Raw genomic sequence first — 114,489 nt, 5'->3', positions numbered from 1 at the left:
CAGGTCATTGCTAGCAGCCGAGCTGATCTCGTCTTGTCGCTCGGTATCATCGACGGCCGGAATGTATGGAAGTCGAATTTGTCCGCGCTCCGCCAGAGGCTGGAGCCCGCGATTGCTAAGCTGGGTAAAGATCGTGTACAGCTCGCTCCATCCTGCTCGTTGCTTCACGTCCCGATCGACGTTGAACTGGAGACCGGGCTTGCTTCTGACGTCAAAAGTTGGCTTGCCTTCTCGGTTCAGAAGATGCGAGAGCTTGCCATCCTGGCGCGGGTACTCGCTGGTGACCACGATGTCGGGCAAGCTCTGGCCGATTCGGAAAGCGCTGCGGTTACCCGCCGCAGTTCGTCGAAGGTCCATGATGCCAATGTCGCCGTCCGAATGAGGGCGATCGACCAGACCATGCGTCGGCGCGCCAACCCATTTGCCATTCGTTCTGAGATCCAAAAGGGACGCTTCGGGCTACCAGCTTTCCCCACGACGACGATCGGCTCGTTTCCGCAGACCGCAGAGGTCCGCAGTGCGCGCGCATCGCATGCGCGAGGCACCATGAGCAACGAAAAATACGACAGCTTCCTCAAGGAGGAGATAGCCCGCACTGTTCGTTGGCAGGACGATATCGGACTTGATGTCCTCGTGCACGGCGAATTTGAGCGCAATGACATGGTTCAGTACTTTAGCGAACAACTCGCAGGCTTCGCGTCGACCAAGAACGGATGGGTGCAATCCTATGGCTCGCGCTGCGTCAGGCCTCCGATCCTGTTTGGCGATGTGCTGCGGCCGAAGCCGATCACCGTCGAGTGGTGGCGCTACGCGCAGTCATTAACCAGGAAGCCGATGAAGGCGATGTTGACCGGACCAGTGACGATCCTGAATTGGTCGTTTGTTCGCGATGATCTCCCCAGAAGCGAGGTCTGTCGTCAGCTTGCGCTCGCAATCCGCGACGAAGTTCGCGATCTCGAGGAGGCCGGTGCGGCCATAATCCAGATCGACGAAGCCGCGCTCCGCGAAGGATTACCATTACGCAGATCGGCGTGGAACGCATATCTCGATTGGGCCGGAGAGTGCTTCCGCATCTGCTCGTCCGGGGTTGGCGATCAAACGCAAATCCATACACACATGTGCTACTCTGAGTTTAACGACATTATTGGGGCCATCGCTGCAATGGACGCGGACGTGATTTCGATCGAGACGTCGCGTTCAAAAATGGAGCTACTGGACGCGTTCAGAAAGTACAGATACCCGAATCAGATCGGACCGGGTGTGTACGACATTCACTCTCCACGCGTTCCCGAGACGAACGAAATAATGAATCTGATGGTATTGGCTCAAGCGCATCTGCAGAAATCGCAGCTCTGGGTCAATCCGGACTGTGGCTTAAAAACTCGCAAGTGGGAGGAAGTGCGGCCTGCGCTGGCCAATATGGTTGCTGCCGCCCGCGAATTACGCGCTGCGTACGATACGCAAAACCATTGATCTGAGCCCTGTCCGGTCTCGATAAGGTTAGGTCGTGATCATTTGTGCTCTCCACAGAATGGAAGCAGGCCATTGACAATAGGAATACCCGGTCCTGGAGGGGCCGGGTAAGATACAATCTCGGACAAACGACCTTGACGCCTCGCCGTGCGAGCGAGAATAGCTGACGTTCGATCGGGCGCGAGGGAAAGGCAACTCTGCCTCTAAGATACGCCAATTGCTGTGCAAGGTGGAGGCTACGATCCAGGCCAGATACGCCAATGCGTCGGCTGCACGGCGACGTGCTCTCGAGCGTTCGCGCTAATCCAACCTCCGAATACCCGACGGCAAGGAAAAGCAACCCGGTGGATTAAATTGCCTTCGATCACGGCGATCTCCAGATCCTGACCGAGGGGCGGTGCAATTTCGAGCCGCTCCCAGGTCAAATCGTCAGTCGATCTTGGACGGAGCTCATCGTTGCGAGGCGGTGAATTCGATAATCTTGTGAACACTCCGAACATCCCTTGATTCGCGGGGACTTGCTCAGCTTGAAGCGGACCAGACGGCGCGGGCTCGACGGCGCCGGCCGCGACAGAGTGCGATCGGCTGCTGCGCATTCTGAATTGCCTGCCGGCATTTGTTGCCGTTCCGCAAAGCCTGGACTGCAGAGAAGCTTTAGAAATGCGACCCCCACTAGGAGAACTAGGCCAATGTTTCGTGATTTTACTTCCTTTGTTGGTGAGAAATCTTCTTGCCCGCGCGTCAGCATTGGAATTGTGGGTGAGCGAACCGGGCCCTGCGAGCGTCCGGACGGCCCTTTGATTCCAGTATGATACGCATAGCGGCGCTCGGAACGGATATCGAACCGGCTCGCAAGTTGATGAAGTGGACGCCATCACAAAGCGGCGCAGCTTGTTCTGTTCAGTCATTGGCCCGCGGCTTGGCTGCGCTCGGCAATAGTCTTAATGATCCGACGTCGGCACGGAGCCGCAAAAACATGATGGGGCGAAGTAATTCTCTCTGCCATGGATCCGACCTACTGGAGCAGCAAACGTTATAACAAGACAGCCGCCGCAGCATTGATACGGGTCAAAAGCTGGCGCGCGTCCCGAAATGATATCTCCGCGAACGCCGGTGGGCGGGTAGAAGACTGAGGTCTCGGCTTCTAATGCCAATAGCCATGTCAATCTCGCCTGCGAATCTCAGCAGCCAGCGCACGCAACAAGCCTGCTTGGTTACAGCCGCAATCAGCCGATGTTCGCCGCGTGCTTGCGCCGGCGCCGCGTACATCGCTCGCGGCTGGATTAAAGCCCCGAGCTTGCATGAATTAGACTACGCGGTACTGACCACTTTAGGCATCACGTCCGATATAGCAGGAATGACAGATATGATCAGGCGTGTTCTCCGGGACAACAGGATACTCGCAATGCACTTTTCGATCTCGCGGCTGACAACCCCTTGACGCCGCTTGAGGCAGATCAAGAACTTTCGGTACTAACTGGCAGAATAGTGAATGAGAAAAACTGCAGGAAGCGAAGAAGATGCCTTCATTTAATGTTCGATTCATTAAGATCGTTTGTGACGATGCCGGCGGCAAGCATCGTGCGTCCGAGGCAGCATTCACGGTCGATGCAGCCTCGCTGGCGGCTGCCGCTCAGCGGGCGGAGCTGGACTTCTGCAAGCAAAAAAGTATCCGTGATTGGACAACCGCCGCTGATGTACTGGAGCTTCGAGCCCCAGCGGCGTGAGTGTGATCCACTCACGCTATCCCTCGAGCATCCGCAAAGCATGAGCTATCTAGAATCGGAACGCGGCCTCAGTACACGACTTCTGAGCCACTCAAACTGTTCAGCGCTTCAACGACCTACCAAGGCTCGTTGTGTGCAGCCAATCGGGTCGGCGACGTGGCAGTATGTCAGCAACAATCTGACATCACGACGACGCAATTGTCGAGTCAGTGGCATGTTCCCCGATGCGAAGGCCGTTTGCTCGGGGTCGCGCTGCGATCCGCCGACATCACGTTTTGCAATGGCCGGCATCCGGACTTAAAAGTCGATGGCGATGCTCTGCGTTATGTGCAATCTGCGGCTGCGGCTGCGCCCAGTAGACGCCCCACTTGAACAATCGGCGTCAGCAGCTCGGAAGACTTGCAAGAAATCATGACGACACGGCCAACAGTGCGTCGCGCGGACGCGGACCTCCCTGATCAGGTAGGTTGGACCCGTATCGTAGGGAACGTGTGTGGCGAGGGTAGCCAGCACATCTTTGTCTCTCCGGCGCACCGTTGATGTCGCGGCGCATCCGAGCGCATGCTCGTGTATCATCGCTCGCCGGTGACTTCAAGGCAGACTGCTGTTTCCATGTCGCCAAATCAAGTGGCTGCCGATCTACCCTCGTGTGAAAGAGAAGCGATATGTTCGGCGTCTATTTGAACCGAAACATTCTTTAATCGTCTGGAGGGGCTTCGAGATCCTTGTGGGATGGATAGGCAATTAGAAGCGAAGGAGCAGCGGTTAGTTCTATGCGCGACGTCATCACGTCATGATGGCCGACAGCGAGGCGGCTACCGACGTCGCTTGATTTTAGGACGCGCGGGGGGCGGCACTTGAGGCTGCGGTACCCTCCTAGTCGAAAGGTATCGCCAATGGCGGCGAAAGCGTTCCGACGAAGCCCTCAGGGTTCAAGAAGAATAGCTTCTTTTGAAAAGCCGCGAACGGCTCGCGAGGTTAGCTCAAGATCATTAAAGTCGAGATTGTATTTGGGGCAATGGCAGGCGCGTGAGTTTTCAGCTGTCCATGCTGAAAATACTTGCCGGGCAGCCGGATGGTCGGGCGAGCATCGAAGTTGTTAAGCAGCATTTGGCGATCTATTATAGCAGCGGCTCGGAGTGGCCGGCTCGTATGAAGCGCGTCGCAAGCCGCGCACCTCAACTTGATATTTTTGGCCAAGGGCTAATTGAGCGGGAGGCTTGCTGCTGGATTATCACGGAGGAGGGCAGGAAAGTTCTTGAGACGCTCGAACAGTTGGATCGGATTGTCATGCGAGCCCAGGCTCAGCGATAGAATGTTGGAATAACCGAAAGCTAAAAGTCCGTCGCAGTGACTTTGCAGCCGGGAATAAACGTGGGCTAAAGACGTCCCGCGGCAAGCCACTGAGCCTACGCACCTCGCGATCGGGGTGAGGGCGGTGGCTTATGCTTTGCCGCCGTGATATCCTTCGCCCCGAGGGCGAAGTTCGATTTGGATCATCTTGTCGTAATCGGTGTTATGTCTTGGTTCGATGCAACAGGGATATGGGCTGATTCAATCCAATGGTTGGAAAATCTGGGATCATCGTGCGCGTCATGTGACGAAGAGATCGGCCAAACTGGTCGCGATGGTATGCGTTTCAGATCTGAGGTTATGGCCGATCGTTGAAGTAGAACCCTATATTGGAGACGTCACTCAGCGATAGCCTGTGGCCGTCTTCGAGCGCTAAGTTCGTTTCTGTCCTGACCGTGATCTGTTTCCTCACGAAGCCCATTCAGGCAGCCCCAGCATTGTTGAAGGTTGGTTCCCCCTCGTTCCATCAAACATCGTGTTCCAGACCGCGCGCCACGAAGTGTCAACCGGAGTGGCGGCGACGCCTGTGCAGTGGGCCGCGCTAGAACAAGACAGTGAGCCTCGTGAAAGTGACGTCTTGCTGCGTCAACACTAGCGGTATCTCATCACTTTAGCCGAGCCTATCGAGCGGTCACGGCCTTCTCACTCGAGATTGGATGCGCCGGAAAAGCGAATTAAGCACAGTGAGCACGAGCAAAGCCAAGAGCGTGTTCGTGTCCTTTGGATCTGCAGCCGCAACGACTGCCGACGGTGAGACTCGCTGTCGGCGTTCACTATCCGAACGCTCTGAGTTGGAGCTGTTCGGTTTAGTCACCAATAGGCTCCTCGTTTCACCTACTTAGAGTGGGGCAGTACGGCGTCGCTTGGGGCATTCGGACAACGACGTTCTCAGCGAGCCAGCTGTACGAAGTGTACAGTTCCAGAGCTACATCAGACCAGGCGCTCTTGGTCTCCGAGAACATGATTGGGTCAATATCTGGGAAGAGAGCCTAGAATGTTGCCGTTGTTTTACGGTCGTCGTGCAAAGAGAACTGTGTTACAAGCCAACCCTCTTCAAAGGAGTGCACAGCGTGAAAAAAGCAACTAAGAAGCGCGTTACGCGACGCGAATGGACGAGGGCAGATATCAAGGAACTTACAGTCCATTCGAAGGCTAGAACGCCGGTTGTCAAAATTGCAAAGATGACCAAACGAAGCGTCGGTGCGCTCCGTCAGAAGGCTTTGAATCTCGGAATTGGACTCGGACATCAGCGATAGTTTTGTGCAGCGCCAGCAGTAGCGCGGTTGGGCGGCTCGCAGCTCGCAGGCCGCCCTCAGCGCTATTAGAAATGTCGGCCGCGTTCTGGCGTTTCCACACCAGGGAGTTCTTGATCACGTATCAATGCCGGGGGCTCGAGCATCCTGTCTGGCTGATGGACTTTCCTAGAAGGTGGCCTCAACGGGCCCGGCCAATGCAATCCATCATCGGCAGTAGAAACACTCGTTTGATCTCAACGCTGAAGGATTTCCCTCATCGTCCGAACAATCTCATCTCCATCAGGATACATATGGCCAAGCGCTTGTTGATCGGATGATTTGTTGGATTTTAGTTCAGGTCCATCATCCCACCACTCCGTCGCGTTGGTCAGGGAGGAGCAACGTTGCAAGATCCGCTAAACGAATGCGCGTCCGGTTTTCGAGGAATAAGCCGCTATAGGACAGGCTGACAAGAGCTAGGCTCGTGTCGGTTGACCCATGCGGCCCATAGGAAAGTCGTGTCCGGATCGCTTCCCCGTTTTGAAGATTGCTGGGCGTGCCGATGGTACGCGCGCGATATAGTCTGTGCCTTTGCCGTCTTCAACATATAGGACCCAGCTGCCGGGTGTTCCGAGCATGAGTGAGGTACATTCCGCTTCTCACTTTCAAGGCTCAGCACTTGCAAGTTATGACGATAAGCAATAACCGTGGGCCGCAAGAGGTCTTCGGCAAACTTCCGTATAGTTCCTGCCAACCTTTCCATATGAGTGATCAATCTTCGTGCAGATGAGCGGTCGTTTGACTTCGTGTTATCCGTCGAGCACTTTGTAAAACGACGGCAATTATGCCTCCCGCAATCCGGTCCGCTTGATTGAGCCGAACAGAGTTGAGAGGCGATGTATGAGCAGCCCCTGTCATTTTCTGACGTTGTACGGACGCAGTTGCTCTCATGAGATCCTGCGGCTGGCTTTGTTTCGCCCAATTGAGCTAACGCCCGCGGCGGGCTCGCTTCAAGCACGGTTGTCTGAACGATGAGCGGACGTTCTGGCCGTTCGCCTGCGGTGTGCTTTCTCCTCGGTCTTCCACGATCGGGGACCACACTCCTGGCACATTTGCTCCAGCATCATCCGGACATTCTGGCTCCGCCGGAACCTTGGTTGATGCTGGCGCTTGAAGCGTTCGGCGGGGTGAAGCCCGGCCATCCGGCGGACAGTTCACTAATTGAGGCCGCGACCTGCGAATTCTTGGGGCGGCTTGATCGTAGGATCGTCAGCCGCGCTTTTGCCGATGCAGCATACGATCAATATCTCGTAGAAGCGGGCAAGCGCATCATTGTAGATAAGACGCCACGCTATTGGACGGCGCTTGAGTTTCTTGATTCCGTCTATCCAGAGGCGCCACACATCCTTTTGATGCGGAATCCCTATGCTATCGCTGCTTCCCTGAAATCGACGTGGGGCATACCGCTGTGGGCTGAAAGCTTGGAGTCTGTCAGCGTTGCCGGTCTCGTCGATCTCATGCTCCGTCTGCCCAACTTCATGATATCTTCGCTAGCTGATTTGGTTCTGGGCCTTCCCGCGTTAGCCGAGCACCGCACTCGCCCGCAGACGCAGTTGGTGCTATACGAAATGCTCGTAGCGCACCCGGACGAGGAGGTCCGCCGGCTGCTGACCTCGCTCGGGTGCGATCCAGCGGCTTTCACGTCTACGAATATGACACAAGCAGATTATCTCCGAACCAGCAGCTTCGGAGATCGAAAGATCCTTGAGCGAACCGCCATTGACCGAAGCTCTGTTGAGGCGTGGAGATCTCAATTGAGCGTCCAAGAACTGCAGACGGTGACTGATTTAGTCGGCACGGAGCTCTTTCAAGAGCTCGGTTACGAGCAGGAGCTGCTGCACGCTCAGAAGGCCGGCGTTATAGACAGGGGAGGGGAGCTAACCAAGCTCTATCGCCGGACATTCCGGGCGTGGTGGAAGTCGCAAATTGCAAAGAGCGGAAAGTTATCTGATCCATCTCACGCCGGAGAGCCTGCCCACACCGCTTGGCATGTTTCGGACAACCGCGACGTGGCTATCGAGATCTTGCGAGAGGAGGTCGCGCGGCTGGAGCAGATCCTTAACGTCCGAGACGCAAAGGTTTACCGCGCGGAAGTTCGCCCAGCTCGAACTGATCGTTCCTGACGCCGACTTCATGCCGGCCAAGCGCCGACCGTTTGCCGGCCCAGATCCATTGTGATGTGCTTTGTGCTTGACGCGCTTCCAGCTCGCAAACCCTGGACGTAAGAGGCATTCGAGTTTCGTGTTCTGCGGTTAAGGTTGGGTGAAAACACCTAATGTCCACCCGCCATCGACGAGGATGCTTTGGCCGTGGATGTGATCGGCCAAGCTCGAGCTGAGGAACATCACAGCATCTGCAATTTGTTGTGAGGTACCCCACTTGCCGTCAGGTGTCTGGGCTGCAAGCTTCGCTTTGGTGTCGTCGTCGTAAATACTCGTCATCGGCGTATCGATAAAGCCGGGAGCGACGGCGTTGACGTTAATGCCGTGCACCGCGTAATCCATGGCGACCTGGCGCGTGAAATTGAGGACGCCACCTTTCGACGTGCAGTAAGCAGCGAAGCCCTGGTGTCCCCGATAACCAAGAATGGAGCCGATAGACACGACTTTGCCGCCGCGGCCCTGTGCCAACATATGCCTGATTGACTCGCGCGCCGTATAAAAGAGGCCGTCTAAATTGACAGCTATGATGCGCCGCCAAGTCTCATCGTCTGTGTCGAGCAGCTTGCCTGGCGACAGAACACCTGCGGCCAGGATCGAGATGTCAATCCCGTTTGATGCCGCGATATCCGCAAACACACGCCTTACCGAACTGCTGTCCGAGACGTCAAGCTCGATGAATTCAACCTTTGGGTCCTCGTACATCTTCTCGGCTTCAGCCGAATGGCTACGCTTGCGCGCCAAGACGCTCACCGAAGCTCCCGCGGCCGCCAGTGAGTGCACGACTGCGGCACCAATTCCAGAACTGCCACCGGTGACAGCCGCGTGCTTTCCCGAGAGATCAATTCGATTCACAGACATGTCTTCATTCCATCAAAGAATTGCCCGACCGATGTGGTGCCTATCGTCGCACCCACTCTGTCATAAGTGTCAGTACCGCAGGTCCCGGCCCTTGTTAATTCTGATCAAAAAATTGTTCGTCCAATCGTTGGCACGGGTATGTCGCGTAGCCAGTTTCCGGGCTTAGACTTCGCCTTGACGAGCGCCTCCATAAAGACTCATTACGCGTCGGCCGATACAATGCAACGCGGGCGGTGCGTAGGCACCAGTAGCATTGACGATATTGCACGTAGCAGCGCGAGCTAAGCCAGCAAGCCCCATACCAACTTCGTTGGAGCGGTCACGAGCCCCTCTAAGCGCTCGTGATTTGGACGGCAGGTCTCGTGTTTGCCAGGGCTCAAAGTTTCTGGTGTGGCTCCGGCGCAATTTTTGGGAACCGCCAGGGCTCGGAGGTGCTTGAAGGGATCGCCGGCTCGGCGGCCGCTCCCCAATGATCCGGTTCGGGTGCCAACAGGATCACCGTGCGGCGAGCTCCTGCGCCTCTCAGGCATTCCGCTGTGTTCTGCGGTAGCAGGCACAATGGATCGCTGGACGCCGCATGCTTAATGCTGAGCGCCCGCTCAAAGTTGTCAAAAATATCTGTTCGGCGGGCTACTGCGCAATAGCTGTCCTAAACAATCCCTATCGCATTCTCCAGCGCGCGGACAGCAACCGCATGCCGAACGAGCTGAGTTCCGTTCAACGCCTGACAAATCCGGCGCGATTAACTCGTGTTCTCGTATGATGCCCCACATCTTGTCCGGTCACGAAGACGACATTCCGCTCATAAGGCAAGACGAACCGCGCGAAGTTTTGGCCTAGCTTTTGCTACCCCGCTTCTGGTCGTGCTGTCGGTGCATTCACAGCGCCTCGGCAGGGTCAGAAGTGGCGCTGGCAGCGCAAGGAGTCACCGTGCAAGCCAACAATGGGCATGAAGTATCCCTCAAAACTATCGGTCTCGAAGATCACTCGAGAGTCCTCGCGATTATGACAACGGCTTTTGCCATGTGTCCTCTATTGAGGTGGATCTATCCCGAACCGCGCGCGTATCTGCAGCATTTTGACAAGTTCATTGAGCACTATTGCGGCAATTCATTTTCGCTTAGAAGCGGCGCATATATTATCGACGGCGACAAAGGCACCATCTTATGGGATACAGCTGGCGAGAAGCGCGACAGCGCCGGCATGATGGAATTTCTTCTGAAGAGCGTTCCGGCGTGCCGGCGTTCTGAAACCGAAAGAGTTTTTCGAACTTTCGGAGAGTACCAACCGGATCAGCCGCATTGGTATGTCACCATGGTGGCCGTTGACCCCATACATCAACGATCAGGGCTCGCAGAACATCTTCTTCGACATGCAACCAACATCGCAGATTGTGCGCGGAAACCTATGCACCTGGAGGCGACCAGCACGCATGCGATGCGACTTTATGCTCGACATGGTTGGAAGGTTTTAACTGAGGTACAGGTCGGGGATCTCCGCCGTTCTTCCCCATGTTGCGCCAAGCAAAGCCCTGAAAGCGTGATCGCCTGAATTGTTCTCTTGATGGTGCAAAATTTGTCCGATGTCCCGCGATGCTGTTGGACGGCTGATATGGCACAACATTGTCATCACCTTGATTGCAGTCGATTTCACCTTTGGCATGATACATGCGTAACCTCGAAATGACCGCGCATAGGGCGGGTCATTGACGACAATGTTCGCCGAAAACTCCGAGCGCGGTTGCGCGACAGCTACCGGGCCGCCGGTGGCGTGATCGATAATTCGGGGGGAGGAGATTAGTGGCTGGGTCACTCCAATCCGGGCCAAGGTCTAGCCCTGGATCGATCTGCCCAGGCGTAAGCGATTTGCTCGGTGCGATGGTGGGCCGGCCATCCTGATGGCTGAACTGCCGAAAGGACGAAGATGGATCAGGATTTGCCTCCAGAGCATGCGGTCGTCTACGAGCCTCGCGGTCGGGATAGACCTTCCGAAAGGCGATTAACGTTCTCCAGCGTGTTTATTGGCAGCGGCTCGCCTGCTATCGGCTATGCTCAGCTCGCAACGGCGATGGAACACGTCATTGGTGCGGCGCTGTGCTGCGATGCGACTTTCGCTCAGTGGGCCGCGAGAGCCAAAATTCCGTGTTTGGAAAGTGCTGAAGAGCTCTCGTCGTTCTTGCAGGCTCAACCGGTGGATTGGATCTTCTCAGTAGCCAACCCGTTCTCATTACCACCGGATGTGCTCAGGCGAGCGCGTCAAGGTGCTTTCAAATACGTGGTGGGCGCTCACCATTTTGCCGGGCGTTTTAACGTGGATCAAGATTGTCGCCTTCTTATCTTGAGCGACAAACAGGTGCGGAGCATCACTGCCGTGCATGAATTCCTGGCGCCTCTGGAGAATTTGTGGCGCAAACGGCTCGAACAGTTTAGACAATTGCATTTACCTTTTCTATCATCGTCCGCGGCTGCAGCGCCTGTCCTATGGCAATCGAGTTCGTGGTCCAGCCTAAACGCTTTGGCCGAACTATCCCCCCAGGAGCGCTCCGAGTATTTGCTAACGGCTTGGTTGATCTACCTCGCTCGCGTCACGGGAGAAGAGAAGCTCCAACTCGGATGGAAACGAGCGGGCCTTGAATTGGAGGTTGGCTCCAAGCTCATCGAGGCGTTGATCGCCTCGGTCGTGCCGATGGATATTTGCATTGACTTGACTCATGATTTTGAAGAGGCGCGCAAAGCGGTGGCGGCCGAGGTCGCTCAGCTGAGGGCGCATGCAAGCTTTGCGAGGGACTTGATCGAACGTTGTCCGACATTGCGTGATGTGAAGGAGTTGCGATCGCCGCATCCTTGGCCAGTTGGCATTGCAATCACGTCAGCGAGCGGTTCCGTCACTGACGATCTGTCGACGAGCGACGAATCTGGCCCGCCCTTATGCGGCAACTTGCTGACATTTGAGGTTTGCTCTCTAGATGGGAGATTCCGTTGGCATTTTGATGCCGAGCGATTAGCGCCACCGCCGATGGACCGGATGACGCAGCATTTGCAATCTCTATTGCGCAGCGTGATGGACGATAGGGGGCAGGCTGTCGGGCGGATCGACATTCTGCCAACCGAGGAACGTACGTATCTCCTTGAAGAGTCGGATCAAACTTCGACGCTTGTTCCATTTGAGCGCCATACCCATTAGTGTTCGAGGCTCAGGTGAAATGGCGCCCGAAGCGGCGGCGGTGGTCATGATAAGGAGAGACTGAGCTACCGCGAATTCAATGCAGATGCCAGCCGCCTGGCGCAAATCCGATCAAGCCCGGGGCAGACCCGGACCAGCTGGTGGCGATCTGCCTGCTGCGCGGTCTGGCGATGGTGGTCGGTGTCTGGCGATCCTGAAAGCGGGAGGCGCTATCTGCCACTGAACCCGGCCTATCCATCGGCTCGGCTTGCTGGATGGGAACGTCAAACATGTTGGCGATCAGTCGGGAATCGCCGTGAGCGTCATTCAAGAATGCCGAACACCAGCAGCGTCCAAACAGAGAGTGCATCTCGCGTTCGAGTATTACAATGGATCAAGAACATGGAGATGCAAAACACTCAATTTTGACCTTGAAATTGAGTGAAGGCGCTGTCGTCAAATCGTAATCAGTTCCCCTCGATCGTTCCATTGCATCTATGGCTATGCAGAGCAACGAAACGCGGCGATGCTCTTGATGGCGGAATCGGCTACCTTGTGGACTCAGCCGAGTGTCGCGCGTCTCTGGTATTCAAACTCTTTGTTGAAGTTGGCTCGTCTGACGCTCAAAGCGGCTGACTTGAACGAGCGCGGATAGACCGTCGAATCGCTGTTCATGCGGCGCCGTCCTTGCCTTGGCGGACGGGAGCGCAGGCACGGAGCCAATGAACTTCGGATTGCTCCAGTCGCGTGTCCTGGCGTTTGCTCCCCTCGAGCAATAAGTGCTGTCGCTCGCTGATTGCTCCCTCGTCAAAGTCAAACTTCTCAGTGAGGTCAGCGATATGCACGCTGCCAGAAACATCCAGGAAGCGATCGGGGAAATAAAGACCCGCAACCGCGACTGATCCGACCCACAACGCCTCGCCTGGCCGTTCGGGGCGCATGACATTGCGCAGGAGCCGGCCACGAATTGCGGCAGCGTTGCACCCCGACTGGCACGCTTCGTAAGAGGGACGCCCAATTCCCGTGAGGAGCTTTAGTCGCAGCCGCCCGAGGGCGCTTCGGCGTGCTTGAGATGCCGCTTCCGGACATTGTAACTCACGAGCCAGATGGCTCCGACGGCGATCGGTACGAAGGCTGCCGTAAGCGACGATGGCTCTACCCGCAGTCCGACGTCTTGTGCCCCCTTGGCAAGATAACTAAACAGGCTGACCACATAATATCCAATTGCCCCGACCGACAATCCCTCGACCGTGCACTGCAGCCGAAGTTGCTGCCTCGCGCGCTCGTTGATAGCTTGCAATAAGTCATGATTCTGTCGTTCTATTTCGACGTCGACCCTGGTTCGCAACAGATCGGTGGCACGCGCAAGCTTGACCGACAGAGTCGCCTGACGATCCTCCACAGTTGCGCAGGTTCGCATCGCCGGCGCCATGCGGCGTGCCAGAAACGACGACCAGGTTGGATAGCCGGAGACGTCGTTGCCTTCGATAATGGATAGCCGCGATTGGACCAGCTCGTTATAGGCCCTGCTGGCGCCGAATCGAAATAGGCTGCTCGTCGCGCCTCTTTCGAAGGATGCGGCCAGCGCCGTTAACTCGGCCAGCAGACGGTTGTTGAATTGTAGCCCCTCACCGCTTTGCATTTTCTCAAGCGCCTCAACAAGACGGCGGTCGATGCGATCAACAGATGGTGCAAGCTCAAGGGCCGCCGATAGGCCAAGCAGCGCCAATGGACGGTAGGTTTCGATTTCCAGGAGCCGTTGCACCAGCGCTCCGAGGTCGTGCGACGTCAACCCGAGGTCGCAGACGAGGATTTTCGTGAAGCCTTTTTTGTCTACGCGGAAGTCTGAGGCGGCAACGCCTGTGCCGTTCTTCGTGGCAACCACGGCCAGGCTGTTCTTGTCAAAAATCTGTTCGGCTCGCGTCATCGGGAAGGGGTTCTGCTCCACTTCTAGCCTGATCGCGACCAGCAACTGTCCGGTCTGACGCAACGCGCGGATCAACGATCGGACGGTACCGTCAACTTTGTCAAATTGATCTGCGGTAGAACAATTTGCATTGGTCCAGATCCAGGTGAATGTTGTGAACTCCGAATGCTGCTCCCAGCGTAGCGTAGCGGGCCCGATGACTATCTGATGGAGCTTCGCCGATTGCTCAGGCGGAGAAAGATTGCGCTCGACACAAAAATCGATAAATCGGCAACGATCGCTTGTGGCCGCCTCGCCCTGTGCAAGAAAAGCGAAGTGAAGCACACTGAATGGTGAAACAAGGCGCGTGAAGGGGCGGGCGTGCACTTCGTGGAGCACAGCGTCGCGTTGCGGATGTGGCGTGAAGGTCCGCAGATCCAGTTCATCGATCATGTATTGAAGCCTCGCTTCGGTTGAGCAGGCAACCGTCTGCCTTGAGTGGGGAGGCAGTGGTGGTGTGTGACCAGGTTGCCGAGTAGATCATTTACGACCGAGGCCGCCCTTGAAGTCGAGAAAAAGGCCTTTCCGGGGGACCGTCAGCGAAGCAGATTGGGGTGGCGCCGCCCGGTCCAGCCTTCGAGTGATAACATTCGTGGATGGGGCGGTGTTTATGCCAGCATGGTGGCTCAATGTGCGTAGCGGTGCGCGCCGGACCTTGGCGGGCGGCGCGCGGTACTGTTCGACGTATTCCGAGATTTACGTGGGCGTTGTCTTCCCGGTGCCGTGCCGTGTCCACCGATGAGCGCCTCGGCTCGTGGCTTGGGCACGCCGACGTCGAGAGGGCGCCGTACCGTCGCTCCTTCGCATTCATGAAGCGAAGCTCGTGTACGGCGTTCAAACCAGCCGGGCGTGGGTTGGCAAGGTTGCACACCGAGAATGCCGAAACGATGAGTCTCGTCCCTGGAGGGCGGTGCTCACATTTTGTCAACAGACCCTGTGCGCGGGGCTTAACGAGAACGGGCATGAAACCTGCCAAGACGTTGTTCGTCCCCACCCATATCTATCGAGCGTGACAAACTTTCGGTCGCTCGCTGCAAACGTGTCCCTATGTCCCCCTACCAAATTTGGTAGTTAGCCGTTTATTCTGCGCCTTACGTAAACGGTCGTTCCCCCAGCGAAGGTTGATATTCGAAGCCGCGGCAATTTGTTCCGGCGGATCACAAGTGCCCAAAGCCGCTCCGCCGCAGCTTACGGCGATGCTGCGACTAGCAGTTCGACACCGGCACAAAAGCCGGTACAGCGATGAAGCTCAACGGTTAAGATCGTCAAAGAAGAATCGAAGATGACTTAGTTGCCTTTGTGTTCGACGGTCAGCCCTTAAGCCTTGAACCCGCAGTTGCTGGCGTGGCCTAATGGCGGCAAGGTCCATTCGCCGCGATCGGTGAGGACCATGGCAACAAGGACTGCCTGCTCGGCTGGAAAACTCTGGCGAGTTTGAGGTTCTTAGCGTCGTTTGGCTGTGGTGCTTCGCACTCCGCAAGCTGCCGAATTCGACAACTTAACGCCTTCAGACGAACGAGTTCTTGAAGTTCCTCAATGACATCGAGCGCTGGTTCGCTGAACTCCCCAGGAAGCAGATCCAGCGAGGTGTTCACACCACCGTCAGACAGCTCTATGTCGATATCCGTACCTTCATCGAACTGCACAAAAAGACAAAGCAAATGGACCAGGTCCGCAGACCAGATTCTGGCTTCCGTCAAACGTTTCTGCCATAAACCAAGCAGGCTTTGTGTGGCGAACTTTAGATTCACATGACTAGGATGTGGGCTCATGAGTCCTTTCGCAGATCAGAACAGCGCCACAAGATCTGCGCCGAAAATCACGGAGAAAGGCTGCCTCTAGCTTCCAATCATGAACACTATTGCTGCCATTAGCAATGTGACGCCGATGGCGGGGACAACAATCCAGAAGGTCTCATTCCTGGTTTCGGGCCACTCAAAGGCGATATGATACGATCGCGCCTGCAACATCTTGATCGCGTTCGAGGTAACCGACGCAATCCAGGCGTAATTCCAGACCGCATGCTCATCCACCGTCTGCATTGGCTGATCAACGGCGATCCTCTGGTCGATCATAGGGTTCCTGCTTGTCCACATGATGCCGACGTCCGCCCTATTAATGAGTACACGCCTCAGCTAGATAGAGAAGGGGTGTGCATCATGTCTGATGCAATCCTAAAATGGACCGAAGCCGCTGGTGCAATCGGCCCTCAGAGCAACGACTCAAATTCAGGCAGTGCAGGCAAGTCACAAATGGTTTGGAGCACTCGGTTCGTCAGTTCGCGCAACGCGCCTCGAGCGCATCGACGAAGGCGCGATCCCATCGGCGCTGGCGGATCGCGTCGATGGTGCCTTGTTCCTTTCGCTCCTGCGCCAATGCTTTCTCGATGACCGCCGCGGCTAGGGATGGTGGGAATGCGAGGAGTCCGTCTTGGTCCCCCACAATGATGTCTCCCGCGTTCACGGGCATGCCGCCGACGGTGATCGGGACATTGATCGCTCCGGGACCGTCCTTGTATGGACCGCGATGGGTCACGCCGCGCGCGTAGACGGGAAATGTGCGCTGACGAATCTCCTCAACGTCGCGAATGGCGCCGTCGAGCACCATGCCGGCAAGCCCGAGCGAGGCCGCGCCGAGTGTCATGATGCCGCCGACCAGTGCGTTCGAGATATCCCCGCCGGCATCGACAACCATCACGTCGCCGGGACGACAGAAATCGTAGGCGCGCAGGATGGCGAGGTTGTCGCCGCCGCGCGTCTTCACCGTCACCGCAGTGCCAACCATCGGTGCCGGAGAGTGAAAGGGGATGAGCCCGGTACTGCCGCAATTGCGGTGCAGCTGATCGCTGAGTAGGGCGACAGCGATGGTCCGCAGTTTTGCGATCACCGCGGGATCGACTTGCGGAGCCGAGGGATTCTTTTCGATGCCGGTGTTTGACATAGGGTGCTTCCAAACTAGCGAAGTTGGGAGACGGCGTGAGCGATGCGGTTGACGCCGTCGTCGAGCGACGCCGCGATCGAAATGCGGAAGTACGGCGACAAGCCATAGGCGCTGCCTTGAACCACGGCGACGCCAACACTTTCGAGCAGGTACATCGCGACGTCACTGTCGGTTTCCAGGCACGTACCGGCCGGTGTCCTTCGACCGATCAGGCCGGCACAATTGACGTAGAGATAGAATGCGCCGTCGGGCGGCAGGCAGCTCAAGCCCTCGATCTGATTGATGCGGGTCAGCATGCGATCGCGGCGGGTATGGTAGATCGCGACGCTCTTGGTAACAAAGCTTTGGTCGCCACTGAGGGCTTCGACAGCGGCGGCCTGACTGATCGAACACGCGTTGCCAGCGGCCTGCGACAGCAGCGTGTTCAGCGCGCCGATCAGATCGGAGGGCCCGGCGATCCAGCCGATCCGCCAGCCGGTCATCGCATAGGTCTTCGACACGCCGTTGACCGCAAGCACGCGGTTCGCCAATTCGGGGGCAGCGTTCAGTAGGTGCGGCGTTGCGCGGCCATCGAAGCGGATGTGTTCATAGATGTCGTCGGTCATGACCAGAACGTGGGGATGCCGTGCGAGGACCTCGGCCAGCATGCGATATTCCGCCACGGAGTAGCTCGCGCCCGTCGGATTCGAAGGCGAGTTGATTATCAGCCATCGCGTCTTGTTCGTGATGGCAGCTTCGAGCTGCTCTGGCGAGATCTTGAAGCCCTGGCCTTCCGGACAGGTGACAATCTTCGGAACACCGTCGCAGGCGATGACCATATCGGGGTACGACACCCAGTAGGGAGCAGGGATGATCACCTCGTCGCCGGGCTCGATCGTCGCCTCCAGCGCGCTGTAGATGCCGCTCTTGCAGCCGTTGGTGACGATGATGTCGGAAGGCGAGTAGGTGAGATTGTTCTCGCGCTTCAGTTTCGCGGCGATCGCCTGGCGCAAATCGACGGATCCTGGCAATATCGTGTAGCGGGTTGCGCCCTTGTCCATTGCCTTTGAGGCCGCGGCGCGAATGTTCGCTGGCGTATCGAAGTCCGGCTCGCCGACGACGAGACTGACAATGTTTTTGCCCTCCCGCTTCAGCGCCATTGCCCGATCGGCCGCCACCGAACTGGGCGAAGGCTTGATGCGTCTCACGCGTGCGGAGATGCGAGGATGGTTCATAGTGATTGACCCTTGCCAAGCGAGGTGCGACGCTAGAGCCAGAGCCGGCAACTGGCCAACACGAGTTCAATCTGGCCTGATAGGCAAATCTTATGGATGCTGTGCTCCGGTCGGAGCAGAGGGCGGTCTGGGGAGACGGCGTGAATCTCAGGCGACTGCAGTATTTTGTTAAGATCGTCGACGTCGGCAGCCTGACGCAGGCCGCCGATGTGCTGCATGTGGCCCAGCCGGCGCTCAGTCAACAGCTCGCAACCCTCGAAGGTGAGGTGCGTCAGCAACTTCTCGTGCGCACCAAAAGCGGCGTGGTGCCGACCGAGGCGGGCAAAGTGCTGTATCGCCACGCCCAGTTGATCCTCCGGCAATGCGACCAGGCGCGCGCCGACATGAATGCGGCAGCCAAGAACATTTCCGGTGCCGTGGCCGTGGGATTGGCGCCAGGGACTGCCGCGGCGGGACTCGCCCTGCCGCTGCTGCGCACGGTCCGGGCGCGGCACCCGGGCATTCTGCTCTATCTGAACGAAACTTACGGGAGCACGCTGTCCGAACTCATTATGAACGGCCGCATGGATCTAGCCGTTCTCTATGGCGGCAAGACCGCTGTCCATGGCCTGGCGTTCCTGCCGCTGCTGCGAGAGCCTCTTTACCTCGTCGGTCGCGGCGCCATAGTCGCGCCTCCGGCTGAAGTGCCGCTCGCGACGCTCGTGGACATCGAACTCTACCTTGCGCGTCCTTATAATGTCGTCCGCAAGATGGTGAACGACGCGTTCGCGGCCATCGGCAAGGTGCCGAAGGTCGTGGCGGAAATCGAATCCGCCAGCACTCTGACCGCCGTGATCTCCGAGGGGCTCGGCGCCACAATCCTACCTGAATCGATGGCGCGGCAGGTCGCAACCTCCTGCGATGCCTGGCAATCCTGCATCATCGAACCGGTGATCGAGGCGCCCCTGGCGCTATGCCAGTCCGATCATTTGCCTCTTTCAGAACCTGCCCAGGCGATCAAGGAGATTCTGCTGGAGCTTGTGGCTGGCCTGCCGGGCAATCTAATCGCGCATGAAGAGCAGTCTCAGAAGGCGTCATAGCGCTCCCTTATAGGGGCAAAGCCAATTCGTCTTGGTCGGCAGGAATCAAGGGCGCTAGCGTCGAGGTCGGCGCAGCATGCTGCGCCACGATCCCGTATGGGTGGCGGACATGGATTTGGACCGGATTAAGACCTTAATCGACGCGATGGCTGCGTCTGATCTGGACGAGATGGAGTTCAGAGAAGGCGGCTGGTCGCTCAGACTCGTCCGGCGGGCACACCCTGGTGATATGGCAGGGGGATCGGTCAAGATGGGCCCATCTCCCCCAGCCATAGAGCGGCCAATTCGCGGCGAAACCGGTGTCCCGCCGAAGCGAGAGGCGAGGGTCGCAGCGCCTTTGTTCGGGATTGTGCATCTGCAACCGGCGCCGGATGCGGCCGCCTTCGTTTCGATCGGACAGGTTGTGACGTCGGGAACGACCCTCTGTGTCATCGAGGCGATGAAGATGTTTCACGGGGTGCGCGCCGAAGGGGATGGCACAGTGTCGGAGATCCTCGTTGCCTCTGGTCAGGAAGTCGAGGCCGGCCAAGAGCTGATACGGTTCGCGTCATCAGATGTTTGAATCGGTGCTCATAGCCAACCGGGGAGAAATCGCGCTGCGCATCCAGCGGACGTGTCGGCGTCTCGGATTGCGAACGATCGTGGTCCATTCCCAGGCCGATCGAGACGCGCTGTATGTGCATCAAGCCGACCGGGCTTTGTGTATCGGGCCTGCTGCGGCAGGGCAGAGCTACTTGAACCAGAGGGCTATCCTGTTCGCAGCCGAGATCAGCGGAGCCAAGGCGATCCATCCCGGTTACGGATTCCTGTCCGAAAATGCCGGTTTTGCGGAGCAGGTCGAGGCTGCGGGCCTGACCTTCATCGGTCCGACGGCTGCGAGCATGCGTGTGATGGGGGACAAGATCGCGGCCAAGCGGGCCATGAGAGCCGCGGGCGTTCCGTGTGTTCCCGGCCCCGATGCGGCGCTGAGTGAGGATCTTGATGCCTTGCGCGCGGTAGCGCGCGAGATCGGCTATCCCGTGATCCTGAAGGCTGCGGGCGGCGGCGGCGGTCGGGGCATGCGGATGGTGGAGAGCGAGGACGGCCTGCGCGACGCGCTGCTGCTAACGCGGGACGAAGCGCGACGGACGTTCGGCAACAGCGAAATCTATGTCGAGAAATTCCTGGGTCGCCCGCGCCACGTCGAGATCCAGGTGATCGCCGATACGCATGGTGACGCGGTCTGGCTTGGCAGTCGTGATTGCTCGCTCCAGCGGCGACATCAGAAGGTGATCGAGGAAGCGCCAGCTCCGCTCATTCGGGATGCGCTGGTCCGCGAGATCGGCGAGCGCTGCGCGGAGGCTTGCCGGCAGATCGGCTATCGCGGCGTCGGCACTTTCGAATTTCTGGTCGAAGATGAGGCGTTCTACTTCATCGAGATGAATACGCGCCTCCAGGTCGAACATCCTGTCACCGAGATGACCACCGGCATAGATCTTGTCGAGGCTCAGATCCGTGTGGCGCAGTGTGAAAGGCTGCCGCTCAGGCAGGCCGACATCGCCTGTCACGGTCATGCCTTCGAGTGCCGGATCAATGCCGAAGACCCGGACAGCTTCGTGCCTTCGCCGGGAGTGATCAATACCTGGCAGATGCCGGGTGGCCCCGGCGTGCGCATCGACAGTCACGCGAGTGCCGGTTATCGCGTGTCGTCGTACTACGATTCGTTGCTCGGCAAGCTCATCGTCCACGGCGCGACGCGCGATGAGGCGTTGGCGCGATTGCGCGTGGCGCTCGACGAAGCCAGGATCGAGGGGATTGCGACCAATCTGCCGCTGCATCGGCGCCTGGTCGCCGATCCCGATTTTGTCCATGGCGGTGTCAGCATCCACCATCTGGAGACGAAGCTCCGCGGGGGTGAGCACCGATGACGACGGATCGGCCGCGTATAAGCCTGCTTGGGACGACGGCGCTGCTGTTCGAGGCGCCTGGCGAGACCACGCTGGAAACGCAGCGGCGGATCTGGGCCCTGGCGCGCGACGCTGCCGGATTTGCCGGTGTGCGCGAGGCTGTGCCGGGCATGAATAACCTCATGCTGGCCTTTGCCGAGCCGCCGCGACGGCCGGAGGAGATCGAGCAAAGGCTCATCGAGCGCTGGAACGTCGTCGAGCCGCTTCCGATCGCCGGGCGCTGCATCGATCTGCCCGTCGTGTATGGCGGCGAAGCCGGGCCGCACATGGCAGATGTTGTCGAACACACCGGCATGCACGTCGATGAGATCGTGGAACGCCACAGCGCGCCGACCTACACCGTGTTCGCGCTCGGAAGTCACCCCGGCTACTGCAATCTCGGCGGCATGGATGCGCGCATCGCGACGCCGCGCCGCAAGGTGCCGGTGCTGAAGATTCCACGTGGGGCTGTATCGATCGGCGGCAGCCAGACCGGCGTGTCTGCCTCCGACGGACCCAGCGGATGGAATACGATCGGCAGCACCGAGGTCGCATTCTTCGATGTGAATCGCAGCCCGCCGGCGCTGCTTCAGCCGGGCGATAGCATTCGCTTCAAGGTCGTTCGGGTGCTGCGATGATCAAGGTCTTGTCAGCAGGCGCGCTTGCGACGGTCCAGGATCTCGGCCGCACCGGCGGGCTCAATCTCGGCGTCGGAACGTCGGGCGCCATGGATCCGCTGGCGCTGGCTGGCGGCAACATCCTGCTGCGCAACGAGGAGAACGCTGCAGCCGTCGAGATCCCGGTGTTTCCCTTCAAGGTCCGGTTCGAGCGCGCGACGGTTTTTGCCGTCACCGGCGCCGACTGCGCGGCGCGGCTCGATGAGACGGCATTGTTGCCTTGGTGGGCGTATCGCGCCGAAGCGGGGCAGGTATTGTCGCTTTCACTTCCCAAGCCTGCGACTCGGCGCGCGACCCGCGCCTATCTGTGTATCGCCGATGGCATTGACGTGCCGGTCGTGCTCGGTTCTCGCAGCACGCAATTGAGAGGCTCGTTTGGCGGCCATGAGGGACGAGCGCTCCGCGATGGCGACGAACTGCGAGCCGGCCGTCCGAATGGCCGGGCCGTGCCCGGCTTCGGTCTGGTGCCGCCCGGGCTGTCGCTCCCGCTTCAGGCCGACGGCGTGCCGGCCGTTCGCGTGTTGCCGGCCGCCGAGTACGACTGCTTCACTGATTCGTCGCGGGAGGCACTGTGGTCGACGGCCTGGAAAATCACCGCCCAGAGCGACCGCTACGGCTACCGGCTCGCCGGTGAGGTGCTCAACCCGCTTCGCCGGCTGGAATTGCGCTCGCACGGCATCGTGCCCGGCGTCATTCAGGTGCCCCATGGCGGCCAGCCGATCATCCAGATGCGCGACGCGCAGCCTTCCGGCGGCTATCCCAAGATTGGAACTGTGATCGAGGCGGACCTCTGGCGTCTCGGCCAGGCTCCGATCGGGAGCAGCGTTCGCTTCATCCGCTGTAGCTGGGACGAAGCGCTGGGCGCTTCGGCGGATGTCCGCCACTGGCTCGCTAACGCCCGTCGGCTCGTCGAGCTTCACTGCGGCGAGGGGGGAGGCCGATGAGCAATCCTCTCGATCACGTCGATCAGTTGGGCGCCTGGCTCAAGGGCGCCGATCTGGCGCTGCTCGAACTCCGGGGGCCGGGCGCCCATTTGCGCCTGGTCAACGATGGCGCATCGGTGCGCGTCGTCGACGGCGAGGAGACGCTGTCGGTCGACGCGCCGACGATAACCGTCGGCGCGCCATCGCCGGGCATCTTTCTCGATCGTCATCCGCTTCACGATCGGGCAATCGCGGCGGTCGTCGCCAATGTCCGGGCTGGCGAGCCTCTCGGCTTCCTGCAAGTCGGGCCTTTGCTGATGGCGGTGCCGGCGCCCCGGGCAGGCGTGGTGACCGATGTACTGGCCGCACACGGCACGATCGTTGGCTACGGCGCGCCGCTGTTCGTACTACAGCCGATTGAAGGTCAGACATCATGAAGATCGATCTCAACGCCGATATGGGCGAAGGTTTTGGTCCGTGGCCGATGGGCAATGACGAGGCGCTGCTCGACCTCGTGTCGTCGGCCAACGTCGCCTGCGGCTTCCATGCCGGCGATCCGCTGATCATGCAGCGCACGGCGGAGCGCGCCAGGGCGTGCGGCGTCGACCTGGGGGCGCATGTCGGGTTTCCGGACCGTCAGGGATTTGGCCGGCGCGTGATGCAGATCGATATCGCCGAACTCGCTGCCATGGTCACTTACCAGCTCGGTGCGCTCGACGGCATCGCCCGATCCGTCGGGCATCGCGTCACGCATATGAGCTTTCACGGCGCGCTGGGCAACATGGCTGCGGCCGATGCCGATCTTGCCCTGCCATTGGTTCGCGCGGTCGCCGCGTTCGATCCCAATCTTCTCATTGTTTCTTCGAGCAGCCGCGCCATCGAGGGTGCGGCGGCGCAGTGCGGTATCAGGGTCGCCACTAGCTTCCTGGCGGATCGGGCGTACGACGACGAGGGTCTGCTGGTGTCGCGGGCGAAGCCCGGTGCGGTCATTCATGACGCCGGGGTGGTCGCCGAGCGGGTCGAGCGTCTGCTGCGTGACGGCGTAGTTGTTGCCGCGAGCGGAAAGGCGCTCGCCATGCCGGCCAAATCGATCCTGCTGCACGGGGATACCCAGGGCGCCGTCGAGCTGGCCCGAGGAATTCGGGTCTCGATCGAGGCCGCAGGCGGGAAGATCGTGCCGGTTTCCCGGCTGATGGCGGGCTCTGGCGGGGCGGCCGGACGATCATAAGGGGACCTTTTCCCGCCACAGTTAATCCGTCTTGGCGGGGATGTTGCGCGATCGTTTAGCCTGTTGAGAACGTGAGGAGCCAGATGCCATTCTCCGATTACAGGACTGCTCTCGTCACCGGCGCCTCGTCGGGCATTGGCCTGGCGGTGGTCGAGCGTCTGGCGCGTGAGGGCCTGAAGGTTCATGCGCTGGCGCGCAGCGCGGACGCGCTGAAAGCCCTGGCCGATCGCACCGGCTGCATCCCGCACGCGATCGACGCCAGGGATATCGCCGCGATCACCAAGCTTGTTCAGGCCATCGAGGTCGACGTGCTCGTCAACAGCGCGGGCGTCGACCGGCCGAAGAAGTTTCTCCACGCGGATGCGGAAGATATCGATCTCCTGGTCGACGTCAACCTGCGCGCGATCCTCCACCTCTGCCGACTGCTCGTGCCGGGCATGGCCCAGCGCGATCGCGGCCATGTGGTGAACATCACCTCGATTGCCGGCGCCTACAATTTTGCGGGCAATTCGACCTATCACGCGACCAAGGCGGCCGTCGGCATGCTGACCAGCCAGCTCAGGGTCGATTGCTTCGGCAAGCGCGTGCGCGTCACCGAAATCTGCCCGGGCCGGGTTGCGACCGATATCTTCGCCCACGTCCACGGCGACAGCGCCGAAACGCGCGCGAACTTCATAGAAGGCTTTGAACTGCCCGAGGCAAAGGATATTGCCGACGCGATCGCGTTTGCGATCGCCGCGCCAGTGGCGGTGAATGTCGGCTACATAGAGATCACACCGACCTTGCAAGTGCCGGGTGGCTTGTCGACCACTCGCCCCGAGGGCTCCCCAAAAACCGTTCTCCCGATCTAGATGGAGGGCGCGCGATGAAGGGCTTCGACCTCATGGCCGTCCTGCTCAATCCGGAGTTCAGCCGGATGCTGGTCCATGGGGTGAAGATGACCTTCATCATCTTCATCGGCTCGTGGCTGCTGGCGATGAGTCTTGGAATGGCCCTTCTTGCGGTCCGGATGCTGCCAAGCCGGATCGCCGACGGCCTTGTCGCGATCTACGTTTCCTACCATCGCAATGTGCCGACGCTGGTGCAGCTCATGCTGTGGTATTTCGGCATTTCGAGCCTGCTGCCGGATTCGATGCAGATGTGGCTCAGCGATCACAACGGCGAAGCGGTGTTCGCCATCATTGCCCTGGGGTTGTGCCAGGCGGCGTATTTCAGCGAAGACCAGCGCTCCGGACTGCGGGCGGTGCCGGCCGGTCAATGGGAGGCTGCCCGGGCGCTCGGGCACAGCTACCTTGGCGCGATGGCCTACATCCTGCTGCCGCAGGCCATTCGCAACGCGATGCCGGCGCTGGTGAACCACACGGTCTCGCTGTTCAAGAATTCCAGTCTGGCGATGGCGATCGGCGTCGCCGAATTGACCCACGCCGTGAAGGAGGTCGAGAACCAGAGCTTCCGTCCGTTCGAAACCTACCTGATCGCGACGCTCGTCTATCTCGTCTGCTCGCTGCTGCTGATGTGGCTCGGTCACATCCTGGAGCAGCGCAGCCGTATGGTTGGAGCGGCCTGACCATGGCGATGCTGCAGAGCATGTTCGAGATCGTCAGGGACAACTGGCTGTTACTGCTGGCCGGCCAGTACCCGAACGGTCCGCTCGGCGGCATTTCGGCCACGATCATCCTCTCCGTCCTTGGCATCGCCTTGGCATTTCCGCTGAGCGTCCTGATGGCGCTGGCCGCGCTGTCGCCATGGCGCGCGTTGCGCTGGCCGGTGATGGCCATCGTCTACGTCACCCGCGGAGTGCCGCTGCTGCTGATCATCCTGTGGGTCTACTTCGTGCTGCCGGTCCTGATCGGCCAAACCGTACCGGCGTTCACGACCATGTTGGTCACGCTGGTCGGCTATGAGGCCGCGTTCCTGAGCGAGATCGTGCGCGCCGGCATCCAGGCGCTGCCCAAGGGCCAGACCGATGCCGCCCGCGCGCTCGGACACAGTCATCTCGGTGCGATGCGTTACGTGATCCTGCCGCAGGCGCTGTTCAACATGATCCCGAGCATCCTGAGCCAGTTCGTCTCGACGATCAAGGAGACCACACTCGGCTACATCATCAACGTCCCCGAGCTCACTTTCGCGGCCGGCCAGATCAACAACCGGCTGCTGACCAAGCCGTTCGAAGTCTACTTCATTCTGGCCATCAGCTACTACGTCGTCTGCTGGAGCCTGACGCTGGTCATCGGCGTGGTCGAGCGGCGGATTGCCGCGCGCCGGACCTTCAGCCGGACGGCCGCTGCTTCTGCACTGCCTGCCACTCCCGCAAGCGCATCAGGGACATGACCATGTCGAACGCAATCCCAGCCGGCGAAGCGGCTCCGATGATCCAGTTCGTCGCCGTCCACAAATTCTTCGGTACGCTGGCCGCGCTGACCGACATCAATGCCGAGGTCAAGAAGGGCGAGGTGGTGGTGGTGTGCGGGCCGTCCGGTTCGGGCAAGTCGACGCTGATCCGCACCGTCAACCGGCTCGAACAGATCCAGTCGGGCTCCGTATTGTTCCAGGGTCAGGACGTCCACGCCAAACTGGGCAGCTCGGCGCTGAACCACCTGCGCAGCCGTATCGGCTTCGTGTTCCAGAGCTTCAACCTGTTTCCGCATCTAAGTGCGCTCGACAATGTCATGCTGTCGCCGATGAAGGTGAACGGCGTCAAGCGCAGTGATGCGCGCGAAGCCGCACTTCGGCTGCTGGACCGCGTCGGGCTCTCCGCCAAGGCGCAGAACTATCCGGCCCAGCTCTCCGGCGGACAGCAGCAGCGCGTGGCGATCGCGCGTGCGCTCGCCATGGAGCCGCCGGCGATGCTGTTCGACGAACCGACCAGCGCGCTCGATCCGGAGATGGTGGGCGAGGTCCTTTCGGTGATGCGCACGCTCGCGCGCGACGGAATGACTATGATGTGCGTGACCCACGAGATGAATTTCGCGCGCGATGTCGCCGATCGCGTCTGGTTTATGGAGGCCGGAAAGGTGCTCGAGACGGCAGCGCCAGGCGACTTCTTCCGCTCACCACAACACCCGCGTGCCAAGCGCTTCCTGTCGGACCTGCACACACGGTGATCGTACGGACTTGATACGACCGACCTGGAGGAGAATACAGATGCCTTTCAAGAACCGCTCAATTGGCTTCGTGGCCGCGATCGCAGGCCTTGCCGGGATTGCGTCGGCAGCAAGCGCCGACCAGCTCTCGGATATCACCCAGCGCAAGGAGCTGCGCTGCGGAACTTTCGCGGACGTCCCGCCGTTTGCGGCACCTGATGCCAAGACGCGGGAGATGGTCGGCTTCGACGTCGATCTCTGCAAAGCGATCGCGCAACGATGGGACGTTACCGCAAAGGTCACACCGCTCTCGGTCGAGGCGCGCGTGCCCGAGGTCAAGCTCGGCCACGTCGACATCACGATTGCGAACCTTGCCTACACGCTTGGACGCGCCGAGCAGATCCAGTTTTCCGATCCGTATTACGTCGCCAAGGAAATGCTCGCAGTGAAGGCGAGTGACCCGGGGACTGCCAAGGCCGACTTCAAGGGTAAGCGGCTGGCGTCGACCAAAGGATCGACGTCGGAGCTAGCGATCAAGATGAATGAATCCGACCCGCTGACCTTCGTCGATACCGGTTCAGCCTTCATGGCGGTTCAGCAGAACAAGGCAGTCGGAATGGTCGCCAATACCATGACCATCACCAAGCTCGTGAACCAGTCCAGGGAGGCCGGGCAGCCGCTGAAGATGATCGAGGAGCCCATGGTACTCCAGCCGATCGGCGTTGGAATGAAGAAGGACGAGCCGGCGCTGCTCGCGAAGATCAACGAGACTTTACTCGCGATGGACCAGGCCGGGGAGATCAACCAACTCTGGGACAAGTGGCTGGGCCCGAGCACCGAGTTCAAGATGACGCGCGCCGACAAGGTCGTGCCGCTCAGCCAGCTGAAGTTCACGCCGCTCCCATAAATTGCGAATTGGTTCTATTCGCGTTGATGACTGCGCACGCGCGCGGGTACGGTCATCAACCCTGCGTCCCCTCTTCGACCAAGCCGCTGGCACACAAGCAAACCCGCGCATCGAGGAGATTTTCGAACAAATTTTCGGTTTAAGCACAACCGCCTGAAATAGCCCGCGATAAAAATCGAAGGCCTCTGCCTTGGAGTTTTTAATTCGACGCGGCTTACGTCGGAAGTCCAGGATACGCGAAGGCCCCCTTGATGGCCTCGGCGTCCTTCTCAGTGACACCTTGTCCACGCGCGACGTCATACCAGGATACCGACCTATACTTGGTCTGTCATGGTGGAGACAAGGGCCTTGGCGTCTTCCGCATCTAACAGAAAGCGCGCCTGCTGCGACAGGAGTTGTTCGCGTTGGCGAATCGGCCTTGATCGCCGACCGCGAGCGCAAGATCGCGGCGCTGCTGGGCGATAGCCGGGGACTGGTTCAGGTCGTAAGCCGGCGACAGTTGCCAAGGATTGTCCTTCGCCGCCATGACCTGCCACTGAGTATTTCCTCCAGAAGGAGCTAGAGTCCGGCCCGAAGAAGGACGGACAGATGAAGCGAGCACGGTTCACGGAAGAGCAGATTATTGCGGTGCTGAAGGAGCATGAGGCCGGGGCGAAGACGGCCGATCTGGCTCGCAAGCACGGGATCTCCGAGGCGACGATCTACAATTGGAAGGCCAAATTCGGCGGCATGGACGTTTCCGAGGCGAAGCGGTTGAGGGCCCTGGAGGAGGAGAACGGGAAGCTGAAGAAGCTTCTGGCCGAGCAGATGCTCGATGCAGCCGCACTTCGCGAGCTCCTTTCAAAAAAAATGGTAGGGCCCGCCGCCAAGCGCGCTGCTGTCGCGCATCTGCAGGCCGTCATGAGCCTGTCGGAACGGCGGGCCTGCTCGATCGTGGGTGCGGATCGGAAGATGATCCGCTATCGCTCCAGCCGCCCACCGGACGCAGTTCTGCGTGGCCGATTGCGCGATCTCGCCAACGAGCGGCGGCGTTTCGGCTATCGCCGCCTGTTCGTCCTGCTGCGGCGGGAGGACGGGGATCAACCGGATCTACCAGCTTTATCGCGAGGAAGGGCTCACCGTCCGCAAGCGGCGGGCTCGCCGCAAGGCCGTCGGGACCCGGGCCCCGATCCTGGTCGAGGCCAGGCCCAATGCCCGCTGGTCGCTGGACTTCGTCCACGACCAGTTCGCCAATGGCCGACGCTTCCGGATCCTCAACATCGTCGACGACGTCACCAAGGAATGCCTGGGCGCCATTCCGGACACGTCGATCTCGGGGCGGCGCGTGGCCCGCGAACTCACGGCAATCGTCGAGCGACGCCGCAAGCCAGGAATGATCGTGTCCGACCATGGCACCGAGTTCACCTGCAACGCCATGCTGGCTTGGTGCAAGGACGCAGCCATCGATTGGCACTTCATCGCACCGGGAAAGCCCATGCAGAATGGCTTCGTCGAGAGCTTCAACGGCCGGATCCGCGATGAGCTACTCAACGAGACCGCGCGGCCGGGGCATATCGATGGCTTGTCATCACCGAGCCTTGTCCCTCCCGCTAGGTAAGTCATCCTAGACGCAGGTTTTCTGCGAACACTTTGCCGGAGGCGCCGGTCTTGCGTTCGAAGCCGACCCCGGCTCCCTCAACGAGGGCGGTGTAGCCCGCCTTCTCGACTGCCCTGATGTGCACGAATACGTCGGCCTCGTCATCATCAGGCTTGATAAAGCCATAGCCCTTTGTCGCGTTGAACCATTTCACGATCCCGGTTGGCACTACAAAATCTCCGTTTCAAGCAATCGTGAGTAAGCATGGTTTGCCAAGGCGTCAAGGGCGCCTTGCGGGTGGGCGGTTTGCGATGTCGCCGAGGCACGATAAGCATCGCCGTCTCCGCCGGCGTAGGCCTTCTCGATTGACTAGGTGGAGCGACCATCGCGCGTCCTTTCGCGCTTATTGCGGCGATGCCTGCGACCAACGCTGTGGCCGTGTCGGCCCGAAGCAAGTACCGAAGGCTTGGTGGGAAGAGGTTTTTCCGTGCCGTCGCCTTCGAGCGGTCGCACCTCGGAGGCAGGCACGCCCATCTGTTCCAACAAAGCAAGGAAGGTTCGCCCGTCTTCCGTGATGATCCAGTATCCGGGTTCTCGCGTGATTAACCCTTGTCCGAAAATGTTGAGATCCGGCGCTCGCGTGGCCAATCGTTTCATACGATCCGTCCACTCCGGACCGCTGGAGTAGAGCACCGCCAAATAGTGCTTCAGGACAGCGAGGCTCGCACGGCCGTCCGGTTGGCCGGCGAGAATTTTGAGTATCGAGACCTGGAAACTCACTCTCTCCCAACCAAATGCGGCGGCATCAAAGCCCGCCATCTCAGCGGCACCTGCCGGACCGCGCTCGCCTTCAAAATAAGACTTTGAACACGCTAATGCGGATTCGGCAAATCGGGACGCGACCTTAGACCGTTCTCGTCGATCCGGGGAGATGCTTTTCACGGGGGGCTGATCAGCATCACAACCACACTCCATCCGCAAACACGGCCAGTCTCTATGCTCAGGGCTGGTGCCAAGTCTTCGATATACTCGCTGGCGTATTCGGCATTGTGGCAGCCCTGTCGGCCCTTCCTGAACCGGGCCGCACCCGGGAGGGACAGAGGGTGTCAGGCCCGCTTTTCGAGAGCACGACATTCATGTTGGCCGCCCTTATCGTTGGAAGCGCGGAGATCGGGGAAATGCCGCGTCTACGCTCTCCTACTCCATTGGTCGAGGACGCACTCAATTGTGCGATTAATGAGCACGCCGCCTTTATGCTGAGATTGGCTTTTGCGATGATAGCGGGACTGTTCGTATATGCGCCCACAACAGCTGACAAGCGTCGATGTCAAATCGCGCGCACCCTGAAATTACGCCGGATACGCCGCTTCGCCTTGCTGATGCCGTGAAGATCGCGTTTCCTTTAGGTGGAATGACTGTCGCGGGTTTGCGTCGTGAGCGCGATCGTCATCGATTGGTCATCGAGAAGATTGCCGGTAAGGAATTTACAACGCTTGCTCATATCCAACGGATGAGAGAGCTATGCCGCGAAGAAGCAAGGGAGCTCGACTTCAGCTCAAGGCAGCCCGCCGAAATAAGAGCGGACAGATCACTCACCAGGCAACCTGGATCATCAGAGACAACGGCCGGGATGTTAGCACAGGCTGCGCTGCAGATGAGATTGCGGCCGCGGAGGGAAAGTTAAGAGATTATATAGGCTCTAAACACATCCCGCAGCGGCGAATTCAACACATAGACGATATTGCTGTCGCGGATGTCCTTTCGATTTATATGGACGCGCAGTTGGACAAGCTTCGCGGCCGTTTCACCGTTGACAGCGAGAGCGAAGATATCATCCCCGAGATCCGCAAGTTCAAGAGGCGGATCGAACGATTGAACGAATGGTGGGGAGCAAAAATGCTGGGCGAGGTAAATGCGGAGGCATGTCGTTCTTACGCCAAAAAGCGCGGCAAAAGGGGAGGCGCGCGCCGAGATCTCGAGGACCTCCGCGCTGCCATTGGTCACCATGCAGTCGAAGGATATCATCGGGAAATCGTAAAGGTGTCCCTGCCGAATAAGGGGCAACCGCGAGACAGGTGGCTGACGCGCAGCGAGGCCGCCAAACTGGTCTGGGTCTGCTGGCGCTATCGCGAAATGCAAAAGGGCTCGCGCCGTGCAATAGACGACGTGAAGGTCGCCACCAGCAAGCGTCCCCTTCGCCATCTTGCTCGGTTCATTTTGTTGGGCATCTACACGGGTACCCGTGCGGGAGCGCTTGCAGCTGCGTCTCCCATTCCGGCGATAGGTCGCTCCTATGTCGACTTAGAACGCGGCCGCTACTACCGCCTGAAGCAGGGAAGCGAAAAAACCAACAAACGGCAACCGACCGTACCCATCCCGTTGCGGTTGCTCACCCACCTGCGGCGCTGGCACCGAGCCAATCCAGAGGCGATGCATTTTGTCGAGTACAATGGCAAGGCTGTGACCTCAGTCAAGACAGCATTCAAGAGTGCCGTCAAGCTCGCAGGACTCGGCCCGGGGATATCTCCTCACACGTTGCGACATACCGCAGCGACTTGGCTTATGCAGCGAGGCGCGGATCCGTGGCAGGCAGCGGGCTATCTCGGAATGTCGCTCGAGGTGCTGCTGAACACTTACGGCCATCACCATCCCGACTATTTGTCCGATGCGGTCGAAAAAATCGTCAGTCGTGATCCAGCCGGCGAAGGAAAAGCGCACGTATCTGGAACCATCTCTGGGGCGGTGATTCCCATCCGGCGAAATGGCGCCTGATAAGCCACGGTCAACTTGGCAAGCATTTTGACGTTTATCGAACGCTCTGCATCGTACCCAACCAGGAAGTTCAGGAAAAGTTCGATCAGATCAGCAGAGGGGACGCGCTGTCTTGGAGATGACACTGATCGGATCATGGTCGATCAATTCTGCGAGCCGCTTTCTTCGTCAGGCTCATAGCCTGAGGGTCGTTGGTGCAAATCCAACCCCCGCAACCAGTCTTTCCCGCAGCAAATCGTCATTTGATATAATGCAGACGTCGGATAGGCGAATCTGATCGAGAAAGATTCGTCCCAATTAAAGGGCATCAGCTGCCTGTGTCAGAAAGCGAACAATCTCACAACGACAAACCAATCAACAAACCGTCGGAAGATCGGTTTGGTATTGATCCATTTGCCAAGACGCTCGCAGCGAGCATTTGTAAGATGAAGGCGCCTGACATTCGAAAGCATGCATGATTGTGTTTCCGATGTTCCGGAAAAATAACCGGGCGCGCATGCGATCGGACGTCGGCATGCGTTAGTCTTTGCACGGGCCGGCGTAGCCGGCCGCTATCGCGCCTTCCGCGGCCCCGGGCGCAACTGGACCGGCGTCAAAGAAGATGCCGATCTGTTTGGGAATGCCATATTTTGTGTCGGCGATACGCTTCTGGTTGATGGTCTTCACAATGCTCCATTCGTCATGGGAACCAAGGCTGAACGTGACCGACGCCCTGAGCCCGTAATAGTCACGAAACGCCCGGCGATCGATCTTTTTGAGCTCTGGATCTGTCTTGCTAGTCGCGTCGTAATAGGCTTCCAGTTTCTCTAGATCGGCTTGCCCCGTTAAGCTGAAATGGCGCGCGAACTCGGACGGACCCGCAAAGTAGATAAAGTCGAATTCGCCGAGGCCATCCAGGCCTTCGAGAATGGTGGTCCACATCAGCATGTAGTCCGCGCCGGTTGCGGTCGATGGCAGGGAGAACTCCTTGGAAGCCGTGTTCAGTAGCCAGGCAGCGTGCACGCCCAGCCGCTCTTCGACGCGCTCCTTGATCTCGGCCGCGATCTTAACGTTCTCCCCGAAATAGCTTCCGCCCACGGTGGAGATCGGGATGCTGAGATAGCCGATCGCCTTTCCCATCGATTTCTGCGCGGCAATTGTCGCGCGAGCGTCGAATATATTCTGTTGTATGGCCCCCCTGAGCTCGCTCGCCGTGCAATAACAAAAGGCGTTTTGCGTGCATTCGGTGACTTTGTTGGCACGCGCGTCCTGGATGAATAGCGCCCCAAGCGGGCTAAGAATGAGGGCGGCAACGGCTTTGTGCGTCGCGTTCATCGGATGCCTCCTTTAAGAACAAGCGTCGGCGTTACGCAGGATCTCTCTCAGAAGGCGCGCCAGCCTCACAGCAGCTAATGAGAGCTGACGGTCGATGACCGGCACCGCCTTGTCGTAGTAGGCTTGGCCCAATGCTCCATTGGCTGGTACGTCGTACGCGAGTGGGACATATTTATGCGCCTCGACAGCCCAGTCGATCGGTGTTCCGCCATCAAGCGAACTCAGATCGCGCCCGTTCAGCCAGCCGGTCTGCAGGCGCGTCACATAAGCTCCCCAGTTGTAGACGGTGTGCATGATCAGTCCGGTGTCCCACAGCGCATGAAGCTTCATGTTGGGCTGATCAAAGAAGGTGACGATCACCTTGTTGCCGCCTTGATCATCGGTGCCGTCGGCCGCAAAGCGGGTCTCGACATGCAGGGGCTGATGCACGTCACCAACAAAATGAATGAGGAATTTCAGCGCCTCGCTGCGTTCGCTGAGGGATTTCGAGCAATCCGCTACATCTGCCCGGAACCGCGCGATGGCGTGAACAATGCAATCACCCTTCTTGGGGTCACAGTCGCGCACGGGATCGTAAGCGGTTTGATCATAGGGAATATCAACGAAATGCCAGCCCGATGTCTCTTTATGATCGGCGCGATAATCGTCCGCCCAGCTTGCAATAGAGGCCATCGACACGCCGCCCAGAAGGATTTTCACCTTTCGTAAGGTGTCGCTGTCCAGGCGACGCTCCGCCAACTCGGCGATGATCGAATGCCCCTCCTGACCCCAGGCGAGCGCCGGATGACTAGGAACGAGTGAGCCTATGGTTATGGCCGCGATGGCCGACAACACGAGCTCGCGGATGCAGGCGCTGGTTCGTTTCATTCTGTGTACCATGTCAATCATCGATCGAGAAAAGCTCGGTGTGCCGCATTCATCCCTCGCTAGCTAAGAAAGTAACCGGTGATATCGCCCTTGGTGCCCTCGACGTAATTCTTGAGCCAATGGTCGTTGAGATCAAGTTGCCCTGAAAAGATCGGCTTTCCTTCCAACTTGTTCTTGGCCTGCCAGGCGCGATATCGATAGTGATCATAAACATCGAGAATGTGTACCGCATAGGCCTGTGCGAGCCGTTTATCGCCGCGGAGGATCAGCAGGTTCTCGTCGTTTTCATACGACGCTTTATATCCGAGATTATGGCTGCCTGTCACGATGACGCAGTCATCAGAGAGGGGATCGATGACGACGATCTTGTCGTGTACGATCGCAGTACCCAGTTTGAGAATCTCGGCCTCGAAATCGCCCATCGCAGTCCCGGCGCCGAGATTGCTGGCGCGCACAATGTGCGTGTGCCGTTCATCATAGACGTAGGGCTTACGCGCGGCGGCTTCTTCCGGCGTCTCATCATCTTCTTCGCCATCTTCGGGGCTCTTGGCCTGATAGCCAGGCATGGCCGTCGGATCGCTGATCGCACCTACCACAAGCAGTTCCGGCTTCGTCTCGCCTGCTTGCCGCGCCGTCTCGATGATGCTGTAAAGGCCTCCGCGCGAGGGAAGAAAGGCAAGAAAGAAGATCGCCTGCTTCGCGCCGCTCATCAGGGCGAAGAGCTCGTCGAGATCGGGCGGAGCTTTCTTGATATTGCGGGTTGTCCCCTTCGTGTTGGGTGAAAACCACAGTTTTGCGCGCGATGCCTGCAGCGCCGCCGGCACGGGTGTGGCGTCCGCCTCGCGCAGGTCAGGCCCCTGAACATTCTTGTGGCCCGGTGCCGACTCTGGGTCGGGATCCTCAATCACGTCCTTATGCAGGGCGTCCCAATAAGCGTGATAACCCGCCGCAATATCGTCATTCTCGATGATGATAGAGTTATTGGTCTGGCCGCAAAGCCCCAACGACGTCCAGTTGGTGCTGCCTGTCATCACCGCGCGCGGCGTTCCCTGCCGGTCGAGATAGACCGCAAATTTGTTGTGACCGATGTGGCGGTTGTTGAAGAGGCGGTTCTGAATATCAACCCCGTTTGACCGCAATTTCGCGCGGGCAGGGGCATTGCGTTCATCCCATGCGCCGCTCTCGCGACCGGCGCTCGAGTTAGAAAGGATAACCTTCAGGAGCGACTTGTTGCGAATGAGCATATCGATCAACTCGGAATCTTCGAGCTCGTACAGCGCCAGCAGGACCTGGCCTCCATCCGCGAGCGCCCGGTCGATCATGCTCTTGAGGAAGGTAATCAGATCGCCAGCAAGATATTGTCGGATCTCGCTATGAACATCTTCGACCTCGGCGATAAGAACATCCTTGTTGAAGGCCTTGTTTTGCTCCTCGATGGCATGACGAAGCCACTGACCTGCGATAATGCCGTTATTAAAAGCAGCTTTGACGTCGCCAAAGTCGGAGGTAACCAGGATTGGGTTGGTCTCAACCGCCGGGCCAAGATACCCGAGTGGTATGACAGGTCCGTCATAGGTCTTGCTCTGTCGCACCGGTACGGGCTCGAGCCCCGCGGCCATACGGCCCACTGGACGGATCTCGTACCTCACATTAACATTGTCCGGTCGACGCTCTGCTCGATCGCGTCGGCGCCGGAGCGTCAGGTCACGCCAGTTGGTCTTCTGGACCGGCCAAACACCTGTATCCTGCTCCTTCCAGCCATGATTGTGCTGGCCCTCAAAGGGAACCCATGTGGAGAGGCCTCGGCGTTCGCCGGTTTGGAGGTAGACGCGGACAATGTCGAAGCCGAGACAGCCCGAGATCATGCCGTCGAGTTCCCAAGCGATGAAGGCGACCTCGTTGTTGCAGTAAGCGACGGCGCGCGTGATCTGACCCATCAAAACCTCCTGTTTGCCCCGAGCGTTCAAGCTCTCAAAGCCGTGCTACTGTTTGTTGCTTGCGCACCCAACGTGCGGCTAAGGCTTACGCAAAGCCTGATTAAGGACCATCGCAAGCCTGACGCCGGCGCGGCTTAGCTGAATGGCAACATCGTTAGTCGCCGCTGCCACATATTCATCCGTCAACCGGAAGCTGCCGTGCGATCCGGCGGGGGGTAACAATCCGTACGTATCGCTTTTTGAAACCCCGAATGCTTCCCTGGCCCAGTCGGCGGGACCGCCGCTTTGCCACTCCGTCTGCTGCTCTTTGGTGATGTGTCCAATCAAATCTGAGGCGATCGTCTTAGGATCGTCCCCCAACTGATGGACGAATTCCGTGTCCCAGAAATGATGCAGATTGCCAGCCGAAAGTCCGGAGGCCGATACGCGCTTAGCGTTGCCCCCGCGATCATGATCATCGGAGCTGTGCAATGGTTGGTGCACGTCGCCGACGAAATGCAGCAGGAATTTGAGGGCCGCGACTCTCTCTTCGGCATCCGTCGCCGGATCGGCGAGTTCGGTTGCGAATTGCGGGATTTTATCTACGACGCAATCTGTCGCCGTCCCGACCGATGCGGGTGTGCCGCTCGGGAGGGCCGGATGATTGAAACAGGCGGTATCAAGATCGCCATCGCTGATTTCGATATCGACAAAATGCCATTGACGCGTCCGGTCGCGCGAGTTCTCGGAGTTCGAGTCACGGAATTTATCAGCCCAGGTTGCTGCCGAGGCAATATCGTGCGCCGTCAGTGTGTCGGTGTCAGCCGCGAGCAGAGCATTGACGCGCTTGCGGACGTCTGGCTCCAGGAACGACTGCGCCACAAGCGCAACCACCTTGTGGCCATCGTCGCCCCACGCCATGCTTGGAGTTGCCGCAGTGCAATTCAGAACGGCCCCACAGAGCAGTGCCGCGAAACCCAAAGCCTGTCGCCTCATAATGCTCCTCCTGCAATAAATTCTTCCCGTCGGCGGTCTTCCGCCGGTCTCATTTTGCGGGTTGGCGTAGTGCATCTTGCACCTCAAGCAGCCGCACGAAGAGTGGATCACTCTGCATCGATCCGAGGATGGCTTCGATCAGTTCGGTGGGGAGCTGGATGATGCTCGCAAGCACCGGCAACGCGTTAGCCGCGGAGCCAATACGGAAGAAGTCGAGACTGCCGCAGATACCGGCCTGACGCAGCTTGACGAAATGCTCCTCCGGCATTAGGCGATACAATTGCGCATGCGAGATCCAATTGATGATGAGCAGCAGTTCGTAGGGCAGACGTAGCCAAAGGATGAGAGGGTTCTGGCACGCGAGAACTTCGGCGTTCGTCTCATAGAACTGGGTGAGGCGATCGATCTTGTCTCGATCCATCCCCTGGATCATCAATAGAGAAGAGTTGCGGGGGAGTGCCTCAAGCGCTGGGTCGGGTTGGTCGCTCGTAGTCTTGATGACTTGTGAGGCGCGCCGAACCAGCGAAGTGATTAAGATGTCCGGTATAAAGCCGACCGCAAACGACAGAAGAATAACCGAAACATTCGTGCCATATTCCGGAATGATGTGTCTCATCCTTCCGGCGATGATGCAGGCGGCCAGCAAGCGCGCCGCGTAATAGTAGAACGAAATCGGATAGATGTCGTTGTTGTTGATGCGATCGAGGAGGCGCCAGTTTGTGTAGATATAGGCGCCAATGAATCCGAAGCATCCGGCCACGAAAGTCCCGCGTTGATAGTTCATAATTTCCGCAGAATCAGTTGCGCTCAGTACGGTAAGCCCCCCAAGGACGACGTTCGGTGAGTAGAAGTACTCGGGCTTGAAATACACCGCATTGGTCATCAACCAGCAGAAGATAATGACAAACGCAAACGTCGCCGTCGGCAGTGCATACTGGTCGAAGATTGCTGGCTTTATCGACTGGAGGGTAGCGTACGCGATCTTGAAGTGGGGTCTGTTCGATACGTCCCGGTTATTCAGGGTCTGGAGCTTCTCGAGTTGCCGCTGCGGCGGTGTCGTTTGCACATAGCGAATCAGCAACGGCAATGCCGATAGCATCATCGACATGACGATGAGGATGACTGGAGCAAGAAGGAATTTGCCTTCGGTGATGGCGTTGTAAGCGAGTACGCCGCCGCCAGCGACGATCAAGACAAGGCAAAACGCAATGAGATGCCGGCCCATGGCCAAGGCCTATCCAAATCAGAAGGTCGCTGCGGTGCGAGACCGCCTCGTAAGGCTTAGAAAATACAGTCGTCCAATAAGCCCTCGGAAACGGAGGCTTATGTAGGGTGCAATCATGCACGGTCTCACGCTAAAGTCGAGTCGATTCAACGCAGCTGAAATTTGTCCGGCAGGGGACACAACCCAACTTTCCGACAATCAATCTATAATAGTAAGGTCACAAGAGCCTGAACAGGTTGATGTCGGGCGATATACGTTCATCGGCGCGCCTGCAAGTGCTTGGCACATGGGTGCGCATTTGCGCTCGATATTGATATTCGCGGGAGCCATTCATGCAGTCCGGCCGAATACTCGTCATGCGTCACGCCGAGAAATCCGGTGATCCGGAAGATCCTCATTTGTCTCCGCCTGGCCAGCAGCGCGCTCAACGTCTCGCCACCTACATTCCCAGGCGTTTGGGGCGCCGTCTTATCTCTTTGCAGCAGCCAGATCGAAACATAGCAATCGCCCGATAGAGACGCTCAGTCCATTCTCCGCAGCGACAAACCTTCCCCTTGACGAGTCCTTCGCCGATCAGGACTACGGGGCACTTGCTCAACATCTGCTAACCAAAAGCCGCTACGAGGCTGTGCTCACCGTGGCGTGCTGGCATCACGGTAATATCCCATCGCTGATGCATTCTCTCGGACTTCCTGATTCCAGCTATCCCGATCCGTGTGGTCGCGCCGTCTTCAATCTGATCCTCGAGGTTAAGTTCGCTAACGGGCAACCGTCCATCCAGGAAGTAACCGAGCCGTTTTGAAAGAGAAACTTGCTACGGCGAAGGCTTCGGGGCGCGGATCACATGAGTGAGCGTCGTACAAAATCCCAGACAAGTGGCAAATCACGGATTAGCCGCAAAAGCATCATCTTTGTTGCCGCGCGCGCTATCGCTACGGCTGCCTTCCCGAGGCCGTGAAGAAATGGGTGTCTGCGCGCGCGAGCTACGCATGGAATTGGGTGACCCGGGCGGATGTCGTTTACGTGACGGTGGTGTACGGCGACCCTCCGCAAATGATATCGGACGCGCGCGTCGACGTCTTCGATCCTGAGAAGAACAGTGATGTGCGAGAAGTGCCGACCAACGAGACCGGCATCGTTATTTTGCGCGATATCGGCGCCCGCAACGTATATCTGACAGTTACGTTCGACAGGGGCGACAAGCGGATCCGGAGCAAGAAGTATATTGAACTTGTTCTGTCGCCGACGAACGCCGAATTTGGCAAGAATGACACGTGGGCGGAGAGCCAAATGACGACAAGGGTGACCAATATCGAACCCCGCCGGCGCCGAAGATTTCTGGGGCCTCTCGACCCGGTGATCCAGCATGGCTGGGTATTGCGCGAGGGGAAGTGAGAGTGAAGAGATATCGATCAGAGCAATCCGAGAATTGTCGAATACACGCATCGCGGCTGTCGTAAGCTCTTCACTGTCGCTGATTATTTGTAGGAATTCATGTCTTTAAAATCCCAAGAGACCCGTCGATAGGAAATGGGGGAGATGTTCGGACTCTACCGCGGCTATGGGCAAGAACTCATCCGCCAGCGTCAGCCGCCATCGCGCCAGAGGCCCCGATCTTTCGTGATGTCGCGTCGGCTCGCTCGGACCGCTAACTGCTGACGGAGCGGCTTTTAACATCGCAACCGGTGCGATATTCGGCGCCGATGGGCCATCTTGCGCCGTCTTTCTGCTTAATCAGCCGAGGGCCCAGGTGCGAGCAGAGCGGCGGCTACTGCGACAATCTCTAGACAAATCCGATAATGCAGCTGCCCGGCCAGCGGCTGCAAAAGTTAGCGCCATCGCCGACCAGAGGTCTTTAGCACCGTCGCGAATCTGGCGGACGCCGAATGTTCCCTTTCCGGCGAAATGATCGGCAACAAGGACGAAAAGCAGAATGGCGATCGCAAACGAACGGGCTGGGGCCCGTTCACAAGTGACCGCTACGGTTTCCACGATCGCTTCGATAATGACACGCTATTGAGTGTCCTCGTTTGTGCAGTTTTCGGTGCGCCCATCCGCCAAGTCCCGAGCCCGCCGCATCGTGCGATCATAAAAATCCTCACGCTCCCGCCGCATGCGCTCCTGATGTGCTCGAAATCCTTGCACGCGTGCCATTATGCGCTCGCGCTCGGAGGCGGTTCGATCCCGAACAGGCCGAAAGGGCTCTACGGTTGCGGCGTTCGTCGCAGCTGCGGGTGCCATCGGCGCCGCGGCCGCCGTCTGAATGGTGGCCTGCGGATGAACATTCAGCGAGGGCGTACGTGCGACAAGTTCGGCCGTTTCGCGAACAAGCGCGTCCAGTTCCTTTTTCCAGTCCATTGGCTTGGCTCCCCGGCACAATCTGCCAGCGGTGAGGGCGGGCGGTCAAATAAGTATATAGCGAAATTTCAGGATTTGTTGAAACTACCATTTTGAGTGAAATCGGCTTGCAGAAAGCTTAGGGGGCTTCCTGATGAATCAATCACGATAATCGGATGTTGCGCCTCCCCGCAACCACCGACGCTTGCGATAGCAAGCCGTTCAGAGCCCCGGCTTCCGAAAGGACGTCGGGGTTCTTTTTGCCCGCCGCAAACCGGAGGATCGCGGCTAGGTCGCCGCGCAGCACGATCGCGAGTTCCTCCGCTTCCGGCATCAGCGTCACCTGATCGACGAGGGTACGGAAAACCTCCGCTGCCTCCCCTTTGTCGTCGTCGCTTTGTAGACTTTCGTACAGCACGGCCACGGGCTGCCGATAGATCTCCGCCGGTTGGAATGTAGGAGAGGCGGCGGCTCTTCCGCCTTCGCGAGCTTCTCCCGTACTTCCACCTTTCTGGCCCCGAGCCGCTTCATGTCCTCGACAATGGCCTCGATCGGACCTCCAGCCTTGATGGCGGCCACCAGCTTTCCAAGTTCACGTTCAATGCGCGGAAGCTCGTTCCCCATCGCCGCAACGTCCGCTCCTCGGTTAATCCGCGGCCGGTTCACCTCGCGGGTAAACTCATCGCAGAACTCTTTGAACAGCTCTGGTTCCATCATGTGCGTGCGAAGGCCGCTCAACACAGAGGTCTCCAGCGCATCGCGCCGGATGTTCAAACGATTATTGCACGTTCCCTTGTTGCGAGCCGTTGCGCAGCCGAGGAGGTCCTTCGAAATCATCGTGTACCCGCCGCCGCAGCATCCGCACTTCACGAGGCCGGCGAGGAGGTATTTGGGCCGATGGCGCTCATTAAGCCTGTTCTCGCCAGGCGCTGAAGGCTCGTAGGCGAGCGTCTGCTGACGCGCCTTGACCGCATCCCACATTTCCTGATCGACAATGCGCAGCTCGGGGACTTCTTGGATTACCCATTCGGATTCAAGATTCAGCCGAGAAACGCGCTTTCCGGTATCAGGGTCTTTGAGATAGCGGAGCCGATTCCACACGAGGCGACCCACATAGAGCTCGTTGTTGAGGATACCAACGCCGCGCTTTGGGTTGCCGTGAATGGTCGATGGTGCCCATTCAGCGCCTTGCGGTCCAGGCACACCTTCGCGGTTCAGCTCGAATGCGATTGTGCGCGAGGACTTGCTGGCAAGGTAGTCCGCAAAGATACGGCGGACGACAGCCGCTTCGGCCTCGTTGACGGTGCGGTCACCACGGATCGGCTCGCCATTAGCGGCGAATTGCTTGACGACGTCATAACCGAAGCACAGCCCGCCGCCCGACTTGCCGTCCGCGAGGCGGCCGCGCAGACCTCGCCGCGTCTTGTCAGCGAGATCCTTCAGGAACAAGGCGTTCATCGTGCCCTTCAGCCCGACATGCAGATGTGTGACGTCTCCCTCCGAGAGTGTGACGATCCGTACCCGGGCGAAGGCCATGCGCTTAAAGAGCCCGGCAATGTCATCCTGATCGCGGCTGAGGCGGTCCATTGCCTCGGCAAGCACCACCGCAAACTTCCCGCGCGTGGCGTCGCTGATCAGTTCCTGATGCCTGGGCGAAGTAGCGATGCACCGGAGATCGCCCGGTCCGTGTAGCTGTCGACCACCGTCCAACCTTGCTTCTCGGCGTGGAGGCGGCAGAGCCGCAACTGATCTTCGATCGATGCGTCGCGCTGATTGTCGGACGAGTAGCGGGCGTAAAGTGCGATCTTCATGACGCCTCCTTAGTCCGGGAGACGGTCACGCTTCCGGCTGTCCGTTCCGGCCTTGATGAAATCACGCGCAGCTTGCCGGGCGAGCAGCCGCACCAAGGCGAGGATCAGGCTTGGATGCGACGAACGCAACCGTGGCTTCAGACGCCGCATCGACGACCACGCGAAGCTTTTCGGCTGTCATTCCTCTCTGTCGCGCCACCGCCGCGTCCTTGCCATCGGGCGGATCGCTCCGCATCTTGGTAAGGATGACGAATTGCTGTCCCAGGACAAGGCAAAACATCTCATAGAATCAATGTCTTGCATCGCATTCGCGCGTTGGTCCGAGATAGGCGGCGTAGCAGATCGAGATGTCGCGAAGTCGAGCGCACGAAAAACATTTTTGTGATGATCAGTCCAAACCGCCCTTCGCGCAATTGCGATGTCGCCCACAGCTTCACCCTCTTATCATCTCCGCCGCTGACCAACGCGAATGTGTCAGCAATCTTTGCGTCGATAGTCGGCACGACGCCAACGAAGGTGGAGAGAAGCGGTGCGCCGCGCCAGCGGCGTCCCAACTCTGATGCAGCTCAAGGGCCGTTTGCGGCGCCTCAAGCCACGCGACGTCCGAAACTCCTTCGGGGATCAGGGCGCATTCGTGCATGAGCGCGCCCCACCAGCCTTTGCCGCCAAGCAAAGAGCAGGTGCTGCTCGTGGTTGGTGGGTTGCGCGGGCACCGGGTCCATGAGCGGCTTGGCATTCAGGACGCCTTCGCGCGTTTCAATGAACAGCGTGTCGGGCGCAGGAAACATCGCGGCGACGATGGGCGAATGCGTGGTTACGATAGTTTGGTTGCACAATGCGTTGAGGCGGTTGACCAGACGCTTCTGCCTCGAAGGCTGTATGTGAAGTTCTGGCTCCTCGACGGCCAGCACGAAGGACTGCCCCGTTTCTGCGCGTGCCTTGCCGAATTGCATGAGCAACAGAAGGCTTTGCAGGGAGACGAGGCCAGTGCCCTGCCTCTGCGAGGGAAGGGTCGGCCCCGTTCCTTGCACGAAATGCGGTACGACGCTTTCCAGAACAGAATCGCTGTCGGTCGAGGTCAGGCGCAGTTGAAGTTTGGGCGTGCTCGCCATAAGTGCGCGCAGTTCGTCATTGGCCGCGCCGACAATCTCGGAAAGCCCCGGCTGATCTTGAGGCGCGTACCCTCCGGCGGCGTCCAGAGGCGCGCTCGCTCGGCGCGCACCGCCTTCGCCGGAATGTCCCCGCGCGTGGCCACCACGCGGCGAAACAATTCGGACGAGAAAGAAATCCAGCGATCCCATGTGCGCGAGGCCGGGACGAGAAAAAACCCCAGTTCTTGGAGCACCTTTGTGTGGATCGTCCGCAAGTGCGTGTCTTCCGCGAGCGGGTCGCCTAGCGTGGCCTCATCATCCACGAAGAAGCGGAGCGTTTCGGCCTCCAGCTCATCCAGATCGAACCGCGCGGCAAAGCCGATCTGCACGGCTAGTTCGGTGTGTTGCACGTCTAGGGCGGCACGAAGAGTCTTGGCGTTCGGGTCGAGCCATTTCTCTACGCCGCGCTCGGGGCTGAACCACGACGCATGATGATGCGGATCGTTGGGCGCGAAGCCCGTCACCGTGGCGATGCACAGGATGCGCGCGGTCTCGCTTGGCGAGCTACCGTGAAAATCATGCTCGGTAAGCCGACGAACGAGACGGTCGCGGCCAAAAAGCAGGGCCAACGCCTCAATGATGGTGGTTTTACCGCTATTGTTAGGACCAACCAGAACGGCGTGACGACCTAGCACGATATCCGCCGAACGAACTCCACGGAAACCGGAGATCTTCAGCCGGACGATATGCATGACAATGCCCGTCCGCCCTTCGACTCAGCCGGGCCCGCCACATTTGTCGGGTCGCCCCTCATGCTCATCTCCCCTCTTAACAACATAGGCATTGAATTTGTGCCGAACTATGCGGTTCCTAACCGCGTCTTGGTGAGCGCGCGCAATTCTGATACCGCCTCCAATGCACTCTCCGCCCAGCGGTCAAACTCCGCCTTGCTGCGTGCGCCATCTTCAAAACTCTCATTGTCACGAGCTAGACGTCGTAGAACGCGAACGAATTTCTGAAGGGTCGTGTCTCCCTCTTCATCGACAACCTCGAGGTATGAAGCCAACAGCTTGAGGCCCTCGATGGCGATCGGGAGACCGTCAGGATTATACTCCGTCGCGGTCGCTTCCAGATCCGTAAGGGCGCGCTCCCATCCCCTCACTGCATCCCGCTGGGCGCCCTCTCGGACGCTGCCGTGGACCAATGCATTCGCGAGCAAATGAAGCCGTTCGGGCGCTTGGTCCAGCCATCGATCGATAATCGGCATCGCAACCTGCGTCGGTGAGCGAGAATGCGTGCGCGCGTCCGCGGCAATCGTAGTGATCCGGCCGGGCAAAAATCCAAGTGCGGCGCAGATCTCCCACTGAAGATGACGCATCTCGGCAATGTTAATCGGCCACCATCGGGCAAATTCCTGCGCACGGTAGAATGCGATCACATCGACCGCACGCTGTGCACCCCCAAGCTCTCGACGCTTGAATTCCACCAAACAGAAGGATGCAAACTCTTCGTCCACGCCATCGGGTGTGAAATCTCGAAATGGATCAATCAACACCGCAAGCGCGCGTGTGCTCGCCTTCGTCTTGAGCAGCTTAATGACCCGATCCACCTGGTTGATTTTTCCGCCGTAACGGCGGAGGCGAGTGCCATGCACAAACGGCATCCGATGCTCCAGCCCGGATCGCTCGAGCTGCCACCACGAGACGAGCTCCTTCAGCCAACGTCGGCGCTCAGGTCCCTCCATCGGTTCCGGCAAGGGGTAGTTTGAGGGAAGCGGCAGTTCATCGTTTAGCCCTGCCGGCAAGTCGAGATGTACGATCAGCGTCCCGTTGGCGGCATCGTTTGCCGCCGCTTCGCAAACGCGGTCATAGACCTCATCCAGGTCGCTGCCTTGGATCAGTACAGGTGCTCCCGGAACGACATCTGTCGACCATATCCGACGGGCGATCGGCGGTGGATCGCGAGAGTCCACACCAGCGCGTGGAATGGCAATCGGTTCAATCGTCACCGCTGGGCTGTTAGGCATGCCGGTGATCGTGATCAAGCGCGCCGCGTCCGACTCGCGCCCAGGCTCAAAGGTTGCGCCGGAGATCACGAGAGTGCGGTGATCCTGATCGCCTTCCTGATTATAAATGTGCTCGAACTGGGCCGAATGCTCATGCTTGTGACCGTGGAGCACAATGGCGATCCCGCGATCTCGCAAAAAGGCTCGGACCTGCTCCAAATTGGATACGTCCGCAAACGGCTTCAACTCCTCACGCAAGCTTGGAGCGCGCAAATGGTGATGAAGTAGCGCGATCCGAAGTTGACGCCCCGCCGACGGCTGAGGTGTAGTCTCGATAAGCTCCCGCAGGATTTCCAATTGCTTGCCCGAGACACGCGCCATGTCGTAACGCGCCAGGTCATCGAGCTGGGCGCGGAGCTTGTCCGCTCTGGCGGCGTCGCCGGAAGCGGCGAGAGCCGGCAGATCGGCCCATACGCTTGCAAGAGGCTCCGGCAAGATCCGTGTGACGTGCGACCAGTTGCTCGTATTGATCGGAAAGATCGCCCAGAGCCCATCCCCGCCGACAAGCCGATGAGGCCCGCCATCGTTGCCCGCTGCGTCCACGCCATCAAGCCACGGCGTCACGCATCCCGCGTTTCGCCAGACTTCGCTGAAGGCCTCGTAGCGGGCCTTCGAGCTCGGTGGACTATCGCGAGGAACGTCGTGATTGCCTGGTATCGCGACGATGTTTGTGGGGGTCACGCCCAGCGGTCCAAAGTGGCGAAGAAGCAGATCGAAGAGAAACTGATGCCCGCCGGGCCGTCCCCGATCTTGCGCATCGCCCGAAAACAACACGCCATCCAACTTCGGTCCGCTTCGCTTCAGGCGCTCCGCCAGACGACTGCACATCAGCTCCAGCGCAGATTCGCGCGTCTCTTGCTCGATTGCAGGGATATCGACCTTGTGGTCGTCACGCTCGAAAGGTACCCCGGACAGCGCGAAATGGACATCGGTCAGATGGAGAAAAGTCGCGGAATTTGGCATGCTCATCTACAGTAAAGGGCTAGGAGCGATGGAGAGGATCCCGCGAACGGAACCGTGCGATGTGGAGCTTGGTGACCGGCATGAATGTCATCGGACATGGAATAGATATGGTTGAGGTCGCTGAGTTGCGGCGCTGGATCGAGGACCCCCGTGATCCTCTGATACCACGCTGTTTCGTTCCGGCCGAACTCGATGAGATCGGTGATGCGGCCGATCGGATCGAACGTTTGGCCGGACGGTTCGCCGCCAAGGAGGCTGTGCTCAAGGCGCTCGGCACGGGATTTGGCGCAGGAGTCGCATTCACCGATGTCGTGATTCACCGCGCGGCTGGCGCGGCGCCAACCGTGCGGCTCACCGGCGGCGCGGCGAAGGCTGCCGCGACGTTGGGGGTGACCGCGTGGTTGCTCAGCATCAGCCACGCCGGCGGAATGGCCATGGCGAGTGCTCTTGCGCTCGGCCCCGACGCTCAAGCTGACGGCTCCTGATCCCGGGATGGCCCTTGAAAGGTAATGCACCGGGCATCGAGATCGACAGAGATGCGCCCGCCACGCGCGGAGAGCACAGCCCGCCACACGTTGAAACCTTGCAGGATGGCCTGTTCCCACTCGCCGGTGGTGCATTGCCGCACCTCCAGGTAAGACGTCATGTCCTTGATCGTGCGCAGCAGCTGAAAATCGAGCGCCGCCACGCTCTCGAGGAAACGGTGACGACGCGCATACTCGAACGCCAGCGCCGCCACGCCCTCTTCAATGACAGCGGCGCGTCCGCCATCCTCTACTTCGTCGAGCAGCGGTCGACTTTTGCGCTTTCGTCGAAGCAAGGCACGGGTGATGGGCGACCAGCCCAAAACCGCGGCATAGGCGAAATGGAAGACGTCGTGAAATCGATAGCCATCAGGATCATAGGCATTGTCGGTGAGTTCCGCCCCGAACGGTCTGCCATCAATGACGACGCGTACCCGTTGGCGATCCTCACCTTCAATATCGACAAGCTCAACTTCAAATCGACGTGGCAGTCGCTCGTCTTCCGGGAGCCCTGCATCAAAGCTCAACGGTCCATTACGTTCGGTAGCCCAGCGCTGCTTGACCTTGGCCAAATTCGCGGCGGCGATGTCTGACAGCGAGAGATCGAACTTGCTTGCGACGTTGGCAAGGTACCAGAGCAGATCGCCCAGTTCCTCGGACACACGCTCCTTGAAAAGGCGATGCGCCTCACCATCACGCAGATGCTTCTTGTATTCACTCAGCAGTTGGCCGGTCTCACCCGCGAGACCGAGCATAGGGACGATCAGCGAGGCGGCATCGTCGTCGGTGCCGTCGCGCGCAGGTACGCGATCAGTACGCAGCGCCTCCTTCTGATAGCTGTCAAAATCCATGCACCTCTCCTTCGGCGTCATCCCGCAGCAGCGCGTTGCGACGCCGCAACACGAATCTTCTCATTGAGCTTCCACTTGGGGGGATAGAAGAGATCGATCGGCTCTGGGGTTGGCTCGAACTTTTGCTTGATGCGTACGCGGCCCGTTTTCCCCGCGACTTGCGGATGCGCCACACGGGCATACTTGTCGACCTCGCAAAACAAGTTCTGGCAGTCGATCAATTGCAGCCGGCGCCCCCAGAGCGATTGAAAGTCAAGACCAAGCCGCTCGAACTCCTGCTCCTGTAAGTCGGCCATCAGTCGGATGAGCTCTGGCTCGTTCAGGCCACCTGGATCGACGAAACATTTGCGCAGGCCGTCACGCGCGCCCGGTCCTGGCACGACAAAATCCATCTCGCTGAAATCGGTGAGCTCGCTGTAGTTGATGTCGGTGATGAACTGATAGGCAAGGAAGTCGCCGATCGTTGGATAGGCGCGCAGCTTCTCGAACCCCTCCTGCATGGTCCGCGTCTGCGCCAACTGCTCGGCTAGCCGGTCCGCCATCATGCGCTCAAGCAGCAACAGATGGTTCTGATGCTTGGCGGGTCGACCGAAGGTGCGACTGCCGGGCGGCATGATGTAGGCGGCCGAGTAGATACGCCGACCAGTCCGCATCGCTCGCATTAGAACCGCGTCATAGGCGGCGAACTGATAATCCTCGAAGGTGATGGGTCCGTGCGCTCGCTCCAAAAGCTCCCAGGTCTCGATCTTGTTGAACAGCTTGAACAACAGGATGCGGAAAAAGACTTCGCGCGGGGACTTGGGCAGGTCCTCGCGATAGATGACATGCCGGATCAGATATTGGCTGACGCGGTCGGATGCACGGTAGGCGTTCGTAAACTTGTAGATCGCCAGCACTGGATTGTCGGTCCACGGGTAGGTCTCGCCTCGTGTGCGGCGGAAAAACACCGCCTGCCGTTCGGCGGCGAAGCGCCAATAACTCTCATAGACCTCCGATACCTTGGCGGGGGCCAGATGACGCAGCACGATCGGTATTGGCGCCCCCGAAGGCTCGGGCGGCCGAGTGACGACCGGCAGATCCATCGGCAGTGATGCGGTGGCCGCGACTGGGCGGGATTTCGGGGGGCGGCCCCGCGGACGCTTGTGCGGGGCGTTCGAAGACTTCGGACTCAATGCGCCACTCCTGCCGTCGCAGCAGCGACAGACGGCCGCGCCGCCAGCGCGACAGACGGCTCGGTGAGGGCGTGGGCAGCCGCGACCAACGGCGCGAAGTCGGTATCGCTCTTGGTGATCCGCTCGAGCTTGGCGATTCCGACCATGACATTCAGGCGCGCCAGCGGCATGTCCATCTCATGAGCCATGAAAGCCCCGAGCTGGGCCAGGCCAAGATAGTTGCCATAGGCTTTGTCGAATATCTGCTGGGTGGCATAGAATGCGTTGGTGACGAGGCCGGCGGCGGTCGGCTCAAAACTCACCTGCTGCAAGCAGGGAAAGCCCAATTGCGCGCTGGCGACATGGTCGCGGCCTGGATCGAAGGTGGTCGCTTGAAGCATCGAACGGCGCACGCCCGTCCTCGAATTGAACTGAGACAAAATCCACTCCAGTTGATTGCCGTCACACGGGCCGCGCCCATACATCACCATGCGCTCGAAATATAGGCCGCGGCCATTAGCTTTACGGTTCATCGCCTGCCATCGCGGGAATGTCGCGCGATAGAGGGCAAAAAGGCGGGCCCGGTCGCCGCGCGACATCTCCCAGAGGCGCTGAGGGAAGATCGTGAACGCGACGTCGTCGACCACGAGCCGGCCCTTGCGCTTGAGCAGCCGGTCGAGGGCTTGGCGCAGTGCTGCATCTTCGGCGGCGACGCCGTTCGGCTCGAAGCCGCTCAGGCTCATCATTAACGGGGCGACCTCCGTGCCAGCGCCGTCGAGAACTTGCAATAACAGCCGCGCCCAACCACGCGACAAGTTGGTGTCGTCAATCACCACCGGCGGCGGCGGCACCAAAATCTTGGCTTTACTCATCCGGATCTTCCTCCAAGTGGCGATATTGAGCGAGACCGATGTAGCCGTACGACGGCTCGTTTTTCTGGACCGGGGCGACGCGCACGAAGACCGCCCAGGCACCAGCGCTGGCCTGGAAGATTCCTGGCTTTACCGCCCGGAACAGACGTCCGACCGCGAGATCGCGCTCGAACGCAAGCCCGCCGCCCGAAACCTCCGCACCCGCCGGCAGAAGAAGCAGCGTCCTGACCTCCGCGTCCAACGTGGGCGCGTTGCGATGACAATCGACAACGATTAACGGCTCCGGCGTCAACGCGCCGAGGATCTCCATGCGCAGAGCCTTGGGCGTGACACGTTGCAGAGCGGCGGCGCGGCCGCGCGACAACATGTTCACCCCGGCCGACAGGTGAGTGAGCAGCGTCGCGTATCCGACGCCGAACTCGCAGGCGATCGTGAAGATCTGCGCCGGTGTCGCCGTTTCCGGAGCCCACCCGCGAACCGCGAAGGCACGGCGCAGGCCAATGATCGGCATAAGGATGAAACCCGCGAAGGTATCGGCCAGAAACTCCTTTGGGTCCTCCCAGGGATTCGCCTTGGCGTCCTCGCGCAATTCGTCGATCGATGAGCCGTGACCGAACACATGATGGCCGAGCTCATGCGCGCAATTGTAGGCGCGCCGCGGCAGCGGCCGTCGCGCAGAGAGATGGATGCGCGGAAAGGCGCCGCGCTGATACATTCCCTCCATGTTGATGTTGTTGAAGCGCACCGCGACACTCAGCGTCTCGCATAGCCCGTAGATGCAAATCGGCCCGGCTTGGTCGAGCTTGGCCTTAGCGCGCGTGGCCGCGGCGGCCTGCATGGCCTGGGTCGCCAGGGCGCGGCGATTGAAGCTGAGCTTAGTGGTGCGCATCACATTCATCAGCGATCGCCCCCGTTCGCGGTGGAATCGCTGCGCATGGCGGCTAATAGCTTGAGCAGGCGTTCCAGATCGTCGGGCTTGAGTTTGGAGAGTTCCCGTGCGGCAAGCTCGAGCCGAGGGTCCTGGGCATCGAGCGTCTCGGGCGCTTCGCCGAGCAACCAGGCGACGCTGACGTCATAGATTTCGGCAAGCCGGGCGAGCTCGTCAGCCGATACGCGGCGGTTGCCGGATTCCATCTCGCTGACGGAGGGACGATGCAGGCCGAGCATCTTCGCGACGTGGCCTTGTGACAGGCCGGCCAGCTTGCGCGCTTCTTTCAGACGCTCGGCGATCTGCGACCGTTTGGCGGAATCGAGTTCGGTCATGCTGCCGCGGCTACCTTCTCGCTCTGCTTCTTGAGTAGATCGCAGACGAAGGCAGCGGTCTCGTCGATGGAGCGCGGAAGCTTGGTCGTCTCGTCGACGAAGATGTTCACGTCGTTTGGGATCGTCGCGCCGATCTCGGTGGCGAGAATTGTGGTCGCGACAGGCCAGACCTTGCTATCGAACTTCGGCAGGTTCTCGACGGGCTTGGTGCCGCCGCTGAGAGGCGGGCATTCGAGGCCGCTATCGGCCTGAATCTGGCCGAGGATGGCGATCAGCTTCTCTTTTAATGCGGCGGGATCCATGAGGCACCTCCTTCATCCGACGTGCGGTAAGATAATCTTACATATGCCGGACGTCAAGGACCCGACCCTGGCTTCGCGACTCGATTGCCGGATGGATCGAAGGCGTGTTTCTTCGTCAGGCTGTTGAAGGCGAGCATTCGCCAAGGATACGTTTACGGATCAATAACAATGCAAAAGATCTGTGTTCGATTCCTCTTGTTTGTGTTCAATGATCTGTCTACATATCATTCTATATCAAATGATCCGAGAGCGTATCATGACATCCATCCCAGACCCGCTTCTCCAAGAACTCGGTCTGCGCTTCCGAAAGGCCCGCATGGCTGCTGGCTTGTCTCAGGAGCAAATCGCTCTTCGCGCGAGCATCAGCAGACCCCGCTATCGCGACATCGAAACGGGAGCTGCGGCCGCCCGCGCAACGACACTCGTCAATGTCGCCCGCGCCCTTGGCATGGAAATGATGTTGATCCCGCAGGCTCTGGTGCCTGCCATTCAGTCGATGCTGCAGCCCGCGACCGACGATGATGATCGCCCCGCGTTCACGTCAGATGTCGAAGAGGAGTAACGGGCGTGAACCAGGCGGTCCTCGCGGCTGAACGCATCCAATCACTCGATATCTCATTGAACAATCTTCCCGTCGGCACCCTTGTCCGGACGCCGGGTGACTACAACGCGTTCAACCTCTTGCCCGACTACCGGAGCATGAACAACCCGCCGATCTTCAGCCTGTCGCTTCGCTCAGCCGATGGCGGCCTCCGGCGGGATCCCAAACCTATACGCGGGGCGCTACCTCCGTTCTTTGCGAACCTGCTACCCGAAGAGAAACTGCGCGAGGCGATGGAAAAGCACCACGCCGCGTCAGTCAGACCGGGAAACGACTTCGATCTCCTGGCCGCGCTTGGAACCAACCTGCCAGGAGCGGTGCGCGCGGTGCCAAGTGATGGCAGCCCCGTTCCAGCCGGCCCGGAGGCCGAAGGCAAGAAGAAAGCACGCTTTTCGCTCGCCGGTGTTCAGATGAAGCTTTCTGTAATGAAAAATACAGGAAAGGAGGGTGGTATCACGCTCGCCGTCGACGACAAGCAAGGGCAGTACATCGCAAAGTTTCCCTCCCTCACGCACATCGGACTCTCGGAAAACGAATTCGCGATTCTTGCCTTGGCAGAAGCGTTGGGGATGGAAGTGCCGGCACGCGAACTCGTCGATAAGACGGAGTTCGCAGGCATTCCGGAAGAGTTCAACACCATGTCCACCGGCAAGGTGCTGCTGGTCCGCCGCTTCGACCGCGGCGCTGACGGCGCGCGCGTGCATATGGAAGACTTCGCGCAGGTCTTCGGCCGCTATCCGTCCGAGAAATATACCGGTGCAGCGTACCACAATATCGCTGCAGCGCTCACCAGCGGCGTCTCCTTCGATTCGGCAATCGAGTTTGTTCGGCGTCTCGCACTCACCGCGATCACTGGAAACGGGGATATGCATCTCAAGAATTGGTCGCTGCTTTACCCCGGGGATGGCCGGACACCCACGCTGTCGCCTGTCTATGACGTGCTCTCAACAATTCCCTACATTCCGAAGGACGGGCTGGCCCTAAGCCTCGCCGGAGAAAAATCTTTCAAGGCGCTGACTCCAGAACGCTGGCGCAATTTCGCGAACCGCAGCCGTCTTCCGGAAGGAGCGGTGGTGACCGCCGTGGCCGATATCGCGGCTGCCGTGCGGGACAAGTGGTCAGTTCTTCCAGAGCGCGACGTTGTGCCTGCGCAGGTCCTCGCGCGGATCGACGCACATATCGCTGAAATGGCACCCATCCTTGACCCCTAAGATTAGCAGATCGTGAAATGCACATGTTCGACCCTGGCATCGTAAAAGAGACGTTTGACGAATGCGCTCCCTTACGGATTTCCTCGCTGGCCTTCCGGGCATCATGCCCATCAAGACGCGACGGCTCGTTCTCGAAGGTGACCTCCTGTCCGCCGCCGAGCGCAGCGACATTCGCTCGCGCGACAAGTCGTTTCTCGACCTCGTCTTGGAAGTCGGCCCCGATGCAGCGGCAGCAATCCTGGCCGCATACAAGGACGGGCGTCTGCCGATGAAGAAGGGTAAAAAGCTAGCGGATGCTCCGGCCGCGGAGGAATATCTGGCGCGCGCCGACGAGCTCAGGACGCAAATCGCGGAACGAGAACGACGAGAGCGCGCGGTCAAAGACCCTTCGTTGATTACAGAAAGCGATCTTACCAACCACCGCCTCATCGACAGTGTTTTTATCGCGAATATCGGAACCGGATCAGGCTCAATGGTGCTGGCGGGCACTACCGTGCAGAAGCACGTGATCGGCTATCGAAGCAACAGTGGGAAGAGTACGGGTTGGGCCGTACGGTTTGACTGGATCGGCTCCGATGGCCAGAAACGGCATTCCGAAACGATTCCACCCGAGGCCGACAATCGGCGCAACGATCCGGACCGAAACTGGGGTCTATACGAGTAGCTGCGAATCGTAAATCCGGTGCACAAGCAGGGCGCGCATCAGGTAGATAATTCCAAGGACGACGAAGAGGGCAGGAACCGCCATCATCTCGTCGATGAACGCGCGACTGAGGTGCCGGGAGCTCATCGTCCCTCGTTTGGCTATTGCGTCGATCTAAAGATCATCGGCGAGGAGCGAGCAGGCGGGCCTTGTTCGGCCGCTTAACTTTTCTCCTACCGGTTACCTCGGGCAATTTCGGTGGATTTTGGCGAGTCCCCGCACCGCGCTACCGGTACCGCCGTGGCAATAACAAGCGACGCCTTGACAAATGCCACCTGTCGGCCAATTGTTGCTGAAAAGGCAACGAGTTGTCCGCCTAGGCTCGCTTTGAGCCGGACCTCTTCAGGGAAGCTGGTGGCCGAGGAAAAGAGGGCGTGTGGAGGCGTCCTTCGTTCGCAATTAGTTGAGGTTTGCTCCGTTAATTTCGACGCTTCCGATCATCACAGTGGGAGAGGTTTACCGCCGAGCGGATAGAATGCCGGTGGATACAGACAGCGCGATGGCAATGATCAAGAAGACCAGTTCGCTGGCGACGCAGAGATTTGAAAACGCCGACACGGCTGCCGCGGGACGCATAGGCGCTCGCTTGCGGGCGAGCCGTCGGCAGAAGAATATGACCCTCGATGAACTAGCGGAGGCCACGGGCCTCAATAAGGGATTTCTCTCGCGGATCGAGAAGGACGCCAAAGCTCCATCGATTGCGACGGTCATGAAGTTGTCTCGTGCGCTGGACATTCCAGTCGCGCGCCTCTTCGGCGAGCAAGTTAGCGACGCAGACATTCATCTTGTTCGTACCGCAAACCATAAGCCTGAAGACGATCCGGTAAATGGGTATTCTTTCGTTCCGTTGTCCCCAGCAGGGAGCGATAGACGAAACGAAAGTTTTCTCATGACGCCGCCACGCCATTTTAGCGAAGCGACGCACGCTGAGCACGCAGGCGAGGAGATGCTCTACGTTCTTTCAGGACGGATCGAGGTCAAGTTCGTTGACAGAAGCGTCGCTATGTCGGCGGGTGACTACCTCCAGTTTCCCGGTCACCTTGTGCATCACGTGCGACGGATCGGTGCAAACGCAACCGTGCTCATCGTCATAAGTCGCGATTAGAGCAGCCGTTTTCTACCCGGCCCGACAGATTAGTCACGAGCCCTCTGCCAGTTCCTGAATGAGCCCTTGTCTCATTCACCGAGAGGTCATATACACGCCTTCGGGGCAATAAGTTGCCCAAGTAAAAAATAGTTGCCCGTGGGGAAGGAAGCGCGTGTCAGTCAACGCTATTTGTGTGTCCGGGGGTGAGCCAGCGAGCTCCTCGGCGATTGTGGCTGTCCCGGCGTCCCGAGGCTCGGCGGCCGACGCTTGGCAGCACACGCGTTTCATCGGCTGATCGACCGTCTAGGGCATAACAATGACCATTGGTCCTCGGAAACCTCCGCCGCAACATATAAAGCGGTTGCAGCGCGCGCTCGGCGGGCGAGCAGGGTGGAGCGGTTTCGTTCTCCAACTCCTGTTCGCCGCCATTCTGGGTTGGCTGGCTTATGAAATCATCGCTAACGTCCGGGCGAACCTGCAGACACAGCGGATCACCGCCGGATTCGATTTCCTGCAGACTAACGCCGGATTCGACGTCAATCAGACCCTGATCTCCTACTCGGGAAGAGACACCTACGCCCGTGTATTTCTGGTTGGTCTCCTCAATACTCTCTTGGTTTCCGTCATCGGCATCTTCTTCGCCACGGTGATTGGCTTCATTGTTGCGCTTGGCCGGCTATCGTCCAACTGGCTCTTGTCGAGAATCGCTGGGGCTTACGTCGAATTGGTGCGCAACCTGCCGCTGCTGTTTCAGATCCTGTTCTGGTATCTGGCAGTGCTCGCAGCGCTCCCAAATCCACGACAGAGCATCTCTCTCTTCAGCGTCGCTTTCCTCAACAATCGCGGCATTATCGTTCCGAGGCCGATCGGCGAACCTGGCATTGAACCGTTCGTCGGAGCAGTATTACTGGCTGTGGTCATCTCGTTTGGACTATGGCGCTACGCCCGGCGGCAGCTCTATCGACACGGTCGCGTGATCAAGGTCTGGCCCTACGCGCTAGTAGATCTGATCGGTTTGCCCCTGATCGCGGCGCTGGTGTTCGGCGCGCCGGTAACATTTGAAACTCCCGTACTCAGGGGATTTAATTTTGCAGGTGGCTCTCGCCTCATTCCGGAGTTCGTCGCATTGACGTTGGCCTTGGCGACCTACACGGCAGCATTCATTGCCGAGATCGTGCGCGCCGGCATACTGTCAGTGCACAAGGGACAGATGGAAGCTGGCGCTTCGCTTGGGCTGCAACGCGGCACCGCGCTGCGGCTGATCGTGATTCCGCAAGCACTCAGGGTAATCTTGCCACCGCTTACCAGCCAATATCTCAATCTGACTAAGAACTCTTCGCTAGCGGTCGCGATTGGCTATCCCGATCTATTCTCTGTGTTCGCCGGAACAACGCTAAGTCAGACCGGGCAAGCGATCGAGATCATCGGAATTACGATGGGGGTCTACCTTCTGATTTCGCTCGTCACCAGCGCGATCATGAACCTGTACGGCTGGCGGATCAGTAGGAGCACGGTCTGATGCGAGACGGCGAAGCGCTTTCCTTCGTACGGCAAAACCTGGTCCTTGAACGGTCCGCACCGGCAAAAGCCACCGGTTTTGCGGGCTTCTTGCGCCTACGTTTGTTCAATTCGGTGACCAACATTCTGGTCACGATCGTCTGCGCGCTTCTGCTGTGGGTGCTGCTAGTCCCCGCGGTCAAGTTCCTGCTGGTCAATGCTGTCTGGAGCGGCGCCGACCGTACTGCCTGTCTGACCGAAAATGCCGGACACGAACTAGGTGCGTGCTGGCCCTTCGTTCAGGCCAAATTCGGGCAATTCATATACGGCTTCTATCCGGCGCCTGAACGATGGCGGGTCAATCTGACCTTCATCCTTGCCGCAATGCTTCTGGTCCCGCTGCTGATCCCCCGACTGCCGGCCAAGGGGCTCAATGCAAGTCTATTTTTTTTGGCGTTCCCGGTCCTCGCCTTCTTCCTGCTGCATGGTGGCGGGCTCGAGGGGTTCGCCGTGAGCTGGATCTCGGCGCTGCTCTCCGACTTCAATAGCTCAATCGCAGAAGGTGGGCGGAAGCTCGCTGTTGTCGGAGAGACAGTTACGGTGATCGGCCCTCTTCTTTGGATGGTCGGCAAGTTGATCGTTGGAATCAGCACGGCGATCTCATGGGTGCTCGCTCCACTCGACTGGTTACGCGGCGAAATTCAATCGTCAGGACTGGCGGTATGGGTCGATTTTCTCCTGACCACCGTGATTGTCTCAGGGCTGACTTTTATTCTGGGCGGCGGCGCACGTGCGAGCTGGCGACCGCTGATCGGGAGCCTAGCGACCTTCGTTGTTGTCGGCCTCCTGATTGCTGTCATGGGCCTCGATCGCGGCGGGTTGCCAGTTGTTGACACTAGGCTGTGGGGTGGCCTCCTCATAACGCTTGTCGTGTCCGTAACCGGTATCGTCGCGTCGATGCCGATCGGCATTGGTCTGGCGCTCGGTCGGCGGTCGGCGATCCCGCTAATCCGAACTTTTTCGATCATCTTTATCGAGTTTTGGCGGGGCGTGCCGCTCATTACGGTGCTGTTTTTCGCGACTTACATGCTGCCGCTCTTCGTGCCGACCGGCTTCACGATTGACGGCCTAGTACGTGCGCTCATAGGAATTTCGCTGTTCGCGGGGGCCTACCAAGCGGAAGTAATTCGCGGCGGGCTAATGGCGATCCCACGCGGCCAGTCCGAGGCGGCGAGTGCGTTGGGCCTAACTTGGTGGAAGACGACTGCATTGATCGTCATGCCGCAGGCGTTGCGCCACGTCATTCCCGGTATCGTCAATAGCTTCATCGGGTTGTTCAAGGATACGTCACTGGTATCGATCGTAGCTCTTTTCGACTTGCTAGGTTCGCTGAGGGCGTCATTCAGCGATCCTCAATGGGCGACCCCCTCGACGTTGTTCACGGGTTTCGCCCTTACGGGCACGATCTACTTCGTTTTCTGTTTTGGAATGTCGCGTTACTCGCTGTTCGTCGAGCGCAGGTTGAACGCGCATCAGCGCAACTGAGGCAGCCTATGGCCACCGATCCCATCGTTAGAATTAACGACCTAAACAAATGGTACGGCGACTTCCACGTACTGCGAGACGTTAATCTCGACGTTGGAAAGGGGGAACGTATTGTGATCTGCGGTCCGTCGGGCTCCGGGAAGTCGACGCTAATCCGCTGCATCAACGCGCTGGAAGAATTCCAAGAGGGCGAAGTTGTCGTTGATGGCATCAAGCTTGGGCCGAACCTGAAGCACATTGACGCGGTCAGGCGGGAAGTGGGCATGGTTTTCCAAAGCTTCAACCTGTTTCCGCATCTCACCGTGCTGGAAAATTGTACGCTGGCACCGATCTGGGTGCGTAACATTCCGAAGAAGGATGCCGAAGCAGCCGCAATGAGATTTCTGGAGCGGGTCAAGATCCCCCACCAGGCCAACAAGTTTCCAGGGCAAATGTCCGGCGGCCAGCAGCAGCGCGTAGCAATTGCGCGCGCGCTCACCATGAACCCCAAGGTGATGCTTTTTGACGAACCGACCTCAGCGCTCGATCCCGAGATGGTCAAGGAAGTGCTAGACACCATGGTTGATCTAGCCAAAGAGGGCATGACCATGCTGGTCGTGACCCACGAAATGGGATTTGCCCGCGAGGTCGCCAACCGTGTGGTGTTCATGGATGCTGGTCAGATCATCGAATCCAACGCTCCGCAGGAATTTTTTGCTGCCCCGCAGCATGCGCGCTCAAAGCTGTTCCTGAGCCAGATCTTACGACACTAGCTGCTTGCGCTCAGGCAGGCGGGGAGACGCAGAACCTTCATCAGAAGCTGACCGTGGGGCGCTGCTGATTTCGCGCCACTCCGGCCGAATGCGCTGGCGCAATCCGTTTCCAGCATGGCCAGTAAGAGCTGATGCTCGGCCCGAGTCCTCGATCGCCGAAATAGTAAGTCGGTGCTTGTGGAAAAAACAGGCTTGTCGCGCCGACGGCCGGTTTTCTGGGGCGAGGCCGCTAGAGCCGGTTCAGCGCTTGCCTCAGATCGGCCAGGAGGTCGGACTCGTCTTCGAGCCCGACCGAAAGTCGGATCAGATCTTCCCCAACGCCGCCCTGCAGATGAGCCTCGGGGCGAACGGTCTGCCGTGCTCGGACAATGCTTGCGGGGTGAGAGACAAGCGTCTCCACGTCGCCAAGGCTGACGGCGAGAGTTATCAGTTCGAGTTTGTCCATCATGTTCCTCGCTGCGTCGAACCCGCCGTGCAGGCCGAATGACAACATACCAGACCCACCTGACATCTGCTTTCTTGCGATCGCGTGCCTTGGATGCGATGCGAGGAAAGGGTAGTTCACCCAGGAAACCGCAGGATGCTCGTCGAGCATACGAGCAATCGCAAGCGCGTTGGCGCCATGTCGCTCCATTCGCAGAGGCAATGTCTTCAACCCTCTCAGCACCAGCGACGACGCCATCGGGGAAAGGGCCGCGCCAGTGATGAAGCGTAAGCCCTGGCTGTGAATCTTGTCGATGAGTTCTGCTTTCCCCAGGAGTGCGCCGCCCAGGACGTCTCCATGACCGTTGATGTACTTGGTCAGAGAATGCAGGACGATATCGGCACCGTGCGCCAGAGGACGCTGCAAGGCCGGGGAGGCGAAGGTCCCGTCGACGAGGACCAGAAGCCCCGCGCGATGGGCCCGCGCGGCGATGGCGCCAATATCGAGGACGTCTCCTGTTGGATTGATGGGCGTTTCAAAATATACAGCCCGGCTGCGAGGCGTGACGACGGCATCCAAATTGGCTGGGTCGCTGAGGTCGGCCGGAACAACTTTCACCCCGAATCGCGGCAAGCCCTGCTCGGACATGGCCATAGTGTTGGAGTACAGCGTGCGGTGGACGATCAATTCGTCGCCCTGCGATAGCAGCGATAACGTCAAAGCTCCCACGGCAGCCATGCCAGAGGCCAATACTACTGCGGCCTCGGCTCCCTCCAAGTTGGCGAGGCGAGTCTGCAACAACTCGGTCGTCGGGTTGTGTTCCCGAGCGTAGAGCTTGCCTCCGAGAGCCGCGGCCGCGTCGACGTCGGCCACGCTTTTGAAGCCATAAGTTGAGGTGAAGTAGACCGGGTGAGACACCGCGCGATGATGGTCGGCCGGATCATATGCGTAGTGAATCGCTCGCGTCGCGAACCCCAGTTCCGAGGGATGATCCGGCGATGTCGCGACCGTTTGGGCAGATTTGGAAGCGGACATTCGAAAAATCTCCTTCGGCGGGCGGCTTCTGGCTCTGTGCGCGTCTTGAAGCAAACCGGCTGCATTGCAGTTTCGATTGACTCCACTCTGCCTATAGGGCAACAAGTTGTCCATAAGAAATATCTGAACCGGAGGAATGCAAATGCGTTGGAGGTCCAGCCGCCTGGCTGTGGTCGTTCAGTCGACCCTAATCTTCATGATGTGTCTCCTGTCAGGAGGGCATGAGGCGCAGGCTCAGTCGCCCACTACTCTGGACAAAGTGAAGGCGAGAGGACGTCTCGAGTGTGGTGTCTCCCAAGGCGTGCCTGGCTTCTCAGCCCCTGACAGCGCGGGCAATTGGACCGGTCTTGACGTCGATTTCTGCCGCGCAATCGCGGCCGCTATCTTCAATGATCCGACAAAAGTAACAATGACGGCGTTGTCAGCAACGGACCGCTTTACGGCTCTCCAGTCCGGCCTGATTGACGTGCTTTCTCGAAACACGACCTGGACTTTGCAGCGCGATACGGCGCTGGGCTTCAATTTCGCAGCGATTACCTATTTTGATGGCCAAGGTTTCATGGTCAAGCAATCGCTCAACGTCAAGAATTTGGCGGAGCTCTCAGATGCCTCGATCTGCATCACCGCCGGCACTACCCACGAGCAAAATGTTGCAGATTACTTCCGCGCGCACAAAATGAAATTCGAGCCGGTCGTATTTGGGACGGTCGACGAGGCGGTCAAGGCCTATGACAGCGGACGCTGCGATGTCTTGACGGTGGATGCATCGGCGCTCAGCGCTTTGAGAACCAAAATGCAAAAACCCAATGAGCATGTCGTTTTACCTGAGATCATTTCCAAGGAGCCGCTCGGTCCGGCGGTCCGGCAAGGCGACGACCAGTGGCTCGATCTCGTCAGGTGGACACATTTCGCAATGGTGACTGCTGAAGAGCTCGATATCAACAAGGCGACTGTCGACGAAATGATGAAATCGGATCGGCCAGAGATTCGGCGCGTCCTCGGCCTGGACAACACGCTCGGCCAGAGTCTGGGCCTGACCAATGATTGGGTCGCTAGGATCGTCCGCCACGTCGGCAACTATGGAGAGGTGTTCGATCGCAACGTGGGACCGGCGACACCGCTCAAGATTTCGCGTGGGCTCAATGCGCTATGGACCAACGGGGGCTTGCAGTACGCTCCGCCAATTCGTTGATATCGGGTCTTGGATCCCCTGTGGGAAGAGACCCCGCAGGGGATGGCGCGCACGCTGTTGACGCTCCGATCGCTGATTAGTCGCCAGAGTTTCGCTGAGGCTCGTATCGGATATGGAAAATGCCGACCGCCAACTACGATACTTTGTGAAGATTGCGGAGCTAAAGTCCTTGTCGCGCGCGGCCGATTCTCTCGATCTCACGCAGTCAGGCATTAGTCGCCAGCTTGCTTCGCTCGAAGCATATGTCGGCAAACCGTTATTTTCTCGCACCGGAAGAGGGGTTGAGCTGACGAGAGCCGGCGATAAGTTATTCGACATCGCAAAAGCCGCCTACGCAAACATAGATGATGCGCTCGAATCCGTGCGTGACAAAGAAGGCGTGACGCAGGGACACATTAGGATCGCCGTCATCCACACTCTGAGTTACTACTTCATGTCCGATGTCGTTGCCGAATTCATGGTGCAGAGGGAGAGCGTCAATCTTTCACTGATTAGCCGGAGTTCGCCGGAGGTTGTGGCGTTGGTCGAGAGCGGTAAGGCCGACATTGGTTTCGTCTACGATTCAGCGGTCGATTCCGCGCAACTTCGGGCAACTCCGCTGTTCGAAGACGAGATGTGCGTCATCGCACGCAAGGACAGCCTATGGCCGGACGAAATCGATCTCACGACGTCGCGACATAAGCTGGTGGGATTTCCGCCTCACTACGCCTTGCGAAAGATGCTGCAGAGCGGCGGCCTTACTCCAGAATTTGTTGCTGAGGCAGATACGATCGATGCGATGCTGAAGCTGGTCTCTTCGGGCATCGGCGCTTGTGTGCTGCCAACTCGAATTCCAGGCAGGCTACTCGTCGATTATGGCCTTAAGAAGCTTAGGATCGTTCGACCGACGTTGCGTCGCCGAGTCGTTGCAATCGTGCGCGACCACAAGCATTGCCCTCCGCTGGCACAGGAAGTGGTGAAGATCGCGCTCGCAAAGGTGCGATAGCGCCCCACCATTTGTGCTGCAGCACCAGCTGAATGGCGATTGAGCCATGCCTAACTCGTCGATTTAGGGAGACTAATGTGAATTCCTCCGCCAACAAAGAGCTTCTAACCTCGAGCATCGACGTTGATCCGATCGAGACAGACGATTGGCTGCGGTCGCTGGAGTCAGTCGCACGTCAAAATGACGGTCGGAGAGCGCGCTTTCTGCTCAATGCGCTTGATCGCCGCGCCAAAGAAATCGGCATTGTCGAGGATAGTCTTCCCTATTCACCTTACCGGAACACAATCGAGCTGGAGAAACAGCCGCCGTTCCCAGGTGATCTGGCGATGGAGGAGCGCATCACCTCGATCATTCGCTGGAACGCACTGGCGATGGTTGTGCGCGCGAACCGCGCTTATGGCGAACTCGGTGGACATGTAGCTAGCTATGCGTCCGCCGCTGAAATCTTCGAGCTGGGCTTTAATCACTTCTTTCGTGCGCCTGGGGAGGCGGATGGTGGTGATCTCGTCTTCTTCCAGCCCCATTCGGCTCCTGGCGTCTATGCCCGCGCCTTTCTCGAGGGACGGTTGAACGAAGACAGCCTCGCGCACTACCGGCAGGAGCTGTCGGGCAATGGCCTGTGTTCCTATCCGCATCCCTGGCTGATGCCAGAGTTCTGGCAATTCCCCACGGGGTCGATGGGGATCGGCCCAATCAGCGCGATCTATCAGGCGCGCTTCATGCGTTACATGCGTAATCGAAAGTTGCACGACACCGACGGCCAGCATGTCTGGGGAGTATTTGGCGATGGTGAGATGGATGAGCCGGAATCTGTCGCGGCACTATCGTTGGCTGCGCGGGAGAATCTCGACAATCTGACGTTCATCGTAAACTGCAACTTGCAACGGCTCGATGGGCCTGTGCGAGGGAACGGTCAAATCATTCAGGAACTGGAGAGTCTCTTCAGGGGAGCGGGCTGGAACGTCATCAAGGTGCTGTGGGGCTCCGAATGGGATCCGATCTTTGCCCGCGACACCTCGCACAGCTTGTTGCGACGATTTGCGGAGACGACCGACGGCAAGTACCAGACGCTCGGCGCCAAGGACGGCGCCTATAACCTTGCGCATTTCTTCGACGGAGATCCGGAGGTGCGCAAGCTCGTCGCACATTTGTCCGACAAGGATATCGACCTGCTCAAGCGGGGCGGTCACGATTTCCGCAAGCTCTACGCGGCGTTCCTTGCGGCGAGGAACACCAAGGGGCGTCCTACAGTCATTCTTGCAAAGACAAAAAAGGGCTACGGCATGGGCGGGGCAGGCGAGTCCCGCATGACCGCGCATCAGGCCAAGAAGCTCGATGTCGACGCGCTGCTCGCGTTTCGGGACAAGTTCTCGCTACCACTAACCAACGCGCAAGTCGAAAACCTCGAGTTCTATCGCCCCGCCGAAGGGTCGGCGGAGCTGGAATATCTGCATGCGCGCCGCCGCGCTTTGGGCGGCTACCTGCCGGCGCGTCGCAGAGGCGCGCAGCCTGTATCCGTGCCAGGCTTGGCGAGCTACGGCGAGTTTGCACTCAAGGCCGATGGCAAGGAGATGTCGACCACCGTCGCGATGGTGCGACTGTTCAGCAATCTACTGAAGAGCAAGGACTTCGGCTCGAAGATCGTCCCGATCGTCGCCGACGAGGCCCGCACCTTCGGCATGGACAATCTCTTTCGCCAGGTCGGCATCTATTCCCCGGTCGGTCAGCTCTATGAGCCGGAGGATGCCGGTTCGATGCTCTACTACAAGGAAGCCGTCGACGGGCAGCTCCTGGAGGAGGGGATTACCGAGGCTGGAGCGATCTCGTCCTGGGTGGCGGCCGCGACGTCCTACAGCGTTCACGGCAAGCCAATGCTGCCGTTTTACATCTATTATTCGATGTTCGGCTTCCAGCGCATCGGCGACCTGATCTGGGCGGCGGCCGACCAGCGTGCGCGTGGCTTCCTCATCGGAGCCACCGCTGGAAGGACCACGCTCGGCGGTGAGGGCCTGCAGCACCAGGATGGCAGCAGTCATCTGGTGGCGGCGACGGTACCGAACTGCAGGGCCTACGACCCTGCCTACGCTTACGAAGTGGCGACGATTGTCGATCATGGTGCCCGACAAATGATGGAGCAGGGCGCCGACGAGTTCTTCTACATCACAGCCATGAACGAGAGCTATGCTCAACCGTCCATGCCGAAGGACGTCACCGAAGGCATCATCAAGGGCCTGTATTCACTGATGGGACCACAGGCCGGTCGCGCCAGTGTGCGGCTGCTTGGATCGGGGGCGATCCTTCCTGAAGTTGTGGCCGCGGCTGGGCTGCTCTTGACCGACTGGGGCATCGAAGCGGAGGTGCTAAGCGCAACTAGCTTCAGTGAACTAGCCCGCGACGCCCGAGAGATCGAGCGGCGCCGCATGCTCAGCGGCGACACGGAAGCACTCAGCCACGTCGAGCGCCTGCTCCCGGGCGATGCTCCGATCGTGGCAGCGACTGACTATGTTCGTGCCTATCCTCAATTGATCGCCTCCTATGTCGGAGGTCCGTTCGTCGCCCTCGGCACCGACGGCTTCGGCCGAAGCGATACACGGTCGGCTCTGCGAGCCTTTTTCGAGGTCGACCGCAAGCATGTCGTCCTTGCCGCTCTGTATACCTTGGCGCGCAAAGGCAAGATTGCACAGGACATAGTCGCAAGCGCGGCCAGGAAGTATGGGCTTGGAACTGTTTCAACGGCTCCTTGGCTTTGCTGACGGCCAGCAGCAGCCAATTCGCGACAACAGTGACCGGATTTACTGGAGAACTCCCTTTGGCTTCATTTCAAACCGTCGAGTTGCCTTCCATCGGCGACTACAAGGACGTCCCGGTCGTCGGGATATTGGTTAAGCCGGGCGACGTCGTTCGTCTCGACGAACCGTTGCTCGTACTCGAATCCGACAAGGCGACGATGGAAGTGCCGTCTCCCTATGCTGGCCGGATTATCGAACTGAAGGTCGAGATTGGCCACAACGTCTCCGAGGGCGTGCCGATCGCCGTCATCGAGGTTACGGACTCGGCTTCGGTTTCGACAGCGGCTGCAGCCAAAGCTGAGGTCTCGGTCCCGGCCTCCACGCCCACACTCCCGGTAGCTGTACCTTCTCGACAGGTTCCCGCCTCGACCTCCGAGCAGGGCGACGGCGGTGAAGATAGCGCCGGCGCGCATGCCACGCCGTCGATCAGAGCATTCGCGCGGGAACTCGGAGTCAACCTTGTCGACGTAAAGGCGAGCGGGCCAAAGGGCAGGGTCTTGCGCGAGGATGTGCTTGCCTTTGTCAAATCCCGAATGGCTGCGTCCGCGCATGCGGGCGCGACCGGATTCTCGCTTCCGCCCGCGCCATCCTACGATTTTGGGAAGTATGGGCAGGTGGAGCGGATTCCGCTTTCACGCATCCAACGCATCTCCGGCACCGCGCTGCACCGGAATTGGCTGACCATCCCTCATGTCACCAATTTCGACAACGCCGATGTCACTGAACTCGAAGCCTTCCGTCTAGCGATCAACGCGGAAAAGCGCGAACCGTTGGTGAAGCTCACTATGGTCGCATTCCTCATTAAAGCCGCGGCAATCGCTTTGGCTGCGCATCCGCGCTTCAATGCCTCGCTCGAAGGCGAAGCAGTTATCCAGAAGAAATACGTCCATATTGGCTTTGCGGTCGATACGCCTAACGGCCTGCTAGTGCCCGTCGTCCGTGACTGCGATCGCAAGGGGCTTCTGGATATCAGCGCCGAAATGGCCGCGTTGTCGGAGAAAGCCAGGCAAGGAAAGCTGCAGCCCCGCGAAATGGAAGGCGGCTGCTTCTCAATCTCGTCTTTGGGCGGAATCGGCGGATCAGGTTTCACCCCGATCATCAATGCTCCAGAGGTGGCCATTCTTGGTGCAGCTCGCTCACAGATGGAGCCGCGCTGGGATGGAAACGCCTTTCAGCCTCGCCTGATCATGCCTCTCAGCTTGTCCTGGGACCACCGCGTGGTCGACGGCGTCGCTGCAGCCCGATTCCTCGGTTCTATAGCGGTGGTCCTGAGCGATCTGCGCCGTGCAATGCTCTAAGGAAACGCCATGGCCAAGATTGAACTGACCGTTCCCGACATCGGAGATTTCCACGACGTTCCGGTCGCCGAAATCTTCGTCCAGATTGGGGACAACATCAGCATCGAGCAACCGGTAGCGTCGATCGAGAGCGACAAGGCGACGATGGATATTCCGTCTCCCGTGACCGGGAAAATCGTGTCCCTGAACATCTCGGTTGGCGACCGCGTGTCGACTGGTAGCCTGCTTGGCCTGATCGAAACCGATGCCGCGGATGCGCCAGGCAGGGTGCACAGCGAAAGCGCGGCCATCAATTCGGTTCCAGAGGTACCCTCCAGATCGACGGTCGCACCATCGAGCGGTGACTTCGATCTCGTTGTCATCGGAGGCGGGCCGGGCGGGTACTCTGCGGCTTTCAGGGCGGCCGACCTTGGTCTAAAGGTTGCGCTGGTCGAAACCAGAGCGCAGCTCGGCGGCGTCTGCCTGAACGTTGGCTGCATCCCCTCGAAGGCCTTGCTGCATGTTGCAGCGGTCAAGGAAGAGGCGAGCCGCCTCGCCAAACATGGCGTCACGTTTAGCCCGCCGCAGATTGATCTCAGTGCGCTCCGTGACTTCAAGAACTCAACCGTGAAGAGGCTCACCGACGGGCTCGATTTCATGGCGAAGATGAGGAAAGTACAGCGCTTTTCGGGAATCGGAAGATTCACAGGTCCGAACCTGGTGGAAGTAGCGCGATCGAGCGGCGGAACGCTAACCCTGCAGTTCAAGTCGTGCATCATTGCGGCAGGTTCTTCGCCGATCGCGTTGTCACACTTGCCTGACGACCCGCGGATTGTCGACTCGACTGGCGCGCTGGAACTACCGTTTATCCCGGACCGGATGTTGATTGTTGGCGGTGGTATCATTGGTCTCGAGATGGCCACCGTGTACAGCGCGCTCGGAGCCCAGGTCGATGTCGTCGAACAGGCGGATCTCATTCTGAACGGTGTCGATCGCGACCTTGTAGCAATCTGGATGAAACATAATGCCGGGCGATTCGGCCGCATCATGACTGGGACGCGCCTGGAGGCGATTTCCGCCACGACAAACAAGCTGACGGCTCGCTTCAGTGGTCAAAGCGCTGCCAGCGAATATGACCTCGTTCTCCAAGCGGCCGGCCGGCGACCAAATGGTGCAAGCCTGTCGCTCGAGGCCGCCGGTCTGACCGCAAACAACGGCTTCATTAGGGTAGATCGGCAGATGCGGACAGACGTCGCGCATATCTTTGCGATCGGCGATATCGTCGGTCAACCCATGCTGGCGCACAAGGCGGTGCACGAGGCGCACGTGGCTGCGGAGGTTGCTGCTGGGCACAAGGCAGCATTCGACGCGGCGGTCATTCCGTCCGTAGCCTATCTCGACCCGGAGATCGCCTGGGTCGGGGTGACGGAGGAGTTGGCGAAGGCCAGTGGCCTAGCAATCGAAGTCGCCAAGTTTCCATGGAGCGCCTCTGGTCGGGCCATCGCCAATTCCGCCGATTTTGGGATGACAAAGTTGATCTTTGCAAAGGAAACCGGCCGAATTGTCGGCGGCGCCATCATAGGCCCGAGCGCAGGTGATATGATTGGAGAAATCTGCTTGGCGATCGAGATGGGGGCTGATGCCGTCGATATCGGTCGAACGATACACCCACATCCAACGCTTGGCGAAAGCATCGGGATGGCAGCAGAGATCGCAAAGGGGGTCTGTACCGACATGCCGCCAAAGGCGCGCGTTTAGCATTGAGGCTATTGCGGGGGACAAGATCGAGAGCCGGCAGGCAGACGTCGACCCGTCTTGTCCTCGCGATCGAGCGCGGCCACATGTGAGCTGGATCAGCTCAGGCTCAATGCCAAGCAACTCATCTCAGATATGACGCGCGGTTCATGGCACGCTTGCCTCTCCTGCGACATGCTCTCCTCTTGATGCGGGATCATCGGGCTTCCCGCGAAATGCAGGAGAAGAGAGATGAAGGCGGAGCTGCGGGCAAAGGAATACTTCGACGACCGCGCCACCCGGGAAATGGCTGAGCATCTCAAGGGTGCGAAGCGCAGCGACAAGGAGACGTTGTCGTACGCGTGCCGGATCTTGGCCATGACCGGTCAGGAAGCGGGGCTCGCGGGCCAGATCAGCTTTCGCTCCGAACGCCCTAATGCCTACTGGACATTGCGGTTTGGTTTGGGCTTCGACGAGGCAACCCCGGACGACTTCATCGAGGTCGACCGGGATCTCAATACGCTCACCGGCGCAGGCATGGCGAACCCGGCCACGCGCTTTCATCTCTGGGTCTACGACGCAAGACCCGATGTAAAGTCGTTGATCCATACACACTCGCCGTGGGCATCGGCGCTGGCCGCGGCGCGTCAACCGCTGGTAATCGCGCAGATGGATATGACGCCGTTGCACGATGACTGTGCGTTTCTTGGCGAGTGGCCTGGTGTTCCGATCGCCGACCAGGAAGGCGTTCTCATCTCGGAAGCGCTCGGTGGAAAGCGCGCGATCATCCTGGCTCATCACGGCTACCTCACCGCCGGCGCGTCGATCGAAGAGGCGACATATCTGTCGGTCTACCTCGAGCGCGCCGCCCGGATGCAGATTCGCGCACAGGCGTTCGGTCCGCTGACGCCTGTCGATGATGCCCTTGCGAAGGAAGCGCACGACTATCTCCTGAAGCCGTCCATCGTCAACGCGACCTTTGACTACTGGTGCCGGCAAACCCATTCGGCCGGTCTGGCCGCGAAGTAGCCAGCCGCCGAAGCGACCTCCTTGCGTGAGTCTTGGTAATCAACGGAAGGGGCCTGTCCAGCGGGCCCCTCGCTGTCAAAAATGAAAATTGGAGAGGGGACGACCATGAAATCTGCCGAACAGGCGGGGCGCCGTCGCTATGTGATCGCCGGTCTCGCCAGCATGATGGGAACGACGATCGAGTGGTATGATTTCTTCCTGTACGGAACAGCGGCCGCACTCATCTTCAATAAGATCTTCTTTCCGAGCTTCGATCCCGTTGCAGGGACGATGGCCGCATTTGCGACCTACTCGGTCGGGTTCTTCGCGCGACCTCTAGGGGGGATCGTCTTCGGTCATTTCGGTGACCGGATTGGGCGGAAATCAATGCTGCTCATCACATTGATGTTGATGGGCATACCGACGATGGTTATCGGCACCATCCCTTCCTACGAGAGTATCGGTTACTGGGCTGCCGTGTTGCTGGTGGCTATGCGATTTCTTCAGGGCGTAGCTGTTGGCGGGGAGTGGGGTGGCGCGGTCTTGATGGCGGTCGAACACGCTCCCGATGACAAGAAGGGCTTGTTCGGCAGCCTGCCGCAAGCTGGTGTGGCTCCTGGTCTCATTCTGTCGTCCTTGGCCATGAGCATGGTGGCGACTCTTCCCGAGAAGGACATGCTGAGTTGGGGGTGGCGCCTGCCGTTTCTTGCTAGCGTGGTTCTACTAGCTGTCGGCTGGTTCATTCGGGTCAACGTTGCCGAATCCCCCGATTTCGAAAGAGTGAAGGACAAGGGCGACCACGTTAAGGTCCCGATCGCAGAGGTGTGCCGAAGTTATCCGCGGGAGGTGTTACTGGCGATCGGCGCGCGGTTCGCGGAGGCGACCTGGTTTTATACTGTTTCGAGCTTTTCGCTCGCCTACGCGGTAGGTACGCTGAGCATCCCACGAACAGCGATCCTAGATGCAACGATCTGGGGCGCCGCTGTCGTACTGTTTACTATGCCGCTGTTTGGATTGCTCGGCGATCGTATCGGCCACAAGCACGTCTTCATGATTGGCACGGTCGGTATCGTGATCGCGGCCCCGATCTTCTTCAACCTCCTAGGCAGCAAGGAGGCATTCTGGATCAACGTCGCGATGATCATGGCCATCGGGCTCGTCTATGGCTGCCTGTATGCGCCGGAAGGCTCGTTGTTCTCCTCGCAGTTCCCACCGGAAGTCCGCTACACCGGCATATCCCTAGCGGTGCAGGTCTCCGGGGCGCTCGGAGGTGGCCTTGCTCCAATTGTTGCGACTTGGCTTTTGGCGCGAAATGGGGGGGATCCACAGTACGTCGTGTGGTATCTCACGGCGCTTGCGGCTATCGCCCTCCTGTGCGCGTGGCGTATGCGTGCTGCGGCAGTTTTTGTTGCCCAGGAGCCGGCAGGCAAGACGAGCGCAGCTTCTAACGTTTCCGCGAGCGTGGCATCATGAACAAGATCGATTACTATTTTTGGATGAACTCGGACTGGGCCTATCTCGGTGCAGACCGACTCGAGCAAATTGCGACCAAATATCAGTTGAAGATCCGCTACATGCCGGTCGATCTTCCCGACGTTTACCGACGGACGGGCGGACAATTGTTGAGCAATCGGGCGCCCGAACGCCAGGCCTATCGGATCGTCGAACTGAAGCGTTGGTGCAAAAAGCTCGGCATCCACGTCAATTCAACGCCGAAGTTTATGTGTCCGAATGCCGACGCGGCGTCGCGGATCGTGATCGCCGCAGATCGCATGGAGCTTGCCGTCGTGCCGCTCTACAAGGCCATCCTGCGTGCGGAATGGTGCGAGGAACGCGACATCTCCGACCTCGCCGAGCTACGGCGCATTCTGATCGCGGAGCGACTCGACGCGGACCGGCTGCTGGCGGCTGCCGATGCTCCCGAGATCGAAGGGATCTATCGACGATTCACGGACGAAGCCGTAATCGCTGGCGTATTCGGCTCGCCATCCTACGTTTTCAACGGTGAGCTGTTTTGGGGGCAGGACCGGCTCGACATGCTCGAGGATGCAATCAAGAGCGTAGCTAGGCGGTGACGATATCGGCCAAACGCCGAGCGTAGCAGGATAGTTGTCATTCACTGTTTCGGCCCCCTCCCGGGCCGGACCACGGGGCCTTTCTTAAGTGCCCTTGAGACTTGCCCGGCACATGATTGGCCGGGCATTTTTTCGAAATCATTCCGGACACGATGGCATCCGGTCTATGGCTTTTGAATCTTAAGAGCCCGCGTTGGAGCCAAGAAGGCCGGCTCTAACCTGTTCTAAGTCGCAAATTCGTGTGTGTCGGTCGCGCTGGAATCAAGCTGACCGAGTAGACCATGGATATCGCCCAAGACCCACAGGTCGGAAACCTTGCCCCCGCGGAAAGTGAATATGGGGGCGCCGAACCACCAGACATGACGTCCCGTGGGAGCACGCCCGAACATTGGCTTGCGGTGAATGCCGTGAAACCGGAGCTTGCCCGAAACGCGATTGCCTTCCTCGAGCAGCATGAGAATGTCGGACGTGTACCGGTCGAGCGAGCTGGTTACCCATCCAACATAGTCGGCGAATTGTGCGTGGCCAACCAGCACCGGGCCGAGCGAGCCGCGGAAGGTGAAATCTGCATGGAAGATGTCGGGGATCAGGGTGAGATCAGCGTGATCCCACATATCCTTGTAGAACTTGCGGACCAGTTCCTTTTGTGGTGTGAGCTTGTTTGGATCGAGCTCCATCGAAGGTTCTAGTCCGGCAGGCGCGGCGATCATGGTCTAGTCCTCTTCCACGAAAGCTTCCTCGCGGGTCTTGCGGAACGAAGGCAAAAGCACGAGCAGTAGCGCGATCAGAGAGATGATTAGCATCGTTACGCTGATAGGGCTCTTCACGAAAACCAGAGGGTCGCCGCGCGACAGGGTCAGAGATCTCCTCAAGTTCTCCTCCATCATCGGGCCGAGGATGAAGCCGAGCAGCATGGGCGCGGGTTCGCATTTGAGCTTGGCGAACACGTAGCCGAGCAGGCCGAAGATGGCCATGAGATAGACGTCGAAAGAGGTATTGTTCAGGCTGAACACGCCGATGGCGCAGAAAACCATGATACCTGGAAACAGGACGTGGTAGGGAATCGTCAGCATTTTCGCCCACATGCCGACGAGCGGCAGATTAAGCAGGATGAGGAAGAAGTTTCCGATCCACATCGAGGCGATGACACCCCAGAACAAGGCGGGCTGCTGCGTCATGACCGCGGGCCCGGGCTGAATGCCTTGAATGATCAGAGCGCCGATCATTAGAGCCATCACCGGGTTTGAAGGAATCCCGAGCGTAAGCATCGGAATGAAGGAGGTCTGCGCGCCGGCATTGTTGGCTGATTCCGGTGCCGCCACCCCCTCGATCGCGCCCTTGCCGAATTCCGACGGCCGCCGCGAAATCTTCTTTTCGACGGAGTAGGCGGCAAAGGAAGAGAGCATGGCTCCCCCGCCGGGCAGAATGCCGAGCGCCGAACCCAGGGCAGTCCCGCGCAGGATCGGCCCGACGATTCGTCGCCAGTCTTCGCGGTTTGGCATCAGATTCGTGACCTTGCTGACAAAGACGGAGCGATCACTTTCATTCTCGAGATTGCGGATGATCTCGCCGACGCCGAACATACCCATGGCGACGGTGACGAAACCGATCCCGTCGGCGAGCTCGGGGATACCGAAGGTAAAGCGCTGCACGGCCGAGTTCGCATCAGTCCCGACGACGCCAAGCAAGAGGCCGAACACGATCATGCCGAATGCCCGCAGCAGCGATCCATGTGCGAGCACGACCGAGGCACTCAAGCCCAGTACCATCAGGGAGAAGTATTCCGGCGGCCCGAACTTCAGGGCGATCTGTGCCAACGGCGGAGCCGCGAGAGCAAGGAGGAGGGTGGAAACGGTACCGGCGAAGAAGGAGCCGATCGCGGCGGTGGCGAGCGCGACACCAGCGCGGCCATTTCGGGCCATCGCGTAACCATCCAGAGCCGTGATGACAGAGGACGATTCTCCGGGCAGGTTGATCAGGATCGCTGTCGTTGAACCGCCATACTGGGCACCATAGTAGATGCCTGAGAGCATGATGAGTGCTGAGACCGGTGGCAAGCCGAATGTCGCCGGCAGCAACATCGCGATCGTGGCGACCGGTCCAAGCCCGGGTAGCACGCCGATCAAAGTTCCCAGGAAGACGCCGATCAGGCAGTAGCCAAGATTAAGAAATGTTCCGGCCGTCTGAAAACCGAGCAGAAGGTTGGAGAGAATATCCATCGCGCCAGCCCCCTAGTCGATAAACCATGATCCGACCATCGGCATAGGCACGCCGAGGCCGTAGACGAATACCAGCGCACAGAAGACCGAAAGTACGGCGGCCATGATCAGCCCCTGCTTCCATGTAAACTTCACGCTGGCATAAGCGCTGACGAGGGTGATCGTGGACACTGCGACGACGATGCCTGCCCGCTCGATGAGAGCGCCGAAGAGGAGCGAGCCAAGGGTGACAACGAGCGAGCCCTTGACTGAGAATCCCCCGATCTTGTCGCCTGCGACGGCGAAAGACCGCAGCAGTGCGATCAAGCCGATCGCTGCCAACGCGACCGAAAGTACAACCGGAAAGAAACTCGGTCCCATGCGCAGGGGAGAGCCGAAATCGTAATTGCGGCCAATCCAGAGAAATGCTGAGGCGACCGCGACAAACAGGAGGCCCGACCAGAAGTCGGCCGGATTTCGAACACTCAAACGCATCGGTGGCCTCCCCTTCGTGTTTACTTGTTGACGTCGACGACGGTACGGCCGCGCACTTGGCCACTCATGAGTTGACCGGCGGAAGCCACAACTTCGTCTAGTCCGATATCGTGCGCGGTCTGCTCGAGATCCGACGCAGTCAACAGCGAGGCGAGGCGGTCCCAGGCCTCTACGCGTTCGGCCTTCGGCCGCGTCACGCTGTTGATCCCGAACAACGCGACTCCACGAAGGATGAATGGCGCGACGCTGGCGTGCAGATCGAGCCCTTGCGCCATGCCGCAGGCCGCGACAGCGCCGTCAGCCTTGGTGCTGGCGCAGACGTTGGCCAGTGTATGGCTGCCGACCGAATCGACGGCGGCGATCCACCGCTCCTTCTGCAGAGCCTTGCCAGGCTCCGACAGCGAGGCCCGGTCGATTATTTCAGCGGCTCCGAGAGCCTCAAGATAAGGCCGCTCTTCTGGCCGACCGGTCGATGCGACGACACGGAAGCCGAGCTTCTTGAGCAGCATGATCGCGATGCTGCCAACCCCTCCGCCGGCACCAGTCACCAGCACGTCGCCACTGCCGGGGCGGACGCCGTGCCTTTCGAGCGCCATGATGCAAAGCATCGCTGTATAACCGGCGGTGCCGATGATCATTGCGCGGCGCGACGGCATCGAGGCCGGCAACTTGATCAGCCAGTCGCCCTTCACCTTCGCCTGTTGCGCCAGCCCGCCCCAGTGCTGCTCGCCGACACCCCAGCCGTTCAGAACCACGCGGTCCCCAGGAGCGAATGCGGGGTCGGAGCTCGACCTCACCACGCCGGCGAAATCGATGCCCGGCACCATGGGGAAAGACCTTACGACCGGTCCCTTGCCGGTAATCGCAAGGCCGTCCTTGTAGTTCAGCGTGCTGTATTCGACATCAACCACGACGTCGCCTTCGGGGAGCCGGCTCTCGGGGAGCTCGGCTACTTTGGCCCGGTATCCCTGTTCGTCCTTTTCGATCAGTACAGCTCTAAACACCTGAGATACTCCCCTCTAAGCCTTGTTCTTCCGGCCAGGCCGCGATTGTTCCGGACGCGGCAAGCCGGCCATGAATCCTGCAATGAATGTGTCAAGCGGTGCGCCATTCTTGACGAGACGTGCGCGCATTACGGCGCCTTCCCAGCCAATCCAAAAGAACTCGGCCAGGGCTTCACAGTCCGCGGACACCTCGATCTCACCAGCGTCGCGCGCGAGCTCCAGGCAGCGCGCCACCTTGCGCTGCCAGCCCCGCACGATCCCGTTCAGGTCGGCGCGGTAGCTATCAGGGAGCGCCTCGACCTCCTGGCTCAGATTTCCGACCAGGCAGCCGCGCGTGTATTGGTACTTCGCCATTCCCGCCTTAGCGTCTTCGACGAAGGCACGCATCCGCTCGGAGGGCGCCAGTCTGTCATTGGTCAGGGCCCGATCGAGCTTTCGGCAGAAGAATGCGTCGTAGGCCTTCATGACTTCTCGGCCGAAGTCCGCCTTGCTGGCAAAGTAGTGATAGAACGAGCCTTTCGGCACCGTCGCCCGGCGCAACAGCGCATCGAGGCCAGTTGCCGCGAACCCTTGTTCCGTGAGCACTTCCATGCCGCAGCGTATGAGGACGTCGCGCGTCGCGGCGAAGCCGAGATCGCGCCGTTCAGTGCCCGCAATTCTCCGGGGAGCGTCGTGGTTCTTCGTCATGTGTCCCTACTAGACCGATCGTCTAGAAACACAGTCAACCTCGACTGACAACAGAAAAGCCGCAGAAAACACGCTAAAACGTCCTTGCAGTGCAGCAATGTGCCGAACATTTAAGGGAATGATGGTAGAATCAGCAGAGATTGCTTCAGAATTGTGCTTCCGCCTTGCAGGCGTATCGGCGAGTGTTATACAAGCCATTTCGGTTTCGTACTTGACACAATGTGTCCTTTGCTTCGATTGTGAGCCCATCTTTTGAGAGGGTGATCCATGATCCAGTTCTCCAGAAAATCCCTGTTGCTTGCCGCCGTCGCTCTGTGCCTCGGCTTCGCCGCCGCGCCGTCAGTGGCGGCCGACGTTTATCCGTCGAAGCCAATCAAGCTCATCGTCGGCTTTCCGCCCGGCGGTCCCACCGACATCATCGGTCGTGTGATCGGACAGCAGCTATCGAAGGAGTTGGGGCAACCCGTCGTGATCGAGAACAACGGTGGTGCAGCCGGTCTCATTGGTGCGAACAACGTCGCCAAGGCAAAGCCGGACGGATATACGCTGCTGGTCTCAGTTGAATCGTCGAATACGCGGGCTCTCGCGCTCAATCCATCCGTCCCATACGACCAGGAGAAGAGCTTCACCTACATCCGCAAGGTCGCGAAGCAGCGCAATCTTGTCGTGGTCAATCCGAGCCTTCCGGTCTCGTCCGTCTCGGAGCTCATTGCTTATCTGAAAGCGCATCCCGGCGAAGTGAACTTCGGCGGCACCTTTGGCGCGACGTCGCATATTGCTGGCACGCTGTTCGACAAGGCTAACGGCACCAAGATGACCTTCATCAATTACTCCGGCGGCGGTCAACCGATCGTTGATACCATTGCGAACGTCGTCCAGGTCGGTTTCTTCACTGAAGCGACGGTCGCGCAGCACATCAAGGCCAAAACACTCAAGGCAATTGCAGTTGCATCCAGCGAACGGTCGCCGGCTTTCCCGGATCTGCCGACCGTGGAGCAGGGCGGTGCCAAGCCGCTCGACGTGTCGCCGTGGTTCGGTATCGCAGGGCCGGCAAAGCTGCCTCCAGATGTCGTCGCCAAGATTGGCGCGGCGTTGGACAAGACTGCCGACGACAAGGAATTTCTGGCGCAGCTCGAGACCCTTGGCGCGTTTCCGATTCATGGCTCTACAACTGAAAGCGTTACAGGCGATATCGGGCGCGAAGTCGCGTTCTGGAACGATTGGGCCAAGGAAATGGGCAGCCTGCTTGCGCGCTAACTGCGGGATCTGATCGGAGCATCGATGCCGGACTTCTATCATCAGTACGACGAGCTTCTCTCCAGCGATGAGAGGCGTCATGTCGATGAAACGCGCGAGTTCTGTGCAGGCGCGTTCTCCGACGCCGTTCTTGCGGCACACCTTGCAGGTGAGGCGCTACCCGCAAGATGGATTGCGGCGTGGGCCGCAACCGGCAAGCTGGGTCTACAAGCGAAGCGGGACCATGGCGGCTTCGAGGCGTCCTACTTGTGCAAGATCCGCGTTGCTCAGGAGATGGCGCGCCATGGGTTTGCGGCGGCATTCTGCTTGAACCATCACCAGGGCGGAGTGACTCGCCTGTCGCAGACGGGCACGTCGGCGCAGATTGAGGAGTTGCTGCCGTCCGCGTTGCAGGGCGAGATGCTTTTGACCACCGCCATGAGCGAGCCCGGCGGCGGCAGCGACGTGTCCGCCCTGACCACGACGGCGACACCGGTCGCGGGTGGTTGGTCGCTGAACGGGACCAAAGCCTGGCTTACCAACGGCATGATGGTCGGCGGCCTCATTGCGCTCGCACGCGTGCCGGATGGCGCCGGCAACGCTGACATCGCAAGCTTCTATGTGCCGCTGGGCGAGGCGGCGACCGTCCGCCGGCAAGAGATCATCGTTCCCGGCGCGCGTTCGTTCCGCCTTGCTGAGATTACCTTCAGTGACCACTTCGTGCCGGAGTGGGGCCTGATCGCCTCGCCTGGTGCAGCGCTCAAGGCCTCGATGACCTCCGTCAATGCCGCCCGCGTGCATGTTGGCGCTATGGCCATCTCGACGCTTCATGCGGCGCTTTGCGAGGCTGTGTCTTATTGCGAAGGGCGCCACGCGTTCGGAAAGCCGCTCGTCGCCCATCAAGGCCTGCGATGGGAGCTCGCGGAGGTATCCATTCGGCTCGAAGCCGCGAACGCGCTGGTGTTTCGCGCCGCCGAGCAGATCCAGGTAGGTGGAAATCCGGTAGCCCTCGCGGCACAGGCCAAGAAGTTTGCCGTCGATACCTCCATCTGGGGAATCGACCAGTGCATGCGGGTCGTAGGTGCGACCGGAGCAAGCGCGACGCATCGCCTCAACATGCATCTCGCGGAGGTTCGCATGGCGGCCTATGCCGACGGCACGAATGAGATGCTGCTCGATCGGATCGGACGGGGGCTTCCCTCCGACTATCGCGGCTGAATGAAATCGGATTTTCGCGGAAGGAATAAATGCGCAACGTAATTGTCAGGGATGCCGGGGCGGCCGTGGAAGGCATCAAGGACGGGCACACCGTCATGGTTGGCGGCTTCGGCGGCGCAGGTCTGCCGAAAGGTGTGATCACGGCGGTGCTCGACAAGGGCGTTCGTGACCTCGTTGTTATTTCGAACAACGCGGGCTCGTCCGACGACGACCTGTCGCTCTGGTTCGGCGCCAAGATCGTCCGCAAGATCATCTGCTCCTATCCGCGGAGCGCGCAGCAATTCGCGGAGCAGTATCGTGCCGGCACGGTGGAGCTCGAGCTCGTTCCACAAGGCACGTTGGTTGAACGTATACGGGCCGGTGGCGCCGGCCTAGGGGGCTTTCTTTCGCCGGTAGGCGTCGGAACGGTGTTCGCCGATGGTAAGGAAAAGGTCACCGTGCAGGGCCGCGAGTTCCTTCTCGAGCTACCGCTGCGCGCGAACTTCACCTTCATCAAGGGGCATTTGGCCGATAGTCTCGGCAACATCACCTACAACAAGAGCGCACGTAACCATTGCGCGGTGATGGCTACTGCGGGCGATACCGTCGCGGTCGAGGTTGATCGCATCGTCGAAGTCGGCGAACTCGATCCGGAGACCATCGTCACGCCCTGCGTATTCGTTGATCGCGTTTTCACAAGGAGTCTGTGATGAAGCCGCTTTCCCGCGACGCACTTGCCCGCATGGTGGCGCTGCATCTTCCGAACGAGGGCTTCGTTAATCTCGGCATCGGTGCGCCGACGCAGGTCGCCGACTATCTGCCGTCGGGATCTGGCGTGATGCTTCATAGCGAGAATGGTGTTCTCAATGTCGGACCCAAGCCGCCAGAGGGGCAGGAGGATTGGGACCTGATCAATGCTGGAAAGATGCCGATCTCGCTCAAGCGGGGTGGATCGTATTTCGATTCCAGCCTTTCGTTTGCAATGATGCGCGGAGGTCATCTCGACGTTGCCGTTCTCGGTGCCTTCCAGGTCTCCCGGGAAGGCGATCTCGCCAATTGGACCACTGGCGATAACGGATCGCCGCCCGGCATCGGGGGCGCCATTGACCTTGCGGTCGGCGCGAAATCGATCTGGGTGATGATGGACCACACGACCAGGGATGGCCGCCCGCGGATTGTCGAGCGCTGTGGCTACCCGCTCACTGCGCGAAAAGTCGTTACGCGCATTTTCACCAATCTGGCGATTCTCGACGTGACCGACAACGGCCTCTCGGTAGATGCGCTGATCGAGGACATGACGGTCGCGGGGTTGCAGGCTCTTACCGAAGCACCGCTGTTGGCGCCCGCCGAGGTCCGCATAATCAAGCAGGATGGAACTGTCCTTGCATGACCTATCGTATTGCCGAGCTGATTGCGGATAGCCTCATCGCCCACGGTGTCGACCGTGCCTTCGGCGTTCCTGGCGAAAGCTTTTTGCCGCTGCTGGATGCGTTGCACGACAGGAGCCAAATCGACCTCGTGACTTGCCGTCATGAGGGCAGTGCGAGCCTTGCTGCCGTCGCCGATGCCAAGCTCACCGGTCGTGCTGGCCTGGTGTTGGCTAGTCGCGGGCCGGGCGCGTTCAATGCCGCGATAGGCCTGCATGTGGCGGAGCAGGAGGCGATTCCCCTGGTGATGCTGGTCGGTCAGGTGGACCGGCCCAACCTCGATCGCGATGCGGTGCAGGAGATCGACTGTGGCCGCTCGTTCGGAGGGCTTCTGAAATGGGCTGTTCGACTGAGCTCTGCGGCATTGGTGCCGGAGATGATGGCTCGCGCATTCGCGGTGGCGCAGTCCGGCACGCCCGGGCCGGTCGCCATCGAACTTCCCGAAGATCTTCTGGCTGATTCAGCGGAGGGCCTCCTCGTCAGAACGCACGGAGCCGTGCTGCCCGAGCCCGGTGCAGGGGCAATTGAGAAGGCCGGCGCGATGCTTGCCGCTGCGCAGACGCCAATTCTGCTCGTGGGCGGCGAGTGCCGGACAACGGCATTTCGGCAGGATCTGATCGCGTTGAGCGAAAAGTGGAACGTGCCGGTCGTCGCCACCGCCAAGATGCAAGACCAGTTTCCCAACGATCATGCTCTCTGGGCAGGCCAACTCGGCTTCTTCACTTCGCTCGCGCATGTAAAGCTGTTCGAGCGCGCTGATCTGATCGTTGCGCTCGGCAGTCGCCTCGGGGACCTTTCCTCGCTTGGATTTGCATTTCCTCGACAAGCCGCACCACGCCAGCCTCTCGTGCAGGTCTATCCCGACCCCGGCGCGATCGGGACACGCTTTCAAACCGATCTTGCGATCGTCTCCAGCGGGCACGCCTTCGTGCGTGCAATGCTTGCCGTGCCGGCCGCACCCCAGGAGCGGATCGGCTGGCGCCAGGAGATAGCCGCCGCACGGAGTGCGACGCATGGCTGGCCGCAATCAGGCGTGCCTTCGACGGACGTTTTCGGCCATGCTATCGCAGCGATCGCTTCCCACCTTCGGCCGGACGGAGTGGTCACGACGGACTCGGGCAATTTCGCGGCATGGGTCCACCGCATCTTCAGCCTTCAGCCGTCCGCGCGGCTGCTCGGTTCGGCATGCGGCGCGATGGGCAGCGGCGTTCCGTCCGGGCTCGCGGCAAGCCTCCGGTATCCCGACCGCCAGGTCGTTGCGTTCTGCGGAGACGGCGGTTTCCTGATGACAGGTAACGAGCTCGCAACGGCGGTTGCGCGAGGAGCCGATCTGAAGATCGTAATCTCAAACAACAGCTCGTATCGGACCATTCGTTCGCATCAGGAGAGAACGTTTCCGAATCGGCCGTACGGCACTGATTTGTCAAACCCCGATTTTGTGGCCTTGGCGCGTGCCTACGGGGCGGCGGGATACTGCATTTCCGGGGCGCAGGTTGTCGAGGCAACCGTGAAGGAAGCCATGTCGATGAAAGGGCCCGTCCTGATCGAGGTGAAGTCCGAAGTGCATCACTCTCCCGACAAATCGATCGCGGCAGCCTTACGCTGACCCGGAGCCGAAACAAAGAAAGCGCATGGATACCGAAAGTAGACAAATGGACGGCATCGTATCCGAAAGACCGCAAGTCGCCACGTCGTGGCAAGGCGTCGTGCGCTTCCTGCACAAGACGCCGCGCGCATTTCTCCCGATGCGCTCTTTCTCCGAGCTCCAACTGATTGCGGGTCGGGGCATCGAAGGTGATCGATACCTGATTGGACAGGAAACCGGATTCTATTCGTACAAGCCGGAGGAAGGGCGGCAGATTACCCTGTTCGAAATGGAGACCATCGCGGCACTCCGGCGCGACCACGGTATCGAACTCTTACCGGACGAGCATCGGCGCAATGTCACGGTGGAAGGCGTGCCGGTCAATCATCTCGTTGGCAGACGCTTTAGGCTCGGCGAGGCGATCGTAGAGGCGACACGCCTGTCCACGCCGTGCCGGCATATCGAAGAAATTCTTGGCAAAGCCGTATTCGACCCGCTGATCAACCGCTCTGGATTGAATTGCAAGATCATTGCCGGTGGGACACTGCGCGTGGGCGATATCGTAAGGCCCCTGTAATGGGGAGGCCCATCAAGACTGTCTCGACCGTCGTTTCGCAGGTCGAGGATCTCGGCAATGATACCAAGCGTTTCACGCTGATGGATCAGGACGGCTGGGACCTTCCGCCCTTCAAGCCTGGGGCGCATATCGATGTGCACCTTGAGCCTGGTCTGGTGCGCACTTACTCGCTTTGCAACGAACCCGAAGACAACACGCGTTACGTCATCGCGGTGAAGAGAGAAAGAGATGGCCGCGGCGGCTCGAAGTTCTTGCACGATCGCGTGCGGACCGGACACCGAATTGGCGCCTCGCTGCCGCGCGGCGGCATCGGGCTAAGCACAAACGGAATGAACGTGTTCGTCGCTGGCGGCATCGGCGTGACGCCGTTCATCTCCGCCATCCGGCACCTTCAGCGGCACGGACAGACGAACTATCGGCTGCATTGGGCTAGCCGTGGCCAGCCGGTTCTTGGCGACATGATCGGTCCGGCGATTGAGGCCGGCCATGTCCGACTGTACGATACGACCATGGAGGCGAAGCCAGCGATCGCCGCGTTAGTCGACGAGTTCGCTGCCACTGGCTTCGCGGCCTGTTGCGGACCTGAGCCGATGCTCGAGGACTTCGAAGCCGCCGTTGAGGCGTGGCCGACGGAACGCAAGCATGTCGAGATGTTCACTCCGCCGAAGCGGATCGTCCAGAGCGACGTGCCACCCTATGAACTCGTTCTGCGGGCCAGCAAGAAGACGGCAACAGTGATGCCCGAAGTTGGCTTGCTCGGAACGCTAGAGGCGATGGGCGTCGATGTGCCGGTGTCGTGCGGCGGCGGCATCTGCGGTGCCTGCCGGACGCGGTGGATCGAAGGGCCGCCGATTCACAGGGATCGCGTTCTTTCGCCGGCCGAGCGGCAAAACGAACTCATCGTCTGTGTAGGAGATTGTGCAGGGCCAAAACTGGTGCTGGACCTTTGACAGCCTTGCGGAAGGTGATACCGGGTCCCAACAACAGAAGGGGTCGGTGTTGATCTGGGCCTGAATATCACCCAGATTGGGGGCAAGCGTATCGCATGCTCTGTTTCGCCGATTCGATCGATATGACCCTTAACCTGAAATTTCTCCGCGTTCAAAGCGGGATGACCCTCGAGCAACTGGCGGCCGATTCGGGGCTGACGAGGAGTTATCTGTCCAAGCTAGAGCGCGGTCTTTCGTCACCGTCAATTGGTTCTGCGCTCAAGATAGCGGAAGCGCTGGGCACTTCCCTTGACCGCTTGTACGGAGAACATGACGACGAGGACCCCGTTGCTGTCGTGCGTGCAAAGAACGGTAAGCCAGGGGATACCACGACGTATTTGTCTCTGGTTGCCGGGCTGGCACCGGACCGCATCATGCGTGCCTTCATTGTCCGGCCCACGAAAACAGCGAAGCGGGGGCGGATCATGAGTCATCACGAAGGTGAGGAAATCCTCTTCATCCTGACCGGCAAAATCGAACTTCTTATCGGAAAGCGAAAGGAGGTTCTTTATCCGGGCGACTGCGTGCAATTCAATTCAACCATTCCGCACAAGTTGACCGCTCTCACGTCGGAGGCCGCGTCCGCATTGGTGGTGATCGCTACTAAGGAGACCTGAGCGTCGGGAAGCAATGTTGCCCGATGACTTCCTGGCGATTTGTCGACGAGGTGCAGAACGATGAAGCTTTACGATACGCAGCGATCGGGGAACGCTTGGAAGGTCCGACTTCTAGCTGGCCTCCTTAATAGACCTCTCCAGAGAGTCACGCTGTCGATCGATCGGGGCAATCTTGGCGATCCGGAGTTTCTCAAGCGTAGTCCACTTGGCATGGTGCCGACCTTGGAGCTCGATGATGGACGTACCATCAGCGAATCCATTGCGATCTTGCAGTTTCTAGCTCACGGTACGCATTGGTGGCCGATCTCCGCTGTTGATCAAGCATTTGTCCTGATGTGGATGTCGTTCGAGCAATCTCAGCACATGCATCCGTTGGCGCAATTGCGACTGCATCTGAGCCTTCGTCGCGACCGCAAAGTTGGTGACGAAGACATGGTTCGTTTCAAGGCCGAAGCGGAGCGCGCGTTGCGCTTGTTGGACGGTCAGCTCGCAAGGCAAGGGTCTTCGGGTTGGGTAGCCACACTAGCTCATCCAAGTATCGCCGATGTGGCCCTTTATCCGTACACTCGCCTGGCGAACATGAGTGGGATCGATTTGCGGGCGTTCCAGAATCTATTGCCTTGGCTGGCGCGAATGGAGAGCTTGCCCGGATATCAGCCTTTATTTCCCGGGCGCCCTGAACTCAATTTCGCGACGGTCGAGCTGGAACACGAGGCGAAATGAAGTATCTCTGTGCAAAGAGCAGGTACGATACTTTCGTTCCTGCTGCAAAGTTGCCAACTGTTGCATCCAGTTGACGATCGCTAGCTCGTACGACGGGCGAACAGCAGAGTAGCTCCGAGGCCGCACATGACCGCGCCCGATACCTGTCTGGTTTTGATGATCAATGACTGCCGCTTTGCGAAGCCGTCCCGTGCTTTCGCAGCCCAATAGGTCACGATCAAGTCTACGCTGGTGTTAAGTGCAACCGAGATCAGCCCCAGCGTGATGAACTGTGCGGCGACGTTTGCGGATGGGTCGATGAACTGAGGGATGAACGCGAGGAAAAATGCGGCGGTCTTGGGATTTAGTGCTTCGACGACGATGCCCTCGCGAAAGGCCCGGTGCGCTCCGGTGGTGTGAACGTCAGTCGGCTCAACAACACGTGCTTCGCGCCATGTTTTGATCCCCAGCCAGACGAGATACAGGCCTCCTACTATCTTGAGCAACGTGAAAGCCTCTGCGCTCGCCATGACGAGCGCGGACAGGCCCGCGGCGCCAGCCAACACGTGCACAAGCCCGCCGAAGCCCAGGCCGACGCTCGAGGCCAAGCCTTCGTCCCTGCCTCCCGCAAGTGTCCGCGCGACAATGTAGAAGATACCCGGTCCCGGCGTGATTGCCACAAGCAGCGCGGCTGCCAAGAACAAGAGGAAAGTCGGGTATGCGAACATTGCTTTGCCTTTCATTGCGGCTCCAAGCTGCGTCGGCTCATGCCAGCATTGGGAGAAGAGCAGCTTCCGGAGCGTTATCATCTGCTGTTGCCGTTTCGCGGCATTTTACTGTCGATTTGATATGGGACAACTCCTCTTTCGATTGTGCCTACGTCGAGTGGGTGTCCGATCGGAGGTAACGCCCGGTGACGACAATCCTTGCGTTCGCAGGCCCTGCATCCCGGACCGATGAGATCGACGGCATCGCGGTCGTCGAGGTCCAAGCCCTTCGAGTAGACCGTCTCGTTTGCATAGGCAATTTCGCACCCGAGCCCGACCGCAACAGCGCGCGGGCGGCTAAGGTAGGAGCCTGCCGAAAGGCTCACGGTTCGAGCTACAGAAAGATACCTGGTCCCGTCCGGCGTGGCGGCCAACTGAACCAGAATGTGGCCGGGATGTGAAAACGATTGGTGAACGTTCCAGAGGGGGCAGGGACCTCCGAAGCGGGCGAACTGGAAGCGGGTAGCGCTGCTGCGCTTTAGCACATTTCCGGCAATGTCGATCTTCAGGAAATAGAACGGAATTCCAGGAGAGTTCCGACGTTGAAGGGTGCTTAAGCGGTGGCAGACCTGTTCAAAGCTCGTGCCGAAGCGGCGCTGAAGGCGTTCGATGTCATACCGAGCCTCACGCGCGGTATTGAGGAAGGCCTCGTACGGCATGACCAGTGCGCCGGCAAAGTAATTGGCGAGGGCGACGCGTGCCAGCGATGCGGCTTCTGTGTTGCTCAATCGTGCCTGTTTGATCTGGCGCTCGATGCTCTCTCGCTCTTCCAGGAGGCCGATCACGTGAGCAACCCAGAACAGCCGGCTCTCTACGGGGGCATCTGCAGATAGAAAGAGTGTCTTGGCGTTGTTGTCGAGCCGCCAGATCATGCCCTCGCCAAGATCCTCCAGGGCGTATTCCGTCCTGATCCCATAAGTGTCGCGCAGATACCTGATGAAGTCTTCGCTGCGATTCTCGGGATGGAAATCCCTTGCTTCAGCGAGCCGCTCTGCAGCCCGGTCCAGGGCATCGAAATAATTTCGTTTCGATTGCACCCAATCACGGACCTCATCGTAGGGAAAGCGGCTCGCGGCCCCCACATTATTTTGCGCGACGCGCGTTTGAAGGGAACGGTGTTCTTCTTCGAGCGCAAGATAACCGCGATAGAGATGAAGAAAGCGCTGCGCGATGTCTGGGGCGACACGAACCGCCGCGCTTGCTTCGTCGGCGGAGATGGCTGATCCGAACAGCGGATCGCTGGCAGTTTCACGCAGTTCGCTCGCGAGACGCAAGTCATCGTCGGCTACAAAATAGTGCGGCTCAATGCCGAGCAGCCGACTGAGCTGAATTAGCAACTTGCGCGTGATCGGCCTCTGATCCCCCTCCATCTGACTCAGATAACCAGCGGAGATGCCGAGAGCGTCCGCGAGTTCGGCTTGTGTGGTTCCGCGTTGTTCGCGCAGCCGCCGCAGCCGGTCGCCCGCAAACACCTTGTGATGCTTTTTCACTTTACAGACTTTACAAAATGCGTCCTGTCGTCAGCAGTTTTATGCACTTCTTTTATCCTCCAATTGCGATCGATCTGCTAAGTTTGCATACATTCGAGTGAGGTGCAAAGGCCGTCGATAGCCCGGCTACCCGGGAACTGGCCTAGCCGCCCAAATTGTGTAGTTCGGAAAATTGTGGCCGCCTCGGGCTCGTCCCCGGTGGCGCTGTCGGCTTGCGAGGCTTCGGGAAAGTGACCGCAGAGCCCGGGCTCACGCCCGGATCAACCGCGGCGCTACACCCATTCTGTAAAGGCCGCTTTCTCGGTTCGCGCCGAGTCGAACCCAATAGTGAGGACGTACGCTGCCGTGACTACACTGACTGAACTTGAAGATCGTCGTGCCGGCGCAAAGCTCGGCGGCGGGGAGAAGCGCATCGAGGCGCAGCACGCCCGCGGCAAGCTGACCGCGCGCGAGCGCATCGAGCTGCTGCTCGACAAGGGATCGTTCGAGGAGTTCGACATGTTCGTCGAGCACCGTTCTACCGAGTTCGGCATGGAGAAGACCAAGGTGCCGGGCGACGGCGTCGTCACCGGCTGGGGCACCGTCAACGGCCGCAAGACGTTCGTCTTCGCCAAGGACTTCACGGTGTTCGGCGGCTCGCTCTCCGAGACCCACGCGCTGAAGATCACCAAGCTCCAGGACATGGCGATGAAGGCGCGGGCGCCCATCATCGGACTCTATGACGCGGGCGGCGCGCGCATCCAGGAGGGCGTCGCCGCGCTCGCAGGTTATTCCTACGTGTTCCGCCGCAACGTGCTCGCCTCGGGCGTGATCCCGCAGATCTCGGTCATCATGGGTCCCTGCGCTGGCGGCGACGTCTATTCGCCTGCGATGACCGACTTCATCTTCATGGTGAAGAACACCAGCTACATGTTCGTCACCGGCCCTGACGTGGTGAAGACCGTGACCAACGAGGTCGTCACGGCGGAAGAGCTCGGCGGCGCCTCGGTGCACGCGACGCGCTCCTCGATTGCCGACGGCGCCTTCGAGAACGATGTCGAGACGCTGCTGCAGATGCGGCGCCTGATCGACTTCCTGCCATCCAATAACACCGACGGCGTGCCGGAATGGCCGAGCTTCGACGACACCGCCCGGATCGACATGTCGCTCGACACCCTGATCCCCGACAATCCGAACAAGCCCTACGACATGAAGGAGCTGATCCTGAAGGTCGTGGACGAGGGCGACTTCTTCGAGATCGCGGAAGCCTTCGCCAAGAACATCGTCACCGGCTTCGGCCGCATCGCGGGCCGCACCGTCGGCTTCGTCGCCAACCAGCCGATGGTGCTGGCCGGCGTGCTCGACTCTGACGCTTCGCGCAAGGCCGCGCGCTTTGTTCGCTTCTGCGACGCCTTCAACATCCCGATCGTCACCTTCGTCGACGTGCCGGGCTTCCTGCCGGGCACTGCGCAGGAATATGGCGGCCTGATCAAGCACGGCGCCAAGCTGCTGTTCGCCTATTCGCAGTGCACCGTGCCCCTGGTCACCATCATCACCCGCAAGGCCTATGGCGGCGCCTTCGACGTCATGGCCTCCAAGGAGATCGGCGCCGACATGAACTACGCCTGGCCGACCGCCCAGATCGCCGTGATGGGCGCCAAGGGCGCGGTCGAGATCATCTTCCGCAGCGACATCGGCGAACCCGACAAGATCGCCGCGCGCACCAAGGAATACGAAGACCGCTTCCTGTCACCCTTCATCGCCGCCGAGCGCGGCTACATCGACGACGTCATCATGCCGCACTCGACCCGCAAGCGGATCGCGCGCGCGCTGGCGATGCTGAAGGACAAGAAGGTGGAAGCGCCGGCGAAGAAGCACGACAATTTGCCGCTATGACAATGTTCAAGAAACTCCTGATCGCCAACCGCGGCGAAATCGCCTGCCGGGTCATCAAGACCGCCCGCAAGATGGGAATTCAGACGGTTGCCGTCTATTCCGAGGCCGACCGCGACGCTCTCCATGTCGAGATGGCTGACGAGGCCGTCTTGATCGGCCCGCCTGCGGCGGCCGAGAGCTATCTGGTGGTCGAAAAGATCGTCGAGGCTTGCCGCAAGACCAGCGCGCAAGCCGTGCATCCCGGCTATGGCTTCCTGTCCGAACGCGAGGCATTCCCGCGCGCGCTGGAAGCGGCCGGCATCGTCTTCATCGGCCCGAACCCGGGCGCGATTGCCGCGATGGGCGACAAGATCGAATCCAAGAAGGCGGCGGCCAAGGCCAAGGTCTCGACCGTGCCGGGCTATCTCGGCGTCATCGAGGACGACAAGCACGCGGTGAGGATCGCCGACGAGATCGGCTATCCCGTGATGATCAAGGCCTCCGCCGGCGGCGGCGGCAAGGGCATGCGCATCGCGCTTTCGAAGTCGGAGGTCGCCGAAGGCTTCAACCTCGCCAAGGCCGAGGCCAAGGCTTCGTTCGGCGACGACCGCGTTTTCGTCGAAAAGTTCATCGTCGATCCCCGCCATATCGAGATCCAGGTGCTGGGCGACAAGCACGGCAACGTGATCTATCTCGGCGAGCGCGAATGCTCAATCCAGCGCCGCAACCAGAAGGTCATCGAGGAGGCGCCGTCGCCGCTGCTCGACGAGGCCACCCGCCGCAAGATGGGCGAGCAGGCGGTCGCGCTGGCCAAGGCGGTGAATTATGATTCCGCCGGCACGGTCGAATTCGTCGCAGGGCAGGACAAGAGTTTCTACTTCCTGGAGATGAACACACGCCTCCAGGTCGAGCATCCCGTCACCGAGCTCGTCACGGGGGTCGATCTCGTCGAGCAGATGATTCGTGTCGCCGCCGGCGAGAAGCTCGCCATCGCGCAGAAGGACGTCACGCTGACCGGCTGGGCCGTCGAGTCGCGCCTCTACGCCGAAGACCCGTTCCGCAACTTCCTGCCGTCGATCGGGCGTCTGGTGAAATACCGTCCGCCGGCGGAAGCCAGCAAGGATGGCATCACGATCCGCAACGACACCGGCGTGCAGGAGGGCGGCGAGATCTCGATCCATTACGATCCGATGATCGCCAAGCTCGTCACGCATGCGCCCTCGCGCGCGGCCGCGATCGAAGCGCAGGCGACTGCGCTCGACTCGTTCTATGTCGATGGCATCAGGCACAACATCCCGTTCCTGTCGGCGCTGATGCATCATCCGCGCTGGCGCGAGGGCCGGCTGTCGACCGGCTTCATCGCCGAGGAATTCCCCAAGGGTTTTGCGGTGCGCCTGCCCGAAGGCGAGGTCGCACGGCGCATCGCCGCGGTCGGTGCCGCCATCGATCACGTGCTCGGCGAGCGCAAGCGGCAGATCTCCGGCCAGATGGGCGGCAGGATTGTACAGCGCGAGCGCCGCCGCGCCGTCTGGCTCGATCGCCAGGAGATCCAGCTCGAGGTGGGACGCGAGGGTGAGGCAATCGCGATCCGCTTCGTCGATGCCGAGGGCAAAGTCGGCAACGCGCACCTCCTGCAGTCGCCGTGGAAGCCGGGCGATCCGGTCTGGCAGGGCACCATCGACGGCCATTTCGTCGCGGTGCAGGCGCGGCCGATCGCCAACGGTATTCGCCTCGCGCATCAAGGTGTCGAGGTGCCTGTCTATGTCTGGACCGGGGCGGAGGCTGCATCGGCAAGGCTGATGCCGGTGACGACGGCGTCCGACACCGGCAAGAAGCTGTTGTGCCCGATGCCCGGCCTGATCGTCTCCATCGCGGTCACCGAAGGGCAGGACGTCAAGGCCGGCGAGACGCTGGCCGTGGTCGAAGCCATGAAGATGCAGAACGTGCTGCGCGCCGAGCAGGACGGCACCGTGAAGAAGGTCCACGCCGCCGCCGGCGCGACGCTGGCGGTCGATGCGCTGATCCTGGAGTTCAAATGAGTTCGGCCACCAACCGTACGAGAGATGAAGGGCGAGTGATGACCTTCCCGGATGAGTGGAGGAAAGTTGCGGAGAGGGAACTGAAGGCAGATCCCGGCACTCTTGTGCGCGAAACACCCGAAGGCATCGCTATCAAACCGATCTACACGGCGGCGGACTTGAACGGCATTGCCCATCTGGACTCCTTGCCTGGTGCTTCGCCGTTCGTTCGTGGCCCCCGAGCAACGATGTACGCTGGTCGACCTTGGACGATCCGGCAGTACGCGGGATTCTCGACGGCGGAAGCATCCAATGCGTTCTATCGTGCCGCATTGGGGTCCGGACAAAAGGGTCTGTCCGTCGCTTTCGATCTGGCGACGCACCGCGGATACGACTCCGACCACCCGCGCGTTGTTGGTGATGTAGGCAAGGCTGGCGTTGCCATCGACTCAGTCGAAGACATGAAGATCCTTTTTGACGGGATTCCTTTGGCGGAGACGTCCGTCTCGATGACCATGAACGGAGCGGTCATTCCCATTCTGGCAACCTTCATCGTGGCCGGTGAAGAGCAGGGCGTGGCTTCGGAAGCCTTATCTGGAACGATCCAGAACGACATTCTCAAAGAGTTCATGGTTCGAAACACTTACATCTATCCTCCGCAGCCGTCGATGCGCATCATCGCAGACATTATTGCGTACACGGCTCAGAACATGCCTCGGTTCAATTCGATATCGATTTCTGGCTATCATATGCAGGAAGCCGGAGCGACCCTCGTTCAGGAGCTCGCTTTTACGCTCGCAGATGGACGCGAGTACGTAAGAGCGGCGCTTGCCAAAGGTCTGAATGTCGATGATTTCGCGGGACGGCTTTCTTTCTTTTTTGCGATCGGAATGAATTTCTTCATGGAGGCGGCAAAGTTGCGCGCCGCCAGGCTGATTTGGTCTCGCGTAATGGCGGAGTTTCAGCCCAAGAAGCAGTCGTCCTTGATGCTCCGTACTCACTGCCAGACGTCGGGTGTGTCTCTCCAGGAGCAAGACCCATACAACAATATCGTGCGGACCGCGTATGAGGCATTGGCCGCCGTATTGGGCGGAACGCAATCGCTGCATACGAACTCATTTGATGAGGCGATTGCGTTGCCAACCGAATTCTCGGCGCGGATCGCCCGAAATACGCAATTGATACTTCAACACGAGACAGGCGTCACTGATGTCGTCGATCCCCTTGCGGGATCGTATTTTGTAGAGCGCCTAACCGATGATCTGGCTCGAGAAGCGTGGCAGCTCATGGAAGAGATTGAAGCCATGGGCGGAATGGCGCGCGCGATCTCGACTGGTTGGCCGAAGAGGCTCATCGAAGAATCTGCGACGCGAAAGCAGGCTGCGGTCGATCGCGCAGATCAGGTGATTGTCGGAGTCAATCGCTACCGTCTCGAACAGGAGGAGCCGATTGACATTCTTGAGATCGACAATTCTATCGTGCGGGCCTCACAGATCGAGCGTCTTGCACGTATCAAGAGGACGCGCGAGCCGAACAAGGTCGGCGCTGCACTGGCCGAGCTGACGCGCCTGGCCCGAACCGGAGAGGGCAACTTGCTCGCAGCGGCGACCGAAGCCGCCAGAAGCCGCGCGACAGTTGGTGAGATGTCTGACGCGATGCGACTAGCCTTCGGCGATCACCAGGCGGTTCCAGACGTCGTTTCAAAGGTGTACGGACCCGCCTACGGAGACGATCCCGAGTTCACAAATCTCGTGGCGCGCGTCGATGAAGTCTCGCGGGGTATTGGCCTGCGACCGAAAATCATGATCGCGAAGCTGGGCCAGGATGGACATGACCGAGGGGCGAAGATTATTGCGTCTGCGTTTGGGGACATTGGCTTCGATGTCGTTGCGGGACCGTTATTCCAGACTCCCGCGGAAGCCGTGACGTTGGCAGTTCGCGCGGGCGTACACGTGCTTGGGATTTCGTCTCTGGCGGCCGGGCACAAGACGCTCATTCCACAGGTTATTGAGGAACTGAAGGCGGCAGGGCACAACAATATCATCGTTGTCTGTGGAGGAGTGGTGCCCCGGCAGGATTACAACGATCTATTTCAAATGGGCGTTGCTGCGGTATTTGGCCCCGGCACTAATGTGCTCGAAGCCGCTCGGGCAATTCTCGATCTTATCGAGGGTAAGCGGAGAAATCGTTCCGATTGAACGCGGCTGGTGCCGAGCGAGGGTTTCGTACGCGCGGCCCAACTAAGAGAACCTATTAGCCCGGGAGCTCGGCATATGCGGGCGGTAGCGGACGACGTTCTCCTTACCCTGTAAGCAGATGAAATTGGTTGAGAATACATTTCAGGAGTCTTGGCGACTATTCCAACGTCGAGCACGACTCCCAGGTCACCTACACGACGATTGGAAAGTTCTGCTCGATCGCGGCGATGACCCGCATCAACCCCGGCAATCATCCGATGGACCGGGCGAGCCAGTCGCATTTCACTTATCGGGCGGGCGCTTGTTTTCCTGGCGCAAGTGATGAGGCGGAATTCTTAGATTGGCGGCGGCAGCACCACGGCGACATCGCTCATGACGTCTGTATCGGCCACGGTGCAATGTGCTTCCCGACCGCAATATCGGCAAGGACGTTCCGGCCTATACCATCCTCGTGAGAATCCGGCCCGTCCCGTCAGGCGGCGTTTCTCCGACGAGGCCGCCTGCTGGCTCGCCAGGCTTGCGTGGTGGGACTGGGATCACGAAGGGCTTCGCACGGCGCTGGCGGATTTTCGCAAGCTCTCGATTGAAGAGTTTCTGAGCAAATACGAAGCACGCGATCTTCGTGGGTGGGAATCTTCGGTTTGATCGCCTTGGGGGTTGGTCTCGATCAAGTGCGACTGCCCACCCTCCGGCAGCGAGCGCGGCGGCTGTTCTCAATAAGTGGACTTGCAGACTCGACCGGTTCTGGCAGAGCAGCGGGAAAGCAGGATCTGTCCGACGGTCTTCGAACGGTCGATTACAGGACACTGAATACCTGCGCGATTGGAGTCAAAGTTCCGACTAGAGCGGGGCCGCGCAGCCATAAGCAATTATTGTAGAGTTTGCATTAGGGGTTCGATCGGCGCACTTTCGATAGAGAAAGTATTTTTTCTCTGCTCTACGACGGATCCCTACGACGGCTGAATACTTGTTGAACTGACTCGTTTCCTGCCTTCTCTACTCGTCCCCGTCGTCGATCGCATTTTGCGATTGACGCTCGACGGGGGCGGTCGTGGCGGTCACTTCAATCCATTCAGAAGCCTTCTCGCGTGGTGCGCGCATGCTACGCACCGCGCTTGGTCCGGCGATCGCTTCGTTCCTCGAAGACCCTTCGATCGTCGAGGTGATGCTCAATCCCGACGGTCGACTCTGGATCGACAGGCGGAAGAAGTCCCTCAAACCTCTCTCCCGTCTCGGGAAGCTCGGCCGAAACGCGGGGTTTGTTGGCATGGACCTCAGCGCCGACATGGTGCGCGACCAGGCGCACGATCCGTTCACCGTCGGCCGCGGGCATCGTCTGTCCCTGTCCTCCAGTCCGCCTGATAGCCGATCGGATCGGCGGCAGAGGCGATATTGCTTATTCGACCTACAATCCGACGCCGCCGTCGGACATTGCCGCGTGTCTGGAGGACACGATGAAGTACATGAGCTGCGAGGGCATGCAGGCGATGTACCAGAGCTTCGTTGTGCGAATGGCGGTTGCGCATGCACATTTTGAGGCAGTCCATCCGTTTCGTGATGGCAATGGCCGCGTTGGCCGTCTGCTTTTGCCATTGATGATGGCCGCCGAAGGCATGATGCCGATTTACCTGTCGCCGTACATTGAAGCCCACAAGACAGCTTATTATGAGTCGCTCAAGGCGGCTCAGCAGCGCCTCGAATGGCATGAAGCGGTCGGGTTCATGGCGGACGCGATTGTCGGCACCACAGATGAGCTGCTGAAGACCCGCGACGCTTTGTCTGCACTTGGCGATCTATGGCGGAAGCGGCGGAAGTTTCGCCAGGGCTCAGCCAGCCTGCGCGCACTCGATGTTCTGCCGCACTATCCGGTGCTGACCGTCAAGCGTCTGGCCTCGCTTCTCAGCATTACGGTGCCCGCAGCCTCGCAAGCGGTAGAACAACTGGTCGAGAATAAAATCTTGAACGAGCGCACCGGCTATGCGCGCAACCGCGTCTTCACCGCGCCCGACGCGCTGTCGATCATTAACCGCCCCTTCGGCGAAGAACCAATTCTTCCCGGTGCGGACACCTGACGGCCGGCATGCCGGGCTGACAAGCGCTGAAGCTGCGTTTTGCCGCTTCGCCGAGCCGACGGTCATGCCGTCGGCTCGGACTACCTTGAGACCTAGGCCGACTCCGGCGCTTCTCAAAAAGCACGGATTGGCAGAAGGAGGCGCAAGGTGATCGCTGCATCCTTCCGCGATGATGAATGAGGCCCTGGACCTCAACGTAGGTACGTGCAGAAACTTATCGTTGATGGCCCAATGGAATGCCAAGCTTCTGCGCCTTTTGGCGCAAGGAACCTTCGCTTCGCTTCATTTGTTTTGCGATCTTAGCAACGGGTGTTTTCGCTTTTGAATGGGCGCGCAACACCTTGACATCGGCTGCAGTGTACTCTTGGCGGACAATTTTCTTCTTGGCTTTCTTGACCATCGCAACTTTCCTTCTCTCAGAACGAGGTTTCCTAGCATGAAGCGCTCAATTGGCAATGCGTTTTGTAACGGCACTGAAGCGCCTGACGATCAAGAATACGCGCGGCTAAATTGCTACGACGAAGACTGCGTCGACTGAAATCTCGTCCTTGAGTTTGAAAGCGGCGCCCGACATTTCGCGGTTATGAGGATCTGCCCATGTGACGTCGGTCCAAACGCAGTTTGACTGGATCGCCGGGTCTAGCTCGGATGTTTCACGCGCGGCGTTGCCCTCCGTCCCCAAACCTTCCGAACCATTCCGTCGCAATTGCCGGTCCTTCCTGTGTATCAGACAACCTGCTTTCCGTAGAGCGGAATGTCCTCAACACAGACAAGGAGATAACCGGGCTTTTTTGACCAATCAGATGTCGATCAGGCCACGGTATATGGCTTGAACGGTGGCCTGTGTTTTGTTGGTCGCTCCAAGCTTGATCATCGCGCCTTTGATATGGGCTTCGACAGTTTTGTGGCTGACCTTCAATATCATGGCCGTTTCGTCCGATGTCTTTCCCATTCTGGCCCACTTCAAGACTTCCTTCTCCCGATCCGTTAAAGGGCACATCTGAAGTTTGGAAAAATGGTCCCTTCTCGTCGAAGTCTTTATTTCGACGGCGTGCAGATCCACGATTTTCTGTGCGAGATAGAGAAGAACCATATGTAACTGCACGCCACTGTGCTTGAGCTCTGCGAAGAACCTCTGTTCGGAATCCTTCCAGAACAACGCACATACGCTTGAATACCGACGGCCGAGCGCGTCGTTGTGGTGAACCGGAATGGTGAGCCCTTCATTAACGCCGAAATCGCGCGCTGCCCCCATGGTCTTGACGGCACCAGGCTTGCGCTTGCCTGTCACTGGGGGCAACGGCACGCTTCCCCGATGAAACGGAAGGTTGGTCCGCCGCGCCAGGGCAAGGCAAGGATCGGTGCTAACCGTCGCACCATTTGGACGGGTCGCGATGCTGCCGTTTCAAGATGAAGGTTGCGCGCTTCTTCATCATCATCTCGACGGGCTCGGTAGCGAAGAATTCAAGAAAGGTCTGGCGCGCACCCGGCTGGTGCAGGGTCAGACGATTCTCGCCCAATCGCCAAAAGCGAACCCGCCACAGTCGCCTGCCAGCCCGATCCGGCAACCGTTGCACCAGCGTGTCGCCGGTGAATTCCGCTTCGATTCGCTCCACTGGAATAGAGGACGCGAGCGCGATGTCGACGTGCAGGTCGTTGGGAACCGTCATGCCCGGCATTACTTCCACGTCCACCAGACCGGCGTCCGCGATAGCCCTGCGCGCCGCCTCGTGATCGGCAACCCACTGGAAGCGGAGACGGCAACGCCGTTGCTCGGCTGGTGACAGGGACAGGGAATGGGTCGGCTGTCGCCAGCGAGTCCCGCCCGCCACTGCCTCGCAGGCGGCCGCCCCGCCCAAGAAGTACGCGCACCACGTCCCATTGGCTTCGGTCGAACCCTTGTGGACATCCCAATATTCCAGTGACGTGTCCGATTCCGGTAGGAGCATGAGGGAGGGACCGGTGCTGTTGCCGCGAATCCAGAAAATGTGCGACCCATGCCCCGAGACGAAGCTGTGCTTCGAAACTGCCGCCGATATCGGCTGCCCTGCCCGAAATTCAGTATTCATCGGCATGGGCAAATAGAGGTCGCCAACCTCCACGCTCACCATGCCCTCGTTCCGCAGCATGATCTCCCACGTCAATCCAGCCTCGTCGACTGCGAGGCGGGTTGTGAGAACGACGCCGGAATCGCGGGCTGCTAGTTCAAGGGCCGCGTTATGCATCGGCTTCGTTGTGTCAACGCCAGTTCGAAGCATATGCCATTCGGATCGGCACGCCGAACTCTAGCGTGAGCTGTCCCCAGCCCGGCTCCAGGCACGACATAATCCGTGTCATACCCATCATTACGATAACGCAACGAGGTAATGCCGTCTTGTGTGTACCCAACGACGAAGGGAGAGTCAGCCGCATTCAACACCATGGCAACCTTGCGCTGCGGCTGATTGGTTGTAGGCACCGTAACGACCTCGAACAACGCGCGAGCCAAGAAGCTGCTGCCCAGCAGCATCTCACGACGCGTATACGTCCAGGCTTTTGACATGCCTTTGATCTTCGTCAATTTTATCCGGTATCGCTACATACGGATGATCAAGGCGTGCCGTTTTCCGCCGTAGTCGTCAACGCGACAAAGCGACATACGTTGCGAACAGAAAAAAGGCGATCAAGCGCGGCAACGTGGCCGTGCGATCGAGAGCTTGGAGCATACTTGCATAGCATGCACTAGCGCTCGACCCGAATATCGGTCGACAGTGACATACGCGTCGAGCAAAGACTCGGCGATGCCGGGCGTCTCGTCCTGTCGCGCGGACATCGTCAGTACCGCTTATCAAGCAATGCGACTTTACTCCGGTCATTGTCAACGCACCACAAAGGCGCCTCGTCGTCTGCCGCGCTGATAGTTTCGAATAGAGCCGCAATTGCAGGGCGACCGTAGTCACCACGTTAGCAGGTCTGACCCGATAGCCCTTGCGAGAGCAACTGCTGGACCTGGAAAGCCAAACATAAGTCGAACTGTCAGTCTGCCAACGCGACCACGCGTGTCGAGGGGCGGGTGAAGAATCTCTGGTGCCGGTGCCGCTGTTGGCAAGAGATCACGGCGAGGCGAATTAGCTCGTGCTTCATGTTAAATGATCCGGTCCAGCCGCGCCCATAGCAGATCGTTCGATCCGTCGTCTTGTGCTTCTTCAGCGCATCATCACTGCCGGTGCACGACAGAATCATGTCCAATGAGTTCTTCGAGGTTGAGGCGTGCTGCTCCTAGACAGCGATGGGGGGAAAGAGGAGTGCTCGACATCGGCGCAAGAATTATGTTGCGCTGCTTCGCCGAAGATCCTGATCTGCGTTCAGCGCCGCGCGTGGGTTCCTTTGGTCTTGGTTTGCTTCGGTCTTGATCGTTTGTCGTGCGGCGCTGGGGAGGAAAGGCCAGTCTCAACTACTCGTCCGACGATCGCTCGTGCCAAGCCATCAGCGGTTTCGAAGCGAGGTATCTCACGGCGAATGCGAGCCCTTTCAGAAAACGTCATGGTTCGTTTTACCTTCCCGTCAGTGGGCAGCAGTACGTAATCGAGCACCGATTTGTTATGCTCGGCCATCCTTGGTGCGGCTATCCAGCCCTGAGGTAGGTGTGCCCCGCGCTTTATTGACCAATACGGTGCGCGGTCTTGCCTCCCGCACCACAGGGCTATGCGAATTGAGATGTTGGTCGATCCGTTTACGCGCAACGATCCCGTCCCATCGCGAGAGGCAGTTTGGCCTCCGGCCTTTCCAATAGCCATGGCGATTGCCGAGCCGAGCTTTGCCTTTTCCTCGGCCCACTGCGGACGCGAGCCAAGGAACTCAAAATTTCGCTTGGGAGTGTAGCCGATCAGCCGATACACGTCCATCATGCCACCGAAGTGGTTTTGATAGGTAGAGACGCAAGGAAGCCCCACCGTGCTGGCTATGATAGCAGAGCTCAGGCGTCCCTCCTTGAGCAGCGTCTTGCGTAGACGGGCAAGCATCTCCTCTTCAGTGAGGTCGACACGCCGTTCTTCAATGATCTTGCTTACCTTCAGGAAGGTTTCGCGCTCGACGATCGGCTCGATACATCCCTCGCTGGTGATCCAAAGCTCGGGCGGATTGCAGGTGCAGGTCCTCCGCAGCTTGCGTGATCGGCGGTTGAAAGTCATGTTTCCAATGTAGTTCTCGTTTCTAAGCACCGCGTTGACCGCTACACGCGTCCACGGAACTCCTGTGCTCGTGAGTACGGCCTTCCGGTTTAGCTCCCGCGCGACAATCGCTTCAGACTTTACCTGCAGAAATCTCTCGAAGATCCACTTCACCACGTCTACTTCCTCGGGAATGCCGGGGCGTACTCGGACGTGATCAGTTGAGAGGTACTTCTGATCACCCTTCTTCAGCACGCCTCGCGACCGCTGACTCTGATCGACAAGTTCTCTCAAAAGAGCATAACCAGGGCGACCTCCGAGTTTGAAGCCAAGTCGAGCGAATCGACACTGCGCGGCATGAACCTTTACCGAAAGCTCGCGACTGTATTCCGCGGCCATTACGCGCTTGATGTTCTTGATGATGCTGGAGAGCACGCTGCCGTCATTGTCAAACTGCTCCGCGCAATATGCGATGTTGATGCCTGCTTGTTTGCAGAGGAATTCGTAATGCGCGGCCTCGTCGACATTCTGAAACCGGCCCCACCGGCTTACGTCATAGACCAGAATATGACCAAAATCGGCTTCTCCTGCTTGGACATCCTTGATGAGCTGTATAAGGCCGGCCCTGTTCTTGATGAGCAGGCCGCTCTCTCCCTCGTCGCGATAGGTTCGTACAATTGTGAGGTTATGGGCGTGCGCATATGCTGCAATCACAGCAGCCTGATTCTCAATCGAGTATTGCTGCCGTTGTGTCGACATGCGCACATACTGTGCGGCTCTCATGCCGAGCTGCGATCGTACCGGGTGATCCTTATAGATCTCGAGCGCGTTGGCCATCATTCTCGCTCCCGAACGTTAAGTCGCGCGAATTAAACATTTAAACGACATTGCGGCAAGGTTTACTTCGTTGGAAAAACGAGTCCCTCCATCGCCGCCGTTGTGAAGTAGGTTGGGCGAGCGCCTCGCTTTCGAAGGCCGCGTCCCAAGGAGCTTTTTGGGGCTGTTTGCCGATGAACAGGACAGACGAGTGGCGGATGCGTTCAACGCTGCATCGCAAGCATTGCGCCGCGAGCCTGGATTTGCTCTTCCCGCCGTTTGGGGTCCCCCCCGGACTTGTTTGTCAGGCCGATGACCGTTTGTTGCTTTAGGTCAGAATAAATCCGAGGCCGTGAAATATCCGATCGGAGCTTGTCTACAACCTCCCTGCCGAGGGGCAGGTCTTAAGTTGTTCGATCAATAGCCACTGAGCTGGCTGGCTCGACGGGAGCCACAGGCCTTAGACGAACGATCCATAGAAATCGATGCAACTCGCAGTTGCTCCTGGTGGTTCTTCAGTGTTATAGACGTGTTTTCATATTTTTTCTAACCACACATAACCCTGGATTATCAATAATTGCCGATTGCGCGCGAAATCGAAGCATGCGTCGCCGACATCTCTAAGAAGGGCTGGTCGTCTTTTCCTCTCGGCGATGATCTTCAAGACATGGTGTCAACTGCCTTTCGAGCCGCCTCGGCCTTCTTCGATCTGGACGAGAAGTCGAAGGGCGCTTGTGTCTTGCCTTACGGGTGCGGCTACACGCCCTTTGGTCGGGAGCATTCCGGAATTCCTGCCCTCCCGGACCGAGCGGAGATTTTCGCCGCAAGCGCGCGGACTCGCGAGCTTGCTCTTAATCTGCCCTGTGCCGCCGGATGCGAACTGCATGCCCGCATGATGGAGGTCTTTCCCTTGCTCTAGGTGATGGCCGAAAACGTCATGCGCGGAGTAGCGCGAATAGTTGCATCAGCCGTTCCGGAGCCAGACGCTAGCGGGTGGCCTTCACCGGTGGTCCCAATTGCAGTTCAACCGGACGATCCTCACCGAGCCTGGCGAATTCATCAACACCGCGCACCAAGACGGTCACCTGCTGACGTTTGCCCACGCGAATGGTCGCGGATTGGAGATCGTAACCGGCGTGTCCGTCCTTGAGCCAGATCGTACAAACGCTGCATTCACGGTGATGCCGGGCGCCGTCTTGAGCCTGCTTACCGGCGGCGAAATACGGCCGCTCTACCATCAGGTTCGTGCCCATGGCCGCTCCCAGCATCGCTTGTCGCTGCTGTTCTTTGCCGACCTTGATCCACAGCTCTGCAAACCTTGGAAAATAACACCCGCCAATCGCGACGTCGATATCGCATCGCGTGTCCTCGGCAACGCGGCACGGTTCGGGATGGATAGGTTTCCACCTGGATTGAGATCGATGTCGCGCAAGCAGGGCATATGGCGCTTGGGTCTCGGCGGGTCGGACCACGACTTCTCAGCCGCCCTCGCCCATGACTGCGACATCAAGGTTGCAATAGAGCAGGAGCGAATCACGAGGGTCAAGAACGGCCTTACGGTCTGGTATCGCGAACCGATGGCGCCCGCTATCGACTACTGCATGCGCGCGGAGGGTCTGAAGTTCGAGGATATTCATGCCATCGTCGCAAGCGACACCATTCCGGCCCGAAGCCGCGCCGCCTTTCGCGGTAAAAGCGTGCATTTATTCTCGCATCATCTATGCCACGCCGCGTCGGCCTACATGATGATGCCGCCGGACGCCACAGTTGCTGTGCTCGTCCATGACGGGTATGGTTCAATCGTCGAGAGCGGCAATCAGGCTGGCGGTCGTTCACGCCGAGAGACTATCTCATTTCACCTGTTTGGCCCAGAGGGAGCGCAAACGCTCGGGACAACGACGGGCTACGGCTACTCCGAGCAGAATGATTTTCCGATCGGGATTAGCAATTCGGTCGGGATGCTCTACGAAATCGCGACCTGCGTCCTTGGATATGGTCCGATGGATAGTGGCAAGACGATGGGCCTTGCTGCTTATGGACGGGCAGACTATGCCGGCCTTCTACAGGATTTCGTCACATTCGGCGACGACATGTCCGATTGCTTCCGCTGTCCGACGGATAGCGACGAGATTGTCGATTGCATGGAAAGGATTCTCGCCCTGGGAAGGGGAAGCTTTTCTGCCCGAGCGGACCTTGCGGCCAGCATCCAGGCGGTAACAGAAAACGGCTTCTGCACTGCATGTCGCTGCTCGCGCCAGTGGAGGCCAATTGTATCGCCATCAGCGGCGGATGCGGCTTGAATACCGTTGCGAACGCAAAGCTCGTAACCAGACTCGCAGGCGCTCGCAATGTCTTTATCCCTCCTCATTGCGGCGATGCTGGCCTCGGACTTGGCACCCTTTGGCTTGCGGCCTCGTCTGAGCGGAATGGTCGCGCCCCGTCATTTACATTTCAATCCGAAAGGATTGCGCCAGCGATTGCCCGTCCTGGCCGGATTTATGGCGATGAAGAGGTCGTTCGAGCCGCTCAGCGATATTACCCTCGTCTCGTATTCGACCCCAGCGTTTCGACGCTCGGTGACTTGGCTCAAATCCTCGCTCAGGGCGACATTGTCGGCATCTTCAATGGCCGCTCTGAATTCGGACCGCGGGCGCTTGGAGGAAGAAGCCTGCTTGCCGATCCCCGAAATGTCCAGACCCGGAAGCGAATTAACCGCTCCATCAAGGGGCGTGAGCCCTTCAGGCCGCTGGCGCCGCTGGTGCTCGCGTCCGAGTTCGACAACTATTTCCACGACCCTGCGTGCGCCGACGCCTAATGCTGAAGGTGGCCCGCGCGCGCGATCGTTGCCTTCGTGAAGCACCCGCGGCCCTGCATATCGACGGCACCGCGAGAGTGCAAACCGTGGGTAGCGGAGGCGATCCGTTCCTGATTGCGATTCTCGAAGCGTTCGGTGCGCTAACGAACGTTCCGATCTTGCTCAATACGTCCTTCAATCGGCGTGGAGAACCGATCGTGGAGACGCCTGAGGATGCCATCGACGTGTTTCTCGGAGTGGACCTCGACGGCCTTTACATGAACGGGAAGTATTTCAGGAAGCCGCTGGCCTAGGAAGCCTGCTGGGCGATACCAAGCCGCCCAAAGATCATCTCGACAGCGTGTTCGAATGTATCCGCTGACAACAGCCAGTATAGGCAATCGTATAGAGCCTCTTTTGCGCCGTCGACGCTCAGGAGCAGGTGCCCGACCCGCGCCCATTCTTCCTCGCTGACCTGCCGGCGGCCAAGTCGCGCGTCGTTTCGGACCTTGACCTCCAGTAACTCGTCGTCGCTGATGGCGACGCCCGCCACCCTAAGGAAACGCAGCGTCGTGTTGGGATGCCTGTTATAAGCTTCTGCAAGAACCCGAACGACGGCGCGCCGAACCCGTTGATCCGTGTGTCCGATGGCCGGCCGAAGCGCGGTCAAACCCTCCATGGGCCATGTGATGATCACGCCTGCGATAGCCTGGAGCAATTGGAGCGCTTCCTCGATACGATTGTTATCGAGGAATGCTTTTAGCCAGTGCATATACATTGGAAGCGGATGGGTTTCGAGGTCTGCGGAGGCCCTGGCGTATTCCGCAAGCGGCATTGAGCGGCGCCGCGTTGCAGGAAGCAGGATGCCGTAGGGGTAGATGACGCCGAAGCCGTCTTCGAAATTGCGGTCAAAGGGGTCGGCGAACCCGCGACGCTCGCCTCTCAGCAAACCAGGCCGGTGAAGCAGGACCCCGCGCCAGCTCCGCAGGATCGTTTCCTCCCAGATGCCGAACCTGTGCTCGTCGTAATCTAGGCCATGGAGCACATGGAGATAGACGATGACTTCCTCTAGGAAATCGATCTGAACCGGATTTGCGTTTTCGTCGAAGCGCGCGAAAAGCTGCTCGGCCAAATTCAGCGTCCCGGCCAAATCATTGAGACTGCTCATTACGAACAGCCCGGCGGACAGATGGTATTCGATATCGAACTCGGTCGATTGCGTGTAGGCTTCGATCCTCGCGAAGTCTTCGGCACTCAGCGTTGTGCCGGATTGAATCGCGCGGAATATCTCCACAAAGTCAACCCGCCTGCTGTTCGAAAAGAAACGGCGAATGCCGTCGGCCGTCGAATTGAAGAGGAGCCGATCACAGTTGCGGAGAAAATAGTCTGCGAATGCAGGAGCTTCCGACGGGCTTGGGTCCGCGGCAGCCATCAGCTCTCCCAACGTGGAGCGCAACGCGGCACTCGCGCTCTCATATTCCGAAGCATACGTATTATCCGGGCCAAGTTGTGTGGCGAATGCAATTAGACGCCCGATCTTTTGCCACTTGGAGAGAGACGGATCGGCAAAGAAGGCAGCGTAGGGCGCTTCCGAGAACAAATTTCCTAGCTTGGCCGGCACTTCGAGAAAATGTCTCACGAGACGGTCTATCGCATAGATCTGAGCTTCCGTCCGCGGAAGAATGGAGGTCGGATGCCATACGCGGCTGAGCAGTTCGACGGAGATCGCATCGGGCAGATTGGCGGCGGCCTGTACCACCGCGCGCAGATGCATCTCGCCAATCCCCGCCTTTGCGGCGGCAGAAATGGCATCAGAAAGATAGGTGGTGGCGAGAGGCTCCCCGTATTCCGCGAGCTGAACGAGAAGGTCGCGCGCAAGTTCGTAAAGATGTTGGATGTCACCTGACCCGAAGGCATTGTCGGCGCGGTCGACGAGCATCATCGCTTCCGAAATCAGGCGCAGCCCCATTTCGGGATGAAGCGCGAAGTGAAGGCGGGCCGCGCCCAGAGAGCGGCCGTCGTTTCGATAGTTGCGAAGGTAGGTCTGGAGGTCGGTGAGCGTCTCTAGCGGCGCACCAAGGCCGTTCGCGAGGGCGACCGCCAGGAAATATTCGAACGTTCGATCGTGATCGAATTGGTAGAACCCCTGCTGCGCTTCCCGCACGAGATCGAGATCGCGAGCGATGCGTAGGATTTCGAGGCGGAGTGCGGCGGGCTCAATATCGATTTCGCGGAACCTTTGACGTCCTCCTTCAAGGCTCTGCATGGCCGCCTTTGCCATCGCGTGCTGCATCGTGCTCGAGCTGCCGAAAGTGCCGGCGGCGCGCAACTTGGCTTCGATCATGGTCCGCAATTGCGAGGCACTGGGGACAATCTGTAGGCTGCGCGCCGGGCTTTCGGCAACGATGCGCAACATGTAGGGGTCCCTGAGGCGCTCGAATGAGCCAAGAGATACATGATCGAGATCCGCGGTGGTGAGCATCTTCGATCCCATGCGCTGTACGGCATCGTATACTTCCTCCCGGCTGAAAATGTCGCAGGAAAGCGTCTCAAAACTTTGCTCGGATCCTGTCGGAGACCAGACCGTCTTTTGCAGTTGCGCCGCATCCAACTGCGGCAGCATCGCATTCCATGTCTCTTGCCTGACGGTCGCGACAACCCGGAGCGCGCTGTGCTCCTCGGGAAGAAAGTAGCAAAATCGCAGAATGCCGCGCAGAAAGCTGACACAACGGCTGAGGTCATCCGCGAATTCGTTGATGCCGTCGATAAAGATGACGAGCTGGAGATTATTGTTGGTAAGCCACCGCTCGAAGCGGAACAGCGAGAAAGGCGAACGAAATCCGAGGCCACCCAATTGCTCGCCGATATATTGTTCGACGTCGCCGCTTTCGGGAAACGACCGGGCCCGCAAGAGGAGAATCTTGGTGGAATCGCGTAGCGACCAGGCTTTCTGCAATCGAAGCCCTAAAGTGGTCTTGCCCTATCCCGACGGACCAGTAACCAGAGCGAGGGGCTTGTTTGGTCGCAGAAAGCGCGTAAGCCCCTCTTCAAGGCGCACCCGGCGGGCGAACGTATCCACGATGTTCTTGTGCGCGCGCATACCATAGAGCTTGGCGTATTCCCTATTGCAAAAGTCAGTGCGCCAGGCAAACAGGCTTTTGACGAAGGTTGGCTCTATCGGAATTAGGGATGGCTTTTCCAGTACGGGACGCGCGACTGCGGAAACCAACTGGTCGAACGTGATCGTTATGTGATCGGCGCGATTGCGCAACGCAGCTGAGAGAGGCGCAGTATCGCTCGGTCTAGTCGGACCGCACCAATAGATTCGCGTCCGGGAGGATTCGATCGCATCGGAAATGATCTTCGAAAGTGCCGTATCCCAACCACCGTATCCTGCGATGACAAGATCGTGCGAACTTACGATCGACGTAAATAGCTGGGCAATATCCTGGTCATATCTGGCGTCGTCGAGTTCGGCGCGCACCAGTGCCACAACAGCGCGCGAAGCAAGATCACCGTGCAACTTGATGTAAGGAACTTTGGGCAGATTGTAGCGATCGTGCACACCGGGATAGGGACGGGCGAAGCCGGGCGAAAGACCTGGATCAGGTCGCGCCCAAGCGCCTGCTGGGCGCGCTCGAGCATCAGATCGAAATTGGTCGTAACGACGGCATCGATCCCCCCGGCCTCGATTAGCAAGACAACCAGCTTGTAGGCTTCGGAAGGCTCCAGTTCGTTCAACTGCCGGAAGATCGCTTCGACCATCAGCGCCCGTTCATCGGGCTCGAGTTTCAAGAACAGGCGGTCGAATTCACGGTCGATGGTGTCCGCGGTGGTCAGCTCATACAGCTGGCGCTGAGCGAAACGCTCCAGAGCCCGGTGTTTCAGCTCTGCAAAGGTCAGGCCTCCCGAACTGATGTCGGCGCCAGCACCCAGGAATAGGCGAATCTTACGCCGGTGCTCGGTTGGATTGGCGGCGCGATCAGCAATGACCCTTGTGAGGGACCCCAGCTTCTCAATATCTTCGTTTAGCAACGGCTCTTATCCGATCCTGCGCTGCTGACCGTCGGCTCGTTGAGCTCGGATAGGCACATAATCCAGGGTTATGCGAACAGACGTTGACCCAACGGGCGGGATTAACCAATCGTCAAATCAATAACCGTGTTTCGAAGTCAGTGCCGGGTGGCATGGCGGCGCCCCAGGAGTTCGGCCAAATATCATTGCGAGTCAGCGTTTGGAGTGCGGAATGAGATTGGCGGACGAGACGAAGCGATTTCTGGACTATTGCGCGGTTGAACGGCAGCTTTCGGCGAATACACGTGAAGCCTATTGCTACGATTTGGCCGACTATCGCAAATGGCTATCCGCCCGCACTGAGGAAATTGCTGTTTCGACCGATGCATTGCGGAATTATCTCGAGGACATGACGAACGCGCGCGGGTTGTCGGCTGGCACCATTCGACGGCGCAAGGCTTGTCTGCGTTCGTTCTTCGGATACCTTGAAGACGAGGAAAAATGGGTAAATCCGTTTGTCGGATGGCGTTTGAAGTTGCCGCGACGAAGGCGCCTCCCGCGTGCGCTATCACAGCGTGAGGCTGGGCAGTTGCTCTCGTCGCATCAAGCAGCAGCAAAGGAGGCGTCCCCCAGAGCCAGGCGCTCGATAGACATAGAGCTTCGACTTATGGTCGCAACCGGCATTCGCGTTGGCGAATTGTGTAGCTTGCGGACCAGCGATATCTGGCAAGATGGCTCTGCTTTACGTATTCGCGGCAAGGGAGCTCGCGATCGCTTGGTGTATGTCGCGGATCCAAGCCTGTGCGCAGATTTGCTGAAGTTAGTGTCTCTCCGCCTGAAACATTTGGGGGTCGTGTCCCCAGCGGTGGTGTAGCTCGGTAGAGCAAAGCCGCCCGTACGCGCGCTCCCAAATAGCGCCGTAGCGGGCGGGCGGCTTTGCGGTGGTCACCGGCAGTTCTCCGGTAGGATCGGTTACGACACACCAACGCAACCGAGGACCCACCGATGACCGGCGACATGATGAACCTGCGCACGCTGGTAGAGGGGACCCCTGATGCCGATCTGCTGCGCGAGATGATCGGCTTTGCGGCCCAGCGGCTGATGGAGCTGGAAGTCGAAGGGCAGACCGGGGCGGCCTACGGCGAGAAGAGCCCCGAGCGTCTGGCCCAGCGCAATGGCTACCGCGACCGGATCTGGAAGACCCGCGCCGGTGCAGTCGAACTACGCATCCCCAAGCTGCGCAAGGGCTCCTACTTTCCGGGTTTCCTGGAGCCGCGTCGGATGGCCGAGAAGGCGCTCACGGCCGTGGTGCAGGAAGCCTATGTGCAGGGCGTCTCGACCCGCTCGGTCGACGACCTGGTCCAGGCGATGGGCATGAGCGGCATCTCCAAGAGCCAGGTCTCGCGGCTGTGCGCGGAGATCGACGACAAGGTGAAGGCGTTCCTTGCCCGGCCGATCGAGGGGGATTGGCCGTATCTGTGGATCGACGCCACCTACGTGAAGGTGCGCCAGAATGGCCGCATCGTGTCGGTCGCGGTGATCGTCGCCCCTGACGGCACGCTTCCGTCTGCCCGGTCCACGCATCACTCGCACTTGGGCGCAGGCGCGGATATGACGCGGGTTACCCTCGGGAAGAGCCGGGTGCGGGAAAGCCGCCTGCCCGGATCTGTGAGGGCGAAAGCCAAATGGCTGCGCTACTCGACCACGATCCATTTGGGGCAGCCGGGGCCTCTGTTTGTTAACCGACGCGGGGCAGTTCTTAGACCTCACTCGGTTAGATCGAGGTTGCGGATTATAGCCGGAGAAGCTGGCCTCAAACGCCGAGTGACTCCTCATATGTTACGCCATACCGCTGCGACGCTGCTCATTGAAAACGGAGCGGATATTCGGATTGTTCAGAAACTGCTCGGACATTCGAGCATTGCGACCACTGAGATTTATACCCACGTTTCCGACGAAGCACTTCGACGAACGCTGGAACGTGCAAATGTGTTGGGCCTCCTTGCGGCTTGAACCCCCTTTGAAGGGAGCGGGGTGGATCTTTCGTTGTGTGTGACCTCCGCGACGTGCTGTTGGTTGAAAACGGGCGGCGATCGAACTGATTGCCTCCGCTCGAGGGCATTTAGATCCTGCTCGCGCGATGGATCACGAACGAAAGATGGACGTATCTGGTGCGGTTTCTGGTGCGGCGGTTGCGCAGCAGGCAACGAGAACGAAGTAAGCTATTGATTATGTTGGTGGGCCCGGCAGGACTCGAACCTGCAACCAGACCGTTATGAGCGGCCGGCTCTAACCATTGAGCTACAGGCCCCGCCGCGAGGCGTCCGCGGCGAGGCGCGGCCGGCAACGGTGCGCGGTTCGTTTACAGGGATGAAGGCGGGGGTGCAATGCTGGCTCCCGCGGATGGGAATGCCGGGGTGATCATGCGGGCCGCTTTCGAATACCCGAAATCGGCGATGATGCCTCTATACCCCTGTTTTGCCCGACGACGCAAACCGCACCCCCGAAGGCTTGAGTTTTGGGTCGTGTAACCCATTGAAATAACTGGCCTCATCTACTGTGCTTGGGGTTGTTTTGCGACTTTTGATGTGAGGGGGCCTCTTGGGTCCCCTCCGACGTTTTGGCCAGCTGCAGGTCCGCCTAGTCCACCGAGACCCCGGCGAACTCGACCACCTTGCGCCACTTCTCGGTTTCGTCCGTGACCAGCTTGCCGAACTCGACCGGCGTCATCGGCTTGGGCAGGCCGCCGACCTCGGTGAGGCGCGCCACCAGCTTCGGATCCTTCAGCGCTTCGCCGACGGCCTTGTTGAGGGTCTCGATCACCTCGCTCGGCGTGCCCTTCGGCGCGGAGATGCCGTAGAAGCCGACCGATTCGAAGCCCGGCACGGTCTCGGCGATCGCGGGCACGTCGGGCACGCTGGGCCAGCGCTGCGGCGAGGTCACGCCCAGCGCGCGGACGTTGCCGCCCTTCACCTGCTCCATCGCCGAGGGCAGATTGTCGAAGATCAGCTGCACCTTGTTGGAGATGATGTCGGGGAAGGCGATCGCGGAGCCGCGATAGGGCACGTGCACCATGTCGCACTTCGTCATCGCCTTGAACAGCTCGGCCGACATGTGCACCGAGGTGCCGTTGCCGGAGGAGGCATAGGAGATCTTGCCGGGATTGGCCTTGCAATAGTCGATGAACTCCTGGACGGTCTTGGCGGGGAACGCGTTTGAGACGACCAGCATGTTGGTGAGCTGCATGATGCTCGCGACCGGCACGGTGTCGCGCAGGAAGTCGAACGGCAGCTTCTTGTAGAGCGAGGTCGAGATCGCGTTGTTGGGCGCGACGAACAGCAGCGTGTAGCCGTCGGGCGGTGCGCTGATCGCGGCGGCGGCGGCGATATTGCCGCCGGAACCTGTGCGGTTCTCGACGATGAATTGCTGGCCGAGACGGTCGGACAGCCACTGCGCCATGATCCGCGCGACGATATCGACCGGCCCGCCGGCGGCAAAGCCGATCAGCCAGTGCACGGGGCGGTCGGGATAGGCGGCGGAGGCCGGAGGCGTGGCGCTGAAAAGACCCATGAGAATCGCGAGCCCGAAAACACCGTGACGCAAAATTCGCAACATGACACCTCCCATTGTTCTATTGTGGTTGGCGGCATGCTTTCACAAAATCGGTGCCCTGCCTACATCGCCGCAAGTCGGTGTTGACGCAGGCCCGGCGGAAATGACCATGAGATTCGCGATCATCCTTCTCGCGGCAGTCGTGCTCGGCGGCCCGGCCGCAGCTCAAACCGGAGGCAACGCCATTCCGACCACGACGATCAGTCTTGGCACCGCGACGCCCGGCGGCGGCTTTCCGCTCTATGGCAACGCCTTCGCCGAGGTGATGAACGCGGCCGATCCGCAAATCCTGATCGCGCCCCGCAACACCAAGGGCAGCAACGAGAACATCCCGCTGCTGGAGAAGGGCGAGCTCGATCTTGCGCTGGTTGCAGGCGAGCCGGCCTATGAGGCCTTCGCCGGCATCGGCCGAGCGCCGGTGCGGCTGAAGATCCTCACCGCGATCTATTCCAACCCCGGCATGTTCGTGGTGCGCGCGGACAGTCCCTACCGGACGATCCGGGATCTCGTCGGCCAGTCCGTCGCGTTCGGCGCCAAGGGCTCGGGCCTGCCGATCCTGGCGCGCTATATGCTGGACGGGCTCGGCCTGAAGCAGGACGAGGATTTCAAGGCCGTCTATCTTGACCGCGCCGGCGATGGTCCCGCGATGGTCGAGGACGGCCGGGTCGCCGCGCTCTGGGGCGCCGGCATCGGCTGGCCAGGCTTTGCCGCGGTGGCATCGAGCGCCTCGGGCGCCCGCTTCATCGCGCCTGATGTCGAAGAGATGACGCGCATCCGCGCCAAGCATTCCTTCCTGAAGCCGCTGCTGGTGCCGCCGGGCAGCTATCCGAAGCAGGACGCGCCGATCGCGTCGCTGGGGTCGTGGAGCTTCGTGCTGACGCGCGAGGATCTGCCCGACGACGTCGCCTATCGCCTGGCGAAGACGCTTCACGGCAACGAAGCCACGTTCTGCAAGAAGCTCGCCCAGGCCTGCGAGACCACCGCGTCGAACACGGTGGCGGCCGCGCCGAAGGCGGAGCTGATCCACCCCGGCGTGATGAAGTATTTTCGCGAGATCGGGGTGGTGAAGTGATGGTCGCCTGAGGCGACCGTCGTTCCGGGGCGGTGCGCAGCACCGAACCCGGAAGCTCGAGATTCGGGCTCTGGTCCTTCCCGAAATGACGATCGCTTCAAACGATCGTCACTTCTTCACCATCGCGCACGCCGGGTCCGGCGGCCCGAACGCCTTGTCGCCGGAGATGGTCGTGAGGATCTTGTAATAGTCCCACGGATATTTGCTCTCCTCCGGCGTCTTCACCTGCACCAGCCAGAGGTCGTGCACCATCAGATTGTCCTCACGCAGCTTGCCGTTGCGGGCGAAGAAATCCTCGATCGGCTTCTCGCGCATCTTGGCGGCGACCTTGAGCGGGTCGTCGGTGCCGGTTTCCTTGATGGCGTTGAGATAGTGCATCACGCTGGAATAGACGCCGGCCTGCCACATCGACGGCATCTTGTTCATCTTGGCGAAGTAGCGCTTCGACCATTCGCGGGTCTTGTCGTCCATGTCCCAGTAGAACGACGTCGTCAGGAGCAGGCCCTGCGCCGCCTGCAGGCCGAGGCCGTGGATGTCGGTGATCAGCGCCAGCAGCGCCGCCATCTGCTGGCCGCCCTTGAACACGCCGAACTCCGAGCCGGTCTTGATCTCGTTCATGTTGTTGGGGGGACCGGCGGCAATGCCGATGATCTTGGCCTTGGAGGCCTGCGCCTGCAGCACGAAGGAGGAGAGATCAGGCGTTGCCAGCGGCGGTCGCACCGAGCCCAGCACCTTGCCGCCATTGGCGGTGACGACCGCGGAGGCGTCGCGCTCAAGAGAATGGCCGAAGGCGTAGTCGTCGGTAATGAAGAACCAGCTGTCGCCGCCGCGCCTGACCACCGCATCCGCGGTGCCGACCGCGAGCGCGCGGGTGTCGAACACCCACTGGATCGCGTAAGGCGAGCAGAACTTGCCGTGGAAGTCCGCGGTGCCGGTGGAGTGGGTGATGAACAGCCGCTTCTTCTCGTTGGCGATGTTCTGCACCGCGAGTCCGACCGCCGAGACCGGCACGTCGACGATCAGGTCGACCTGGTCGACGTCGAACCAGCGCCGCGCCAGCGAGGCGCCGATGTCGGCCTTGAGCTGGTGGTCGCCGACCACGATGCTGATCGGCTTGCCGAGCACGGTGCCGCCGAAATCGTCGATCGCCATCTGCGCCGCCGTCACCGAACCCTGGCCGGTCGGCGCGGAGGCCGGGCCGTTCATGTCGGTGAGCACGCCGATCTTGACGACGTCGTCGGAAACCTGCGCCGGTGCCGGCGCCGACATCAGCGTCGCCGCCAAGGCGGCCGCGACCGGTAGTCCAAATCTCGTTGGATTCACGCCTGTCCTCCCCTGATCCGGCTCGTTGGCCGGTGTTACCCCCGGGGTGTGCCCCGGCTGAATTGGTTTCTTTTGCAACTATTTGGGGGCGGGCGTCAATGTCAGGCTGCGTAGCGGATCTGGCCTGCGGGCGAGGGATCATAGCCGGTCAGCTCCTCGGCGCGCTGACGCAGCCGCCTTTCGGCGAGAAACCGGATCAGAGCCTGCATGGCCGGGCGGAAATAGCTGCGCTGCCGCATCGCGAGGTCAAAGTTCTCCCAGATCAGCGGCACGAAATCGAGACCCGCCGAGCGCGCGGTGGCACGCGTCGCGATCCCGCAATCGGCCTGACCGGCGCGGACCAGTTCGGCGAGGTCCGGACCGGTCAGGGACGGCGTTGCAACCTGGCGCAAATCCCGCGTCGAGGCGCCCGCGCGCTTGAGCAGCACGTCGAGCAGCATCTGCGCGCCCGTGCCCTGTTGCCGCATCGCCACCCGCGCGCCGAGCGCGAGCACGTCGGTCAGGCCGTGCAGGTGCTTCGGATTGCCCTGCGGCAGCACGAGACCCTGCTCGCGGCGCACGAACGCGACCAGCACCGCATCATGCAGGTCCGGAGCGGCGCGCAGCGCGTCGATACTGGCATCGCCAGGGAGATCGTCGGACGCATCCAGGCCGTGGAAGTGCACCGCCGCCGCCATCACCTCGTTACGCTGCAGCCGCTCGAGCCCGCGCACGCTGCCCTCGCTCATCGAGCCGAGGCCGGAGCCGGATTCGCGCAAGCTCCAATCCAAGAGCTCGTCGTGGCTGCCACCCACGACCGGCGGCGGCTCCGCGATCAGCATGCCGGCTGGACGCGCGAGGCCCGACAGCACCCAGAGATCGAGTTCGTGCCGAGGAAAGAGCCACTTCCCGGTTACCTTGGTGCAAGGGATCGCGCCGGTGGTGACGAGTTCGTAGAGCTTGCGTTCGCCGAGCCGAAGATAGTCGGCGGCTTCGCTGGTCGTCAGGAATTCCATCCTGCATTCCTATGCAAATTCTTGCTTCTTTTTGACGTTCGACGCAGGTGGAATTCTGCATTTTCAATTGGTGTCCGCGGGAACCATGCCCGATCATCTCGCTGCTTTGCAACACATCCGCGCGCGCGATTTCTGCTTTGGTGAACGATCCTGAATCGCTCCGCGCGTTGCCGAAATTTCCCGGCTGAAATGCGCAAAAAACAGTCGCGTCACGAGTGCGGCGCAATCGATCAGCATCATGATCAGGTCATAGCCAAGGGAACCCCGATCATGGGCCGCCTGTCCGTTGCATTCGCGCTTGTCTGCAGCCTCATCGCGAGCGCGGCGGCATTATCTGCGGAGGACCGCACCATCGTCCTGGCCACGACCACGTCGACGCAGGATTCCGGCCTGCTCGACTACCTGCTGCCGGTCTTCCGCGACAAGACCGGCATCGAGGTGACTGTGATCGCGCGCCGCGCCGACGAGGTGCTCAACGGGCCGCGAAGGGGCGAGGCGGACGTCGTGCTGATGCACGCGCGGCCACAGGAGGAGAAGTTCGTCGCCGACGGGTTCGGCGTGAAGCGGTTCGACGTGATGTACAATGACTACGTGCTGATCGGACCGAAGAGCGATCCGGCGGCCGTGAAGGGCAAGGACATCGCGACGGCGCTGAAGGCGATCGAAGCCAAGGGCGCGCCGTTCGTGACCCGCGGCGATCGGTCGGGCACGCACGCCGCGGAGCTCGCGCTGTGGATCGTCGCCGGCATCGATATCGCCGCCGCCAAGGGCGCCTGGTACCGGGAGGCCGGGCAGGGCATGGCCTCGGCCCTCGACGCC

General features: G+C 59.6%; 104 protein-coding genes, 1 tRNA gene and 5 pseudogenes (2 of these 110 only partly in view). 61 read left to right on the top strand and 49 right to left on the bottom strand.

The window, feature by feature from the left end; translation table 11 throughout:
- The 5 genes from metE to P6U31_RS29200 form a co-directional block, all read left to right on the top strand.
- On the top strand, nt 1-1,473 hold the 3' portion of the coding sequence (gene metE / locus P6U31_RS29220; protein WP_407185195.1) for a 5-methyltetrahydropteroyltriglutamate--homocysteine S-methyltransferase. The gene continues 873 nt to the left of window position 1, outside the view; only the last 1,473 of its 2,346 coding nucleotides appear in the window; the start codon falls outside the window, past its left edge; its stop codon occupies nt 1,471-1,473.
- A gap of 1,520 nt (nt 1,474-2,993) precedes the next feature.
- Nucleotides 2,994-3,200, top strand: coding sequence for a hypothetical protein (locus P6U31_RS29215; protein ID WP_407185194.1), 207 nt, complete (start codon nt 2,994-2,996; stop codon nt 3,198-3,200).
- A 1,029-nt stretch (nt 3,201-4,229) separates the two neighbouring features.
- The gene (locus P6U31_RS29210) at nt 4,230-4,514 is read left to right on the top strand and encodes a hypothetical protein (protein ID WP_407185193.1); all 285 of its coding nucleotides are present in this window, start codon (nt 4,230-4,232) and stop codon (nt 4,512-4,514) included.
- A 1,109-nt stretch (nt 4,515-5,623) separates the two neighbouring features.
- Nucleotides 5,624-5,809, top strand: coding sequence for a hypothetical protein (locus tag P6U31_RS29205; RefSeq protein WP_407185192.1), 186 nt, complete (start codon nt 5,624-5,626; stop codon nt 5,807-5,809).
- Between the two features lie 1,010 nt (nt 5,810-6,819).
- Nucleotides 6,820-7,971, top strand: a complete 1,152-nt coding sequence (locus tag P6U31_RS29200) for a sulfotransferase family protein (protein ID WP_407185191.1) — start codon at nt 6,820-6,822, stop codon at nt 7,969-7,971.
- 129 nt (nt 7,972-8,100) lie between these two features.
- Here the strand turns inward: P6U31_RS29200 and P6U31_RS29195 are convergent, their stop codons facing one another.
- Nucleotides 8,101-8,868, bottom strand: coding sequence for an SDR family NAD(P)-dependent oxidoreductase (locus tag P6U31_RS29195; protein WP_407185190.1), 768 nt, complete (start codon nt 8,866-8,868; stop codon nt 8,101-8,103).
- Nucleotides 8,869-9,798: 930 nt separating this feature from the next.
- Between P6U31_RS29195 and P6U31_RS29190 the strand changes: the two genes are divergently transcribed.
- On the top strand, nt 9,799-10,419 hold the full coding sequence (locus tag P6U31_RS29190; protein ID WP_407185189.1) for a GNAT family N-acetyltransferase: 621 nt from the start codon (nt 9,799-9,801) through the stop codon (nt 10,417-10,419).
- A gap of 372 nt (nt 10,420-10,791) precedes the next feature.
- Nucleotides 10,792-12,051 (top strand): hypothetical protein, encoded by a 1,260-nt coding sequence (locus P6U31_RS29185; protein ID WP_407185188.1) that lies wholly within the window; start codon nt 10,792-10,794, stop codon nt 12,049-12,051.
- A 1,012-nt stretch (nt 12,052-13,063) separates the two neighbouring features.
- Here P6U31_RS29185 and P6U31_RS29180 read toward each other — a convergent pair.
- The gene (locus tag P6U31_RS29180) at nt 13,064-14,389 is read right to left on the bottom strand and encodes a DUF3422 family protein (RefSeq protein ID WP_407185187.1); all 1,326 of its coding nucleotides are present in this window, start codon (nt 14,387-14,389) and stop codon (nt 13,064-13,066) included.
- A gap of 1,136 nt (nt 14,390-15,525) precedes the next feature.
- On the opposite strand from P6U31_RS29180, the pseudogene P6U31_RS29175 reads away from it, so the two are divergent.
- A pseudogene (locus P6U31_RS29175) lies at nt 15,526-15,741 on the top strand (IS630 family transposase); the annotation flags it as partial.
- Nucleotides 15,742-15,834: 93 nt separating this feature from the next.
- On the opposite strand, the gene P6U31_RS29170 reads toward P6U31_RS29175, so the two are convergent.
- The 3 genes from P6U31_RS29170 to P6U31_RS29160 form a co-directional block, all read right to left on the bottom strand.
- Nucleotides 15,835-16,071 (bottom strand): hypothetical protein, encoded by a 237-nt coding sequence (locus P6U31_RS29170; protein ID WP_407185186.1) that lies wholly within the window; start codon nt 16,069-16,071, stop codon nt 15,835-15,837.
- Between the two features lie 199 nt (nt 16,072-16,270).
- Nucleotides 16,271-16,882: an RraA family protein gene (locus P6U31_RS29165; RefSeq protein ID WP_407185185.1), complete on the bottom strand. Its 612-nt coding sequence runs from the start codon at nt 16,880-16,882 to the stop codon at nt 16,271-16,273.
- 68 nt (nt 16,883-16,950) lie between these two features.
- The gene (locus P6U31_RS29160; RefSeq protein WP_407189970.1) at nt 16,951-18,150 is read right to left on the bottom strand and encodes an aspartate transaminase; all 1,200 of its coding nucleotides are present in this window, start codon (nt 18,148-18,150) and stop codon (nt 16,951-16,953) included.
- Nucleotides 18,151-18,290: 140 nt separating this feature from the next.
- On the opposite strand from P6U31_RS29160, the gene nac reads away from it, so the two are divergent.
- The 13 genes and pseudogenes from nac to P6U31_RS29095 all read left to right on the top strand — a co-directional run.
- Complete coding sequence (gene nac / locus P6U31_RS29155) at nt 18,291-19,229, top strand: nitrogen assimilation transcriptional regulator NAC (RefSeq protein ID WP_407185184.1); 939 nt, start codon at nt 18,291-18,293, stop codon at nt 19,227-19,229.
- 76 nt (nt 19,230-19,305) lie between these two features.
- On the top strand, nt 19,306-19,791 hold the full coding sequence (locus tag P6U31_RS29150; RefSeq protein ID WP_407185183.1) for an acetyl-CoA carboxylase biotin carboxyl carrier protein: 486 nt from the start codon (nt 19,306-19,308) through the stop codon (nt 19,789-19,791).
- Complete coding sequence (gene accC, locus P6U31_RS29145; RefSeq protein WP_407185182.1) at nt 19,784-21,136, top strand: acetyl-CoA carboxylase biotin carboxylase subunit; 1,353 nt, start codon at nt 19,784-19,786, stop codon at nt 21,134-21,136. The genes P6U31_RS29150 and accC overlap by 8 nt, the downstream gene beginning before the upstream one ends.
- Nucleotides 21,133-21,792, top strand: coding sequence for a 5-oxoprolinase subunit PxpB (gene pxpB / locus P6U31_RS29140; RefSeq protein WP_407185181.1), 660 nt, complete (start codon nt 21,133-21,135; stop codon nt 21,790-21,792). The genes accC and pxpB overlap by 4 nt, the downstream gene beginning before the upstream one ends.
- Nucleotides 21,789-22,775, top strand: coding sequence for a biotin-dependent carboxyltransferase family protein (locus P6U31_RS29135; RefSeq protein ID WP_407185180.1), 987 nt, complete (start codon nt 21,789-21,791; stop codon nt 22,773-22,775). Before pxpB ends, P6U31_RS29135 begins: the two co-directional genes overlap by 4 nt.
- The gene (locus tag P6U31_RS29130) at nt 22,772-23,191 is read left to right on the top strand and encodes a biotin/lipoyl-containing protein (RefSeq protein WP_407185179.1); all 420 of its coding nucleotides are present in this window, start codon (nt 22,772-22,774) and stop codon (nt 23,189-23,191) included. Before P6U31_RS29135 ends, P6U31_RS29130 begins: the two co-directional genes overlap by 4 nt.
- Entirely contained in the window at nt 23,188-23,982 is a 795-nt protein-coding gene (locus P6U31_RS29125) for a LamB/YcsF family protein (RefSeq protein WP_407185178.1), read from the top strand. Before P6U31_RS29130 ends, P6U31_RS29125 begins: the two co-directional genes overlap by 4 nt.
- Nucleotides 23,983-24,065: 83 nt before the next feature.
- Nucleotides 24,066-24,833: an SDR family oxidoreductase gene (locus P6U31_RS29120; RefSeq protein ID WP_407185177.1), complete on the top strand. Its 768-nt coding sequence runs from the start codon at nt 24,066-24,068 to the stop codon at nt 24,831-24,833.
- A gap of 14 nt (nt 24,834-24,847) precedes the next feature.
- Nucleotides 24,848-25,549: an amino acid ABC transporter permease gene (locus P6U31_RS29115; protein ID WP_407185176.1), complete on the top strand. Its 702-nt coding sequence runs from the start codon at nt 24,848-24,850 to the stop codon at nt 25,547-25,549.
- A gap of 8 nt (nt 25,550-25,557) precedes the next feature.
- Complete coding sequence (locus tag P6U31_RS29110; protein WP_407189969.1) at nt 25,558-26,313, top strand: amino acid ABC transporter permease; 756 nt, start codon at nt 25,558-25,560, stop codon at nt 26,311-26,313.
- Nucleotides 26,310-27,086: an amino acid ABC transporter ATP-binding protein gene (locus P6U31_RS29105; protein WP_407185175.1), complete on the top strand. Its 777-nt coding sequence runs from the start codon at nt 26,310-26,312 to the stop codon at nt 27,084-27,086. Before P6U31_RS29110 ends, P6U31_RS29105 begins: the two co-directional genes overlap by 4 nt.
- Before the next feature lie 40 nt (nt 27,087-27,126).
- Nucleotides 27,127-27,972, top strand: a complete 846-nt coding sequence (locus P6U31_RS29100) for an ABC transporter substrate-binding protein (RefSeq protein WP_407185174.1) — start codon at nt 27,127-27,129, stop codon at nt 27,970-27,972.
- Nucleotides 27,973-28,560: 588 nt separating this feature from the next.
- Nucleotides 28,561-29,509: pseudogene (locus tag P6U31_RS29095) on the top strand (IS3 family transposase); the annotation flags it as partial.
- Between the two features lie 61 nt (nt 29,510-29,570).
- On the opposite strand, the gene P6U31_RS29090 reads toward P6U31_RS29095, so the two are convergent.
- The gene (locus P6U31_RS29090) at nt 29,571-29,777 is read right to left on the bottom strand and encodes a cold-shock protein (RefSeq protein ID WP_407185173.1); all 207 of its coding nucleotides are present in this window, start codon (nt 29,775-29,777) and stop codon (nt 29,571-29,573) included.
- Nucleotides 29,778-29,917: 140 nt separating this feature from the next.
- On the bottom strand, nt 29,918-30,490 hold the full coding sequence (locus P6U31_RS29085) for a hypothetical protein (protein WP_407185172.1): 573 nt from the start codon (nt 30,488-30,490) through the stop codon (nt 29,918-29,920).
- Nucleotides 30,491-31,069: 579 nt separating this feature from the next.
- Here P6U31_RS29085 and P6U31_RS29080 point away from each other — a divergent pair.
- Nucleotides 31,070-32,320: a tyrosine-type recombinase/integrase gene (locus P6U31_RS29080; RefSeq protein WP_407185171.1), complete on the top strand. Its 1,251-nt coding sequence runs from the start codon at nt 31,070-31,072 to the stop codon at nt 32,318-32,320.
- Between the two features lie 519 nt (nt 32,321-32,839).
- On the opposite strand, the gene P6U31_RS29075 is transcribed toward P6U31_RS29080, so the two are convergent.
- The 5 genes from P6U31_RS29075 to P6U31_RS29055 all read right to left on the bottom strand — a co-directional run bounded on the left by P6U31_RS29075 (nt 32,840) and on the right by P6U31_RS29055 (nt 38,638).
- Nucleotides 32,840-33,634: a hypothetical protein gene (locus tag P6U31_RS29075; protein ID WP_407185170.1), complete on the bottom strand. Its 795-nt coding sequence runs from the start codon at nt 33,632-33,634 to the stop codon at nt 32,840-32,842.
- A gap of 12 nt (nt 33,635-33,646) precedes the next feature.
- Nucleotides 33,647-34,501 (bottom strand): S1/P1 nuclease, encoded by an 855-nt coding sequence (locus P6U31_RS29070; RefSeq protein ID WP_407185169.1) that lies wholly within the window; start codon nt 34,499-34,501, stop codon nt 33,647-33,649.
- A 59-nt stretch (nt 34,502-34,560) separates the two neighbouring features.
- Nucleotides 34,561-36,438 (bottom strand): phospholipase D-like domain-containing protein, encoded by a 1,878-nt coding sequence (locus P6U31_RS29065; RefSeq protein ID WP_407185168.1) that lies wholly within the window; start codon nt 36,436-36,438, stop codon nt 34,561-34,563.
- A 78-nt stretch (nt 36,439-36,516) separates the two neighbouring features.
- The gene (locus tag P6U31_RS29060; protein WP_407185167.1) at nt 36,517-37,338 is read right to left on the bottom strand and encodes a S1/P1 nuclease; all 822 of its coding nucleotides are present in this window, start codon (nt 37,336-37,338) and stop codon (nt 36,517-36,519) included.
- Between the two features lie 124 nt (nt 37,339-37,462).
- Complete coding sequence (locus tag P6U31_RS29055; RefSeq protein ID WP_407185166.1) at nt 37,463-38,638, bottom strand: hypothetical protein; 1,176 nt, start codon at nt 38,636-38,638, stop codon at nt 37,463-37,465.
- 954 nt (nt 38,639-39,592) lie between these two features.
- Here P6U31_RS29055 and P6U31_RS29050 point away from each other — a divergent pair.
- Entirely contained in the window at nt 39,593-40,033 is a 441-nt protein-coding gene (locus P6U31_RS29050) for a hypothetical protein (protein WP_407185165.1), read from the top strand.
- A gap of 618 nt (nt 40,034-40,651) precedes the next feature.
- Here P6U31_RS29050 and P6U31_RS29045 read toward each other — a convergent pair.
- From P6U31_RS29045 to P6U31_RS29015, 7 genes and pseudogenes are all read right to left on the bottom strand, one after another.
- Entirely contained in the window at nt 40,652-40,996 is a 345-nt protein-coding gene (locus P6U31_RS29045) for a hypothetical protein (RefSeq protein WP_407185164.1), read from the bottom strand.
- Nucleotides 40,997-41,138: 142 nt separating this feature from the next.
- On the bottom strand, nt 41,139-41,309 hold the full coding sequence (locus tag P6U31_RS29040) for a hypothetical protein (RefSeq protein ID WP_407185163.1): 171 nt from the start codon (nt 41,307-41,309) through the stop codon (nt 41,139-41,141).
- A 5-nt stretch (nt 41,310-41,314) separates the two neighbouring features.
- Entirely contained in the window at nt 41,315-41,812 is a 498-nt protein-coding gene (locus tag P6U31_RS29035; RefSeq protein WP_407189968.1) for a hypothetical protein, read from the bottom strand.
- A gap of 177 nt (nt 41,813-41,989) precedes the next feature.
- A pseudogene (locus P6U31_RS29030) lies at nt 41,990-42,786 on the bottom strand (recombinase family protein); the annotation flags it as partial.
- A 587-nt stretch (nt 42,787-43,373) separates the two neighbouring features.
- On the bottom strand, nt 43,374-43,898 hold the full coding sequence (locus P6U31_RS29025; RefSeq protein ID WP_407185162.1) for an AAA family ATPase: 525 nt from the start codon (nt 43,896-43,898) through the stop codon (nt 43,374-43,376).
- Complete coding sequence (locus P6U31_RS29020; RefSeq protein ID WP_407185161.1) at nt 43,865-44,629, bottom strand: ATP-dependent nuclease; 765 nt, start codon at nt 44,627-44,629, stop codon at nt 43,865-43,867. The genes P6U31_RS29025 and P6U31_RS29020 overlap by 34 nt, the downstream gene beginning before the upstream one ends.
- Nucleotides 44,630-44,736: 107 nt before the next feature.
- Entirely contained in the window at nt 44,737-46,905 is a 2,169-nt protein-coding gene (locus P6U31_RS29015; protein WP_407185160.1) for a metallophosphoesterase, read from the bottom strand.
- 80 nt (nt 46,906-46,985) lie between these two features.
- Between P6U31_RS29015 and acpS the strand changes: the two genes are divergently transcribed.
- Nucleotides 46,986-47,390 carry a holo-ACP synthase gene (gene acpS / locus P6U31_RS29010; RefSeq protein WP_407185159.1) on the top strand — a complete coding sequence of 135 codons (405 nt, stop codon included), beginning with the start codon at nt 46,986-46,988 and terminating at the stop codon, nt 47,388-47,390.
- Here the strand turns inward: acpS and P6U31_RS29005 are convergent.
- From P6U31_RS29005 to P6U31_RS28980, 6 genes are all read right to left on the bottom strand, one after another.
- Nucleotides 47,372-48,280, bottom strand: coding sequence for a nucleoside triphosphate pyrophosphohydrolase family protein (locus P6U31_RS29005; RefSeq protein ID WP_407185158.1), 909 nt, complete (start codon nt 48,278-48,280; stop codon nt 47,372-47,374). The two genes, acpS and P6U31_RS29005, sit on opposite strands and share 19 nt — an antisense overlap.
- 17 nt (nt 48,281-48,297) lie before the next feature.
- Nucleotides 48,298-49,362 carry a nucleotide kinase domain-containing protein gene (locus P6U31_RS29000; protein ID WP_407185157.1) on the bottom strand — a complete coding sequence of 355 codons (1,065 nt, stop codon included), beginning with the start codon at nt 49,360-49,362 and terminating at the stop codon, nt 48,298-48,300.
- Nucleotides 49,363-49,448: 86 nt separating this feature from the next.
- Nucleotides 49,449-50,303: a thymidylate synthase gene (locus P6U31_RS28995; protein WP_407185156.1), complete on the bottom strand. Its 855-nt coding sequence runs from the start codon at nt 50,301-50,303 to the stop codon at nt 49,449-49,451.
- Nucleotides 50,296-51,141, bottom strand: a complete 846-nt coding sequence (locus tag P6U31_RS28990) for an ImmA/IrrE family metallo-endopeptidase (protein WP_407185155.1) — start codon at nt 51,139-51,141, stop codon at nt 50,296-50,298. The genes P6U31_RS28995 and P6U31_RS28990 overlap by 8 nt, the downstream gene beginning before the upstream one ends.
- 59 nt (nt 51,142-51,200) lie before the next feature.
- Complete coding sequence (locus tag P6U31_RS28985) at nt 51,201-51,566, bottom strand: helix-turn-helix domain-containing protein (RefSeq protein WP_254099761.1); 366 nt, start codon at nt 51,564-51,566, stop codon at nt 51,201-51,203.
- Nucleotides 51,563-51,868 (bottom strand): hypothetical protein, encoded by a 306-nt coding sequence (locus P6U31_RS28980; RefSeq protein ID WP_254099759.1) that lies wholly within the window; start codon nt 51,866-51,868, stop codon nt 51,563-51,565. The genes P6U31_RS28985 and P6U31_RS28980 overlap by 4 nt, the downstream gene beginning before the upstream one ends.
- A 256-nt stretch (nt 51,869-52,124) precedes the next feature.
- Between P6U31_RS28980 and P6U31_RS28975 the strand changes: the two genes are divergently transcribed.
- The 7 genes from P6U31_RS28975 (at nt 52,125) to P6U31_RS28945 (ending at nt 59,264) form a co-directional block, all read left to right on the top strand.
- Nucleotides 52,125-52,430 (top strand): helix-turn-helix domain-containing protein, encoded by a 306-nt coding sequence (locus tag P6U31_RS28975; protein ID WP_407185154.1) that lies wholly within the window; start codon nt 52,125-52,127, stop codon nt 52,428-52,430.
- Nucleotides 52,431-52,435: 5 nt separating this feature from the next.
- Complete coding sequence (locus tag P6U31_RS28970) at nt 52,436-53,680, top strand: type II toxin-antitoxin system HipA family toxin (protein ID WP_407185153.1); 1,245 nt, start codon at nt 52,436-52,438, stop codon at nt 53,678-53,680.
- A gap of 61 nt (nt 53,681-53,741) precedes the next feature.
- Nucleotides 53,742-54,344 carry a hypothetical protein gene (locus P6U31_RS28965; protein ID WP_407185152.1) on the top strand — a complete coding sequence of 201 codons (603 nt, stop codon included), beginning with the start codon at nt 53,742-53,744 and terminating at the stop codon, nt 54,342-54,344.
- Nucleotides 54,345-54,858: 514 nt separating this feature from the next.
- On the top strand, nt 54,859-55,488 hold the full coding sequence (locus P6U31_RS28960; RefSeq protein WP_407185151.1) for a helix-turn-helix domain-containing protein: 630 nt from the start codon (nt 54,859-54,861) through the stop codon (nt 55,486-55,488).
- 298 nt (nt 55,489-55,786) lie between these two features.
- Nucleotides 55,787-56,989 carry an amino acid ABC transporter permease gene (locus P6U31_RS28955; RefSeq protein ID WP_407185150.1) on the top strand — a complete coding sequence of 401 codons (1,203 nt, stop codon included), beginning with the start codon at nt 55,787-55,789 and terminating at the stop codon, nt 56,987-56,989.
- Nucleotides 56,989-58,512, top strand: coding sequence for an amino acid ABC transporter permease (locus P6U31_RS28950; protein ID WP_407185149.1), 1,524 nt, complete (start codon nt 56,989-56,991; stop codon nt 58,510-58,512). Before P6U31_RS28955 ends, P6U31_RS28950 begins: the two co-directional genes overlap by 1 nt.
- 8 nt (nt 58,513-58,520) lie before the next feature.
- The gene (locus P6U31_RS28945) at nt 58,521-59,264 is read left to right on the top strand and encodes an amino acid ABC transporter ATP-binding protein (RefSeq protein WP_407185148.1); all 744 of its coding nucleotides are present in this window, start codon (nt 58,521-58,523) and stop codon (nt 59,262-59,264) included.
- A 229-nt stretch (nt 59,265-59,493) separates the two neighbouring features.
- Here P6U31_RS28945 and P6U31_RS28940 read toward each other — a convergent pair whose 3' ends face one another.
- Nucleotides 59,494-60,723, bottom strand: a complete 1,230-nt coding sequence (locus P6U31_RS28940) for a trans-sulfuration enzyme family protein (RefSeq protein WP_407185147.1) — start codon at nt 60,721-60,723, stop codon at nt 59,494-59,496.
- A 196-nt stretch (nt 60,724-60,919) separates the two neighbouring features.
- Between P6U31_RS28940 and P6U31_RS28935 the strand changes: the two genes are divergently transcribed.
- From P6U31_RS28935 to P6U31_RS28900, 8 genes are all read left to right on the top strand, one after another.
- A complete protein-coding gene (locus P6U31_RS28935) occupies nt 60,920-61,915 on the top strand; it encodes an amino acid ABC transporter substrate-binding protein (protein WP_407189967.1) in 996 nt (331 codons plus the stop codon).
- 112 nt (nt 61,916-62,027) lie between these two features.
- Entirely contained in the window at nt 62,028-62,900 is an 873-nt protein-coding gene (locus P6U31_RS28930; protein ID WP_407185146.1) for a LysR family transcriptional regulator, read from the top strand.
- Nucleotides 62,901-62,977: 77 nt separating this feature from the next.
- A complete protein-coding gene (mdeB, locus tag P6U31_RS28925) occupies nt 62,978-65,653 on the top strand; it encodes an alpha-ketoglutarate dehydrogenase (protein WP_407185145.1) in 2,676 nt (891 codons plus the stop codon).
- 56 nt (nt 65,654-65,709) lie between these two features.
- Nucleotides 65,710-66,987, top strand: a complete 1,278-nt coding sequence (locus P6U31_RS28920; RefSeq protein ID WP_407185144.1) for a 2-oxo acid dehydrogenase subunit E2 — start codon at nt 65,710-65,712, stop codon at nt 66,985-66,987.
- Nucleotides 66,988-66,996: 9 nt separating this feature from the next.
- On the top strand, nt 66,997-68,724 hold the full coding sequence (gene lpdA, locus P6U31_RS28915) for a dihydrolipoyl dehydrogenase (RefSeq protein WP_407185143.1): 1,728 nt from the start codon (nt 66,997-66,999) through the stop codon (nt 68,722-68,724).
- Nucleotides 68,725-68,952: 228 nt separating this feature from the next.
- Complete coding sequence (locus P6U31_RS28910; RefSeq protein ID WP_407185142.1) at nt 68,953-69,729, top strand: aldolase; 777 nt, start codon at nt 68,953-68,955, stop codon at nt 69,727-69,729.
- A 105-nt stretch (nt 69,730-69,834) separates the two neighbouring features.
- Nucleotides 69,835-71,181: an MFS transporter gene (locus tag P6U31_RS28905; protein ID WP_407185141.1), complete on the top strand. Its 1,347-nt coding sequence runs from the start codon at nt 69,835-69,837 to the stop codon at nt 71,179-71,181.
- Nucleotides 71,178-71,783, top strand: a complete 606-nt coding sequence (locus P6U31_RS28900; protein ID WP_407185140.1) for a 2-hydroxychromene-2-carboxylate isomerase — start codon at nt 71,178-71,180, stop codon at nt 71,781-71,783. Before P6U31_RS28905 ends, P6U31_RS28900 begins: the two co-directional genes overlap by 4 nt.
- Nucleotides 71,784-72,007: 224 nt before the next feature.
- Here the strand turns inward: P6U31_RS28900 and P6U31_RS28895 are convergent, their stop codons facing one another.
- The 5 genes from P6U31_RS28895 to P6U31_RS28875 are packed head-to-tail and all read right to left on the bottom strand — an operon-like array spanning nt 72,008 to nt 76,167.
- The gene (locus P6U31_RS28895; RefSeq protein ID WP_407185139.1) at nt 72,008-72,493 is read right to left on the bottom strand and encodes an ester cyclase; all 486 of its coding nucleotides are present in this window, start codon (nt 72,491-72,493) and stop codon (nt 72,008-72,010) included.
- Between the two features lie 3 nt (nt 72,494-72,496).
- Nucleotides 72,497-74,002: a tripartite tricarboxylate transporter permease gene (locus P6U31_RS28890; protein WP_407185138.1), complete on the bottom strand. Its 1,506-nt coding sequence runs from the start codon at nt 74,000-74,002 to the stop codon at nt 72,497-72,499.
- Nucleotides 74,003-74,014: 12 nt separating this feature from the next.
- Entirely contained in the window at nt 74,015-74,476 is a 462-nt protein-coding gene (locus P6U31_RS28885; RefSeq protein WP_407185137.1) for a tripartite tricarboxylate transporter TctB family protein, read from the bottom strand.
- A gap of 20 nt (nt 74,477-74,496) precedes the next feature.
- The gene (locus tag P6U31_RS28880; protein WP_407185136.1) at nt 74,497-75,480 is read right to left on the bottom strand and encodes an MDR family oxidoreductase; all 984 of its coding nucleotides are present in this window, start codon (nt 75,478-75,480) and stop codon (nt 74,497-74,499) included.
- A 15-nt stretch (nt 75,481-75,495) separates the two neighbouring features.
- Nucleotides 75,496-76,167, bottom strand: coding sequence for a TetR/AcrR family transcriptional regulator (locus P6U31_RS28875; RefSeq protein WP_407185135.1), 672 nt, complete (start codon nt 76,165-76,167; stop codon nt 75,496-75,498).
- Nucleotides 76,168-76,434: 267 nt separating this feature from the next.
- Here P6U31_RS28875 and P6U31_RS28870 point away from each other — a divergent pair, with 267 nt between their 5' ends.
- From P6U31_RS28870 to P6U31_RS28830, 9 genes are all read left to right on the top strand, one after another.
- Complete coding sequence (locus P6U31_RS28870; protein WP_407185134.1) at nt 76,435-77,424, top strand: Bug family tripartite tricarboxylate transporter substrate binding protein; 990 nt, start codon at nt 76,435-76,437, stop codon at nt 77,422-77,424.
- Between the two features lie 24 nt (nt 77,425-77,448).
- On the top strand, nt 77,449-78,621 hold the full coding sequence (locus P6U31_RS28865; RefSeq protein WP_407185133.1) for an acyl-CoA dehydrogenase family protein: 1,173 nt from the start codon (nt 77,449-77,451) through the stop codon (nt 78,619-78,621).
- Nucleotides 78,622-78,686: 65 nt separating this feature from the next.
- Complete coding sequence (locus P6U31_RS28860; RefSeq protein WP_407185132.1) at nt 78,687-79,310, top strand: 3-oxoacid CoA-transferase subunit A; 624 nt, start codon at nt 78,687-78,689, stop codon at nt 79,308-79,310.
- A complete protein-coding gene (locus P6U31_RS28855; RefSeq protein WP_407189966.1) occupies nt 79,310-79,990 on the top strand; it encodes a 3-oxoacid CoA-transferase subunit B in 681 nt (226 codons plus the stop codon). Before P6U31_RS28860 ends, P6U31_RS28855 begins: the two co-directional genes overlap by 1 nt.
- On the top strand, nt 79,987-81,633 hold the full coding sequence (locus P6U31_RS28850) for a thiamine pyrophosphate-dependent enzyme (protein ID WP_407185131.1): 1,647 nt from the start codon (nt 79,987-79,989) through the stop codon (nt 81,631-81,633). The genes P6U31_RS28855 and P6U31_RS28850 overlap by 4 nt, the downstream gene beginning before the upstream one ends.
- Before the next feature lie 46 nt (nt 81,634-81,679).
- Nucleotides 81,680-82,189 carry an MOSC domain-containing protein gene (locus P6U31_RS28845; RefSeq protein ID WP_407189965.1) on the top strand — a complete coding sequence of 170 codons (510 nt, stop codon included), beginning with the start codon at nt 81,680-81,682 and terminating at the stop codon, nt 82,187-82,189.
- Nucleotides 82,189-83,139, top strand: a complete 951-nt coding sequence (locus tag P6U31_RS28840) for a PDR/VanB family oxidoreductase (RefSeq protein ID WP_407185130.1) — start codon at nt 82,189-82,191, stop codon at nt 83,137-83,139. The genes P6U31_RS28845 and P6U31_RS28840 overlap by 1 nt, the downstream gene beginning before the upstream one ends.
- A 95-nt stretch (nt 83,140-83,234) precedes the next feature.
- The gene (locus P6U31_RS28835) at nt 83,235-83,795 is read left to right on the top strand and encodes a helix-turn-helix domain-containing protein (RefSeq protein ID WP_407185129.1); all 561 of its coding nucleotides are present in this window, start codon (nt 83,235-83,237) and stop codon (nt 83,793-83,795) included.
- A gap of 60 nt (nt 83,796-83,855) precedes the next feature.
- Nucleotides 83,856-84,518, top strand: a complete 663-nt coding sequence (locus P6U31_RS28830) for a glutathione S-transferase family protein (protein WP_407185128.1) — start codon at nt 83,856-83,858, stop codon at nt 84,516-84,518.
- Nucleotides 84,519-84,598: 80 nt separating this feature from the next.
- Here P6U31_RS28830 and P6U31_RS28825 read toward each other — a convergent pair whose 3' ends face one another.
- Both P6U31_RS28825 and P6U31_RS28820 read right to left on the bottom strand, forming a co-directional pair.
- Entirely contained in the window at nt 84,599-85,240 is a 642-nt protein-coding gene (locus P6U31_RS28825; protein ID WP_407185127.1) for a LysE family translocator, read from the bottom strand.
- Nucleotides 85,241-85,302: 62 nt separating this feature from the next.
- Nucleotides 85,303-86,754: a short-chain fatty acyl-CoA regulator family protein gene (locus P6U31_RS28820; protein WP_407185126.1), complete on the bottom strand. Its 1,452-nt coding sequence runs from the start codon at nt 86,752-86,754 to the stop codon at nt 85,303-85,305.
- A gap of 345 nt (nt 86,755-87,099) precedes the next feature.
- Here P6U31_RS28820 and P6U31_RS28815 point away from each other — a divergent pair, with 345 nt between their 5' ends.
- From P6U31_RS28815 to P6U31_RS28800, 4 genes and pseudogenes are all read left to right on the top strand, one after another.
- Nucleotides 87,100-88,629: an acyl-CoA carboxylase subunit beta gene (locus P6U31_RS28815; protein WP_407185125.1), complete on the top strand. Its 1,530-nt coding sequence runs from the start codon at nt 87,100-87,102 to the stop codon at nt 88,627-88,629.
- Between the two features lie 2 nt (nt 88,630-88,631).
- Nucleotides 88,632-90,647 (top strand): acetyl-CoA carboxylase biotin carboxylase subunit, encoded by a 2,016-nt coding sequence (locus tag P6U31_RS28810; protein ID WP_407185124.1) that lies wholly within the window; start codon nt 88,632-88,634, stop codon nt 90,645-90,647.
- A 38-nt stretch (nt 90,648-90,685) separates the two neighbouring features.
- Complete coding sequence (gene scpA, locus P6U31_RS28805; RefSeq protein ID WP_407189964.1) at nt 90,686-92,824, top strand: methylmalonyl-CoA mutase; 2,139 nt, start codon at nt 90,686-90,688, stop codon at nt 92,822-92,824.
- 146 nt (nt 92,825-92,970) lie between these two features.
- Nucleotides 92,971-93,469, top strand: a pseudogene (locus P6U31_RS28800) (chloramphenicol acetyltransferase); the annotation flags it as partial.
- A 351-nt stretch (nt 93,470-93,820) separates the two neighbouring features.
- Here the strand turns inward: P6U31_RS28800 and P6U31_RS28795 are convergent.
- A complete protein-coding gene (locus P6U31_RS28795) occupies nt 93,821-94,042 on the bottom strand; it encodes a hypothetical protein (protein WP_407190083.1) in 222 nt (73 codons plus the stop codon).
- A pseudogene (locus P6U31_RS28790) lies at nt 94,020-94,195 on the bottom strand (P-type conjugative transfer ATPase TrbB); the annotation flags it as partial. The gene P6U31_RS28795 and the pseudogene P6U31_RS28790, both read right to left, overlap by 23 nt.
- An 83-nt stretch (nt 94,196-94,278) precedes the next feature.
- Here P6U31_RS28790 and P6U31_RS28785 point away from each other — a divergent pair.
- Nucleotides 94,279-94,896, top strand: a complete 618-nt coding sequence (locus P6U31_RS28785; protein ID WP_407185123.1) for a Fic family protein — start codon at nt 94,279-94,281, stop codon at nt 94,894-94,896.
- A 214-nt stretch (nt 94,897-95,110) separates the two neighbouring features.
- Here P6U31_RS28785 and P6U31_RS28780 read toward each other — a convergent pair whose 3' ends face one another.
- The 6 genes from P6U31_RS28780 to P6U31_RS28755 form a co-directional block, all read right to left on the bottom strand.
- Nucleotides 95,111-95,296: a hypothetical protein gene (locus tag P6U31_RS28780; RefSeq protein ID WP_407185122.1), complete on the bottom strand. Its 186-nt coding sequence runs from the start codon at nt 95,294-95,296 to the stop codon at nt 95,111-95,113.
- Between the two features lie 399 nt (nt 95,297-95,695).
- Nucleotides 95,696-96,187, bottom strand: coding sequence for a LuxR C-terminal-related transcriptional regulator (locus P6U31_RS28775; protein ID WP_407189963.1), 492 nt, complete (start codon nt 96,185-96,187; stop codon nt 95,696-95,698).
- A 73-nt stretch (nt 96,188-96,260) separates the two neighbouring features.
- The gene (locus tag P6U31_RS28770) at nt 96,261-97,040 is read right to left on the bottom strand and encodes a DUF5695 domain-containing protein (RefSeq protein ID WP_407185121.1); all 780 of its coding nucleotides are present in this window, start codon (nt 97,038-97,040) and stop codon (nt 96,261-96,263) included.
- 56 nt (nt 97,041-97,096) lie between these two features.
- Entirely contained in the window at nt 97,097-97,456 is a 360-nt protein-coding gene (locus tag P6U31_RS28765; protein WP_407185120.1) for a hypothetical protein, read from the bottom strand.
- Between the two features lie 455 nt (nt 97,457-97,911).
- Nucleotides 97,912-98,124, bottom strand: coding sequence for a hypothetical protein (locus P6U31_RS28760; RefSeq protein ID WP_407185119.1), 213 nt, complete (start codon nt 98,122-98,124; stop codon nt 97,912-97,914).
- A gap of 116 nt (nt 98,125-98,240) precedes the next feature.
- The gene (locus P6U31_RS28755) at nt 98,241-99,884 is read right to left on the bottom strand and encodes a recombinase family protein (RefSeq protein WP_407185118.1); all 1,644 of its coding nucleotides are present in this window, start codon (nt 99,882-99,884) and stop codon (nt 98,241-98,243) included.
- Between the two features lie 553 nt (nt 99,885-100,437).
- Between P6U31_RS28755 and P6U31_RS28750 the strand changes: the two genes are divergently transcribed.
- Nucleotides 100,438-100,779, top strand: a complete 342-nt coding sequence (locus P6U31_RS28750; protein ID WP_407185117.1) for a hypothetical protein — start codon at nt 100,438-100,440, stop codon at nt 100,777-100,779.
- Between the two features lie 67 nt (nt 100,780-100,846).
- Here the strand turns inward: P6U31_RS28750 and P6U31_RS28745 are convergent, their stop codons facing one another.
- Nucleotides 100,847-101,113 (bottom strand): hypothetical protein, encoded by a 267-nt coding sequence (locus P6U31_RS28745; RefSeq protein WP_407185116.1) that lies wholly within the window; start codon nt 101,111-101,113, stop codon nt 100,847-100,849.
- 18 nt (nt 101,114-101,131) lie between these two features.
- Here P6U31_RS28745 and P6U31_RS28740 point away from each other — a divergent pair, with 18 nt between their 5' ends.
- Genes P6U31_RS28740 through P6U31_RS28730 form a run of 3 tightly spaced genes read left to right on the top strand, consistent with a single transcriptional unit; the run spans nt 101,132 to nt 102,968 of the window.
- Complete coding sequence (locus P6U31_RS28740) at nt 101,132-102,160, top strand: carbamoyltransferase N-terminal domain-containing protein (protein WP_407185115.1); 1,029 nt, start codon at nt 101,132-101,134, stop codon at nt 102,158-102,160.
- On the top strand, nt 102,157-102,675 hold the full coding sequence (locus P6U31_RS28735) for a carbamoyltransferase C-terminal domain-containing protein (protein ID WP_407185114.1): 519 nt from the start codon (nt 102,157-102,159) through the stop codon (nt 102,673-102,675). Before P6U31_RS28740 ends, P6U31_RS28735 begins: the two co-directional genes overlap by 4 nt.
- Complete coding sequence (locus P6U31_RS28730; RefSeq protein WP_407185113.1) at nt 102,675-102,968, top strand: carbamoyltransferase C-terminal domain-containing protein; 294 nt, start codon at nt 102,675-102,677, stop codon at nt 102,966-102,968. Before P6U31_RS28735 ends, P6U31_RS28730 begins: the two co-directional genes overlap by 1 nt.
- Here the strand turns inward: P6U31_RS28730 and P6U31_RS28725 are convergent.
- Genes P6U31_RS28725 through P6U31_RS28715 form a run of 3 tightly spaced genes read right to left on the bottom strand, consistent with a single transcriptional unit; the run spans nt 102,965 to nt 106,689 of the window.
- A complete protein-coding gene (locus P6U31_RS28725) occupies nt 102,965-105,610 on the bottom strand; it encodes a hypothetical protein (RefSeq protein ID WP_407185112.1) in 2,646 nt (881 codons plus the stop codon). The two genes, P6U31_RS28730 and P6U31_RS28725, sit on opposite strands and share 4 nt — an antisense overlap.
- Nucleotides 105,611-105,634: 24 nt before the next feature.
- Entirely contained in the window at nt 105,635-106,147 is a 513-nt protein-coding gene (locus P6U31_RS28720; protein ID WP_407185111.1) for a hypothetical protein, read from the bottom strand.
- Complete coding sequence (locus tag P6U31_RS28715; RefSeq protein WP_407185110.1) at nt 106,072-106,689, bottom strand: hypothetical protein; 618 nt, start codon at nt 106,687-106,689, stop codon at nt 106,072-106,074. The genes P6U31_RS28720 and P6U31_RS28715 overlap by 76 nt, the downstream gene beginning before the upstream one ends.
- 211 nt (nt 106,690-106,900) lie before the next feature.
- On the opposite strand from P6U31_RS28715, the gene P6U31_RS28710 reads away from it, so the two are divergent.
- Together P6U31_RS28710 and P6U31_RS28705 are read left to right on the top strand one after the other, a co-directional pair.
- Complete coding sequence (locus P6U31_RS28710) at nt 106,901-107,542, top strand: tyrosine-type recombinase/integrase (protein ID WP_407185109.1); 642 nt, start codon at nt 106,901-106,903, stop codon at nt 107,540-107,542.
- Nucleotides 107,543-107,673: 131 nt separating this feature from the next.
- Nucleotides 107,674-108,681 carry a transposase gene (locus tag P6U31_RS28705; protein WP_407185108.1) on the top strand — a complete coding sequence of 336 codons (1,008 nt, stop codon included), beginning with the start codon at nt 107,674-107,676 and terminating at the stop codon, nt 108,679-108,681.
- A 222-nt stretch (nt 108,682-108,903) separates the two neighbouring features.
- Here the strand turns inward: P6U31_RS28705 and P6U31_RS28700 are convergent.
- Together P6U31_RS28700 and P6U31_RS28695 are read right to left on the bottom strand one after the other, a co-directional pair.
- Nucleotides 108,904-108,979, bottom strand: a tRNA-Ile gene (locus tag P6U31_RS28700).
- 329 nt (nt 108,980-109,308) lie between these two features.
- Entirely contained in the window at nt 109,309-110,283 is a 975-nt protein-coding gene (locus P6U31_RS28695; RefSeq protein ID WP_407185107.1) for a Bug family tripartite tricarboxylate transporter substrate binding protein, read from the bottom strand.
- 106 nt (nt 110,284-110,389) lie between these two features.
- Here P6U31_RS28695 and P6U31_RS28690 point away from each other — a divergent pair, with 106 nt between their 5' ends.
- Nucleotides 110,390-111,352 carry a TAXI family TRAP transporter solute-binding subunit gene (locus P6U31_RS28690; RefSeq protein WP_407185106.1) on the top strand — a complete coding sequence of 321 codons (963 nt, stop codon included), beginning with the start codon at nt 110,390-110,392 and terminating at the stop codon, nt 111,350-111,352.
- Nucleotides 111,353-111,460: 108 nt separating this feature from the next.
- On the opposite strand, the gene P6U31_RS28685 is transcribed toward P6U31_RS28690, so the two are convergent.
- Nucleotides 111,461-112,675: an ABC transporter substrate-binding protein gene (locus P6U31_RS28685; protein WP_407185105.1), complete on the bottom strand. Its 1,215-nt coding sequence runs from the start codon at nt 112,673-112,675 to the stop codon at nt 111,461-111,463.
- 101 nt (nt 112,676-112,776) lie between these two features.
- A complete protein-coding gene (locus tag P6U31_RS28680; protein WP_407185104.1) occupies nt 112,777-113,670 on the bottom strand; it encodes a substrate-binding domain-containing protein in 894 nt (297 codons plus the stop codon).
- 270 nt (nt 113,671-113,940) lie between these two features.
- Here P6U31_RS28680 and P6U31_RS28675 point away from each other — a divergent pair, with 270 nt between their 5' ends.
- Nucleotides 113,941-114,489 carry the 5' portion of a substrate-binding domain-containing protein gene (locus P6U31_RS28675; protein WP_407185103.1) on the top strand. It continues 279 nt past the right edge of the window, so the window shows 549 of its 828 coding nt (coding positions 1-549); it begins with the start codon at nt 113,941-113,943; the stop codon falls past the right edge of the window.

It is taken from the genome of Bradyrhizobium centrosematis (genome assembly GCF_045571495.1).
Lineage (GTDB): Bacteria > Pseudomonadota > Alphaproteobacteria > Rhizobiales > Xanthobacteraceae > Bradyrhizobium > Bradyrhizobium centrosematis.
The sequence above is the reverse complement of the archived record's forward strand: the minus strand, read 5'-3'. Positions and strand labels throughout refer to the sequence as shown.

What these genes read in the sequence shown, in the direction of transcription:
- pxpB (WP_407185181.1), top strand. Translation starts at nt 21,133, where the DNA reads ATGACGACGGATCGGCCGCGTATAAGCCTGCTTGGGACGACGGCGCTG.
- P6U31_RS28785 (WP_407185123.1), top strand. Translation starts at nt 94,279, where the DNA reads ATGAAGTACATGAGCTGCGAGGGCATGCAGGCGATGTACCAGAGCTTC.
- P6U31_RS29195 (WP_407185190.1), bottom strand. Translation starts at nt 8,868, where the DNA reads ATGTCTGTGAATCGAATTGATCTCTCGGGAAAGCACGCGGCTGTCACC.
- P6U31_RS28955 (WP_407185150.1), top strand. Translation starts at nt 55,787, where the DNA reads ATGACCATTGGTCCTCGGAAACCTCCGCCGCAACATATAAAGCGGTTG.
- P6U31_RS29035 (WP_407189968.1), bottom strand. Translation starts at nt 41,812, where the DNA reads ATGATTTCGAAGGACCTCCTCGGCTGCGCAACGGCTCGCAACAAGGGA.
- P6U31_RS28745 (WP_407185116.1), bottom strand. Translation starts at nt 101,113, where the DNA reads ATGGGCACGAACCTGATGGTAGAGCGGCCGTATTTCGCCGCCGGTAAG.
- P6U31_RS28780 (WP_407185122.1), bottom strand. Translation starts at nt 95,296, where the DNA reads ATGGTCAAGAAAGCCAAGAAGAAAATTGTCCGCCAAGAGTACACTGCA.
- P6U31_RS28850 (WP_407185131.1), top strand. Translation starts at nt 79,987, where the DNA reads ATGACCTATCGTATTGCCGAGCTGATTGCGGATAGCCTCATCGCCCAC.
- P6U31_RS29115 (WP_407185176.1), top strand. Translation starts at nt 24,848, where the DNA reads ATGAAGGGCTTCGACCTCATGGCCGTCCTGCTCAATCCGGAGTTCAGC.
- scpA (WP_407189964.1), top strand. Translation starts at nt 90,686, where the DNA reads ATGACCTTCCCGGATGAGTGGAGGAAAGTTGCGGAGAGGGAACTGAAG.
- P6U31_RS28825 (WP_407185127.1), bottom strand. Translation starts at nt 85,240, where the DNA reads ATGAAAGGCAAAGCAATGTTCGCATACCCGACTTTCCTCTTGTTCTTG.
- P6U31_RS28690 (WP_407185106.1), top strand. Translation starts at nt 110,390, where the DNA reads ATGAGATTCGCGATCATCCTTCTCGCGGCAGTCGTGCTCGGCGGCCCG.
- P6U31_RS28865 (WP_407185133.1), top strand. Translation starts at nt 77,449, where the DNA reads ATGCCGGACTTCTATCATCAGTACGACGAGCTTCTCTCCAGCGATGAG.
- P6U31_RS29000 (WP_407185157.1), bottom strand. Translation starts at nt 49,362, where the DNA reads ATGGATCTGCCGGTCGTCACTCGGCCGCCCGAGCCTTCGGGGGCGCCA.
- P6U31_RS29080 (WP_407185171.1), top strand. Translation starts at nt 31,070, where the DNA reads ATGCCGCGAAGAAGCAAGGGAGCTCGACTTCAGCTCAAGGCAGCCCGC.
- P6U31_RS28895 (WP_407185139.1), bottom strand. Translation starts at nt 72,493, where the DNA reads ATGATCGCCGCGCCTGCCGGACTAGAACCTTCGATGGAGCTCGATCCA.
- P6U31_RS29200 (WP_407185191.1), top strand. Translation starts at nt 6,820, where the DNA reads ATGAGCGGACGTTCTGGCCGTTCGCCTGCGGTGTGCTTTCTCCTCGGT.
- P6U31_RS29130 (WP_407185179.1), top strand. Translation starts at nt 22,772, where the DNA reads ATGAGCAATCCTCTCGATCACGTCGATCAGTTGGGCGCCTGGCTCAAG.
- P6U31_RS28755 (WP_407185118.1), bottom strand. Translation starts at nt 99,884, where the DNA reads ATGATGGCCAACGCGCTCGAGATCTATAAGGATCACCCGGTACGATCG.
- P6U31_RS28855 (WP_407189966.1), top strand. Translation starts at nt 79,310, where the DNA reads ATGAAGCCGCTTTCCCGCGACGCACTTGCCCGCATGGTGGCGCTGCAT.
- P6U31_RS28835 (WP_407185129.1), top strand. Translation starts at nt 83,235, where the DNA reads ATGCTCTGTTTCGCCGATTCGATCGATATGACCCTTAACCTGAAATTT.
- P6U31_RS28940 (WP_407185147.1), bottom strand. Translation starts at nt 60,723, where the DNA reads ATGTCCGCTTCCAAATCTGCCCAAACGGTCGCGACATCGCCGGATCAT.
- P6U31_RS28995 (WP_407185156.1), bottom strand. Translation starts at nt 50,303, where the DNA reads ATGAGTAAAGCCAAGATTTTGGTGCCGCCGCCGCCGGTGGTGATTGAC.
- P6U31_RS28840 (WP_407185130.1), top strand. Translation starts at nt 82,189, where the DNA reads ATGGGGAGGCCCATCAAGACTGTCTCGACCGTCGTTTCGCAGGTCGAG.
- P6U31_RS29055 (WP_407185166.1), bottom strand. Translation starts at nt 38,638, where the DNA reads ATGGGCCGGCATCTCATTGCGTTTTGCCTTGTCTTGATCGTCGCTGGC.
- P6U31_RS28890 (WP_407185138.1), bottom strand. Translation starts at nt 74,002, where the DNA reads ATGGATATTCTCTCCAACCTTCTGCTCGGTTTTCAGACGGCCGGAACA.
- P6U31_RS28885 (WP_407185137.1), bottom strand. Translation starts at nt 74,476, where the DNA reads ATGCGTTTGAGTGTTCGAAATCCGGCCGACTTCTGGTCGGGCCTCCTG.
- P6U31_RS29070 (WP_407185169.1), bottom strand. Translation starts at nt 34,501, where the DNA reads ATGAAACGAACCAGCGCCTGCATCCGCGAGCTCGTGTTGTCGGCCATC.
- P6U31_RS29020 (WP_407185161.1), bottom strand. Translation starts at nt 44,629, where the DNA reads ATGCATATCGTCCGGCTGAAGATCTCCGGTTTCCGTGGAGTTCGTTCG.
- P6U31_RS29105 (WP_407185175.1), top strand. Translation starts at nt 26,310, where the DNA reads ATGACCATGTCGAACGCAATCCCAGCCGGCGAAGCGGCTCCGATGATC.
- P6U31_RS28845 (WP_407189965.1), top strand. Translation starts at nt 81,680, where the DNA reads ATGGACGGCATCGTATCCGAAAGACCGCAAGTCGCCACGTCGTGGCAA.
- P6U31_RS28975 (WP_407185154.1), top strand. Translation starts at nt 52,125, where the DNA reads ATGACATCCATCCCAGACCCGCTTCTCCAAGAACTCGGTCTGCGCTTC.
- P6U31_RS29170 (WP_407185186.1), bottom strand. Translation starts at nt 16,071, where the DNA reads ATGATCGACCAGAGGATCGCCGTTGATCAGCCAATGCAGACGGTGGAT.
- P6U31_RS29215 (WP_407185194.1), top strand. Translation starts at nt 2,994, where the DNA reads ATGCCTTCATTTAATGTTCGATTCATTAAGATCGTTTGTGACGATGCC.
- P6U31_RS29075 (WP_407185170.1), bottom strand. Translation starts at nt 33,634, where the DNA reads ATGAACGCGACGCACAAAGCCGTTGCCGCCCTCATTCTTAGCCCGCTT.
- P6U31_RS28905 (WP_407185141.1), top strand. Translation starts at nt 69,835, where the DNA reads ATGAAATCTGCCGAACAGGCGGGGCGCCGTCGCTATGTGATCGCCGGT.
- P6U31_RS29180 (WP_407185187.1), bottom strand. Translation starts at nt 14,389, where the DNA reads ATGATCGATGAACTGGATCTGCGGACCTTCACGCCACATCCGCAACGC.
- P6U31_RS28730 (WP_407185113.1), top strand. Translation starts at nt 102,675, where the DNA reads ATGCTGAAGGTGGCCCGCGCGCGCGATCGTTGCCTTCGTGAAGCACCC.
- P6U31_RS28935 (WP_407189967.1), top strand. Translation starts at nt 60,920, where the DNA reads ATGATGTGTCTCCTGTCAGGAGGGCATGAGGCGCAGGCTCAGTCGCCC.
- P6U31_RS29120 (WP_407185177.1), top strand. Translation starts at nt 24,066, where the DNA reads ATGCCATTCTCCGATTACAGGACTGCTCTCGTCACCGGCGCCTCGTCG.
- P6U31_RS29060 (WP_407185167.1), bottom strand. Translation starts at nt 37,338, where the DNA reads ATGGCGTGGGGCGACGATGGCCACAAGGTGGTTGCGCTTGTGGCGCAG.
- P6U31_RS28680 (WP_407185104.1), bottom strand. Translation starts at nt 113,670, where the DNA reads ATGGAATTCCTGACGACCAGCGAAGCCGCCGACTATCTTCGGCTCGGC.
- P6U31_RS28950 (WP_407185149.1), top strand. Translation starts at nt 56,989, where the DNA reads ATGCGAGACGGCGAAGCGCTTTCCTTCGTACGGCAAAACCTGGTCCTT.
- P6U31_RS28705 (WP_407185108.1), top strand. Translation starts at nt 107,674, where the DNA reads ATGACCGGCGACATGATGAACCTGCGCACGCTGGTAGAGGGGACCCCT.
- P6U31_RS28930 (WP_407185146.1), top strand. Translation starts at nt 62,028, where the DNA reads ATGGAAAATGCCGACCGCCAACTACGATACTTTGTGAAGATTGCGGAG.
- P6U31_RS29045 (WP_407185164.1), bottom strand. Translation starts at nt 40,996, where the DNA reads ATGGACTGGAAAAAGGAACTGGACGCGCTTGTTCGCGAAACGGCCGAA.
- accC (WP_407185182.1), top strand. Translation starts at nt 19,784, where the DNA reads ATGTTTGAATCGGTGCTCATAGCCAACCGGGGAGAAATCGCGCTGCGC.
- P6U31_RS28830 (WP_407185128.1), top strand. Translation starts at nt 83,856, where the DNA reads ATGAAGCTTTACGATACGCAGCGATCGGGGAACGCTTGGAAGGTCCGA.
- P6U31_RS29185 (WP_407185188.1), top strand. Translation starts at nt 10,792, where the DNA reads ATGGATCAGGATTTGCCTCCAGAGCATGCGGTCGTCTACGAGCCTCGC.
- P6U31_RS28910 (WP_407185142.1), top strand. Translation starts at nt 68,953, where the DNA reads ATGAAGGCGGAGCTGCGGGCAAAGGAATACTTCGACGACCGCGCCACC.
- P6U31_RS29135 (WP_407185180.1), top strand. Translation starts at nt 21,789, where the DNA reads ATGATCAAGGTCTTGTCAGCAGGCGCGCTTGCGACGGTCCAGGATCTC.
- P6U31_RS29040 (WP_407185163.1), bottom strand. Translation starts at nt 41,309, where the DNA reads ATGCCGGAAGCGGAGGAACTCGCGATCGTGCTGCGCGGCGACCTAGCC.
- P6U31_RS28990 (WP_407185155.1), bottom strand. Translation starts at nt 51,141, where the DNA reads ATGCAGGCCGCCGCGGCCACGCGCGCTAAGGCCAAGCTCGACCAAGCC.
- P6U31_RS29150 (WP_407185183.1), top strand. Translation starts at nt 19,306, where the DNA reads ATGCTGCGCCACGATCCCGTATGGGTGGCGGACATGGATTTGGACCGG.
- P6U31_RS29025 (WP_407185162.1), bottom strand. Translation starts at nt 43,898, where the DNA reads ATGGCGAGCACGCCCAAACTTCAACTGCGCCTGACCTCGACCGACAGC.
- P6U31_RS29005 (WP_407185158.1), bottom strand. Translation starts at nt 48,280, where the DNA reads ATGGATTTTGACAGCTATCAGAAGGAGGCGCTGCGTACTGATCGCGTA.
- P6U31_RS28710 (WP_407185109.1), top strand. Translation starts at nt 106,901, where the DNA reads ATGAGATTGGCGGACGAGACGAAGCGATTTCTGGACTATTGCGCGGTT.
- P6U31_RS29065 (WP_407185168.1), bottom strand. Translation starts at nt 36,438, where the DNA reads ATGGGTCAGATCACGCGCGCCGTCGCTTACTGCAACAACGAGGTCGCC.
- P6U31_RS29160 (WP_407189970.1), bottom strand. Translation starts at nt 18,150, where the DNA reads ATGAACCATCCTCGCATCTCCGCACGCGTGAGACGCATCAAGCCTTCG.
- P6U31_RS28875 (WP_407185135.1), bottom strand. Translation starts at nt 76,167, where the DNA reads ATGACGAAGAACCACGACGCTCCCCGGAGAATTGCGGGCACTGAACGG.
- P6U31_RS28960 (WP_407185151.1), top strand. Translation starts at nt 54,859, where the DNA reads ATGCCGGTGGATACAGACAGCGCGATGGCAATGATCAAGAAGACCAGT.
- P6U31_RS28900 (WP_407185140.1), top strand. Translation starts at nt 71,178, where the DNA reads ATGAACAAGATCGATTACTATTTTTGGATGAACTCGGACTGGGCCTAT.
- P6U31_RS28965 (WP_407185152.1), top strand. Translation starts at nt 53,742, where the DNA reads ATGCGCTCCCTTACGGATTTCCTCGCTGGCCTTCCGGGCATCATGCCC.
- P6U31_RS29125 (WP_407185178.1), top strand. Translation starts at nt 23,188, where the DNA reads ATGAAGATCGATCTCAACGCCGATATGGGCGAAGGTTTTGGTCCGTGG.
- P6U31_RS28695 (WP_407185107.1), bottom strand. Translation starts at nt 110,283, where the DNA reads ATGTTGCGAATTTTGCGTCACGGTGTTTTCGGGCTCGCGATTCTCATG.
- P6U31_RS29110 (WP_407189969.1), top strand. Translation starts at nt 25,558, where the DNA reads ATGCTGCAGAGCATGTTCGAGATCGTCAGGGACAACTGGCTGTTACTG.
- acpS (WP_407185159.1), top strand. Translation starts at nt 46,986, where the DNA reads ATGAATGTCATCGGACATGGAATAGATATGGTTGAGGTCGCTGAGTTG.
- lpdA (WP_407185143.1), top strand. Translation starts at nt 66,997, where the DNA reads ATGGCCAAGATTGAACTGACCGTTCCCGACATCGGAGATTTCCACGAC.
- P6U31_RS28870 (WP_407185134.1), top strand. Translation starts at nt 76,435, where the DNA reads ATGATCCAGTTCTCCAGAAAATCCCTGTTGCTTGCCGCCGTCGCTCTG.
- P6U31_RS28985 (WP_254099761.1), bottom strand. Translation starts at nt 51,566, where the DNA reads ATGACCGAACTCGATTCCGCCAAACGGTCGCAGATCGCCGAGCGTCTG.
- P6U31_RS28810 (WP_407185124.1), top strand. Translation starts at nt 88,632, where the DNA reads ATGTTCAAGAAACTCCTGATCGCCAACCGCGGCGAAATCGCCTGCCGG.
- P6U31_RS29100 (WP_407185174.1), top strand. Translation starts at nt 27,127, where the DNA reads ATGCCTTTCAAGAACCGCTCAATTGGCTTCGTGGCCGCGATCGCAGGC.
- P6U31_RS29015 (WP_407185160.1), bottom strand. Translation starts at nt 46,905, where the DNA reads ATGCCAAATTCCGCGACTTTTCTCCATCTGACCGATGTCCATTTCGCG.
- P6U31_RS28980 (WP_254099759.1), bottom strand. Translation starts at nt 51,868, where the DNA reads ATGGATCCCGCCGCATTAAAAGAGAAGCTGATCGCCATCCTCGGCCAG.
- P6U31_RS28945 (WP_407185148.1), top strand. Translation starts at nt 58,521, where the DNA reads ATGGCCACCGATCCCATCGTTAGAATTAACGACCTAAACAAATGGTAC.